The sequence below is a fragment of the Methylobacterium sp. 88A genome (assembly GCF_000376345.1).
Taxonomy (GTDB): Bacteria; Pseudomonadota; Alphaproteobacteria; order Rhizobiales; family Beijerinckiaceae; genus Methylobacterium; species Methylobacterium bullatum.
In genome coordinates this window covers 4,673,198-4,787,608 of record NZ_AQVT01000001.1, presented here as the reverse complement: position 1 = coordinate 4,787,608, position 114,411 = coordinate 4,673,198, and the positions used below count along the sequence as shown (strand labels likewise).

Annotated in this window: 99 protein-coding genes, 1 tRNA gene and 3 pseudogenes (2 of these 103 only partly in view); 49 read left to right on the top strand and 54 right to left on the bottom strand. The window is 68.0% G+C overall.

The annotated features are described in order from the left end of the window. The 3 genes from A3OM_RS0122790 to A3OM_RS0122780 all read left to right on the top strand — a co-directional run. On the top strand, nt 1-726 hold the 3' portion of the coding sequence (locus tag A3OM_RS0122790) for an SDR family oxidoreductase (RefSeq protein WP_081612717.1). The gene continues 366 nt to the left of window position 1, outside the view; the window shows 726 of its 1,092 coding nt (coding positions 367-1,092); its start codon lies beyond the left edge, outside the window; it ends in the stop codon at nt 724-726. Between the two features lie 111 nt (nt 727-837). Further along, on the top strand, nt 838-2,112 hold the full coding sequence (locus tag A3OM_RS0122785; protein ID WP_018046114.1) for a glycosyltransferase: 1,275 nt from the start codon (nt 838-840) through the stop codon (nt 2,110-2,112). Further along, the gene (locus A3OM_RS0122780) at nt 2,093-3,250 is read left to right on the top strand and encodes a DegT/DnrJ/EryC1/StrS aminotransferase family protein (RefSeq protein ID WP_018046113.1); all 1,158 of its coding nucleotides are present in this window, start codon (nt 2,093-2,095) and stop codon (nt 3,248-3,250) included. The genes A3OM_RS0122785 and A3OM_RS0122780 overlap by 20 nt, the downstream gene beginning before the upstream one ends. A gap of 290 nt (nt 3,251-3,540) precedes the next feature. Here A3OM_RS0122780 and A3OM_RS24560 read toward each other — a convergent pair whose 3' ends face one another. After that, nucleotides 3,541-4,932, bottom strand: a complete 1,392-nt coding sequence (locus A3OM_RS24560) for a UDP-glucose/GDP-mannose dehydrogenase family protein (RefSeq protein ID WP_018046112.1) — start codon at nt 4,930-4,932, stop codon at nt 3,541-3,543. 737 nt (nt 4,933-5,669) lie between these two features. Here A3OM_RS24560 and A3OM_RS0122770 point away from each other — a divergent pair. The 4 genes from A3OM_RS0122770 (at nt 5,670) to A3OM_RS24870 (ending at nt 10,919) form a co-directional block, all read left to right on the top strand. Next, complete coding sequence (locus A3OM_RS0122770; RefSeq protein ID WP_018046111.1) at nt 5,670-6,659, top strand: NAD-dependent epimerase/dehydratase family protein; 990 nt, start codon at nt 5,670-5,672, stop codon at nt 6,657-6,659. A gap of 116 nt (nt 6,660-6,775) precedes the next feature. Further along, complete coding sequence (locus tag A3OM_RS0122765) at nt 6,776-7,951, top strand: glycosyltransferase (RefSeq protein ID WP_018046110.1); 1,176 nt, start codon at nt 6,776-6,778, stop codon at nt 7,949-7,951. Nucleotides 7,952-8,205: 254 nt separating this feature from the next. After that, nucleotides 8,206-9,531, top strand: coding sequence for an O-antigen ligase family protein (locus tag A3OM_RS24555; protein WP_018046109.1), 1,326 nt, complete (start codon nt 8,206-8,208; stop codon nt 9,529-9,531). 683 nt (nt 9,532-10,214) lie between these two features. Further along, nucleotides 10,215-10,919: a response regulator transcription factor gene (locus tag A3OM_RS24870; RefSeq protein WP_085984291.1), complete on the top strand. Its 705-nt coding sequence runs from the start codon at nt 10,215-10,217 to the stop codon at nt 10,917-10,919. 36 nt (nt 10,920-10,955) lie between these two features. Here the strand turns inward: A3OM_RS24870 and A3OM_RS0122750 are convergent, their stop codons facing one another. From A3OM_RS0122750 to A3OM_RS0122740, 3 genes are read right to left on the bottom strand one after another with little or no spacing between them, the layout of a single operon-like run. Beyond that, entirely contained in the window at nt 10,956-11,432 is a 477-nt protein-coding gene (locus tag A3OM_RS0122750; protein WP_018046107.1) for a secondary thiamine-phosphate synthase enzyme YjbQ, read from the bottom strand. Then, nucleotides 11,429-13,273, bottom strand: coding sequence for a cisplatin damage response ATP-dependent DNA ligase (locus A3OM_RS0122745; RefSeq protein ID WP_018046106.1), 1,845 nt, complete (start codon nt 13,271-13,273; stop codon nt 11,429-11,431). Before A3OM_RS0122745 ends, A3OM_RS0122750 begins: the two co-directional genes overlap by 4 nt. After that, nucleotides 13,270-14,337, bottom strand: coding sequence for a ligase-associated DNA damage response exonuclease (locus tag A3OM_RS0122740; protein WP_018046105.1), 1,068 nt, complete (start codon nt 14,335-14,337; stop codon nt 13,270-13,272). The genes A3OM_RS0122745 and A3OM_RS0122740 overlap by 4 nt, the downstream gene beginning before the upstream one ends. Nucleotides 14,338-14,407: 70 nt before the next feature. Between A3OM_RS0122740 and A3OM_RS0122735 the strand changes: the two genes are divergently transcribed. Continuing rightward, complete coding sequence (locus A3OM_RS0122735) at nt 14,408-15,364, top strand: methyltransferase domain-containing protein (RefSeq protein ID WP_018046104.1); 957 nt, start codon at nt 14,408-14,410, stop codon at nt 15,362-15,364. A gap of 248 nt (nt 15,365-15,612) precedes the next feature. After that, nucleotides 15,613-16,347, top strand: a complete 735-nt coding sequence (locus A3OM_RS0122730; RefSeq protein ID WP_018046103.1) for a YoaK family protein — start codon at nt 15,613-15,615, stop codon at nt 16,345-16,347. A 1-nt stretch (nt 16,348) separates the two neighbouring features. Here the strand turns inward: A3OM_RS0122730 and arfB are convergent, their stop codons facing one another. Further along, nucleotides 16,349-16,771 (bottom strand): alternative ribosome rescue aminoacyl-tRNA hydrolase ArfB, encoded by a 423-nt coding sequence (arfB, locus tag A3OM_RS0122725; RefSeq protein ID WP_026176336.1) that lies wholly within the window; start codon nt 16,769-16,771, stop codon nt 16,349-16,351. 31 nt (nt 16,772-16,802) lie between these two features. Beyond that, complete coding sequence (locus tag A3OM_RS0122720) at nt 16,803-17,081, bottom strand: BolA family protein (protein ID WP_018046101.1); 279 nt, start codon at nt 17,079-17,081, stop codon at nt 16,803-16,805. Nucleotides 17,082-17,221: 140 nt separating this feature from the next. Here A3OM_RS0122720 and A3OM_RS0122715 point away from each other — a divergent pair, with 140 nt between their 5' ends. From A3OM_RS0122715 to A3OM_RS25530, 6 genes and pseudogenes are all read left to right on the top strand, one after another. Further along, nucleotides 17,222-17,854, top strand: a complete 633-nt coding sequence (locus A3OM_RS0122715) for a DnaJ domain-containing protein (RefSeq protein ID WP_018046100.1) — start codon at nt 17,222-17,224, stop codon at nt 17,852-17,854. 236 nt (nt 17,855-18,090) lie between these two features. Further along, entirely contained in the window at nt 18,091-19,074 is a 984-nt protein-coding gene (gene cobS / locus A3OM_RS0122710) for a cobaltochelatase subunit CobS (protein ID WP_018046099.1), read from the top strand. 20 nt (nt 19,075-19,094) lie between these two features. Further along, nucleotides 19,095-19,592, top strand: a complete 498-nt coding sequence (locus A3OM_RS0122705; protein WP_018046098.1) for a DUF29 domain-containing protein — start codon at nt 19,095-19,097, stop codon at nt 19,590-19,592. An 8-nt stretch (nt 19,593-19,600) separates the two neighbouring features. Then, nucleotides 19,601-20,086 carry a DUF29 domain-containing protein gene (locus A3OM_RS0122700; RefSeq protein ID WP_018046097.1) on the top strand — a complete coding sequence of 162 codons (486 nt, stop codon included), beginning with the start codon at nt 19,601-19,603 and terminating at the stop codon, nt 20,084-20,086. Between the two features lie 7 nt (nt 20,087-20,093). Next, complete coding sequence (cobT, locus tag A3OM_RS0122695; RefSeq protein WP_018046096.1) at nt 20,094-21,995, top strand: cobaltochelatase subunit CobT; 1,902 nt, start codon at nt 20,094-20,096, stop codon at nt 21,993-21,995. Between the two features lie 268 nt (nt 21,996-22,263). Next, a pseudogene (locus A3OM_RS25530) lies at nt 22,264-22,780 on the top strand (transposase); the annotation flags it as partial. 182 nt (nt 22,781-22,962) lie between these two features. Here the strand turns inward: A3OM_RS25530 and A3OM_RS0122685 are convergent. Then, the gene (locus A3OM_RS0122685) at nt 22,963-24,921 is read right to left on the bottom strand and encodes an autotransporter domain-containing protein (RefSeq protein WP_081612716.1); all 1,959 of its coding nucleotides are present in this window, start codon (nt 24,919-24,921) and stop codon (nt 22,963-22,965) included. Between the two features lie 348 nt (nt 24,922-25,269). On the opposite strand from A3OM_RS0122685, the pseudogene A3OM_RS25525 reads away from it, so the two are divergent. Further along, nucleotides 25,270-26,045, top strand: a pseudogene (locus A3OM_RS25525) (IS5 family transposase). A gap of 6 nt (nt 26,046-26,051) precedes the next feature. On the opposite strand, the gene A3OM_RS0122675 reads toward A3OM_RS25525, so the two are convergent. Beyond that, complete coding sequence (locus tag A3OM_RS0122675) at nt 26,052-26,456, bottom strand: limonene-1,2-epoxide hydrolase family protein (RefSeq protein ID WP_018046092.1); 405 nt, start codon at nt 26,454-26,456, stop codon at nt 26,052-26,054. Between the two features lie 589 nt (nt 26,457-27,045). After that, a complete protein-coding gene (locus A3OM_RS0122670; RefSeq protein WP_018046091.1) occupies nt 27,046-27,798 on the bottom strand; it encodes an NAD(P)-binding domain-containing protein in 753 nt (250 codons plus the stop codon). A gap of 106 nt (nt 27,799-27,904) precedes the next feature. Between A3OM_RS0122670 and A3OM_RS0122665 the strand changes: the two genes are divergently transcribed. Continuing rightward, entirely contained in the window at nt 27,905-28,291 is a 387-nt protein-coding gene (locus A3OM_RS0122665; protein WP_018046090.1) for a helix-turn-helix domain-containing protein, read from the top strand. Between the two features lie 122 nt (nt 28,292-28,413). On the opposite strand, the gene A3OM_RS0122660 is transcribed toward A3OM_RS0122665, so the two are convergent. From A3OM_RS0122660 to rpmB, 4 genes are all read right to left on the bottom strand, one after another. Continuing rightward, the gene (locus tag A3OM_RS0122660) at nt 28,414-28,974 is read right to left on the bottom strand and encodes a TetR/AcrR family transcriptional regulator (RefSeq protein WP_018046089.1); all 561 of its coding nucleotides are present in this window, start codon (nt 28,972-28,974) and stop codon (nt 28,414-28,416) included. Between the two features lie 7 nt (nt 28,975-28,981). Next, entirely contained in the window at nt 28,982-29,455 is a 474-nt protein-coding gene (locus tag A3OM_RS0122655; RefSeq protein WP_018046088.1) for a nuclear transport factor 2 family protein, read from the bottom strand. 73 nt (nt 29,456-29,528) lie between these two features. After that, complete coding sequence (locus A3OM_RS0122650; protein WP_018046087.1) at nt 29,529-30,458, bottom strand: AEC family transporter; 930 nt, start codon at nt 30,456-30,458, stop codon at nt 29,529-29,531. A gap of 141 nt (nt 30,459-30,599) precedes the next feature. Beyond that, the gene (gene rpmB / locus A3OM_RS0122645; protein ID WP_018046086.1) at nt 30,600-30,905 is read right to left on the bottom strand and encodes a 50S ribosomal protein L28; all 306 of its coding nucleotides are present in this window, start codon (nt 30,903-30,905) and stop codon (nt 30,600-30,602) included. 333 nt (nt 30,906-31,238) lie between these two features. Between rpmB and A3OM_RS0122640 the strand changes: the two genes are divergently transcribed. The 13 genes from A3OM_RS0122640 to A3OM_RS0122580 all read left to right on the top strand — a co-directional run bounded on the left by A3OM_RS0122640 (nt 31,239) and on the right by A3OM_RS0122580 (nt 44,609). Next, on the top strand, nt 31,239-32,132 hold the full coding sequence (locus tag A3OM_RS0122640) for a DUF3108 domain-containing protein (protein WP_018046085.1): 894 nt from the start codon (nt 31,239-31,241) through the stop codon (nt 32,130-32,132). A gap of 34 nt (nt 32,133-32,166) precedes the next feature. After that, complete coding sequence (locus A3OM_RS0122635; protein WP_018046084.1) at nt 32,167-32,724, top strand: hypothetical protein; 558 nt, start codon at nt 32,167-32,169, stop codon at nt 32,722-32,724. After that, nucleotides 32,721-33,086 (top strand): hypothetical protein, encoded by a 366-nt coding sequence (locus tag A3OM_RS0122630; RefSeq protein WP_018046083.1) that lies wholly within the window; start codon nt 32,721-32,723, stop codon nt 33,084-33,086. The genes A3OM_RS0122635 and A3OM_RS0122630 overlap by 4 nt, the downstream gene beginning before the upstream one ends. 78 nt (nt 33,087-33,164) lie before the next feature. Beyond that, nucleotides 33,165-36,617, top strand: coding sequence for a helicase-related protein (locus A3OM_RS0122625; RefSeq protein ID WP_018046082.1), 3,453 nt, complete (start codon nt 33,165-33,167; stop codon nt 36,615-36,617). A gap of 22 nt (nt 36,618-36,639) precedes the next feature. After that, nucleotides 36,640-36,939, top strand: coding sequence for a S4 domain-containing protein (locus A3OM_RS0122620; protein WP_018046081.1), 300 nt, complete (start codon nt 36,640-36,642; stop codon nt 36,937-36,939). A gap of 178 nt (nt 36,940-37,117) precedes the next feature. Beyond that, nucleotides 37,118-38,287 (top strand): aminotransferase, encoded by a 1,170-nt coding sequence (locus A3OM_RS0122615; RefSeq protein ID WP_018046080.1) that lies wholly within the window; start codon nt 37,118-37,120, stop codon nt 38,285-38,287. A gap of 96 nt (nt 38,288-38,383) precedes the next feature. After that, nucleotides 38,384-38,884 carry a DUF4112 domain-containing protein gene (locus A3OM_RS0122610; protein WP_018046079.1) on the top strand — a complete coding sequence of 167 codons (501 nt, stop codon included), beginning with the start codon at nt 38,384-38,386 and terminating at the stop codon, nt 38,882-38,884. A 25-nt stretch (nt 38,885-38,909) separates the two neighbouring features. Further along, entirely contained in the window at nt 38,910-40,085 is a 1,176-nt protein-coding gene (locus A3OM_RS0122605; protein ID WP_018046078.1) for an ABC transporter permease, read from the top strand. A 184-nt stretch (nt 40,086-40,269) separates the two neighbouring features. Beyond that, nucleotides 40,270-41,490, top strand: a complete 1,221-nt coding sequence (locus A3OM_RS0122600) for a Gfo/Idh/MocA family oxidoreductase (RefSeq protein ID WP_018046077.1) — start codon at nt 40,270-40,272, stop codon at nt 41,488-41,490. A 265-nt stretch (nt 41,491-41,755) separates the two neighbouring features. Then, nucleotides 41,756-43,039, top strand: coding sequence for a cation:proton antiporter (locus tag A3OM_RS0122595; RefSeq protein ID WP_018046076.1), 1,284 nt, complete (start codon nt 41,756-41,758; stop codon nt 43,037-43,039). Nucleotides 43,040-43,329: 290 nt separating this feature from the next. Further along, on the top strand, nt 43,330-43,539 hold the full coding sequence (locus A3OM_RS0122590) for a cold-shock protein (protein ID WP_026176335.1): 210 nt from the start codon (nt 43,330-43,332) through the stop codon (nt 43,537-43,539). Nucleotides 43,540-43,688: 149 nt separating this feature from the next. Then, nucleotides 43,689-44,051 carry a DUF6481 family protein gene (locus A3OM_RS0122585; protein ID WP_026176334.1) on the top strand — a complete coding sequence of 121 codons (363 nt, stop codon included), beginning with the start codon at nt 43,689-43,691 and terminating at the stop codon, nt 44,049-44,051. A 360-nt stretch (nt 44,052-44,411) separates the two neighbouring features. After that, nucleotides 44,412-44,609 (top strand): hypothetical protein, encoded by a 198-nt coding sequence (locus tag A3OM_RS0122580; RefSeq protein WP_018046073.1) that lies wholly within the window; start codon nt 44,412-44,414, stop codon nt 44,607-44,609. Between the two features lie 98 nt (nt 44,610-44,707). Here the strand turns inward: A3OM_RS0122580 and A3OM_RS0122575 are convergent, their stop codons facing one another. The 3 genes from A3OM_RS0122575 to A3OM_RS0122560 form a co-directional block, all read right to left on the bottom strand. Continuing rightward, nucleotides 44,708-45,244 (bottom strand): DNA starvation/stationary phase protection protein, encoded by a 537-nt coding sequence (locus tag A3OM_RS0122575; protein ID WP_018046072.1) that lies wholly within the window; start codon nt 45,242-45,244, stop codon nt 44,708-44,710. A 315-nt stretch (nt 45,245-45,559) separates the two neighbouring features. Further along, a complete protein-coding gene (locus tag A3OM_RS0122565; RefSeq protein WP_157196527.1) occupies nt 45,560-46,882 on the bottom strand; it encodes a calcium-binding protein in 1,323 nt (440 codons plus the stop codon). 331 nt (nt 46,883-47,213) lie between these two features. After that, complete coding sequence (locus A3OM_RS0122560; protein WP_018046070.1) at nt 47,214-48,203, bottom strand: zinc-dependent alcohol dehydrogenase family protein; 990 nt, start codon at nt 48,201-48,203, stop codon at nt 47,214-47,216. A 126-nt stretch (nt 48,204-48,329) separates the two neighbouring features. Here A3OM_RS0122560 and A3OM_RS0122555 point away from each other — a divergent pair, with 126 nt between their 5' ends. After that, nucleotides 48,330-49,214 carry a LysR family transcriptional regulator gene (locus A3OM_RS0122555; RefSeq protein WP_018046069.1) on the top strand — a complete coding sequence of 295 codons (885 nt, stop codon included), beginning with the start codon at nt 48,330-48,332 and terminating at the stop codon, nt 49,212-49,214. Between the two features lie 231 nt (nt 49,215-49,445). On the opposite strand, the gene A3OM_RS0122550 is transcribed toward A3OM_RS0122555, so the two are convergent. Then, nucleotides 49,446-50,414: a L,D-transpeptidase gene (locus A3OM_RS0122550; protein ID WP_018046068.1), complete on the bottom strand. Its 969-nt coding sequence runs from the start codon at nt 50,412-50,414 to the stop codon at nt 49,446-49,448. A gap of 298 nt (nt 50,415-50,712) precedes the next feature. Between A3OM_RS0122550 and A3OM_RS0122545 the strand changes: the two genes are divergently transcribed. The 3 genes from A3OM_RS0122545 (at nt 50,713) to A3OM_RS0122535 (ending at nt 53,538) form a co-directional block, all read left to right on the top strand. Continuing rightward, entirely contained in the window at nt 50,713-51,099 is a 387-nt protein-coding gene (locus A3OM_RS0122545) for a hypothetical protein (protein ID WP_018046067.1), read from the top strand. 109 nt (nt 51,100-51,208) lie between these two features. Continuing rightward, nucleotides 51,209-52,435, top strand: a complete 1,227-nt coding sequence (locus A3OM_RS0122540) for an exonuclease SbcCD subunit D (RefSeq protein ID WP_018046066.1) — start codon at nt 51,209-51,211, stop codon at nt 52,433-52,435. A 122-nt stretch (nt 52,436-52,557) separates the two neighbouring features. Next, on the top strand, nt 52,558-53,538 hold the full coding sequence (locus A3OM_RS0122535; protein WP_018046065.1) for a catalase family peroxidase: 981 nt from the start codon (nt 52,558-52,560) through the stop codon (nt 53,536-53,538). 72 nt (nt 53,539-53,610) lie between these two features. Here the strand turns inward: A3OM_RS0122535 and A3OM_RS24535 are convergent, their stop codons facing one another. From A3OM_RS24535 to A3OM_RS0122505, 8 genes and pseudogenes are all read right to left on the bottom strand, one after another. Further along, entirely contained in the window at nt 53,611-54,405 is a 795-nt protein-coding gene (locus A3OM_RS24535) for a calcium-binding protein (protein ID WP_018046064.1), read from the bottom strand. Beyond that, on the bottom strand, nt 54,402-54,983 hold the full coding sequence (locus tag A3OM_RS26480; protein WP_245257819.1) for a hypothetical protein: 582 nt from the start codon (nt 54,981-54,983) through the stop codon (nt 54,402-54,404). The genes A3OM_RS24535 and A3OM_RS26480 overlap by 4 nt, the downstream gene beginning before the upstream one ends. A 146-nt stretch (nt 54,984-55,129) precedes the next feature. Beyond that, a pseudogene (locus tag A3OM_RS25975) lies at nt 55,130-55,251 on the bottom strand (IS5/IS1182 family transposase); the annotation flags it as partial. 66 nt (nt 55,252-55,317) lie between these two features. After that, nucleotides 55,318-56,709, bottom strand: coding sequence for a calcium-binding protein (locus A3OM_RS0122525; protein ID WP_245257818.1), 1,392 nt, complete (start codon nt 56,707-56,709; stop codon nt 55,318-55,320). Between the two features lie 282 nt (nt 56,710-56,991). Beyond that, nucleotides 56,992-58,389 (bottom strand): calcium-binding protein, encoded by a 1,398-nt coding sequence (locus A3OM_RS0122520; RefSeq protein ID WP_245257817.1) that lies wholly within the window; start codon nt 58,387-58,389, stop codon nt 56,992-56,994. Between the two features lie 203 nt (nt 58,390-58,592). Beyond that, complete coding sequence (locus A3OM_RS0122515) at nt 58,593-62,129, bottom strand: PAS domain S-box protein (protein ID WP_018046060.1); 3,537 nt, start codon at nt 62,127-62,129, stop codon at nt 58,593-58,595. A gap of 338 nt (nt 62,130-62,467) precedes the next feature. After that, complete coding sequence (locus A3OM_RS0122510) at nt 62,468-62,845, bottom strand: hypothetical protein (RefSeq protein ID WP_018046059.1); 378 nt, start codon at nt 62,843-62,845, stop codon at nt 62,468-62,470. Between the two features lie 56 nt (nt 62,846-62,901). Continuing rightward, complete coding sequence (locus tag A3OM_RS0122505; RefSeq protein ID WP_018046058.1) at nt 62,902-63,138, bottom strand: hypothetical protein; 237 nt, start codon at nt 63,136-63,138, stop codon at nt 62,902-62,904. Nucleotides 63,139-63,809: 671 nt separating this feature from the next. On the opposite strand from A3OM_RS0122505, the gene A3OM_RS26640 reads away from it, so the two are divergent. After that, a complete protein-coding gene (locus A3OM_RS26640) occupies nt 63,810-67,559 on the top strand; it encodes an AAA family ATPase (protein ID WP_018046057.1) in 3,750 nt (1,249 codons plus the stop codon). A 192-nt stretch (nt 67,560-67,751) separates the two neighbouring features. On the opposite strand, the gene A3OM_RS0122495 is transcribed toward A3OM_RS26640, so the two are convergent. The 4 genes from A3OM_RS0122495 to A3OM_RS0122480 form a co-directional block, all read right to left on the bottom strand. Next, nucleotides 67,752-68,492 (bottom strand): SDR family oxidoreductase, encoded by a 741-nt coding sequence (locus A3OM_RS0122495; protein ID WP_018046056.1) that lies wholly within the window; start codon nt 68,490-68,492, stop codon nt 67,752-67,754. Between the two features lie 320 nt (nt 68,493-68,812). Next, a complete protein-coding gene (locus tag A3OM_RS26635) occupies nt 68,813-70,624 on the bottom strand; it encodes a M10 family metallopeptidase (RefSeq protein ID WP_018046055.1) in 1,812 nt (603 codons plus the stop codon). A 483-nt stretch (nt 70,625-71,107) separates the two neighbouring features. Beyond that, the gene (locus tag A3OM_RS0122485) at nt 71,108-71,560 is read right to left on the bottom strand and encodes an anaerobic typically selenocysteine-containing protein (RefSeq protein ID WP_081612715.1); all 453 of its coding nucleotides are present in this window, start codon (nt 71,558-71,560) and stop codon (nt 71,108-71,110) included. Nucleotides 71,561-71,702: 142 nt separating this feature from the next. Continuing rightward, nucleotides 71,703-72,368: an HAD family hydrolase gene (locus A3OM_RS0122480; protein ID WP_018046053.1), complete on the bottom strand. Its 666-nt coding sequence runs from the start codon at nt 72,366-72,368 to the stop codon at nt 71,703-71,705. A gap of 281 nt (nt 72,369-72,649) precedes the next feature. On the opposite strand from A3OM_RS0122480, the gene A3OM_RS0122475 reads away from it, so the two are divergent. Then, nucleotides 72,650-72,859, top strand: a complete 210-nt coding sequence (locus tag A3OM_RS0122475; protein ID WP_018046052.1) for a hypothetical protein — start codon at nt 72,650-72,652, stop codon at nt 72,857-72,859. Nucleotides 72,860-73,062: 203 nt separating this feature from the next. Here the strand turns inward: A3OM_RS0122475 and A3OM_RS0122470 are convergent, their stop codons facing one another. After that, entirely contained in the window at nt 73,063-73,419 is a 357-nt protein-coding gene (locus tag A3OM_RS0122470; protein ID WP_018046051.1) for a hypothetical protein, read from the bottom strand. A gap of 614 nt (nt 73,420-74,033) precedes the next feature. Beyond that, nucleotides 74,034-74,110: transfer RNA gene (locus A3OM_RS0122465), tRNA-Arg, on the bottom strand. Between the two features lie 188 nt (nt 74,111-74,298). On the opposite strand from A3OM_RS0122465, the gene A3OM_RS0122460 reads away from it, so the two are divergent. Together A3OM_RS0122460 and A3OM_RS25640 are read left to right on the top strand one after the other, a co-directional pair. Next, nucleotides 74,299-75,348, top strand: coding sequence for a cysteine synthase A (locus A3OM_RS0122460; protein ID WP_018046050.1), 1,050 nt, complete (start codon nt 74,299-74,301; stop codon nt 75,346-75,348). 133 nt (nt 75,349-75,481) lie between these two features. Continuing rightward, the gene (locus A3OM_RS25640; protein ID WP_018046049.1) at nt 75,482-75,637 is read left to right on the top strand and encodes a hypothetical protein; all 156 of its coding nucleotides are present in this window, start codon (nt 75,482-75,484) and stop codon (nt 75,635-75,637) included. A gap of 87 nt (nt 75,638-75,724) precedes the next feature. Here the strand turns inward: A3OM_RS25640 and A3OM_RS0122450 are convergent, their stop codons facing one another. Beyond that, nucleotides 75,725-77,170 (bottom strand): serine protease, encoded by a 1,446-nt coding sequence (locus A3OM_RS0122450; protein ID WP_018046048.1) that lies wholly within the window; start codon nt 77,168-77,170, stop codon nt 75,725-75,727. Nucleotides 77,171-77,456: 286 nt separating this feature from the next. Here A3OM_RS0122450 and A3OM_RS0122445 point away from each other — a divergent pair, with 286 nt between their 5' ends. Continuing rightward, the gene (locus tag A3OM_RS0122445) at nt 77,457-82,709 is read left to right on the top strand and encodes an alpha-2-macroglobulin (RefSeq protein WP_051074449.1); all 5,253 of its coding nucleotides are present in this window, start codon (nt 77,457-77,459) and stop codon (nt 82,707-82,709) included. Between the two features lie 163 nt (nt 82,710-82,872). Then, the gene (pbpC, locus tag A3OM_RS24525; protein ID WP_245257858.1) at nt 82,873-84,915 is read left to right on the top strand and encodes a penicillin-binding protein 1C; all 2,043 of its coding nucleotides are present in this window, start codon (nt 82,873-82,875) and stop codon (nt 84,913-84,915) included. Nucleotides 84,916-84,933: 18 nt separating this feature from the next. Here pbpC and A3OM_RS0122435 read toward each other — a convergent pair whose 3' ends face one another. Further along, nucleotides 84,934-85,644: a L,D-transpeptidase gene (locus A3OM_RS0122435; RefSeq protein ID WP_026176329.1), complete on the bottom strand. Its 711-nt coding sequence runs from the start codon at nt 85,642-85,644 to the stop codon at nt 84,934-84,936. Nucleotides 85,645-85,928: 284 nt separating this feature from the next. On the opposite strand from A3OM_RS0122435, the gene A3OM_RS0122430 reads away from it, so the two are divergent. Then, complete coding sequence (locus A3OM_RS0122430) at nt 85,929-86,645, top strand: hypothetical protein (RefSeq protein ID WP_018046044.1); 717 nt, start codon at nt 85,929-85,931, stop codon at nt 86,643-86,645. A gap of 7 nt (nt 86,646-86,652) precedes the next feature. Here A3OM_RS0122430 and A3OM_RS0122425 read toward each other — a convergent pair whose 3' ends face one another. From A3OM_RS0122425 to A3OM_RS0122400, 6 genes are all read right to left on the bottom strand, one after another. Next, a complete protein-coding gene (locus tag A3OM_RS0122425) occupies nt 86,653-87,627 on the bottom strand; it encodes a sulfonate ABC transporter substrate-binding protein (protein ID WP_018046043.1) in 975 nt (324 codons plus the stop codon). A 252-nt stretch (nt 87,628-87,879) separates the two neighbouring features. Next, on the bottom strand, nt 87,880-89,043 hold the full coding sequence (gene ssuD, locus A3OM_RS0122420; protein WP_018046042.1) for an FMNH2-dependent alkanesulfonate monooxygenase: 1,164 nt from the start codon (nt 89,041-89,043) through the stop codon (nt 87,880-87,882). 46 nt (nt 89,044-89,089) lie between these two features. Further along, on the bottom strand, nt 89,090-89,935 hold the full coding sequence (locus A3OM_RS0122415) for an ATP-binding cassette domain-containing protein (RefSeq protein WP_018046041.1): 846 nt from the start codon (nt 89,933-89,935) through the stop codon (nt 89,090-89,092). Nucleotides 89,936-89,986: 51 nt separating this feature from the next. After that, complete coding sequence (gene ssuC, locus A3OM_RS0122410) at nt 89,987-90,775, bottom strand: aliphatic sulfonate ABC transporter permease SsuC (RefSeq protein ID WP_018046040.1); 789 nt, start codon at nt 90,773-90,775, stop codon at nt 89,987-89,989. 71 nt (nt 90,776-90,846) lie between these two features. Continuing rightward, nucleotides 90,847-91,470, bottom strand: a complete 624-nt coding sequence (msuE, locus tag A3OM_RS24520) for an FMN reductase (protein WP_018046039.1) — start codon at nt 91,468-91,470, stop codon at nt 90,847-90,849. 319 nt (nt 91,471-91,789) lie between these two features. Beyond that, the gene (locus A3OM_RS0122400; protein ID WP_043764384.1) at nt 91,790-92,863 is read right to left on the bottom strand and encodes an HD domain-containing phosphohydrolase; all 1,074 of its coding nucleotides are present in this window, start codon (nt 92,861-92,863) and stop codon (nt 91,790-91,792) included. A 346-nt stretch (nt 92,864-93,209) separates the two neighbouring features. On the opposite strand from A3OM_RS0122400, the gene A3OM_RS0122395 reads away from it, so the two are divergent. The 6 genes from A3OM_RS0122395 to A3OM_RS0122370 all read left to right on the top strand — a co-directional run bounded on the left by A3OM_RS0122395 (nt 93,210) and on the right by A3OM_RS0122370 (nt 98,165). Next, a complete protein-coding gene (locus A3OM_RS0122395) occupies nt 93,210-93,761 on the top strand; it encodes a SiaB family protein kinase (RefSeq protein ID WP_018046037.1) in 552 nt (183 codons plus the stop codon). A 13-nt stretch (nt 93,762-93,774) separates the two neighbouring features. Further along, entirely contained in the window at nt 93,775-94,170 is a 396-nt protein-coding gene (locus tag A3OM_RS0122390; protein ID WP_018046036.1) for a DUF1987 domain-containing protein, read from the top strand. A 5-nt stretch (nt 94,171-94,175) separates the two neighbouring features. Continuing rightward, nucleotides 94,176-95,036 carry a GGDEF domain-containing protein gene (locus A3OM_RS0122385; RefSeq protein WP_018046035.1) on the top strand — a complete coding sequence of 287 codons (861 nt, stop codon included), beginning with the start codon at nt 94,176-94,178 and terminating at the stop codon, nt 95,034-95,036. Then, the gene (locus A3OM_RS0122380) at nt 95,033-96,724 is read left to right on the top strand and encodes a SpoIIE family protein phosphatase (protein ID WP_018046034.1); all 1,692 of its coding nucleotides are present in this window, start codon (nt 95,033-95,035) and stop codon (nt 96,722-96,724) included. The genes A3OM_RS0122385 and A3OM_RS0122380 overlap by 4 nt, the downstream gene beginning before the upstream one ends. A gap of 213 nt (nt 96,725-96,937) precedes the next feature. Beyond that, complete coding sequence (locus A3OM_RS24515; protein ID WP_043765043.1) at nt 96,938-97,201, top strand: hypothetical protein; 264 nt, start codon at nt 96,938-96,940, stop codon at nt 97,199-97,201. 25 nt (nt 97,202-97,226) lie between these two features. Then, the gene (locus A3OM_RS0122370; RefSeq protein ID WP_018046032.1) at nt 97,227-98,165 is read left to right on the top strand and encodes an ABC transporter ATP-binding protein; all 939 of its coding nucleotides are present in this window, start codon (nt 97,227-97,229) and stop codon (nt 98,163-98,165) included. Between the two features lie 45 nt (nt 98,166-98,210). Here the strand turns inward: A3OM_RS0122370 and A3OM_RS0122365 are convergent, their stop codons facing one another. From A3OM_RS0122365 to A3OM_RS0122305, 13 genes are all read right to left on the bottom strand, one after another. Then, nucleotides 98,211-101,666 carry an SbcC/MukB-like Walker B domain-containing protein gene (locus A3OM_RS0122365; protein WP_018046031.1) on the bottom strand — a complete coding sequence of 1,152 codons (3,456 nt, stop codon included), beginning with the start codon at nt 101,664-101,666 and terminating at the stop codon, nt 98,211-98,213. Nucleotides 101,667-101,875: 209 nt separating this feature from the next. After that, a complete protein-coding gene (locus tag A3OM_RS0122360; protein WP_018046030.1) occupies nt 101,876-102,511 on the bottom strand; it encodes a DUF4194 domain-containing protein in 636 nt (211 codons plus the stop codon). Between the two features lie 91 nt (nt 102,512-102,602). Further along, the gene (locus A3OM_RS0122355; RefSeq protein WP_018046029.1) at nt 102,603-102,869 is read right to left on the bottom strand and encodes a hypothetical protein; all 267 of its coding nucleotides are present in this window, start codon (nt 102,867-102,869) and stop codon (nt 102,603-102,605) included. 151 nt (nt 102,870-103,020) lie between these two features. Then, nucleotides 103,021-104,433 (bottom strand): Wadjet anti-phage system protein JetA family protein, encoded by a 1,413-nt coding sequence (locus A3OM_RS0122350; protein ID WP_018046028.1) that lies wholly within the window; start codon nt 104,431-104,433, stop codon nt 103,021-103,023. A 137-nt stretch (nt 104,434-104,570) separates the two neighbouring features. Continuing rightward, a complete protein-coding gene (locus tag A3OM_RS0122345) occupies nt 104,571-104,897 on the bottom strand; it encodes a hypothetical protein (protein WP_026176327.1) in 327 nt (108 codons plus the stop codon). A 5-nt stretch (nt 104,898-104,902) separates the two neighbouring features. Further along, complete coding sequence (gene ptsN / locus A3OM_RS0122340) at nt 104,903-105,370, bottom strand: PTS IIA-like nitrogen regulatory protein PtsN (protein ID WP_018046026.1); 468 nt, start codon at nt 105,368-105,370, stop codon at nt 104,903-104,905. A gap of 123 nt (nt 105,371-105,493) precedes the next feature. Further along, on the bottom strand, nt 105,494-106,105 hold the full coding sequence (gene raiA / locus A3OM_RS0122335; protein ID WP_026176326.1) for a ribosome-associated translation inhibitor RaiA: 612 nt from the start codon (nt 106,103-106,105) through the stop codon (nt 105,494-105,496). A gap of 156 nt (nt 106,106-106,261) precedes the next feature. Then, nucleotides 106,262-107,809 carry an RNA polymerase factor sigma-54 gene (rpoN, locus tag A3OM_RS0122330; protein WP_026176325.1) on the bottom strand — a complete coding sequence of 516 codons (1,548 nt, stop codon included), beginning with the start codon at nt 107,807-107,809 and terminating at the stop codon, nt 106,262-106,264. Nucleotides 107,810-108,314: 505 nt separating this feature from the next. Beyond that, the gene (gene lptB, locus A3OM_RS0122325; protein WP_018046023.1) at nt 108,315-109,208 is read right to left on the bottom strand and encodes an LPS export ABC transporter ATP-binding protein; all 894 of its coding nucleotides are present in this window, start codon (nt 109,206-109,208) and stop codon (nt 108,315-108,317) included. Beyond that, nucleotides 109,205-109,945 (bottom strand): LptA/OstA family protein, encoded by a 741-nt coding sequence (locus A3OM_RS0122320; protein WP_018046022.1) that lies wholly within the window; start codon nt 109,943-109,945, stop codon nt 109,205-109,207. The genes lptB and A3OM_RS0122320 overlap by 4 nt, the downstream gene beginning before the upstream one ends. After that, nucleotides 109,942-110,706, bottom strand: coding sequence for a hypothetical protein (locus A3OM_RS0122315; RefSeq protein WP_018046021.1), 765 nt, complete (start codon nt 110,704-110,706; stop codon nt 109,942-109,944). Before A3OM_RS0122315 ends, A3OM_RS0122320 begins: the two co-directional genes overlap by 4 nt. Before the next feature lie 282 nt (nt 110,707-110,988). Next, nucleotides 110,989-111,615, bottom strand: coding sequence for a ribonuclease D (locus tag A3OM_RS0122310; protein WP_018046020.1), 627 nt, complete (start codon nt 111,613-111,615; stop codon nt 110,989-110,991). A 107-nt stretch (nt 111,616-111,722) separates the two neighbouring features. Further along, the gene (locus A3OM_RS0122305) at nt 111,723-112,103 is read right to left on the bottom strand and encodes a helix-hairpin-helix domain-containing protein (RefSeq protein ID WP_018046019.1); all 381 of its coding nucleotides are present in this window, start codon (nt 112,101-112,103) and stop codon (nt 111,723-111,725) included. A gap of 326 nt (nt 112,104-112,429) precedes the next feature. Here A3OM_RS0122305 and rpmF point away from each other — a divergent pair, with 326 nt between their 5' ends. Continuing rightward, complete coding sequence (gene rpmF / locus A3OM_RS0122300) at nt 112,430-112,618, top strand: 50S ribosomal protein L32 (RefSeq protein ID WP_018046018.1); 189 nt, start codon at nt 112,430-112,432, stop codon at nt 112,616-112,618. A gap of 97 nt (nt 112,619-112,715) precedes the next feature. Here the strand turns inward: rpmF and A3OM_RS0122295 are convergent, their stop codons facing one another. Together A3OM_RS0122295 and phaR are read right to left on the bottom strand one after the other, a co-directional pair. Further along, entirely contained in the window at nt 112,716-112,991 is a 276-nt protein-coding gene (locus A3OM_RS0122295) for a hypothetical protein (protein WP_018046017.1), read from the bottom strand. 114 nt (nt 112,992-113,105) lie between these two features. Beyond that, nucleotides 113,106-113,720: a polyhydroxyalkanoate synthesis repressor PhaR gene (gene phaR / locus A3OM_RS0122290; protein ID WP_026176323.1), complete on the bottom strand. Its 615-nt coding sequence runs from the start codon at nt 113,718-113,720 to the stop codon at nt 113,106-113,108. 326 nt (nt 113,721-114,046) lie between these two features. Here phaR and A3OM_RS0122285 point away from each other — a divergent pair, with 326 nt between their 5' ends. Beyond that, nucleotides 114,047-114,411 carry the 5' portion of an acetyl-CoA C-acetyltransferase gene (locus A3OM_RS0122285; RefSeq protein ID WP_018046015.1) on the top strand. Its footprint extends 817 nt past the window's final position, so only the first 365 of its 1,182 coding nucleotides appear in the window; the start codon lies at nt 114,047-114,049; the stop codon falls past the right edge of the window.

Here is a 114,411-nt window from a genome sequence, read left to right as displayed (position 1 = left end):
TACGGTGCCGGCCAGGACCTGTTCCTCGCCGAGGACACGCCGCTGCGCCCGCTCACCATCTACGCGCAGACCTGCACCAGGGCCGAAGAGGCCGTGCTCGCCCTGAATACCGGCCATTTCGTCGCCACCGCGCTGAGGAACGCCACCGTCTTCGGCCTGTCGCCGCGCATGCGCTTCGACCTCGTGGTCAACCAGATGAGCTTCGACGCCCTGGATCGCGGCCGCATCACGGTGGGGGGGGATGGTTCGCAATGGCGCCCCCTGGTCCATGTGCGGGACGTGGCCGCCGCGTTCCTCGGCGCCCTGCGCGCTCCCGCCGGAGCCGTCGCCGGGGAGGCCTTCAACGTCGGCTGGGACAATCGCCAGATCGTCGACATCGCGCTCGCGGTGAAGAACACCGTCACGAGGCCGAGCGAGATCGAGTTCATGCCCGGCGGACCCGACCGGCGCGATTACCATGTGAGCTTCGCCAAGGCGCGCGAACACTTCGGCTTCGGGGCACGGTACCGGATCGAAGACGCCGTCATCGAGATCCAGAACGCCATCGAAGCCAAGCTCCTGCGCAACACGCCCGCCTGCAACACGGTCAAGTGGTACAAGATGCTGCTCGCCGATCCGCTCCAGGGGTTGAGCCTGCCCCTCGCGGCCGAAGAGACCGTCGCCGCGAGCCCGGGCGTCTTCCCCCGCCCGCAATTCGAGACCGCCGCGGACGGGGCGCGCGCCTGAGAGCCGATCCGGACCCGCGCCTCCCATCGACCGGCTCAAGAGCGCCGTGTCGCAGGTTTTCGATCGCAGAACCGGGGGCCACTCCTGCGAAACCTGCTTTGGAGGACAGCCATGCGAGCCTATGACGTGCCTTCCTCGTCCCCGGTCCGACGGCCGGATGGCGGCTCCCCGCTCTCCGTCCGTCATGTCATCATCGAGAACAAGGAGGGATATCCCTCCTTCGCCAACGGTATTCATCAAAATACGCGCTCCCTCGTCACCGAACAGACCCTGTCGGGCGAGGCGTCCCGCATCCTGTTCCTGTCGCGCGATCCGCAGGGGATGACGGTGCCGGCGGGCATCCGAATGGATCATGTCCCGCTGGACGGGCTCAGGATCCTCGGCCGCACGGTCAGCCTGTCGCGCCGCTCCCGCGAGGCCTTCCTCGACGGGGCCGACACGCGGACGGTCTTCCACTTCCACGGCGCGCGCCAACCGCTCCTGGTCTCGCTGACGCGGATGCTGCGCCGGCGCGGCATCCCCTACGTCATCAGCCTCCACGCCTGCTTCTCGCATTTCTACGACCGGGCCGGTCGGCTGGTGAAGCCGTCGACCGCCCTCTACGTCCGGCTGCTGGAGCGGCGGGTTCTGGAAGGCGCGCGCTTCGTCCACGTCATCACCGCCCTGGAACAGGCCGAGCTGCACCGCCTGGCGCCCAAGGCCCGGTCGGTCCTCGTGCCCCACGGGGTCTATTCGAGCGCGCTCGGCGGGCGTCCGGGATTGGTCGACAGGCCCGGCCCGGCCGGAGGCTCGCCGGTCTTCGGCTTCTGTGGCCGGCTCGCGGTGTTCCACAAGGGGCTCGACCTGCTGATCGAAGGGTTCGCCCTCTACCGGCGGCAGGGCGGCACCGGCCGCCTCGTCGTCATGGGTCCCGGCGACGAGCGCGAGGCGCTGGCGGCGACGGCCCTCCGCCTCGGAATCGGGTCCGCCGTGACCTTCGAGGGACCGCGCTACGGAGCCGACCGGGACGAGGTCGTCCGGTCTTGGGACTTCTTCGCCTTTCCCTCGCGCCTCGACCGCTGGCCGACGGCGGCGCTCGAAGCCCAGATCCTCGGCGTACCGCTCCTCATCACCGCCGAGGCGGGGATGACCGAGGCGATGACGCGGCACGGGGCCGGCCTCCTCATCGAGGATCTGACGGCCGAGGCCGTGGCCGCGTCCCTTGCCCGGGCCGCGTCCCTCGATTCCGCGGAATGGCAGGCGATGTCGCGCGGCGCCCACCGGATGGGATGCTCGGCCGACTGGACCGTGGTCGCGGCGCGCCTGCACGCCCTCTACCGAACCACACCGGCATCGCCGGCTCTCAGCGAACCCTTGGAGGCAACGGATGGCAGTCCCGTTCTATAGGCATGCGCTCTCGCCCGACTACGCCGTGCGGGTGGCCTCGGTCCTCGGCAGCGCGTTCCTGACGACCGGCCCCGAGGGGGCGCGCGTCGAGGACCTGCTGCGGGACTTCTTCGGGGTGCCGCATGCCAAGCTCACCTCGAGCTGGACACAAGGGGCGGTGGCGACCCTCCTCGCCATGGGGATCGGCCCCGGCGACGAGGTCATCGTGCCGGCCATGACCTTCGCGGCGACGGCCAACGTGGTGCGCCTCGTGGGCGCGACGCCGGTCTTCGTGGACAGCGACCCGAACACGCTCCTCATCGATCTCGCTCTCGCGGCGGCGGCCGTGACGGAGCGGACGCGGGCGATCATCCCCGTCCATCTCTACGGCCAGATGGTGGACATCCCGGCCCTGCGGGCGGCGATCCCGGCCTCGATCCGGATCATCGAGGACGCGGCCCATTGCTTCGAGGGCAGCCGCAAAGGGCGCCGGCCGGGGCAGGACGGCGACGCGGCGATCTTCTCCTTCTACGCCACGAAGAACGTGACCTGCGGCGAGGGCGGCGCCGTCGTCACCCGTGATCCCAACCTCGCCCGGATTTTGGTGCAAACGGTGCTGCACGGGATGTCCGCCGGCGCGGCCCAGCGCTTCCAGGGCGGCACCTACAACCATTGGGACATCGACCGCCTCGGCACCAAGGCCAACCTGCCGGACCTGCTCGCCGTCCTGCTCGCCCCCCAGATCGAGCAGGTGGAGGTCCAGTGCGCCCGGCGCGAGGCCTTGAGCCGGCGCTACGAGAGTGCGCTCGCCGGTACCCCGTTCACCTGGCCGGCCCTGGAGCCGGGCGTGGTCTCGGCCCGGCACCTGTTCCCGATCCACGTGCCCGACGGGCGCCGCGACGACATGCTCCGGGCGCTGGGCGAGGCCCGCATCGGCACGACGGTGAATTACCGCAGCGTGCCCACCCTGACCCTCTACCGCGACGTGCCGGAAGCCTCGTCCCTGCCCGTGGCGCAAGAATGGGGCGAGGGCACGCTCTCGCTGCCGCTCTTCCCGGATCTGCGCATCAACGAGCAGGACGAGGTGATCGAGACCGTGCTGGCCCAGGCCGCTGCGTTCTGGCCGAAACCCGCCCTGCGGACCGCGACCCGACGGTGAACACGGGCCTCCCGAAACCCGTTCCCCGTCTTTCCAACCCCTGACCTCATCCTGAGGCGCCGCGAAGCGGCCTCGAAGGAGGGCTCCAGTATTCGCCAAGCGAACTGGAGGGCTCCTTCGAGGCCCTTTGCGTGCGCAAAGGGCACCTCAGGATGAGGTGAGAGGGTGGGAAGATCGGTCGTCTTGCAACGATACCGACTTCCCCAAGTAAACTCCTCAAGTAGAACCGACACACGAAAGCCGCCCCGCAGTCGCGGGGCGGCTTTCGCTCGGTCGGTGCCTTCGCGGGACTACCCCGCCGCGATGGCGAGTTCCGGCAGCACCGCTCCCTGCGGCTGAGTCAGGTCGATCCGTGGCGCCGGGCGCTCGGCCGTGACGCTGCGCCGGCCGATGCCCACGTGGCGGAAGCCCGCCTCCGCGGCTTCCGCCGCCGGGATGATGTTGCGGTAATCGACGAGGACCGGCCCCGCCATGCGCGAGCGGAGACGGGCGAGGTCGAGGGTGCGGAACGCGCTCCATTCCGTCACGATCGCCACCGCGTGGGCGCCGGCCACGCAGCTATAGGGATCGGTGGCGTAGGCGATGTCGGGCATGAGCGCCCTCGCCTGGTCCATCCCCTGCGGGTCGTAGGCCCGCACCTCGGCGCCCTCGTCCTGCAGGGCGGTGATGATCGAGGTGGCCGGCGCCTCGCGGACATCGTCGGTATCCGCCTTGAAGGTCAGGCCGAGCACGGCGATGGTCAGCCCCCGCACGGAGCCGCCGCAGGCCTTGATGAGGCGGCGCGCCATCGATCGCTTGCGCTGCTCGTTGGCGGCCGCCACCGTCTCGATGATGCGGGAGGGGACGCCGTAATCCTGCGCCGACTTGATCAGCGCCTGGATGTCCTTCGGGAAGCACGACCCGCCGAAGCCGGGGCCGGGCTGGAGGAACTGCGCGCCGATCCGCCGGTCGAGGCCGATCCCGTAGGCGACTCCCGCCACATCCGCATCCGCCCGCTCGCAGAGATCGGCCATCTCGTTGACGAAGCCGATCTTCATGGCGAGGAAGGCGTTGGCGGCGTATTTCACCAGCTCGGCGGTGCGCCGGGTGGTGAAGAACAGCGGCACCGCGGCCTCCGCCAGGGGCCGGTAGAGGTTGGTCATGATCGCCCGCGCCCGCTCGTCCTGGGTGCCGATGACGATCCGGTCGGGATGCTGGAAATCCGCGATGGCCGCGCCTTCGCGCAGGAATTCCGGGTTCGAGACGACGGCGAAGGCCCCCTGGGGCTGGACGACGCGCATGATGTGCTCGACCCGGTCCCCCGTGCCCACCGGGACGGTCGATTTCGTCACCACCACGGTATAGCCCTGGATCGCTTGCGCGATGTCGCGGCAACAGGCGAAGACGTGGGCGAGGTCGGCGTGGCCGTCACCGCGCCGGGCGGGCGTGCCGACGGCGATGAACACCACCTCCGCGTCGCGGACCGCCGCCGCGAGATCGGTGCCGAAAGTCAGCCGCCCGGCCGCGACGTTGTCGGCCACGAGGGCATCGAGATGCGGCTCGTAGATCGGCATCCGGCCGGCGCACAGGGCGGCGATCCGCTGAGGGTCCTTGTCCACGCAATGCACATGGTGCCCGAATTGGGCGAAGCACGCCCCGGATACGAGCCCGACATATCCGACGCCGATGACCGCCACCCGCATTCCAGCCTCCATGGATCGTTCAGATCAGCAAAGGCGGCCGCTCGTATCGAACAGCAACCGCCGCAAGCGACAACCTTAAAATATCATCCTGTCTTGGAGAACATCTCTTCCGAGTGGGCGGAAACTAGTCCGAAAGCTACAGGATCGGCGCCGATTATTGATGGCGAATACGCGATTCGACGGTGCGTCATCCCGATTCGGTGGCCCGACAAGGTCCGGGCGGGACGGAATCCAAGACATCTTCGAGTTGTTTTTCCAAGGCACGACCTCATCCTGAGGTGCCGCGCAGCGGCCTCGAAGGAGAGCTCCAGGGATCGCGCGACCACTGGAGGGCTCCCTCAAAGCCTCCGCTACGCTCCGGCACCTCAGGATGGGGTGGTCGGCTAGAGCGCTCTCCGCCGAAGTGGATGCCGGTTCGGCGAAATAGAGCGCGGCAAAACAAAGGCCTAGAGATGTGCCCCGACCCAACGTGGTCGGGCGCAGCTCTAGGATGACCTGCTCTGACAGATGACCGACTTCGGCATGAGCATCCGGACGAGGCCGGATGCGTCTGCGCCCCTGTGCCCGCTCCTCGAGGCCGCCATGTCGGCATCGCCCCCGCAACGTCGCCCCGTCCGGCGCAAGGGTACTATGGCGGCTGGTCGAGCGCGTTCGATCTAACTCTCAAGGTTCCTACCAATACAGTCGACGATCATGCAGTCCTTCTGGCGGCACGCATTGAATAAGGACGGTCTGTCATGGAGAAAAAGATACTTGTGACCGGGGCCGGTGGGTTCATCGGGCACCATCTCGTGAAAAGCCTCGTCAGCCAGGGCCATTGGGTCCGCGGGGCCGACATCAAGCTTCCGCAATACGAAGCCTCGGCCGCGCACGACTTCATGCAGGTCGATCTGCGCATGCGGGACAATTGCGCCATCGCCGTCAAGGACATGGACGAGGTCTATCATCTGGCGGCCGACATGGGCGGCATCGGCTTCATCAGCGGCTCCCATGCCGAGATCACCCTCAACAATACTTTGATCAGCGCCCATATGGTCGAGGCCGTGCGCTACAGCGGCCTAGAGAAGTTCCTCTTCTCCTCCTCGGCCTGCGTCTATCCCCAGCACCTCCAGCTCTCGCCCGACGTCACCCCCCTCGCCGAGGACGTCGCCTGGCCGGCCCAGCCGGAGGAAGGCTACGGGCTCGAGAAGATCTACATGGAGAAACTGTGCCAATACATGACCGAGGACTGGAAGATCCCGACCCGGTCGGTGCGGTTCCACAACGTCTACGGTCCGCTCGGCACCTATGACGGCGGCCGGGAGAAGGCGCCCGCCGCGATCTCGCGCAAGGTGGTGCTCTGCCCCGACGGCGGCGAGATCGAGGTCTGGGGCGACGGTCTGCAGACCCGCTCCTTCATGTATATCGACGATTGCGTCGAGGGCCTGTGCCGGCTGATGGCGGAGGATTACTGCGCCCCGATCAATCTCGGCACGGACGAGATGATCACCATCAACGACCTCGTCGAGATCGCGGCCGAGATCGCGGGCAAGACGATCACCAAGCGCCACGACCTGACGAAGCCCCAGGGCGTGCGCGGACGCAACAGCGACAACAGCCTGATCCGCAAGGTCCTCAAGTGGGAACCCACGATCATGATCCGCGAGGGGCTCGTGCCGACCTATCGCTGGATCGAGGAAGAGATCGCCCAGGCCCATCCGGTCCGGCATTCCGTCGCGGCCGAATAACCCCGCGCCCGACGCCGCATCCGCTTCGACGGGCACGGATGCGGCACCGACGTATTCGGCGGACCGCCTCGCGACGAAGATGCAGCAGCCACAGTAACGACCGTGAGGCGATCCGGATGTCGAAGCGCGTATTGATCGTCCACAACGAGTACCAGTTCCACGGCGGCGAGGATTCCGTCGTGGCCCAGGAGATCGGCGCCCTCGAACGGGCCGGCTGCGACGTCCGGCTCTTCACCTTGAGCAACACATCCATCGTCACGCCGATCGACCGCCTGCGCGCGGCGTTCCAGTCGGTGAACTCTCCGAAGAACATCGGCCTCGTCCTGAAGGAAGTCGACGGTTTCCGGCCGGACGTGGTCCACGTGCACAATTACTTCCCGCTGATCTCGCCGATGGTGCATGTGGCCGTGCGCAAGACGGGAACACCGACGATCCAGACGCTGCACAATTACCGGATCATCTGCGCCAACGCGATGCTGACGCGTAACGGCGCGCCGTGCGAGGTCTGCGTCGGCGGCTCCGCCTACAATGCGGTGCTGCACCGGTGCTACCGGGATTCCCGGCTCGGATCGCTGGCGGTGGCGCGATCGATCCAGCATCACAAGCAGATCGGCACATGGGCGAACCATGTGGACCGCTTCGTCGCGCTCACCGAATTCGAACGCGGCCGGTTCATCGCGGCCGGCCTGCCCGGCGGACGCATCGCCGTGAAGGCGAACGGGCTCGCCGATCCCGGTCCGGTCCGGGAGGGCGAGCGGGAAGGATTGCTGTTCGTGGGGCGCCTCACCAGCGAGAAGGGCATCGAGACCCTGATCGCCGCCGCCAGGATCGCCGGCCGCAGGGTCACGGTCGTCGGCACCGGGCCGCTGGCGGACAAGGTCGCCGCCTCGCCCGATCTCGACTACCGGGGCCAGGTCACCCCCGCTCAGGTGCGCGCCGCGATGAGGGAGGCACGCGCCCTCCTCGTCCCCTCGCTCTGGTACGAGGGCTTGCCGATGGTGGTGGTCGAAGCCTTCGCCCTGGGCCTGCCGGTGATCGCCTCACGGATCGGCTCGCTCGCCGAGATCGTCTCGGACGACGTGACCGGCCTGCATGCCGCCCCGGGCGACGCCGCCGACCTCGCCCGCGCCATGACGCGGATCCTCACCGATCGCGCCGCATCCGAGCGCATGAGCCGGGCGGCGCGGTCGAAATACGAATCGTGCTGGAGCGAGACCGTCACCACGAACCAGCTCCTGGGGATCTACGCCGAGGCGATGGACTCGCACCGGACGATGCCGATCGCGGTCTAGGAGCCTCTTTGAACCGTTTTCCAAGGCTCGACCTCATCCTGAGGTGCCGCGTAGCGGCCTCGAAGAAGGGCTCCAGAACCCACTGAGCAGACTGGAGCGCTCCTCCGAGGCCCTTTGCTGAAGCAAAGGGCACCTCAGGATGAGGTGGTCTGGTGGGACGATCGACTTTGCCCAGTGAATCGGCCGAACCATCAAATCGAATACCCCTGAGAGTGCCGACATAACTCCCGCCCCCCTCTGAAGAAGTCGCCCGCGTGATCCAGTCCCGCCTCGACACCGCCCTCCCCCTCGGCCGGTCCGCCGACGACTTCAACGAGCGCTACTCCCGCGCCCTCGTCATCGTGCTCCTGGGCTATGCCATCCTGGGCAAGACCTTCGCCTATCTGGGCATCCCGCCGCTCTTCGTCGGCGAGATGGCCCTGGCCGGGGGGCTCATCGCGCTGCTGCGGTCCGGATGCTGGCTCGCCATCCTGGCGACGCCGGCGAGCCGGATGCTCATCGTCCTGATGGGCTGGATCCTCTACCGGACCGTGCCGTATGTGGGTCCCTACGGGATGGACGCCCCCCGCGACAGCGTGCTGGCCCTCTACGGCCTGTTCGCCCTGATCGTCGTCGCCCTGCTGCTGGAGGAGCCCGGCCGGTTCTGGCGGGCCATCGACACCTATGGCCGGTTCGCGCGGTTCTATGCCCTGGCCGGCGGCATCGTGTACGGCCTGAGTTCGGCGCTCCTGAAGATCCCGGGCACCGAGATCCAGATCCCCAGCGTCCGGGCCGGCGAGGCCGCCAGCCACCTCGCGGCCATCGCCGTCTTCGTCATGCTCGGGCTCGGCCGCTTCTCGCGGCTCTGGATCGCGGTGCTGATGGCGAGCATGATCATCGTCACGTCGAGCCGCGGCGCCATGCTGACCTGCCTCGTGCCGGTGGTGGTCGCGGCCATCGCCGGGCGCCGGCTGCGGCAGTTCCTGCCCATCGTCCTGGTGTTTTTCGTCGCCGCGATCATCGCGACGGTGTTCGATCTCAGCATCCAGCTCCCCGGCAACGAGCGGGCGACCGGCCCCAAGCAGCTCGTCGAGGGCCTTAAGAGCGTCGTCGGCGTCAGCGAAGCCTCGAATTTCGAGGCGACGAAGGAGTTTCGCCTGCGCTGGTGGGCGACGATCCAGGACTACACGCTGCGCGGGCCGTTTTTCTGGACGGGCAAGGGCTTCGGGGTGAACATCGCCCTCGAGGACGGCTACAAGCAATGGGTGACGGCGGACGCGGTGCTGCGCAGCCCCCACAACGTCAACATGACCTATCTGGCGCGCTCGGGCGTCCCCGGCCTCGTCCTCTGGCTCGGCGTGCTGGCGACCTGGTTCGCGATGCTGTTCCACAGCCTGCTCTGGGCCCGCCGGCGCGGGGAGGAGCACTGGGCCAAGCTGTTCATCTGGATCGGCTGCTACGCGCTGGGCATGTTCGTGGACGGGTGTTTCGACGTGGCGCTCGAAGGACCGATGCTGGGTATCTGGTTCTGGTGCGTTTTCGGTTTCGGCATCGGCGCCAGCATGATCTACCGCTCACCTCTCGGGCGCAACGTCCGGTAGAATATCGCCGACCGCACAATTCGAGATGTCCCCGCACCGTCGAGGGTCGTCACCGCGATTCGATCATCGACAGTCTTCGATAGAATTCGGTCTAAGTAGTTATACCACGGCATAGATTCCGACAAGATCTCGCCGATCCAGGCTGTCCGGGGCCGCGTTGCCGGCGCGTATCCACCGGGGCACGTCGAGGTTTCGATCCGCGAGTAAGAGCGCCGCAAGGGGCGAATCTATCCGAAACGGATGCTTTGCCGGACTCCGGCGACATCGGGCTACACCAATTTCGACGGCACGAATGCCAGGAATTAGAGTTCCCATTTTTGCTTGTGACGCTCGATATTGTCGTGTTAGCTGACCGCAGCGAAATTCAATATTTGAAGGGCGCCGGGACATCAGTAGATTTATTAACATAGAATAATAACTTCGAACATTCTAAGTCCCATCGCCCGATACGGACGATTATTTCGGACTTGCTGAAGTACGAGTGAGTTTTGCCTCTTCGGCGCAAGGACGATCCTGCCAATCGAGCGGCGGCCCGATCCGTCGCTATCGGCAGAATGTTGCCACTGTCAGCGATTTACCAAATGCAATTTGGAGCAAGTCAGATGTCACTCAGTGTCACAGCCGCCTCCGAACCTCTCAAATCCGATTTCATTCCCAGCCTCATCGGCAGACCGGACGGTCGAATGCCTTCCCTTGCAAGCATACCCGCCATCATTATCGGGCCGCGCGGCCTGGAGCGCGACGGGCTCGTCGGAATATTAAATCAAAACGGTTATTCGATCCTCGACTCCATCGACGACATCTCCAACTTGAGCCCCGGACACCTGCCGGCCCTGGTCATCCTCACGGATTTCGGCCCGGAGCAGATGGAGGCGGCGCTGGTCCCGGTGGTGCAATCCCACTTTCCCCAGGCCCGGATCGTCGCCTTGACGGCCGAGACCGATCCGGCGGTGCCACGCTACCTGCTCCAGATGGGCATCCAGGCCTGCCTCAACCGGAGCGCGCAGCCGATCGCGCTGATCCGCTCGCTGAACGTGGTGATGGGCGGCAACATCGTGATCTCCATCGATGCCGCGTCTCACCTGACCGGCGGGGCGTACGGCTTCCCGAAGCCGTCCCTCGCGACGTTCCCGAAGACCGCCGACGCGTCCCCGGCGACGGTCTCGGATCTCTCCAACCGCGAGATCGAGGTGCTGGCCTGCCTGGCCACCGGGCATTCGAACAAGTCCATCGCGCGGGAATTGCGGATCTCCGAGGCGACCGTGAAGATCCACGTGAAGAACGTGCTGAGAAAGATCAACGTCAGCAACCGGACGCAGGCCGCGGTCTGGGTCTCGAAGCACGGAACGCCCAAGGTCGGTGCCCGGCGCAACGGGCGGACCGCCTGATCCGAACCGGCGGCGTGCCCGATGACGACACGCCGCCTACGCTCCAGCCACGTGCAGGACGATGTCGCGCCGATGCGGCCGGTCGCGGTGTTCGATGAGATAGATGCCCTGCCAGGTGCCGAGGACGAGCCGCCCGTCGGTGACGGGGATCGTGAGCCCCGAATCGGTCAGGAGGGTGCGGATATGGGCCGGCATGTCGTCGGGGCCTTCCGCCGCATGGATGTACCCGCCACCGGGGAGGCGCGGGGCGAGGCCGTCCAGCGCCGTCATCAGGTCGCTCCGCACGTCCGGGTCGGCATTCTCCTGGATCGTCAGGGAGGCCGAGGTATGCCGGCAGAACAGGGTGAGCAGGCCCTGCCCGATGCCGCTGCGCCGCAGGAAATCGGCCACGGACGCGGTGATGTCCGTGAATCCCTGGCCCGGCGTCGAGACGGTGACGCGGGCGCTCGCCTGGCGCCGGATCTCGCCCTCCCGGAAGCCTTCGATCCCGCCGATCCTGCCCGAACCTCTCATGGTGTCCCTCCCTCGATGACGGCTCCCGGCGCGATCTCGCGCTCGCCGCGGGCCAGGATGGTCTCCAGGGCCTCGATCCGGTCGGCCTCGGCGGCCGGCTTGTCCCAGCGGATGCGATGGACGCGGGGGAAGCGCATGGCGACGCCGGATTTGTGCCGGGTGGAGCGCTGCACCCCTTCGAAGGCGATCTCCAGAACCAGCCCCTCGTCGATTCCGTAGGCCACCTCGCGCACCGGGCCGAAGCGCTTGGTCGTGTTGTTGCGGACGTAGCGGTCGAGCTTGGCCAGCTCCGCATCGGTGAAGCCGTGATAGGCCTTGCCCACCGGCACCAGTTCCCGGCCGCCCTCCGGCCGCTCGCGCCAGACCCCGAAGGTATAGTCCGAGTAGAAGGACGAGCGTTTGCCGTGGCCGCGCTGGGCATACATCATCACCGCGTCCACGAGATGCGGCTCGCGCTTCCACTTCCACCACGGCCCCTTGGGGCGGCCGGGGAGATAGGGGCTGTCGCGCAGCTTCAGCATCACCCCCTCGATGGCGTCGGCATCCTCGCCCGCCCCCACAGAGGCCGGGTCGGCACGGGCCTCGGCGAGATCGTCCCAGGTGGTGAAGGTCACGAGCGGCGAGAGGTCGATGCGGGCATGATCCAGCGCGGCGACGAACCCCTCCAGCCGGGCGCGGCGGGTCGCGAAGGGCAGCGGGCGCAAATCCTCGCCCTCCGCGGTGAGGAGGTCGTAGGCCCGCACATGGGCCGGGAATTCCTCCAGCAGCTTGGGCGTCACCGCCTTCCGGTTGAGGCGCTGCTGCAGCACGTTGAAGCTCTGAACGCGACTCTCCCGCAGGATCAGCAATTCCCCGTCGACGGTGCCGGAAAAAGTGATCGCCTCGGCGAGATCGGGGAAGGCATGCGTGATGTCCTCGCCGGTGCGCGAATAGACCCGCGCCACCTGCTCCCCGGCCTCGTCGCGCCCGCCCGAGAGCTGGACGCGGATGCCGTCCCATTTCCACTCGCCCGAGAAGGCGGCCGGGTCGAGTTTTTCGAAGTCCGTTTCCTCGTCGATGGGATGGGACAGCATCGGCGGGCGGAACGGCGCCGGGTTGAGGGTGGTGGGGCGCTCACCCCTCCCCTCGACCCAGGCGAACAGGCCGAGATAGGGCGGCTCCAGCCCGTGCCAGACCTCCTCCACCGCATCGGCCTCGTGGCCACCGAGCGCCCCCACCGCCGTCTTGGCGAGGCGGGCCGAGACGCCCACGCGCAGAGCCCCGGTGATGAGCTTCAACAGTGCCCAGCGCCCGGTCTCGTCGAGGGCATCGAGCCAGCCGGCGATATGGGCCGGCAGGTCGGATTTCTTCACGGTGGCGAGGGTCTGCACGACCTCGGCGAGGGTCGGGATGTGAGGCGGTGGGTTGTTGTGGCCCGGACCGGCCGCTGTTGCATCCCCTCCCCCCTCTGCGGGGGAGGGTGCCTGCGGAGCAGGCGGGAGAGGGGACGACCTTTCCGGAGATGGCGCTCCCCTCTCCCGACCCTCGCTCACGCGAGGGCCACCCTCCCCCGCAGAGGGGGGAGGGTTTTGAGACGGCCAGATCAGCGCGGTGGTCTCGGCGAGATCGCCCACATAATTGTGCGAGAGGGTGAACAGCACCGGGTCGACCCGCGCCTCCACCAGCCCGCGGATCATCGCCGGCTTGGCCTCGCGGAAGCTGAGGTTGCCGGTCATGGCGGCGAGCGCCCAGCCCCGCTCCGGGTCGGGGGCATGGGCGAAGTAATCCTGCAGCAGGCGCAGCTTGGCGTTGCGGCGGGGCTCGTAGGCGAGGCGGTCGAGGAGATGGGCGAAGTCGTTCATGCCACGGCCTCGTCCGAAACCGCCGCAGGCTCCTCCAATGACGCCACAGGCTCGCCCTCGCCGTCGTCGCCATAGCCCAGCATGTGCAGCGGCTTGGCCTTGATCCCTTGCGTCCCGCACCAATGCACCAGGGCGTCCTCCTGCCCGTGGGTGACCCAGACCTCCCCCGCCCCGGTCTCGCGGATCGTGCGGCACAGGTCCGGCCAGTCGGAATGGTCGGAGATGACGAGGGGGAGTTCGGCGCCCTTCTGCCGGGCACGTGCCCGCACCCGCATCCAGCCGGAAGCAAAGGAGGTGACGGGATCGGGGAATTTGCGCGACCACACGTCCTGGATCGCCGAGGGCGGGCAGAGCACGATGGCCCCGTGGAGTTTTCCGCGCTCCGCAGCGACGACCTTCGGCGTCTCCCCGAGCGGGATGCCCTCGCGCTTGTAGAGTTCGGTCAATTTCTCCATGGCGCCGTGGAGATGGATCGGTTCGTCGTATCCGGCCTCCCGCAGCAGGGCCATGACCCGCTGCGCCTTGCCGAGCGCGTAGGCGCCGACGATGTGGGCGCGCTCGGGGAACAGGGCGACCGAGTCGAGAAGCTTCTTCACCTCGTCCTTCGTGTCGGGCATCCGGAACACCGGCAGGCCGAAGGTCGCCTCGGTGATGAAGACATCGCAGGGGACGACCTCGAAGGGCAGGCAGGTCGGGTCGTAGGCGCGCTTGTAATCGCCCGACACCACCACCCGGACGCCCTGCGCCTGAATCGCGATCTGGGCCGAGCCGAGGACGTGGCCGGCGGGCGCGAAGCGCACGGTGACGTCGCCGATGCGGATCTCCTCGCCGAGCACCGCCTCCTGGCGCGTCTGACAGAAATCCTCGCCGTAGCGCACGGCCATGATCCGCAGGGTCTGGCCCGTGGCCAGCACCTGGCCGTGGCCGGACCGGGCATGGTCGGCATGGCCGTGGGTGATGAGCGCGCGCGGCACCGGCCAGGTCGGGTCCACGTGGAATCCACCCAGCGGGCAATACAGCCCCTCGCGGGTCAGGGTCAGGAGGTCGCTCGCACTCAGGCTCATGCGGGGGGCCGAACTGCGAAGGGCCGAACATGGGGATGGCGGATCATGCGACGTGATATAGGGCGCTTGCATGAACCCGCGAGCGCAGACGTCACTTCAGAACAGTTCGGGCGATCTCCTCGCCGACCGGCGCTACGCCTATGCGGAGGCCTGCCTCGTGGAGGGCGACGCGCAGGGGGCGGCCGAGATGGCCGAGCAGGCCCTCGAGATCGCGCCGCGTTACGCCGCCGCCTGGTTCCTCCTCGGGAGGGCACGGGAAGCGCGCCACCTCGCCACGGCGGATCCCGGCGACCACCACGCCGCGCTCAGGGCCTATGGCAACGCCCTCGATCTCGATCCGCACGACGAACTCGGCGCGCGGCTGCGCCTCGTCCAGATCGGCCAGGGCGACGCCCTCGGCTCGATCTCGCCGGCCTATATCCGCGCCCTGTTCGACGGCTACGCCCCGCGTTTCGAGCGCCACCTCGTGAACGACCTGCAGTATCGCGGGCCGGAACTCCTGGTTGAGGCCCTCGACGCCCTGGACGCGGCGCCGGAGAGCTTCGGCGACGTGCTCGACCTCGGCTGCGGCACCGGCCTGATGGGCGAGGCGCTGGCCGGCCGGACCCGGACCCTCACGGGGATCGACGTCTCCCCCGGCATGCTGGCGCAGGCCGCCCGGCGCAAGCGCTACGACCGTCTGGTGGAGGGGGATCTCACCCGCCTTCTCGCGGAGGAGCCCTCGGACAGTGCCGACCTCGTCGTGGCGGCAGACGTCTTCATCTATGTGGGCGGCCTCACGCGGGTGATGGCGGACGCAGCGCGCATCCTGCGGCCCTCGGGCCTCGTCGCCTTCACGGTGCAGTGGCATTCCGAGGGCGGCCTCGTCCTCGGCGCCGATGCCCGCTACGCCCATGGCGAGCGCTATCTCCGGCAGGTGGCGGACGAGGCGGGTTTCGACCTCGCGCGCCTCGAACCGGCGGCGATCCGCCGCGAACGCGGGATCGACGTCGAGGGACGGGTGGCGGTGCTGCGTCCCAGACCCTGAGGCACCCCGAAGGCCTGAGCGAAGGTCGCGCTGGCATGCCAATGCGAGCCGTTCCGAGGCTGGCGCGCCGTAATCCCGATTGTGCACGATTGGGTTGAACCGAACCCTCTCGTCATGTGTTGCACGGCACGGCACTCCCCAAGCCCTGCCCATCGGGCGGACGCCAGCGGTTCCTCCGTGGCGCCCGATCGGTAAGGTCGGGCCTCGCTCAGTCCGATCCGTTCTTCCGAAGGAGCCTGTGCAGACGCATGGCCGACAAGACCGACAAGTCGTTTCCCGCCAGCCCGACGACGCGCATCCCCTTCGCCCTCGCCCTGTCGGCGCTGGCCGGCTGCGCCGATTCCATCGGCTTCCTCGAATTCTCACAGCTCTTCATGTCGTTCATGAGCGGCAACACCACCCGCTTCGGCGTCTCGGTGAGCAAGTTCGATTGGGAGAGCACGGCGCGGGTCAGCTCGGTCATCGTCATGTTCTGCTTCGGCGCCTTCGCGGGCACGCTGATCGCGGCATGGGTCGGGCGCTGGCGGCTCTCGGTGATGCTGCTGCTCCAGGCCGTGCTCCTCGCCATCGGCCTCGTCATGCCCTACGGCACCTTCTCCTGGCCGCTGCACGTCTATCCCATCGTCATCGCGCTCGGCCTCCAGAACGCCACGCTGCAGGACGAGGCCGGGCGCAGCCTCGCCCTCACCTATGTCACGGGCGCGGTGGTGCGCTTCGGGACCGGGCTCGCCAACCTCCTGATGGGCAAGGTCGCGCCCTCGTTCTGGATCCAGGCCCCCCTCTGGGGTGCCCTGAGCACCGGCGCGGTGACCGGCGGCTTCCTCCAGACCCATTACGGCGAGGATGCCTTCCTGTTCCCGGCGGCCCTCGCGGCGCTCCTCGCTCTCGTGGCCATCGCGCTCACCGTCCTGAAGCCCGGCAGCGCCTATGTCACCGGCGCCGAGGAATACCATCCGCCGGACGCAAGGGGACCGGTGAAGTAACTCAATCGCCCCCGCCGTCGCTGCGCAGGCGCTTGGTGGCGCCGCGGCGGGATTTCTCGTCGAGGCGGCGCTTCTTCGAGGCGAGGGTCGGGCGCGTGGCCCGGCGCGGCGTCGGCGGCACCGCCGCCTCGGCGACGAGGGCGGCGAGGCGCTCGCGCGCATCGGCCCGGTTGCGGTCCTGCGTCCGGAACTGCTGGGCCATGATGACGATGACGCCGTCGAGCGTCAGCCGCCGCCCGGCGAGGCGCATCAGGCGCACCGCCACGGCGTCGGGCAGGGATTGCGAGCGCCGCGCATCGAAGCGGAGCTGCACCGCCGTGGAGAGCTTGTTGACGTTCTGCCCCCCCGGCCCCGAGGCGCGCACGAAGGTCTCTTCGAGTTCCGCCTCGTCGATGGCGAGATGCGGGGTGCATTGCAGGGCCATCGCCACCATCTTCCTCGTATGCCGGAGCCGTTCAGGCGGCCTCGGACGGCGCCTTCGCCTTGACCGCGAGGGCGTGGAGCCCGCGCTTGAACGCCTCGTCGAGGACGCCGTTCACGATGCGGTGGCGATCGACTCGGCTCTTCCCCTCGAAGGCGGCGGAGACGATCTCCACCCGGAAATGCGTCTCCCCCTCGGGCCGCGCGCCCGAATGGCCCGCATGGAGGTGAGATTCGTCCACCACCGCCAGGGCCTGCGGCGCCAGTTGCGCGTCGAGCGCTCCGGTGATCCAATCCTTGAGCGTGCCGGCCATCGTGTCCTCGTCTTTCCGTCGCTTCGTTCCCGTCCCGTAGGCGCCTGGAGGCTTCGGGGTCGTCAACCCCCGATCTCCGCATGCGTCATCAGGCCCGCCGCCCTTGTGTCTCGGACACGCCCTCTCATAATCGCCCCACCATGGATCTCAACTCGCGCCTGTTCGACAGCATCCGCATCAAGCGAAAGCCCACCTGCGACGAGGCCAAGGCCGCGTCCCAGACGGGCTGCGAGACCCCCGGCTGCACCAATGCCGGGCTCTACCGCGCTCCCAAGGGCCGCAAGGCGGAAGGCCAGTACTGGCGCTTCTGCATCGACCACGTGCGCGCCTACAACGCCACCTACAACTACTTCGACGGCATGAACGACGCCGCCGTCCAGGCCTACCAGAAGGACGCCGTGATCGGGCACCGCCCGACCTGGGCGATGGGCGTGAACCCGGCGACGCGGGCGGCCGGCGCGAAAACGGGCGAGCCGAAGCGCGACTGGGCCTATGTCGACCCGCTCGACATCCTGCGCAGCGAAGGCGTCGGCGAGACCTCGCGGCGGGCCAAGCCCGAGCCGAGCCGGCCGCGCCTCACGGTGGCCGCCCTGAAGGCCCTCGACGTGCTGGGCCTCGACGAGAACGCGGACACCGCCGCCATCAAGGCGCAGTACAAGGTATTGGTGAAGCGCTTCCACCCCGACGCCAATGGTGGTGACCGCTCGTTCGAGGAGCGCCTGCGCGACATCATCCGCGCCCACGACACCCTGCGCGCCGCCGGCCTGTGCTGAACAGGTTGCCGCGAACCGGCACGATCGATGCAGCGTTTTTCGAAATCTCGTGCGGCGTGAGGCGGCAATCCGCGCGGGAGGCCCTATATCGAGTCCTCGCACCCCTTGGCGTCCGCCGACGCAGCCCCTTACAAGGTGGCATTCCACGTCCTGCCCCGCGCGGGAACCGGCAATGCCCACCGTGATAGATCCCGCGAGCCCGGTCCATGCCGGAGCCCGCCCCGACGAGGTCCCGTATGCTCTCTGACGACACCCCCGCCTCGCTGCCCGACCGGACCGTCTCCGTCCGCGAGGCCTTCGGCATCGATCTCGACCTCCAGGTGCCGGCCTTCTCGCAGAGCGAGGAGCACGTTCCCGATCTCGACCCGGATTACATCTTCGACCGCGAGACCACCCTGGCGATCCTGGCGGGCTTCGCCCGCAACCGCCGCGTCATGGTCACCGGCTATCACGGCACCGGCAAGTCGACCCATATCGAGCAGGTCGCCGCCCGCCTGAACTGGCCCTGCATCCGGATCAACCTCGACAGCCACGTCTCCCGTATCGACCTCGTCGGCAAGGACGCGATCGTGCTGAAGGACGGCAAGCAGATCACCGCCTTCCAGGACGGCATCCTGCCCTGGGCGCTGCAGAACAACGTGGCGCTGGTCTTCGACGAATACGATGCCGGCCGCCCGGACGTGATGTTCGTGATCCAGCGCGTGCTCGAAGTCTCCGGCCGCCTGACGCTCCTCGACCAGAAGCGGGTGATCCGCCCCCATCCGGCCTTCCGCCTGTTCGCCACCGCCAACACGGTGGGGCTGGGCGACACGTCCGGCCTCTATCACGGCACCCAGCAGATCAACCAGGGCCAGATGGACCGCTGGTCCATCGTGACGACGCTGAACTACCTCGCCCATGACCGCGAGGTGGACATCGTCCTGTCGAAGGCGCTGCATTACCAGCGCGACGGCGGGCGCGACATCGTCAGCCGCATGGTCCGCGTGGCCGACCTGACCCGCAACGCCTTCATGAACGGCGACCTCTCCACCGTCATGAGCCCGCGCACGGTGATCACCTGGGCCGAGAACGCCGACATCTTCCAGGATATCGGCTTCGCCTTCCGGGTGACCTTCCTCAACAAGTGCGACGAGCTGGAGCGCACCCTGGTGGCGGAGTTCTACCAGCGCGCCTTCGGCAAGGAGCTGCCCGAGAGCGCGATGAACGTGGCGCTGAGCTGAGGATCGACGCGGAGGACGCGATGGCCGAACCGGCCTTGAAGGGCGAACCGACCGAAGGCGCGACCTCCCGCTCGGGCCGGACGCGCTACGAGGACGACCTCTACACCTGGGTTCAGGAGCAGGTCGCCCTGCTCCGGGCCGGGCGGGTCGATGCGCTCGACGTCGAACACATCGCCGAGGAGCTGGAAGGGTTGTCGAAGAGCGAGTTCGCCAAGCTCCAGAGCGCCCTGCGCGTCCTCGTCATGCACATGCTGAAATGGGATCAGCAGCCGGAGCACCGCACGCCGAGCTGGATCTTCTCGATCCGTGAGCAGCGGCGGCGCTACGCCCGGATCTTGTCGAGCAATCCGGGGCTGAAGCCTCGCATCGACGAGGCCCTGGGCGACGCCTACCCGGACGCGCGCGACTGGGCCGCCGACGAGACCCATCTGCCGCCGGATGAGTTTCCCGCGGAATGCCCCTACGGCTGGGACGACATCCTGGACCGGCCCTTCGATTTCGATTCCGTGAAGCGATAGGCCGATCGATGTCGATCCTGAGCCACAAAGCGGAGAGCCCAAGCCCCGCCGTCCCGCGGTCGTCCCGCCATGAGGACGATCTCTATGGTTGGGTGCAGGAGCAGGTCGCTCTGCTGCGGGCGGGCGCCGTCGCATCCCTCGATCTCGACAACATCGCCGAGGAACTGAGTGACGTGGGCGCCGAGCAGTACAATAAGCTGGAAAGCGCGCTCGAAGTCCTGCTGATGCATCTGCTGAAATGGGACCACCAGCCCGAACGGCGCAGCCGAAGCTGGGCGTTGACGGTCACCGAGCAGCGCAAACGCATCGAGAAGCTCCTTCGCAAGAATCCCGGATTGACGCCGCGCATTTCCGAAGCGGTGGAGGACGGCTTCGATCTCGGACGCGTCCGCGCAGCGCGAGAGATGAAGCGCGATCTCGATACGTTGCCGACCCCCTGCCCCTACGACTGGACCGCGATCATGACCCGCGTGGTCTCCTTGGACAGCGACTGAACCCAGCATGGCCATCTCGAACCGCAAAGCCGGCGAACGCCGGGAGCCCATCGCCGAACCGCTGAAGCGCTCGGTGGCCGGATGCCTGCGCGCCATCGCCAAGCGCTCCGAGATCGAGGTGGTCTATGCCAGCGACCGGCCGGCGCTCACCGGCGACAAGGCGCGCCTGCCCGAGCCGCCGCGCAAGCTGACGCCGGAGGATGTGGCGATCCTGCGCGGCAACGCCGATTCGATGGCGCTGCGCCTCGGCTGCCACGATGTGGCCGTCCATCGCCGCCTCGCCCCGGAGAATGCCGGTGCGCGCGCCGTGTTCGATGCCGTCGAGCAGGCCCGCGTGGAGGCCATCGGCTCACGCCGGATGGCCGGCGTCGCCTCGAACCTCACGGCCATGCTGGAGGACCGCTATCATCGCGGCGGCAAGTACGAGGACATCACCGACCGGGCCGATGCCCCGATGGAGGATGCCGTCGCCCTGATGGTGCGCGAGCGCCTGACCGGGGAAGCCCCGCCCAAGGCCGCGCGCAAGATCGTCGAGTTGTGGCGCTCGCATATCGAGGAGAAGGCCGGTCCCAGCCTTGATGGCCTCATCGGCAATCTCGAGAACCAGCGCTCCTTCGCCCGCTCCGTGCGCGAGTTGCTGTCCTCCCTCGACATGGCGGACGAGACGCCGCTGGACCCCGAGGACGACGACAACGAGGACGAGAACGAAGGGCAGGACGACGAGCAGACCCCGAGCGAGGGCGAGGCCGAGGAGCAGTCCCAGGGCGATAAGTCCGAGATGGAGACCTCCGAGGAAGCCTCGGACGAGTTGCAGGACGGCGCCACGGAAGCCGCCGACGCGCCCTCCGGCGAGCTGCCGGACGAGTCCGAGAACGCCGAATCCGAGGAGGCCTCCGAGGCCAAGCGTCCGCCCAACAACCGGCCCGTCGAGCCGCGCGGCCCCGAATACAAGGTGTTCAACCCGCGCTTCGACGAGATGATCGACGCCGAGGACCTGTGCGACGCCGAAGAGCTCGCGCGCCTGCGCACCTATCTCGACAAGCAGCTCGCCCATCTCCAGGGCGTGGTCGGGCGCCTCGCCAACCGGCTGCAGCGCCGGTTGCTGGCGCAGCAGAACCGGGCCTGGGAATTCGACCTCGAAGAGGGCCAGCTCGATCCCGCCCGCCTCGTGCGGGTAATGACCGACCCGTTCCAGCCGCTCTCGTTCAAGCGCGAGAAGGACACCAACTTTCGCGACACGGTGGTGACGCTGCTGCTGGACAATTCCGGCTCCATGCGCGGCCGGCCTATCACGGTGGCGGCCACCTGCGCCGACATCCTGGCGCGGACCTTGGAGCGCTGCGGCGTGAAGGTGGAGATCCTGGGCTTCACCACCCGCGCCTGGAAGGGTGGCCAGTCGCGCGAGGCGTGGCTGGCGGCGGGCAAGCCGAACGCGCCGGGCCGCCTCAACGACCTGCGCCACATCGTCTACAAGTCGGCGGATGCGCCGTGGCGCCGGGCGCGAAAAAACCTCGGGCTGATGATGCGCGAGGGTCTGCTCAAGGAGAATATCGACGGCGAGGCCCTGGACTGGGCGCATAAGCGCCTGCTCGCGCGGCCCGAACAGCGTAAGATCCTGATGGTGATCTCGGACGGCGCGCCCGTCGACGATTCGACCCTCTCGGTCAATCCGGGCAATTATCTCGAGCGCCACCTGCGCTGGATGATCGAGGACATCGAGACCCGCTCACCGGTCGAACTCCTCGCCATCGGCATCGGCCACGACGTGACGCGCTACTACCGCCGCGCCGTCACCATCATCGATGCCGAGGAGCTCGGCGGGGCGATGACGGAGAAGCTGGCGGAGCTGTTCGAGGAGGATGCCGGTGGCGGCGTCCCCATGCGCAGGGCAGCGGGCGGGCGGCGCTGACCATCCTCGTCCGACGGGTGAAGCCGCTGTCATGGGGTAGGCATCGCCCCTCGGAAGGCCTTGGAGTATCCGTTTCCACGCGACCGGATGGAGCAGAAGGTGCGAGCGGTCCGGGTGGCTTTGCGATCTTCAGCTTGCCAGCGGCGGATGCATCGATGCGGACGTCACCGAACGCTCGCTCACGAATTCCGGCGAGCGGTATCGATCACGCCGTTTGGAGCGCCTGACGGAACGGCACCGAGGCTGCCGAACGGCTGATCGAGCCGGAGGTGGGCGGCCTCTAACCGGGGCGGCCCACGGCGAGAAGAGCGCCGAGCGGTCGGTCCAGCGCAACGGCTATCGCGACCGGCATTGGCAGACGCGCCGGCACGGTCGAGCTGCGCCTTCCGAAGCTGCGCAAGGGCTCCTAGATCCCGGCCTTCCTGGAGCCGCGCCGGATGGCCGAGCCCTTCGACAGGCTCAGGATGAAGGCGGTCGGCGTGAACGGCGATGGTCGCAGGGAAGCGCTCGGCCTGGATGTCGGCCCGTCGAAGGCCGAGACGCATCGGACCGCGTTCCTGCGCAAGCCGGCCCGGCGCGGCCTGCGCGGGGTCAAGCTGGTGAACTCGGACGCGCACGAGGGCATCACAGCCTCAGTGGCCAAGGTGACGAACGCGACCTGGCAAGGCTGCCGCGTCGACTTCATGAGGACCGTCCTGGCCCATGCCGGCCGCTCGGGCCACCGGGTGGTGTCAGCCTTCATCGCCACGGCATTCGCCCAAGACAATGCGGAGGCGGCCCGTCAGTAAACGCGGCGGGTCGCCGATCAACTCCGGCCCAAGCCGGTGATCGTGGTGGCTCTCAGCGAGCTACACCACGCAAGGGGACACGACCGTTCCGTTAGGCGCTCTGAGTGGATGCGCCCGCAATCTCGCCGCGAAGCCCGTCTCCGCGACTCGGTGCAACCCGGAAACGCTCCGGAACACTCTCAGAACCGGTAACGCAGGCCGGCACTGAGCGTGGCATCGTCGCCGCCGGACCGGGCGAAGCTGGTCGAGCCGGTGAGCACCCCGCTCAGGCCGTTGCCGAGGTCGAGATTGAGACCGCCCGCGAGCCGGCCGTAGACGTCGTTCCCCTGCCGCCCGGTCTCGGTTCGGATCAGCAGGTTGGGCGCGTAGGTCTGGAACGAGGTCACGGTGCGCACGCCATTCAGCACGTCGTGCTGCGCCGTCACGGTCACGAACGGGCTGGCGAGGCCTCCCCAGAGCGGGAGCGTGGAGCGGATCTGGACGCCGCCGCCGGCCGACAGGCCTTCGAGATCCTGCCGTTGCGTGCCGATCGCCAGCAGCATATCGCCCCGCTCGCGGTAGGCATCCACGCTGACATGGGCATAGGCGACTTCGCCCACCGGTCCCACTTTGAAAGAGCCGAAGTCGAACAAGTAGCCCACGCGTCCGGCCGCCGTCACCGTTTCGCCGGAGGGCGCGGCGCTCAGCCGGTCCCCCATGGCGCCGGGGCGGTCGAGCGTGAAGATGTTGCGTCCGTAGGTAACCACCGCATCCGCGAAGACGTCGGGAAACGACAGCGAGGCGAAGCCGGCCCCCTGGACGCTGTCCATGTCGATCCGACCGTTGGTCGGGCCGCGCAGGTCGACGCTGGTGTTGAGGTAGTTGAAGGCGGCACCCAGCACCAGGTTCGGAGTGGCCTGATACAGGATGCCGGCCGTGACACCGCCGAAATCGGCGCTGAAGCTGTTGCCGAGGCTGCCGCCGGACCGGTTCTGTGCCGTGCGGTCGACGTTGAGGTAGGTGCCGAGGGCGAAGACCGACAGGGGACTGCCGACCTGAACCGGGATCATCACCGGCGGGGCGGGGCGGCCCGGCAGATCGGCGGCGTAGGTGGCCGGCACGGACATCGCCATGTTGCGGCGGCGCTCGGCGCTCAGGAAGTCGATGAGGGTCGAGGAAAAGGCAAGGCCGGCGCTCTGGCCGAGTTCGCCCTGGGGGCCGATCGTCAGCGGGGCATTGATCTGATTGGCCAGGAAGGCCGCGATGATCTGGTTGGTGCGACCGCTGCTATGGATCCCATCCGGCGAGATGTGCTGGTTCGCGAGGGCGCCGTTGTTGTCGATGCCCCGAGCCGCGCAGGCGGGAACCGACGAGCAGGGCGTGTTCGCGTCCGCACCGAATCCGAAAGCGGTCGGGTTGGCACGCAGGCGGTCGATCAGGGTCGCGACATCGAAATAATGGATGTTCAGGCCGGCGGCGGAGAGGGGTGCGAGAGCACCGGGCAGGACGCCGTTGACCGCGAGCGCCACGTCGTTGCCCGCGAGGGGAACCCGGAATCCGCCGAGATTGGCCTCGAAGCGATCCACCCTCTGGTTGAACACCACGAAGGTGCGTCCCCCCGCGCCGGCGAGCCGGTTGATGGCCGTGACCGTGTTGCCGACGATGGCCGTGACGGTCTCGGCCTTCTGCTGGTCCGAGCCGAACTGGACGGGGGTGATGTCGTTGTAGCCGATCCAGACGTTCAGGAGATCGCGCGGTCCGAATCGCCCGAAGCGCGCCAGCGCCTGATCGACCTGATCCGGCAAGCCCCATGCGAAGGTGGGCGAGTTGAGGGGTGTCGGAGCCTGACGGACCGATTCCGCGCCGCCCACGGCGAAATCCGCGTTGGCATCGTAGGGAGTTCCGATCAGGCGCGGCACGACCTCGAAGAAGACCGGCCCGTTCGACCAGAGGCCGCGTTCGTATACGCGCGTGCCGAACGCGCTCTGCAGATTTTCGGGTGGGCTGAACCCGTTGGACTCCCGTGGGATGCGGCCATTGTCGGTCAGGCTGTCGCCGAAGCCGAAATATCGGGTGTGATACCCTTGCTGGGCTTGTGCGCCCGAGGCGGCAACGAGGGCCGAGGTCACCAAAAGTGCATAGCCGAGTTGTCTTGTCATGACAGTTCGCTCCCCAGTTTTGTGTTTGGCAACGCCAAATATGGGCAGCACCCAACTTCGAAGGCCTCGCTATTGTGCATAGTTTTATCAGAATAGGAGACCGATAGACGAACTATTTATCAATGTTGCATTATTATTACATTATTTCATAAGCAGTTTCCCGCATGTGCATCTGATGCGGTCCTGACCTCCGGGAGCCGTGGCTGATCAGTCGGAGGGGATTTCGTCTCTGAGTGTTTCCGTCGTCTTGGGCTCTTTTGACAAAGCGGACGCCACTTCGTCGCAAGAACCCTCTAAGAGCGCCTGACGGAACGGCACCGAGGCGGATGTCGAGCGTTGGTGGGGAAGGTGAGACCGCTTCTCCCCGATGATCTCTGGGATGAGTTCGCTCCGTTCCTCCCACCGCCTCGGCCCCGTCCCAATGGGGGCGTCTTCCGATCGGGGATCGGGCCACACTGACGGGCACCCTGTTCGTGCTGCGGTCGGGGCTGCCGGCGGAGTGGGCTGCGGCTCCGGCATGAGATGCTGGCGGCGGCTGCGGGATTGGCAAGCGGCGGGCGTATGGAGTCGCCTGCATCACATCCTGCTGGAGCGCCTCCACGCAGCGGGTGAGATCGACTGGAGCCGGGCTTGCCTGGACAAGGCGTCTGTCCCGGCCAAAAAGGGAGGCCTGCCACCGGCCCGAACCGGTGGACCGGGGCGAGCCGGGCCGGAAGCCGCCACCTCGTCACCGACGCGTGAAGCACATCGCTCGGCTTCGGCCTGAGTGCGGCCAAGCGATCCGACAGCGTGATGATGGCGACGACCCTCAATGCCATCCCGTCTCTGCGGGGCGGCCGCGACGCCGCCCGGGGACATTGCGCGCCGACAAAGCCTCCAATGCCAAGCCCCGCCGCCAGGGGGGCCGGGCGGGGGACCGTGCCGCGCATCATGCGTAAGGGCATCGAGAGCAGCGAGACGCGCGGTCGTCACCGATGGGGCGTGGTGCGCACCCATGCCGGGTTCAACCGCTTCCGCCGCCTCCGCTAAGAGCGACGCGCGGAACCGAAGAATCGCGAAGCTATGGCTACGAGGCCTTTACCGGCCTCGCAGCCATTCTCAAACAGACCAAACGGCTCTGTTAGGCGCTCTTAGTTGGCCGGCTTGGCCAATCCCGCCTGAAATCCGGCGGTGTCGAAATAGTCCGACCAGCGCGTGATCTTGCCGTCCGTGTCCACTTCGAGAATTCCCATCAGGGGAATGGTGGCCAGCAGATTGCCCGACGCATCGTACATGTAATCGATCCGTTCAGTCAGAACCTTGTTGCCGACGGCGGCAATGGCAAGCACTTCGAACTTCATCGTTGCCATTCCGAAGTTGACAGCGATCTGGTCTATAAGCGCAATCGCTTGGTCCACCCCCTCGGTCTTCGCGAATCCAACATTGTCCCAGACGGTCGAGGGCGTGAACCAACGACGGTAAGCAGCGGCAATGCCGTTCGTATCCGCGTCCAGAGCGGCCATGAACTCACTGACGACAGTAAGAGCATCATGCATATCAGCCTCCTATACCAAAAGAGTTGGATTTGAACCGGTTGTTCAGAACACGTCGTTGAGTGATTAATTCGCCGCCTGATGATCGCCGCTCGAACGATCTCGCTGCGCGCGCCAATCGATTCAGATTGTCCAATCGTGCATCGCTGGCATCGTGGGGTCAGGCGAATCTAATCTTTGGAATTCAACGCATTTCAGCGTTAAATTGTCTTCTCTTTGTCTTCAGGAAACAAGAAAGCGTACGGGAGGTCAGCGACGACATTATAATCAGGTTCGTCTCGAGACCCTTCCGTTCGCGACAGACTTTCTCGCGACTCCGCGCGCGGATGGCCTCGTTCAGGAGGTTCGGGTCGGTTGTCCCCTCACCCGTGACCAGCGCAGCTTCGCGCTGGAGCGCTCACCGCCGAAGTGGATGCCGGTTCGGCGAAAAAGAGCGCGGCAAAACAAACGCCTGGAGCTGCCCCCGACCCAACGTGGTCGGGCACAGCTCTAGCGCCCGTGGACGTCGTCACGGCGCCCGCTCGCCACCTTTAGGTGGCTGCCGATGTCGAGGCTTCGCACGGTCACGGCGAAAGCCTCGACATCAGAGATATTACAGGAATACCGCGCGGGCTACGCGGACGAAATGCTCCGCATCCAGCATAACGGGTGACGTGCCGCCCATCATGCGCTCGATGACGACGGAGATCACGAGGTCACGCCGGGCGGGCAAGCGCGCGGCTTCGGCCGCCGCAAGAGCGGCCGGCATCTGGTCGCGACTGAGATCCGTGCAGTAACAGGGCGCGCCGCCCTGCTGACGCCACGATTCGGCAAGCGAGCCGGCATCCACCGCGTCGAGGCCGGTGTCTTCCACCAGCGTCATGGCGACGGCGCGCTCCCGCTCGCTATTGCCGGCGACCGGAATGGCGATGCGGTCGGGATCGCCCGCAGGCTTGCCCTTCGTCGCCAGGGATCCGGCCCCGATGGCGTTCCACGCTTTCGCAACCGGCCGGCCCAACTGTGCCGAGACCCATTCGCTCTCGACCTGCCCTTCGTTCAGGGCCGCGATCTGCCCGTCGCGCATCGGATAGTAATTCGAGGTGTCGATGATGACGGTGTCCGCATTGGCCTTGGCCATCAGGGGTGCCAGGGCCGGAATACCTTGGAGCGGGATAGAGAGGATCAGCGCGTCGACGTCGACGACGGCGTCCGCGGTGGTGACGGCGCGGGCGCCCGTCGACAGCACGTCGGCCCCGATGGTCTCCGGTCCGCGTGAGTTGGCGACCTTGACCTCGTGTCCGGCGGCGCTGAGCTTCGTGGCCAAGGTCTTGCCGATGTTTCCGATGCCGATGATGCCGATCTTCATGGTTCAGTTCCTAACTTTTGTCGGTTGCGACACAGCGGGAACTAAAGGTAGGTTGCTATATCCGCAAGAACCCACTAAAAAGTGTGTACCCCACCTGGAGGTAAGTATGAACGCGGAGCGCGAATGGCGTTGCGACGACCCGGAGCAGCAGCGCATATGGGCGGCTGCGACCAGCGAGACCCTGCGGGTGCTGGAGGGCAAGTGGAAGATCGTCATCATCGTCCAGCTCTTCGCCGCGAAGGTGCCGCTTCGGTTCTCGGAGCTGGAAAAACGGATCGAGGGCGTGAACCAGAAGATGCTGATCCAGCAGCTCAAAGAGCTGGAGAAGGACGGCATCGTCACCCGGACGGTCTACCCGCAGGTGCCGCCAAAGGTCGAATATGCGCTCAGCCCGATCGGGATCGCCCTCGAGCCGTCCCTCGAGGCACTGATCGAATGGGCCTTCACACGCCGGGAGGCGATGGGCCTCGCACCCGAGGATGTCGCCAGCTGATGGAGTCGGCGCATCGACGGGCGTCGGCTCGGCGATGAGATGGGTCCATTGATCGTTTTAGAACCGGGTCGCCCCCGCCGATGACCGCCGCTCCCTAGCTGGCATACCCGATCGGAAGTCGCCTATCGGGACATCAAGCGCGTCTCCAACCGTCCCAGCATCCGCCCGAACACGGCCGGATCGTCGAGGGCGCGGGCGAGGACAAGGCCGCCCTGGATCGTCAGGACGGCGTCTTCGGACAACGATTCCGCCTCGGCGGCCGGGCGACCGGCGCGGAGGAGCGCCTGCGCCAGGGCCTCGCGCCAATCCCGGAAGTAGCCGGCGATCCGGTCCGCGAACCCGTCGCGTCCCTCGGTGAGGGCGAAGGCGCCCACGAGGCAGACCCTCCGGCCGGAGCGGAAATAGGCATCCGTCTCCGACAGCATGAGCCGGATCGCCGCCCGTGGATCGGGATCGTCGCGCAGCGGCGCGTAGACCGTCTCCTCGAACCACGCGCCGATGGCGGCGAGGACGGCCTCGGCCATCTCGGCCTTGCCGCCGGGAAAGGCGTGATAGAGGCTGCCCTTGCCCAAGCCGGTCCGGGCACCGATGAGGGCGAGGCTCGCGCCCTCGTAGCCGTACTCGCGAAAGACCTCGGCGATGGCGGGCAGCGCATCCTCCCGCGCCCCCGGCTTCTTCGTCATGGTTAGGTCAGAGCCCGAGATCGGTGAGGCCGGGATGATCCTCCGGGCGCGGCGCGCTGCGGTCCCAGTGGAACTTGCGCTCCGATTCGGAGATCGCGAGGTCGTTGATGCTGGCATGCCGCAGCCGCATCAGGCCATGGGCATCGAACTCCCAGTTCTCGTTGCCGTAGGCCCGGAACCAGTCGCCGGCCGCATCGTGGAATTCGTAGGCGAAGCGCACGGCGATGCGGTCGTCGGTGAAGGCCCAGATCTCCTTGATGAGCCGGTATTCGTACTCCTTCGCCCATTTGCGGGTAAGGAACGCGACGATGGCCGGACGGCCCGAGAAGAATTCCGACCGGTTCCGCCAGCGGCTGTCCGCCGTGTAGGCCAGCGAGACTTTTTCGGGGTTGCAGCCGTTCCAGCCGTTCTCGGCGGCGCGGACCTTCTGGATCGCGGTGTCACGGGTGAAGGGGGGCAGCGGCGGGCGGGATTCGGACATGGGCTCGGGCTCCTGCGCTTGTCTGTACCGATCGGTACAAATACTGCCCGCGCCGGTCAAGGCGTCGAATGTCTCAGCGGTGTCCGAGGATCGCCAGCCAAGCCACGGTGGTGGCCACAGCGAGCAGGGTCGAGAGCATGACGGCGGCGGCGATCAACCCCGTCTCGGCCTTGTAGCGGACGGCCAGCAGGTAGGAGTTGATCCCCACGGGCATCGCCGCGAACAGGGTGGCGACCCCGGCATAGGCCGGCGGCATGGTGAAGACGTGGAAGGCCAGGACCCAGACCGCCAGCGGATGCAGGACGAGTTTCAGGCTCGTCACCACCATGGCGCCGGGCAGGTCGTGCAACACCCGGTAGCGCACGAGGCCGGCGCCGAGCGCGATCAGCGCGCAGGTGGAGGCGGTGCCGGCCAGCGCATCCACCAGCGACTTGACCATGCCGCCGGGCGCGAGCCCGAAGCTTCTCAGGACGAGACCGAGCATCAGCGACAGGAAGATCGGGTTGCGGAAGAGGACGAGGCCGAGCCCCTTCACCCGCTGGAGGACCGATCGCTGCCCATCCGATTCGATGAGGAAGGTGGCGCAGCCCATCATCAGCGGCAGGTGGACGGCGAGCAGCATGAAGAGCGGGAAGGCGCCCGCGTCGCCATAGGCCTGCAGGATCATCGGAACACCGATGAAGATGGTGTTCGACTGGCTCGCCGCGAATCCGTGCAGGATCGCCCCCGTCCGCCCGACGCCCTCGCGGCGCAGGCCGATCAGCGAGCCGACGAGCCAGGACAGGCCGGCGCCGCCGAAATAGCTGAACCAGTACGACCAAGTGACCTCGCCGGTGAGACCCGGCCGCGTCAGCGTCGCGATGATGAGCGCCGGCACCGCGATGGCGAAGACGTATTCGGAGAGGCCGTCGCTGACCTTCTCCGACAGGAACCCGGCGAGCGCCGCGACCCAGCCGATGAGGATCAGTCCGAAGATCGGGGCGATGAGCGAGAGCACGGTCATCGGAGGGAGCCGAGAGCAGAGAGGGTGGAATCAACGCGAACGGCCGCCGCATGCACAAAGCATGCGGCGGCCGTTCGAAATCAGAATGAGACGTCGAGCGTGATCGAAGCGGGCTCTCGCCGGCGCTTCGATATCGCAGCCTCAGGCGGCGGCCGGGGTCTCGACTTCGGCGAGCTTCTTGTGGAGCTCGCGCTTGATCAGACGGGCCGTCTGCGACAGCTCGATCTCACGGGCCTTGATGAGGAAGGCATCGAGGCCGCCGCGGTGCTCCACCGAGCGCAGGGCATGGGCCGTGACGCGCAGGCGAACCCGACGCTTCAGAGCGTCCGACTGCAGCGTGACCTGGCACAGGTTCGGCAGGAACCGGCACTTGGTCTTACGGTTCGAGTGGCTCACGAGGTGGCCGGTCTGCACGGCTTTGCCCGTGAGTTCGCAACGGCGCGACATTGTTCTAATTCCCGTCTCGTTCCGCGTCAGACCAGGCGATGGCGGAAGGCCGGTCGCAATGCGCCACGGGCCTCACGCACGCCAGAACCGATCGAGCGGCGTCTCATTGAAGGCGCGAGCCTATAGGGGAGCGGCAGGGTATCCGTCAAGGGCGGAGCCGAGTTTTGCCCATGAGAAAGGCCGTACTCCGAGGCCGACGCCGTGGCATTCACGAGGCTCGCGCCGCGCCGTCCATACGATGTGTTAACCACGAGCGGAGACGATGGCGGAACAATGCCGCCCGGTCTCTTCCGCCGCACGGCGCCAAGCCCTGGAACCTCAGAGCCTCAAGCCATGCGTGCCACGCGCCTCCTTCGCGCCAGCCTCCTCGCCACCCTCGGGGCGATTCCCGCCTCCGAGGGATTCGCGCGGCCGAAAGCCACCGCCGCCGCCCCGGCGACGGTCACCGTCGATTACGGCATCGCTCTGGCCGGCATTCCCATCGGCACCGCCCAGGTGTCGGGACAGTTCGAGAGCGCGCGCTACCGCATGGACGTCTCGGCAAGGCTCACCGGCCTCGTGGGCGCCGTGACCGGGGGCATGGGCTCGGCCCGCGCCAGCGGCCTCATCGCGGAGGGGCCGCAGCCGAGCGCCTTTGCCATCTCCACCAAGACCTCGAATTCCGGCATCGCCGTGCGGATGGCGCTGGCGCGCGGCAACGTCACCCAATCGGAGGTGACGCCGCCGCTGATCGACATGGGCGACCGCGTGCCGGTGACCCCGGCCAACAAGCGCGGCATCGTCGATCCGGCCAGCGCCCTGATGATGCCGGCGGTGAGCCGCGGCGAGCTCACCGACCAGGCCAATTGCAACCGCACCATCCCGGTCTTCGACGGCGCGACGCGCTTCAACGTGGTGCTCAGCTACGGCGAGACGCGCAATGTCGAGAAGCCCGGCTATTCCGGCCCCGTCCTCGTCTGCAACGCCCGCTATCAGGCCATCGCCGGGCACCGCCCCGACCGGCCGGGCGTGAAGTTCATGGAGGACAACCGCGACATGTCGGTGTGGCTCGCCCCCGTGGAGGGCACCCGCGTGCTTCTGCCGGTGCGCATCGCCGTGCGCACGACGCTGGGCACCAACATCATCGAGGCGACCCGGTGGAACCGGGGCGGAGCCCAGACCGTGACCGCCCAAGCCGCAGGGCAGGCGTCGGGCCAGGTGGCGCAGGCAACCCTGGTCGACCAATAGACGCGGCTCCGGCCGGGCGGGAATCGTCTGAACGATGGATGGGCAGGTCGTGGACGGGCAGGTCGACATCGCGGTCTCGCGCCTTCGCTCGGCGGGCCTGTTCCTCATCGCCGTCGGCTTCACCGCCACCGCCGCATGGACGCTCCATGTGCGTCCCGAGACGCGAGGGCATGCAATGGCGCCCGGCGGGTACACCGAATTCATGCTGTGGCTCGGGCTGATCTTCTTCGGCGCGGCCAGCCTCGTCGGCGCGCCCCGGATGTTCCGCTCGGGCACGCTGGTCTCCGTCGGGCGCCGGGGCATCTTCGACCGGCGCCTGTCGACGGACTGGATCCCCTGGGACGCGATCGAGGATCTGCGTCCGGTCATGCTCAGCCGCCAGCGCTTCTTCGTGCTGCGCGTCGATCCGGCGCGGTCGGCCGCTTTGCCGATCCTCCCCCGGCGCAGGGCGGGCGCGCGCTTCACCGGCCTCGGGGCGCACGGCTATGCCCTGTCCGGCAACGACCTGGAGGGCGGGTTCGCGGCCCTCGGCAAGGCCCTGTCCGCTGCGGCCGCCTGGCGCATCCCTCCCGGAACCGGAACCACCCGATGACGCGCCGCCCCTTCCCTCTGCGTGGCGTCGTCGCGCTCGCCGCGATCCTGATCGGCGCGCAGGCATGGCCCGGCCCCGCCCATGCCGGCGGGCTGAGCACGGACATCTCGCCCTGCGGGGGCGACGCCTATTCCTCCGCCGAGGTGATCGAGGGCCGCCCGCCACGGCGCGGCCCCCTCGTGGCGATGCCGGACACGCTCTGCGCCGATCTCGCGCCGCAGCGGCCGGCGGACCCGGTGGAGATCTACGTCGATCCTTATGGACAGAGGGGCGGTGGCTATCGGGGCGGTGGCGCCCCATATGGCGGGGAGACGCAGCGTGGGACCCGGCCGCCCGGACGGCACCTGCGCAGCGACGACTGATACCAGGCGGCCTTCCTCCACGGGCCGCCGCAAGAACCTGCCGCCGGCTTCTCGGCCGAAGGGACCAGCCCCTCGCACATGACGCGCCGCTCCCTCCCCCCGCAGGCCCGCTCGCGCGGCGTCACGGCGGTGCTCGGGCCGACCAATACCGGCAAGACCCATCTCGCCATCGAGCGGATGCTAGCGCATCCGACGGGGATGATCGGCCTGCCCCTGCGCCTGCTGGCGCGGGAGGTCTACCTGCGCGTCGTCGCGCGGGTGGGGGTGGATCAGGTCGCCCTCGTCACCGGCGAGGAGAAGATCAAGCCGGACCGGCCGCGCTACTGGATCTCCACCATCGAGGCGATGCCGCGCGACCTCGACGTCGCCTTCGTGGCCATCGATGAGATCCAGCTCGCCGCCGACATGGACCGCGGCTACGTCTTCACCGACCGCCTGCTGCACCAGCGCGGGCGCGAGGAGACGCTGCTCATCGGCTCCTCCACCATGCTGCCCCTGGTGCAGTCGCTGATTCCCGGCGTGCGCACCACCACCCGCCCCCGCCTGTCGAAACTGACCTATGCGGGCGAGAAGAAGCTCGGGCGCCTGCCCCGGCGCACGGCCATCGTCGCCTTCTCGGCCGAGGAGGTCTACGCCATCGCCGAGCTGATCCGGCGCCAGCGCGGCGGGGCCGCCGTGGTGCTCGGTGCGCTGTCTCCGCGCACCCGCAATGCCCAGGTGGAGCTCTACCAGTCCGGCGACGTCGATTATCTCATCGCCACCGACGCGGTGGGGATGGGCCTCAACCTCGACGTCGACCACGTCGCCTTCGCTGCCAACTGGAAATACGACGGCACGCGCTTCCGCCGGCTGACGCCCCCGGAGATGGGGCAGATCGCGGGACGGGCCGGCCGCCACCTCTCGGACGGCACCTTCGGCTCCACCGGGCGTTGCGCCCCCTTCGAGCCCGAGATGATCGAGGCCCTGGAGAACCACGATTTCGAGCCCCTCCGGGTGCTGCAATGGCGCAACCCCGATCTCGACTTCTCCTCGCTGAAAGCCCTTCAGGAGAGCCTGGACGCGCATCCCAACGAGAAGGGGCTGACCCGCGCGCCCATGGGCGAGGACCAGTCCGCCCTCGAAATCCTGATGCGCGAGGACGACATCCGCGACATCGCCACCAATCCGACGGTGGTGCGCCGCCTGTGGGACACCTGTGGCGTGCCCGATTACCGCAAGGTCCATCCCCAGACCCATGCGGATCTCGTGGCCCAGTTGTTCCGCTTCCTCATGCGGGGCATGGCCGGGCGCATCCCCAACGACTGGTTCGCCAAGCACGTGGCGATGATCGACCGCACCGACGGCGACATCGACGCCCTGTCCCAGCGCATCGCCCAGGGGCGGACCTGGACCTTCGTCGCGAACCGTCCGGACTGGCTGATTGATCCGGTGCATTGGCAGGGCGAGACGCGTCGGGTAGAGGACAGGCTGTCCGACGCCCTGCACGAGCGCCTTGCGAGCCGTTTCGTCGATCGGCGCACTAGCGTCCTGATGCGGCGCCTGAGAGAGAATACGATGTTGGAAGCTGAGATCACCGCCGGCGGGGACGTTACCGTCGAGGGCCAGCATGTCGGCCATCTGCACGGGTTTCAGTTCGTCGCCGACCCGGGCGCGGAAGGCCACGAGGCCAAGACCCTGCGCAGCGCCGCCGAAAAGGCGCTGGGCGGCGAGATCGAGGCGCGCGCCGAGCGCTTCTCGGCCGCGGCGGATTCGTCCCTGGTCCTGTCCCATGACGGCATCATCCGCTGGACCGGAGACCCGGTCGCCAAGCTGATGCCGGGCGACAAGCTGTTCGAGCCGCATGTGCGGCTGCTCGCCGACGAGCAGCTCACGGGCCCGGCTCGCGACAAGGTCGAGACCCGGCTGGTGGCCTGGCTCAAGGCCTATGTGGTCCGCCTCCTCGGCCCGCTGATCGAGATCGAGACGGCGGCCGACCTCGTCGGCCTCTCGAAGGGCATCGGCTACCAGGTCGTGGAAGCCCTCGGCGTCCTGGAACGCTCGAAGGTGATGCACGAGATGCGCACCCTCGATCAGGAGGGCCGTGGCGCGCTGCGCCGTCACGGGGTCCGCTTCGGTGCCTATCACATCTTCCTGCCGGCCCTGCTCAAGCCGGCGCCGCGCACCCTGGCCGCCCAGCTCTGGGCGCTGAAGAACGGCGGCCTCGACCAACGCGGCCTCGACGAGATCGCGCATCTGGCCGGTTCCGGCCGCACCTCGATCAAGGTCGATCCCGAGATCGCCAAGGGCCTCTACCGCGCCGCCGGCTTCCGCGTCTGCGGCGAGCGCGCCGTGCGCGTCGACATCCTGGAGCGTCTCGCCGACCTGATCCGCCCGGCGGTGACCTATGTGCCCGGCACCACTCCCGGCGAGGCCCCGGCCGGCACCGCCGACGGCGACGCCTTCGTCGCCACCGTGGGCATGACCTCCCTGGTCGGCTGTTCGGGCGAGGATTTCGGATCGATCCTGAAATCCCTCGGCTACGTCGCCGAGAGTCGCCCCGGCCCGGCCATCACCGTGCCGCTGCGCCCCGCCGCCGCGACCCAGCCCATCGCCCCGGCGACCGCATCGACCGACGGGTCGGCGACGGTGTCCGAGGAGGCCGCCCCCGCGACCGACGAGGAGGCCAAGCCGGAAGACGAGACCAAGCCCGAGAACGAAGCCAAGCCGGAAGGCGACACCGCTTCCGAAAACGAGACCACTTCCGAAGGCGAGACCACTTCCGAAGGCGAGACCACTTCCGAAGGCGAGGTCTCGACCGACACGGCCGAGCCCGTGGCGGAAGGCGTGCCGAATCCCGAGGCGGTGTCCGAGGAGGCCGCGTCCTCCGAGGCAGCCCTTGCCGAGACCGGCACCGTCGAGGCCGTCCCTGCCGAGGACGAGCCGGCACCGGCCGCCGCCGAGACGGCGGTGGAGGCCACTGAAGAGCCCGAGGCGGCCGCCGTCCCCGTGGCGGAATCCGCGACCCTCGCGGGTATCGAGGCGGAAACCGCCGAGACGGCCTCCGGCGACGCTGCCGAGGCCGAGGCCGCCACGGATTCCGTCCCGGCCGAGCCGGTGCTGGTGGAAATCTGGCGTCTCCAGCGGCATCAGCGCAGTTCCGCCCCGCGGCAGAACCGCCCACGCGGCGGCCGTGACGGCGCACCGGCGGGCAACCGCGCTCCGGGCGAAGGCCGTCAGGACCGGCGCCCCGCTCATGCCGGCGCTCCCCGCGCGGGCGGTCCCGAGGGGGCCGAGCGCAACCGCGGCGGCCAGGGCGACAGGCCCGAGGGAGGCCGCCGGGATGGCGGCCGGCCCGAGGGTGGACGTCCCCCCCGCCGCGAGCGGTTCGAGCCCGGCCGGGTCCGTCCCGAACGCCGCGACGAAGGCCGTCCCGCCGCGCAGCAGGAGCAGCGTCCGCAGCGCCGCGAGCGGGCTCCGGACCCGGATTCGCCCTTCGCCAAGCTGGCGGCACTCAAGGCACAGCTCGAAGCCGGCGACGGCGGCAAGCGCTGAACCGGGGATCTGAAGAGGGCGGATGAAGCCGGGGCGGCAGCGTCTCGACAAGTGGCTCTGGTTCACCCGCTTCGCGCGGAGCCGCTCCCTTGCCGCCGCCCTGGTGGAGGACGGCTTCGTCCGCGTGAACGGGACGCGCGCCGACAATCCCGCCAAGGGAATCGGCATCGGTGACGTGGTCACCGTCGCCGCCGCCCATGTGACGGCGGTGGTGCGGGTGCTGGAACTCGGCGAGCGGCGCGGCCCCGCCCCCGAGGCGCGGGGCCTCTACGCCATCCTGTCGGGCGGCCCGTCCCCGGAACCCGACGACGGCACGGCGTGATCCGCCTCTCCCGCACGGCTACGACAGTCACACGCTCTCGCAGGACGCTCCCGTCCCCTTCTCCTTCCAGGGGAGGTGGCGGTGACGCCTGCCGGATGTGCGCATATCCTAGGCTCTCGGACGGCGCACGATGGACGTCCCGCCGGTCAGCTCCCGCCAGCCACGAGCGTTTTTGCGGATGAACCCTGTCTTCGCCGATCTCCCCAATACGGTGTTCGACGTGATGTCGGTGCTGGCGCGCGACCTCGGCGCGATCAATCTCGGCCAGGGCTTCCCCGACGATCCCGGCCCGGCCGACGTGCGCGAGAAGGCCGCCGAGGCCCTGCGCGACGGCTACAACCAATACCCGCCGATGATGGGGCTGCCGACCCTGCGCCGCGCCATCGCCGACCATTACGAGCGCCATCAGGGCCTCGCCCTCGACCCCGAGACCGAGGTGATGGTGACGTCGGGCGCCACCGAGGCCCTGGCCGCGAGCCTGCTCGCCCTGGTCTCGCCCGGCGACGAGGTGGTGCTGTTCGAGCCCATGTACGACGCCTACCTGCCCATCGTCCGGCAGGCCGGCGGCATCCCGCGCTTCGTCACCCTGCGGCCTCCGCATTTCCGCCTCGACGAAGAGGCGCTGGCGGAAGCTTTTTCCGAGCGCACGCGGGTCGTCGTGCTCAACAACCCGCTGAACCCCACCACGACGATGTTCGGAGACCAGGACCTCGCCCTGCTGGCGCGGTTCTGCCAGCGGTTCGACGTGACGGCCGTCTGCGACGAGGTGTGGGAGCACGTGACCTTCGACGGACGCCCCCATCGCCCGCTGATCGGGTTCGAGGGCATGCGGGAGCGGACCGTGAAGATCGGGTCGGCCGGCAAGATCTTCAGCCTGACCGGATGGAAGGTCGGGTTCGTCATGGCGGCACCGCCCCTGCTCAAGGTGGTCTCGAAGGCGCACCAGTTCCTCACCTTCACGACGCCGCCCAACCTCCAGGAGGCGGTGGCCTACGGGCTGGCCAAGGACGAGGCCTATTTCCTCGACATGCGGGCGCGCTTCGCCCGCTCGCGCAACCGGTTGAGCGCCGGCCTCACCGGCCTCGGCTTCTCCGTGCTGCCCTCGCAGGCGACCTACTTCCTCACCATCGACATCGGCGAGTTGGGGCCGCGCCTCGGGCATGCGGACGACGTCGCCTTCTGCCAGGCCCTGGTGCGCGAGCACGGCGTTGCCGCGATCCCGATCAGCGCGTTCTATGCGCGGGGTGCGGTGCGCAACCTGGTGCGGCTGTGCTTCGCCAAGCGGGACGCGACCCTCGACGCCGCCCTGGAGCGGCTCTCCGGCCTGATGCGGGGTCGGGCCGCGTGAGGCCGGGAGGTCTCAGGGCCCCGCCGCTTGCGGACGGCACCGGGCAGGGCCACATCCTGCATCATGACCACGACGCGCATCCCCCGGAGCCCCGCCATGGCCTTCAACGACGCCGTCTTCCCCACTCGCGAATCGCCCTCGCGCGAATTGCCCAACGGCGCCTTCGGCCGGCGCGAGGGGACCGCCACGCGCTTCCGCGCCGAGCCCGACAGCCGGGAAGCGGCGTTGCTGCGGCTGGAGCAGTTCGCCCACCTCATGGACTCGGCGTTCGTGATCCCCGGCATCAACCGCCGGGTGGGGCTCGACGCCGTCGTCGGCCTCGTTCCGATCATCGGCGATGCGGCGGGCATGCTGCTCGCCTCCTACATCGTCTACGAGGCGCGCCGCCTCGGAGCACCGCGATGGCTGCTCGCCCGGATGGCCATGAACGTGGCCTTCGACGGGGTGATCGGCGCCGTGCCGCTCGCCGGCGACATCTTCGACGCGGCGTTCAAGGCCAATCGTCGCAACGTCCGTCTGCTGCGCCGCCACCTCGAGAAAACCGGCGGCCTGCGCCCCAACGAGATCGAGGGAACGGCCGTCCGTCTCGACGGCTGACGCACAATCCAATAGGGGCGGTCTCATGAACGAGATCGCCCGCCCCGCGGAAGCCGTCCCCGTCACCGCCCCGCCTCCCCTCGCGCCGGTGGTGCGGGGGCTGTCGCCGTTGAACCGGCGGCGGCTCTCGAATTTCCGGCGCAACCGGCTCGGCTTCTGGTCCTTCGTGATCTTCGTCGGCCTGTTCGGCCTGAGCCTGTTCGCCGAGTTCATCGCCAACGACCGGCCCCTTGTGGTGTCCTACAAGGGCGAGATCCTGTTTCCCGTCCTCATCGACTACCCGGACGAGAAGTTCGGCGGGTTCTACGCGCGGCCGAACTACCGCTCTGCGGAGACGCGGAAAGAGATCGCCGAGAACGGCTGGGCGGTCTGGCCGCCGATCCCGTATTCCTACGACACGATCATCGACGGGCTGCCGACCCCCTCGCCCTCGCCGCCCACCTGGATGCTGACCGACGAGCAGTGCCAGGCCGCGGCCAAGCAGGATGGCGCGGAGACCGCGGGCCGGGAGGGGTGCAAGGGCCTGGAGATGCACTGGCTCGGCACCGACAACACCACCCGCGACGTGCTGGCGCGGGTCATCTACGGATTTCGCATCTCGGTGCTGTTCGGGCTCATCCTGGCCCTGGTCTCCTCGGTGATCGGCGTCATCGCCGGCGCGGTGCAGGGCTATTTCGGCGGCTGGGTCGATCTCGCCCTGCAGCGCTTCATCGAGGTCTGGAGCGGCATCCCGACCCTCTACCTCATCATCATCATCTCGGCCTTCATCGCGCCGGGCTTCTTCGTGCTGCTCGGCATCCTGCTGCTGTTCTCCTGGGTGGCCCTGGTCGGCGTGGTGCGGGCCGAGTTCCTGCGGGCGCGCAACTTCGAATATGTCCGCGCCGCCCGTGCGCTGGGCCTGTCCAACATCCGCATCATGAGCCGGCACCTCCTGCCCAACGCCATGGTGGCGACCCTGACCTTCATGCCGTTCATCCTCAACGGCTCGATCGGCACGCTGACCTCCCTCGACTTCCTCGGCTTCGGCCTGCCCCCCGGCTCGGCCTCGCTGGGCGAGCTGCTGGCGCAGGGCAAGGACAACATCCAGGCCCCCTGGCTCGGGCTCACCGGCTTCTTCGTGGTGGCGGTGATGCTGAGCCTGCTGATCTTCGCGGGCGAGGCCGTGCGCGACGCCTTCGACCCCCGCAAGACGTTCAAGTAAAAACCACGTCCCAGTAAAAACCGCCTGGCGCCTGAGACCCGCCGAGGTGGGTCTCAGGTTTTAATCCGCCCCGCGCGCCTCCACCGCAGGTTCCGATGGAATCCGATCGGAGCGTCATGCGTTGTCAGGGGGCGGCATCCTCGATCCGGCCGCGAGATTCCATCCTCATGGATCCGGAGATACGATGTCCGACGCCTCGCATACGACGCCGTCCCGCCGCCTCTTCATGGCCGGCAGCCTCGCCGGAATCGGCGGTGTGCTGGCCTCCGAGCGCGCCGCCGCGCAGGCGATCCCCGCCACCCCCACCGGCCGGCCCGAGCCCAAGCTCGACCAGCCCCCGCCCCTGCCGCGCGAGGCGCACGTCGGCTGGGCCGTGGTCGGGCTCGGAGATTTCGCCCAGGCCCAGATCCTGCCCGCCTTCCAGCGCGCACGGCGCTCCAGGGCCGTCGCCCTCGTCTCCGGCAACCCGGAGAAGGCGAAGTCCGTTGCCGCCCGCTACGGGATCGGACCGGGCGGCCTCTACGATTACGCCGCGATGGGGAAGATGGCCGACAACGCGGACATCGCCGCCGTCTATGTCATCACGCCGAACTCCACCCATGCCGATTTGACCATCAAGGCCCTGGAGGCAGGCAAGCACGTCCTCTGCGAGAAGCCGATGGCGACGAATTCCGCCGAGTGCCGTCGGATGATCGACGCCGCCAAGGCCGCCGACCGCCGCCTGATGATCGCCTACCGGGTGCATTGGGAGCCGCACAACCTGCGCGCCAAGGCGATGATGGATGCGGGCGAGTTCGGCGAGGTGCGCTTCGCCTCCTCCGACCATCACCGCCCCCTCGAGCCGGGAAAGCCCCGCGACCAGTGGCGTATGCTGAAGGCCGTGGCCGGCGGCGGGTCGCTCGTGGATATCGGCATCTACGGCCTCAACGGCATCCAATGGTTCTTCGGCGAGAGCCCGTCCTCGGTCTCCGCCTCGATGCATGCGCCTGCCGGCGATCCGCGCTTCGCCGAGGTGGAGGACGTGTTCACGGCCCAGCTCGTCTTCCCCTCGGGCCGGCACGCCACGGTCTCGTCGGGCTACCGCGCCGACAAGAAGCGGATCGACCTGTGGGGCGACAAGGCGGTCGCCACCCTCGATCCCGGCACCGCCTACCAGGGCAACCGCCTCGTGGTCGGCAACGCCAAACGCGCGGACGAGATCCTGACGGCGGAGGGCGACGCGGTGCAGTTCACCGGCGAGATCGACCACCTCTCGCAGGTCATCGCGGAGGGTGGGGAGTTGCGCACGCCCGGCGAGATGGGCCTGCGCGACGTCCGCCTGATCGAGGCGCTCTACCAGGCGGCGGCGACGCGCCGATGGGTGGATCTCAACCCGGACATGACGATGCGGCCGGGCACGCCCTGACGGCGGCGATCGGGTTTAACGCATCTCGGCAGGCAGGCAGACGGCGTCCCTCTCCCCCTTGTGGGGAGAGGCTAGGAGTGGGGGTGGCGCCGCTGGCCTCCGCCGGCTGATGGTCGCCCAACCACCCCCACCTCCAACTCCTCCCCACAAGGGGGAGGAGGGCAGGGCGGCGCTCCCATCCGGAAACGGACAACTCGAAAAAATCGGTCTTGCGTGTGGATCGTGGCGATTCCGGCGGAGGGCGCACAGGAACGAATCGGGTACCATGGACACGTATGTCATCACGCTCGGCGGCTTTGGGGCTCTGGTGCTCCTCACCGCCTGGCTGCCGATGGTGCTTCGGCAATTGCCGCTGTCACTGCCGATCTGCTGCGTCGCGATCGGGGTCGGCCTGTCGCTGATCTCGGGGATCGGCGAGTTCTCCCCACGGCCGGAGCATCACCTGCGCCTCATCGAGAAGGTCAGCGAGTTCGTCGTCATCATCTCGCTGATGGGGGCCGGGCTGAAGCTCGACCGCCGGGTCGGCTGGAAAAGCTGGATGGTGACGTGGCGCCTCCTCGCCATCGCCATGCCCCTGACGATCCTCGCCCTCGGATTCCTGGCCTCGCATCTCCTCGGCCTCGGCATCGCCGCGTCCCTGCTCATCGCCGCCGCCTTGGCGCCCACCGACCCGGTCCTCGCCTCCGACGTCCAGGTCGGCCCGCCATCGGAGGGGGAGGAAGACGAGATGCGCTTCGGCCTCACCTCCGAGGCCGGGCTGAACGACGGGCTCGCCTTTCCCTTCGTCAACCTCGCCATCGCGTTCGCCGCCTCCTCCGGCCTGAATGCCGCCGGGTGGACCGAATGGGTCGGCCTCTCGCTGGTCTGGAAGATCCTGGCGGGGGTGGCCCTGGGCGCCGCCATCGGGCGGGGCTTCGGCTGGCTGACCTTCCACCTGCCGAACCGCGCCCGCCTGTCGCGCACCGGCGACGGATTCGTGGCTCTCGGCATCACCTGCCTCACCTATGCCGCCGTGGAGGCGGTGCACGGCTATGGCTTCATCGGCGTCTTCGTCGCGGCCCTGGCCATGCGCTGGTCCGACCAGGGTCACGATTACCATCACGCCCTCCACGGGTCTGCGGAGGCGTTCGAGCGGTTGGCGATGATGATCCTCCTCGTCGGCTTCGGCCTCGCCCTCGGCGGCGGGCTCCTGCGCGACCTCACCTGGGCGGGGGTCGCCTTCGCGTGTCTCGTCATCTTCGTGGTGCGTCCGCTCTGCGGCTGGGTCAGCCTCATTGGGCACGACCAGCCCTTCGCCGAGCGGGCGGTGATCAGCGTCTTCGGGATCAGGGGGCTCGGCACGATCTACTATCTCGCCTTCGCCCTCGGGCATGCGCGGTTCGAGGGGGCGGGCCTGTTGTGGAGCACGGCGGGGTTGACGATCCTCCTCTCCATCGTCCTGCACGGGGTCAGCGTCTCGCCGGTGCTGGGCTTTCTCGACCGCCGCAGCGGGCGCGATACCGAGAGCGCCCAGCTCGACCTGCCGCTGGCCTCACGCCGCGCCGAATGAAGCCGGGGAACGGGGCCTGTCGCCCGAGCGACATCGGTGCTCGTATTGGCCGGATACCCTGCAAATTTTCCTCCGCCCGACCAAAAACAAAGCCCAAGTTTTTCATGGCATTTGCTAAATCCCGCCATTGGGAGTACATGACGGTGATCGAAGCGTGATCAGATTTTCATTTGCTGAAGCCAAACGGCTTTTGCTGAACGAAAGTCGGGTGCGAATCGAGACAACGGAGAAGGCCTGACATCTTCGTCCGGACCTCCGAACTATGATGCCCGCAAGGGCGAAGGATTATGATGGCTGTCGGTACTGTTAAGTGGTTCAACGAGCAAAAGGGCTTCGGCTTCATCCAGCCGGATAACGGCGGCAACGACGTGTTCGTGCACATCTCCGCCGTCGAGCGCGCCGGTATGCGCGGTCTCGCCGAAGGCCAGAAGGTCTCCTACGAAATGGAAACCGACAAGCGTAGCGGCAAGCAGTCCGCCGGCAGCCTCCAGGCCGCCTGAGCCACGTGCCGCATGAGCCATGCCGGGTTCCCTGAGAATCCGACAATGGTTACGGAGCCGCTCTTCATTGGAGAGCGGCTTCCTGCGTTTTCGATGACGTCTTTTTCCTATGCGGCCTTGCCCCGCCGCATTCCAAACCAGGATTCTGTGTGAGCCAATTCAACGAAAACTCCATGACCGACCGCCTCAAGGCTTCGCAGGAAGCCCGTCAGGCCGCGCTGGCGCGTTTCCGCGACCGCCCGGCCGCCGACGATCCGACGGTGGTCGCCCGCAAGGCCGAGCGTGAGGCCATTGCCCGCGAGCGCGAAATCCGCGTCGCCGCCCGCGAGGCCGAGCGCGCCGCCGCCGCTGCGCAGGCCGTCGCCGAAGCCGAGGCCGAGCGTGAGCGTCAGGCCATCGAAGCGGCTCGCGTCGCCGAGGAGAAGATCGCCCTCGCCGCCGCCGCGCGCATCGAGCAGAAGCAGCAGCGCGATGCGCGCTACGCCGCCCGCAAGGCCAAGGCCCGCAAGTAGGGCGGACCGGTGCCGCATCGGTCTTGAGTGAGGGGCGGATTCCGCTTCCCCCAGATCGGTGCCGCGAAACGAAATCCCGGAGAGCCGTCCCGACCCATAGGTTCGGGACGGGCATCCACTGGGTTCGACGTCGGGGCCGCTCGTCAGCGATCGGCCCGTCACGTCGAATGGGTTGGCTCGGTCCTTTGTGAGGGTTCGGGCGCAGGGTGGCATCGCCGGACGGAGCTGCCGCCCATCTCGTCCTTTTTTCGCAAGGTCACGGGCTTTCGGCCACAGGCTTTCGGCAAGGCGACGCGCGACCACGAACACCCGTCCGGGGACGCGGAGCCCCTTTCGCGTCGACTACAGAAAGGCACTCCCATGGCCCATAAGTTCAAGCTCGGGCAGCGTGTGCGCCGCGCCCGCATCGGCTATGCCGACGTCAAGGCCGATCCCGCCGACGTGTTCGAGATCGTCCGCCTCGTTCCCGAGGACCAGACCGGCGAGCCGTTCTACCGGATCAAGTCCGGCGGCGGCGAGCGCGCCGTCCGCGAAGGCGAGATCACCCTCGCCTCGTGAGACTTGGCCTCCGGCCCGGCCGGAGGCAGAGACGAAAAAGGCCCCGCATCCGAGGATGCGGGGCCTTTTCCATGGGTGCTGCGTTCGGCCGGTCGAGGTCAGTGACCGCCCTCGGTGGCGTTGCGGGTCGCCTCGTAGAGGAACCAGGTGCGCTCCTCGGCCTGGTCGATCCACTCCTCCAGCAGGCTCGTGGTGGAGACGTCCTTGGCCTCGTCCGTCACCTCGTGCAGCTCGCGCATGTTGGCGGTGAGGGTCTTGTTGTCGTCGCGCAGCTCGGCCAGCATTTCGAGGGGGCCGACATACTCCGCGTCGTTGTCCTCGACGCGGGACAGCTTCGAGGCCTGACCCAGCGACCGCAGGGTGGTGCCGCCGATCTTGCGGGCACGCTCGCCGACATCGTCGATGATGCCGAAGATCTGCTGCGACTGCTCGTCGAGCATCAGGTGGTAATCGCGAAAGTTCGGGCCGCTTACGTGCCAGTGGAAGTTCTTCGTCTTCACATACAGCGCGAAGAGGTCCGACAGCAGGACGGTCAGGCCCTCGGCGATCTTCTTCGTCGCCTCGGGGGCGAGATCGGTCGGGGTGTTCAGGCGATCCCCGTCGACACGCGTGCGTCCGCTCAAGCTCTTTGCCATGACGTCATAACTCCGTTTGAATTCCGATCGCGGGCGGCGTCCAGCGCACGCCCCATGACGGGAAAAAGCCGGAGACAGGGGGGAAAGTTCCGCATCCCAGCCATGAGCGGAGCGAGGCCCGTCGATTGCCCTCGCTCCATGCCCCCGAAGAAGGGGGTCGGCACCCCTCTGCTCGGCATCGATGATTCGGAGTCGGATGGAACGCTCGCGCAGGGCTGACGGCCCATGGCGCGGCCCGGGGTGATCCGCGCCGCGCCTTTCCGGGTCGATCAGGCCGATGCCGTGGACGTCGGAGCCCGATCTCCGGCCGCCGGCTCACCCGAACAGGAAGTGCCCGGCATCGATCAACTCCGCCTTCGTCACGTCGTGCAGGATGATTTTATGCGTCGGGTCGGGGTCGCCCACGACGGTGATCTGCGTGTCCGCGCCTCTGTGGACCGAGGTCAAGGTCAGGTCTTCGATCTTCGACGCGAGCGCCGATACGTCGAGATAATCGTGGGCGACAGCGAATTTGAAGATCTCGTCCCGCCCAAAGTCGCCGGCGAAGGTGAAGGTGTCTCGCCCCCCTCCGCCGAAGAGTTTGTCCGAGCCGTCACCGCCACGGATTTCGGCATCGCCGGACCGCGCGACGATGCGGTCGTTGCCGGCCTCGCCGCTGAGATCGCTCGGGTAGCGGCTGCTCCCGATGATGACGTCGTTGCCGGCTCCCCCGGAAATGCTACCGTACCCCGTCCCCAGACTGAGCCAGTCGTCGCCCGCGTCTCCCTGAAGAAAGTTGCTTTGGGCACCACCGGTGATGTGATCGTTACCGATCCCCCCGCTCGCATAGCGTCCGCCGGAACCGAGGCGTATCGTGTCGTCGCCGCCATCGCCGAAGACGGACGCCATTCCGCCGGCCAGTTCGATGACGTCGTCGCCGTCCTGACCCCTTATGGTCGACAGGCCGTTGCCGCCGGTGATGTGGTCGGCGCCCTGGGTCGCGACGAGGGTGCGGGGTGCGCTCGCGGTCGTCGACAGGACGATGGCCACGCCCTGGGTGACCTCCGACAGATCCAGGGACGACCCCGACCCGACATAGACGGCCTCGATGCTCCTGAACGTGTCGTCGGTGAAGCTGAACGCGTTCGCTCCCTGCAGGAACAGCTTGTCGTTGCCCGCGCCGCCATCGACGGCCGCTCCGGCGCGGTGAAGGACGAGACGATCGTTGCCGTTCCCGCCCAGGAGCGTATCCGCCTCGCCGGTGCTGCGCAGGGTGTCGTTGCCGCCTCCACCGTCCAGGCGATTCTGGCCCCTCCCCCCTTCGAGAACGTCATTGCCGTCGAGTCCGAGAAGGGTGTCCGCACCGGACCCGCCGCGAAGGATGTCGTCGAACACGTGCCCCTGCAGGAAAACAGAGCCTTTGTTGTCGGAAAAGTCGATGAGATAGCTCAATTCCCAATAATAGAATTTGTGATCGTACCTCATACCGGTATGGTTGTTCGTAAAACTTCCGTTGAAAGCATCGTTTTTGACGGGCGTCCAATTCGCGATATACGTGTAAGACGACTTGTTCGAGTCGTATATTGGCTCATCAATATATACAAAGCTGCAATGATCCGGATTGAATACGGATCCGGGACTATAATGAACGACAGGCATGATATCCCCCAGACAATCAAACTCTGGAATAGCGCCGCACTCAACACGAGGCGAGATAGCGACTGATCGTCGAGGGGAATTAGAGAGCAGACTTTCTGCATATCGGCAATTGTAATGATGAATACCCTGTCGATGATGCGGACGACTGTTTTGGGAGAACTATTACGGATGAGGCCGGATGATCCGGCATGTCCCGCATGGTCGAAATCTGACGGATGGCCCCAGGGGCTGGGTGCGCTCGCGCCCCAAACTCGCCGAAAACGGGGGCATCCGGTTCCCGCAAGCGGACGCGTCCCCCCATAGGCGGCCCGATTGAGCCCTCGCGGCGCGGCTAGACCGTCACGACGATCTTTCCGATCTGCTCGTTGCTTTCCATGAACCGATGCGCCTCGGCGATGCCATCGAGCGTGAAGGTTTTTGCGATGACCGGCTTGAGCGCCCCTGAAGCGAGGCCCTCGACGATGTACGCCTTGGCCTTCCGGAGACGCTCCGGGTCCTGGGTGATCTCGAAGAGTTGGTAGCCGCGCACGGTGAGGTTCTTGCCGAGCAGCGACAGGACCGGGATCGTGATGGGCGTGGGGTCGAGTGCGCCGTACTGGAAGAAGATCCCGAGCGCGCTCAATGCCTCAAGGATCTTGCCGACCTCCGGTCCGCCGACCGGGTCGAAGGCGACACGAGCGCCCTTGCCGTCCGTGATCCGCCGCACCTCCGCGACGAGGTCCTGCTCCTCCGTGGCGATGACGTGGGCGGCGCCATGGGCCAGGAGTTCGTCGCGCTTGTTGCTGCGCCGGGTCAACGCAACGGGGATGGCGCCGAGGGCTTTGGTGATCTGGATGGCGGCGAGCCCGACGCTGCTGGACGCAGCGCGGATCAGCACCGTCTCGCCGGCCTTCACATCCGCGATGTCGATCAGCGCGCCATAGGCGGTCGTGAACATCATCCAGGCGGCGGCCGCCTCCTCCCAGGACAGCGTGTCCGGGTGCTTCACCACGCCGATGGCCGGTGCGTTCACGAGTTCGCCGTGTAGTCCGTACTCCCCCAGCATGAAGGAGGGGACCACGCTGACGGCGTCACCGATTGCAAAGCCCTCGACGTCCGGTCCGAGAGCTTCGACGGTGCCGGCGGCCTCGTACCCAAGGATGGCCGGGAAGGTCGGCTCGGTGACGTACTGGCCCGTCCGGAACATGACCTCGGCGCGGTTCAGACCCATCGCCTTGACCCGGATCTGGACCTCGCCGGCCTTCGGCGCCGGTACCGCCACGTCCTCGACCTTGAGGACCTCGGGGCCCCCGATTTCATGGAAGCGTACGATGCGCGTCATGGGGTGTTTCCTGTCGTGGGTGCCATCCCCGCGGATCGGGGATGGGCTGGTGTCTCGAACCTAAGGATGGGCGACTGCTGCGATAACCTGCTAGTTTCTGCGCGCGGTAATGAATGGACGTGAACAATGCGCGCGAGCGAGCTCGGTGAGATGTCGACCTTCCTGGCAGTCGCCAAGCATCGCAGCTTCCGGAAAGCCGCAACGGAGCGCGGCGTCGCTTCCTCCGCTGTCAGCCATGCCATCCGCAGCCTCGAGGAGCGCATCGGCGTTCGGTTGCTACAGCGCACGACCCGATCCGTTGCCTTGACCGACGCAGGCGAACGCTTTCTCGCCGAGCTCGCACCCGCCTTCGACCAGATCGCGAGGGCTCAGGAGAGCCTGAACACCTTCCGGGAGACGCCGTTCGGCATGGTCAGGATCAACCTGCCAACCTCGATCGCCCCCTTCCTGCTGCGCGATGTCCTGGTTCCGCTGACCGAGGAAAATCCGGGTCTGCACCTGGACGTCGTGTCCACAGACCGCTTGGTCGACATCGTCGAGGAAGGTTTCGATGCCGGCATCCGGTTCGGCGAAGTGCTATCCCGCGACATGGTTGCCATCCGGATTGGCCCGATGCAGCGTCTCGTCGTGGTGGGTTCGCCGGATTACTTGAGCAAGACCCCTCGTCCAGAGCATCCACGGGACCTCGCACGGCATACCGGCATCCGATACCGCTTCCCCAGCGGCAGGATGTTCAACTGGCGGTTCGAGCGCGACGGCGAGGCCATCGAGGTCGAGGTCGATGGCCCTATCACCCTCGACGACCAGCAACTGATGATCGAGGGGGCCGCCAAGGGAGGCGGCCTCGCCTACGTCTGGGAGGATCGCGCTAAGCCGTACCTCGAAGCCGGGACGCTAATCCTGTGCCTGGAGGAATGGTGCCCCGTGAAGGGAGACCTGTTCCTCTACTATCCGAGCCGGCGGTATGTCTCCGGAGGTCTCAGGGTCCTGATCGACCGCATGCGGATCTGATCGAACGATAGCGGACTGACGACAAACCACCCGGTGCAGACGTTCGGGGCGGGTCCCAAGCGTCGGAGTTCCGCCACCGGTTCCGGCGTCGCCGTGGCGTCACCGGGCGGGCCATTCGCCCGGAACCCGTTCGAGTGGGCGGCCCCGAGGGAGCCTCCCGGGGATCGCCCTATCTGCCCGAATTCACGAAAAGAGAACCCGGCGGGCCGTGCCCGCCGGGGACGGGCGGCCTCAGGTCAGAACGACGACGCGGGTGCCGATCTCGACGCGGCCGTAGAGGTCGATCACGTCCTGGTTGATCATGCGGATGCAGCCGGACGAGACGCTGAGCCCGATGGATTCCGGCTCGAGGGTGCCGTGGATGCGGTAGAGCGTGTCCTTGTTGTCCTGCCACAGGTAATGCGCCCGTGCGCCGAGCGGGTTGCGGGAGCCGCCGGGCACGCCGAGGCCGCTCTGGAGCTGGGTCACCGACCGGGCGAGCTTGGGCGTCCGCGCGATCATCTCCTTGGGCGGATACCAATCCGGCCACATCTGCTTGGAATTCACCGTCGAGACGCCCGACCAGGAAAAGCCCTGCTTGCCCACGCCGACGCCGTAGCGCCGCGCCCGGCCATTGGGCTGGACCAGGGTGAGGTGGTGCGCGCGCGGATCGACCACGATGGTGCCGGGGGGCTCGCGGCCGGTATAGGCGATCTCCTGGCGCAGGAAGACCGGGTTCGCCTTGCGCCAGTTGAAGGCATGGACCGGGAACGGCTCGTCGGTGATCGCCGCATAGGCCTTGGCGTAGTCGATCGGCCCGTCATCCACCGGACGCGCCACCGCGTTGCCCTGGTTCGCCGGCGGCGGCTGCTGCGCCCGGCGGCGGGCATTGGGATCGGCATAGGGATCCGCGTCGGGATCGTCCTCGAAGCGCGGGGCGGCCGTGCGCTCGCCATAGGGCTCGTAGCGCCCGCCCCGCCGACGGTAGAGCCGCCCGGCCTCGTCCCGGTAGAGACGGTCGTCGTCATAGGGGCCGTAACCGTCCTCCGACTCGATGGAGAGCCGGCCGCGGACCTGGGCGAGGGCGGCGAGGGGGGAACCCACCAGGGCCAGGGCCGCGCCCGCGCCGCTCAGCAGGGTCCGCCGGCTGACGGGGAGAACGGGCCGTTCGGAGATGACGCGTTCGGACTCGGTGTGTTCAGGCTCGGAGCGTTCGGACATGGGGTACTCGAGGATGGGCCCCTCGCCAGGGCGCGAGGACTAAAGCCAAGATCGTGCGGTGACTTAGCAAGCCCGGGGGCCGGCGTCACGCCGGCCCGTCGCTCATCAGCATTGCGGCCGGGTGGGGTCGCCGGGCAGGCACGAGGCCGGCCCGGCGACGGACCTTTCATCATGGCGCGAGAATGAGCGGGAGATGTCGGGATTTCATCGAGTCTTGCGATTGCAAAAACCTCTGTTCGCATCGACATAGGTCTCTGTATTTCAACACCATCGAATCCTTGGAAGACGGACGAATCCTGTGCCGATCTCTTCGTTCGCACGCTCTGGCGCGTCAGCCCTGGCGCTCGCCCTCGGGCTTCTCGTCGCCGGGCCCGGCCCGGCCATGGCCGGCCCGAAGCCGGTCCCCTCGTGGTCGACGGCCAAGGCGAAGGCCGTCGACTCTTCCCGGAAGACGGCCGCCAAGCGGTCGCGGACGGTCAAGGCCAACACGGGCAAGGCCAAGACGGCGCCCGCCGCCGGATCCCCCGCCAAGGAGGCCGCCGCCGACGAGACCCCGTCGACGGAGGCGCCCGCCGTCACCTGGACCTCGGCCGAGCCGGACGAGCTCCGGTGCGGGCGCAGCCGCCGCAAGCTGTGGCAGGCGGGCGAAGGCTGGGTGGTCAAGACCGTGACCGTCTGCCGTTAAGCCTCTCTGCGACAAGCCGAGGCGGGCCGCCGGGTAGGACCGGTGGCGGCGGCGCGCTACAAGGCCCCGGCCCGCACGGGCGATGTCCGGGCGAGGTGGGAGCGATGACGTGATCCGCGTGCTGCATACCGGCGACTGGCATATCGGGCAGTCCCTGCGCGGCTATTCCCGCGCCCACGAGCATGCGCGGGCGCTGGCCCATCTCGAAGCCATCGTCGTCGGCCACGAGGTCGACGCCCTCGTGGTGGCCGGCGACGTCTACGACAGCCAGAACCCGTCGGGGGAGGCGCAGGCGCTGCTCTACGACGTGCTGGTGCGCCTGCACCGGGCGCGCCCCGCCATGACCATCGTGCTCACCGCCGGCAACCACGACGCGGCCGGGCGCCTCGAAGCGCCGAGCCCGATCCTCGAGGCCATCGGGGTCCGGGTCATCGGCAATGTCCGCCGCCGCGACGGCTCCGTGTCCATCGAGCGTCATCTCGTGCCGGTCCTGAGGAACGGCGACGTGGCGGCCCAGATCCTGGCGGTGTCCTATCCCACCGCCGCCTGCCTGCCGCCCCTACGCCGGGAGGAGGGATCGCCCATCGTCCGGGCCGTGCGCGCCCTCTACGCCCAGGTGATGGAGGCGGCGACGCCGCATCTCTGCGGCCTGCCGCTCCTCCTCACCGGGCATCTGCACGTGGCCGGGGGGACCGAATCGGAGGGGGCCGAGCGCCGCATCCTGGTCGGCGGCGAACATGCCGTGCCGCCGGACGTGTTTCCGGCGGAGGCCGATTACGTGGCGCTGGGCCATCTCCACAAGGCCCAGACCATCGGCGGCGGGATGGTGCGCTATTCCGGCTCGCTGATCCCGCTCTCGGCCACCGAGCAGCCCTACATCCACGGGGTCAGCCTCGTGACCCTCGGCGACGGACCGGCGCGGGTGGAGCACATCCCGATCCCGCGCCCGGTCCCGTTCCTGCGCCTGCCGCCGCGCGGCGACATGCGGCTCTCCGACCTCGCCGACCATCTCAAGGCCCTCGACCTCGACCCGGCCCTGCCGATGGAGGAGCGGCCCTACATCCAGGTCCGCCTCGCCCGCGAGGGGCTGGGGCCGGGCCACCGGGCCGAGGTCGACCGGATCGCGGACGGCTTTCCCGTGCGCATCGTCGACACCCGCGTGGCGCCCGCCGCCGATCCGGTGGCGGAGGCCGTCGAGGCGGCGCCCCTCGTGCGCCTCTCCGAACGCGACCCGGAGGACCTCTTCCGCCTCGCCTTCGCCCGCGTGCGGGGCGCGCCGCCGGAGCCGGCGCATCTGGAGGTGTTCCACCGCGTCCGGGCCGAGGCCGAAGGCTGAAGCCCGCCGCACCGGTCTCTTGTCACGCGCCCGTTACCCTGTAGGTATTACAATTCGATTGTGCGCCATCGAGATTCGCCGGCCCATGCCGATGCGAGCCGGGCGCCGGGGGAAACAGCGCCATGAAAGTCTCGATCGTCGCCACCGGCTGCGCCATGGCGCTCGCCCTCGCCGCTCCGGTCCGAGCCGAGGAGGCCGATGCCGCCGCCATCGTCAACGGCCAGTTCGTGGCCGGCGGCAACAAGCCCGGCGTGCGGGCCAGCGGCGCCAAGGGCGTCTGCCTCACCGGGCAGTTCACCCCCTCGGCCGAGGCGGCGGGGCTGTCGAAGGCACCGCATTTCGCCAAACCCGTGCCGGTGACCGCGCGCTTCTCCATGGGCGGCAGCAACCCGGGCATCTCGGACAAGGCCAAGCCGGTGACGCGGGGCTTCTCCCTGCGCCTGCGCGACCCGGCGGGCGACCTCGTCCTCGTCATCATTTCCGCGCCGGTCTTCTCGGCGCGGACGCCGCAGCAGCTGTTCGATTTCGTCTCCGTCCGCGCGCCCGGCCCCGACGGCAAACCCGATGCCGAGAAGGTCAAGGCCTTCGCCGCCGCCAACCCGGAGACCACGAAACAGGCGGCCTGGCTCAATGCGCGCCCGGTCCCGGCGAGCTTTGCCGGCGTCGATTACTGGGGCGTCCACGCCTATACGCTCACCAACGCCAAGGGCGAGGCCAAGGTGGTCAAGCTGAAGACCGTGGCGGATGCGGGCCAGCTCGGCCTCACCGACGAGGAGCTGAAGGCCAAGCCCGACAGCTTCTATGCCGACGAGCTGAAGGAGCGCCTGGCCAAGGGGCCGGCCAGCTTCTCCCTGGTGGCGATCCACGGCGAGGCCGGCGACCCCACCGCCGACCCGACCGCTCTGTGGCCCGAGGAGAACCGCAAGAGCACGACGCTCGGCACCCTCGCCATCACGGCTCTCGAGCCCGACGCCACCTGCGACGCGGCCACCTTCGATCCGGTGGTGGACCTCCCCGCCGGCATCGCCGGCCCGGCCGACGACCCGATGTTCGCGATCCGCTCCCCGGCCTACGCCGTGTCGCTGTCGCGCCGCGCGCAATAAAGAGACGCTCGACCCGCCTGTCCGGTCGCGTGGAGATCGCGCGACCGGACAGGTGGGATCATCGTGCGGCCGTCAGAGGATGAAGCTACCCTCCGACAGGGCGCCGAACCCGACGTCGATCAAGATGATCTTGTCGGTCGGTCCGGATTCGTGGGTCAGGGTGATGAGCGTGCTGTCGCCGCCGTGGAACGACCGGACGTCCAGGCCACCCGTGTCGCCACCGAGGCTGCTGAGGTCGATCTTGTCGTTGAGCGCGTCGAACTTGCGGATGACGTCGCGGCCATCGCCCGCGGCGAAGATGAAGGTGTCGGCACCCGCGCCGCCGAAGAGGGAATCGCCGCCCTTGCCGCCGGCGATGACGTCGCTGCCCTTTCCGGCCTGGATGCGGTCGGCGCCGTCCGTGCCGGCAATCGTGGAGCCGCCACCGGTCAGGCTCTGCGAATAGATCTTCGCGCCGATATCGACGCCCGCCATGGTGAGGGACGCCCCGTCGCGGACATAGATTTTCTCTATGCTGGCGGTGCTGGTGAACGAGTCGTCAGTCAGGACGACGACACTGCCTTTATTTACGAAGAGCAGGTCCGTCCCCTCGCCACCATCCACTCTCACGGGCGAGCTGCTGATGACGAGGCGATCGTTGCCATCCCGCCCGTATAATTCGTCGGAACCACCCTTGCCGTTCAGCGTATTGGCGCCGCCGTCTCCGTAAAGGGTATCGCCGGACGTACTGCCGATTACATTCAGAAATCCAAAGTAAGCATCCTGCTGCGCATCGCCGTTGAGGCCGCTGTTTCCAGCGAGATCGACAGTCACGCCCGCGGTGGAATGCGCGTAGCTCAACGTATCGACGCCACCGCCACCGGTCATATAGTCGGCGCCCGCCCCCCCTCGATGACATTGTTCTCGACGCTGCCAGCTATGACGTCGTCATATTGCGATCCGCGAATGTTGGCAATATTGATAAAGATGTCTTGTTGATTTTCACTTGCAAAATCATAGCCTTTGCCGATCCTCAAGTCGACGTCGACCCCGCCCGAACCGTCTCCGGTAGGCGCATCGAAATGCTCGTAGCTTAGGGTGTTCGTGCCGGCGCCGCCATCGATGGTGTTGATGCCGCCACCGCCCTCCAGGATATCGTTGCCGCCGCCGCCGTTCAGGACGTCGTCGCCGAGGCCGCCCCGCAGAACGTCGCCTTGCGTTCCGCCATCGAAATTTACGTCAGCTTTGTTATCAGAGAAATCAAGGTACAGACTGAGCATTGATACCGTGGAAGGAACCATATAGCTGGCCAATGCACTATTATTGTAGAAACCTAGACCAAAAAAGCTATCGAGTACCGTTTTGTAAGAAGAATCAACTCCATTATACGCGAAGCGGCTCAGTTCGAGAGGGACACTCTTATCTTCGGCATACGAATCTGTATATGAACATCTGATCTCGGCCATTGGATCGCTCTTCGGCTTATAGATTGATTTATGGAGACGCGACTTAACGCGAATAGCGTCTAGGGAATTGAATATTCTATAGCTATAAATAAATAGTGAATTAATGCAGTATTGTCCCGACTATGGTTCGGCCTCGATCGGCTCCGGAAGGCGATGACGGCAGAGGCATAGTTGCGGGCCAGCCGTCGTATCGGGCGGCAAGACGACGGAAGTCTTTGAGGCGGCAGAAGATAGCCTCGACGCGCCAGCGCTCGCGAGAGCGGCGCTCGGCATAGGCGATAACCCGGTCGCGCTGGGATCGCGCGACCGGGCAGGCCGGAGGACTGGGCAGACTTCAGAAGAGGAAGCTGCCTTCCGTCACGGAATCGGCCGTGACGTCGAGTAGGATGATCTTGTTCGAGGCTCCGGTGTCACTCGTGAAGGTGATGATCGTATTGGCCTCGCCGTGGAACGATCCGATCTTCACGTCATCCATGCTCTGTGTGATGAGACCGATGTGGAGCGCATCTTCGGTCACGTCGAACTTGCGGATGACGTCGCGGCCATCGCCCGAGGCGAACTCGAAGATGTTTGCACCGGCGCCGCCGAAAAGGGAATCGCCGCCCTTCCCGCCGGTGATGACGTCGCCGCCCTTGCCGGCCACGATGCGGTCGGCGCCGTCCGTGCCGACGATCTTGGAGGAGCCATCGTTCAGGCTCTGCGAATAAATCTTCGTGCCGATATCGACGCCCGCCATGGTGAGGGACGCCCCGTCGCGGACATAAACCCTCTCGATGCTGGCAAACGACTCGTCGGTGAGTTCGATGTTGCCGAACCTCGCGATGAAGAGCAGGTCCGTCCCCTGGTCGCCCTGTACCTTCACGGGCGAGTTGCCGATGACGAGGCGATCGTCGCCGCCCCGGCCGTACAATTCGTCGTTGCCGCCATTGCCGTTCAGCGTATTGGCGTCGCCGGTTCCACTAAGGACATCATTCGACGTACTGCCAAGTACGCTTAGGAACCCCAGGTAATGATCCCCCTCCGCGTCGCCCTCGAGACCGTCTTGTCCAGAGAGATCGACAGTCACGCCCTCGGTGGAATGCGCGTAGCTCAACGTATCGACGCCACCGCCACCGGTCATATAGTCGGCACCCGCACCACCCTCGATGACATTGTTCTCGGTGTTACCATCTATCCCATCGTTATATTGCGATCCGCGAATGTTGACAATATTAACGAAGAAGTCCTGTTGTTTGTCGCTACCATAATCGTAGCCTTCGCCGGTCCTCATATCGACCCCGACCCCGCCCGAGCCGTCTTCGGTGGGCGCATCGAAATGCTCGTAGCTCAGCGTGTTGGTACCCGTGCCGCCGTCGATGGTGTTGATGCCGCGACCGCCCTCCAGAATATCGTTGCCGCCGGCACCGTTCAGGACGTCGTTGCCGTCGCCGGTGCGGAACACGTCCCCGAAATCGCCGCCGGTGACCCGCGTGATTTTGTCGAAGTCGCTGGAATCGCCGTAGAGGCCAGCCATCTGGGTCGACAGCTGGAAGACCTGGAACTCATATTCAATCCCCGGCCCATCCAAGAAGTATACGAGAGAATCTTCGAACTCTTCATAGCCATCGACCACGTTACCAGGGCCGAAATCGAGCGTCCTGGCCTCCGGGTTGATTGGTTCTTGATATCCTATAGTGAAATTTTCGGGATCGTAGTCGCCGTCCATCGTATAACGAAATTGAGCCATCTTGAGCCCCTACAGAACAGGTTCGTGCTAAAACCGCTCTGCTTCGATATGACTCCACCATTTAAAATACAGTTATGGCTTTGTCTGAAAATACCAGGACAAAGCCCTTGCGAGCCAAAAGCTGTGCCCCACTGTAGGCGGGTGACAAGCGTGTCCTCGATGCGGCCGGCCGGCATCTGCATACCGGAGGACCGTTGCCGAACACGGCGCTCGGCATGGCCGATCGCCCGGTCGCGCTGGGAGGGATCGCGCGACCGGGCAGTCCGGGAGACGGTGCGGCCGTCAGAGGATGAAGCTACCCTCCGACAGGGCGCCGAACCCGACGTCGATCAAGATGATCTTGTCGGTCGGTCCGGATTCGTGGGTCAGGGTGATGAGCGTGCTGTCGCCGCCGTGGAACGACCGGACGTCCAGGCCACCCGTGTCGCCACCGAGGCTGCTGAGGTCGATCTTGTCGTTGAGCGCGTCGAACTTGCGGATGACGTCGCGGCCATCGCCCGCGGCGAAGATGAAGGTGTCGGCACCCGCGCCGCCGAAGAGGGAATCGCCGCCCTTGCCGCCGGTGATGCCGTCGTCGCCCTTTCCGGCCTGGATGCGGTCGGCGCCGTCCGTGCCGATGATCGTCGCGTTGCCGCCGGTCTGGCTCTGGGAATAGAGCTTCGTACCGACCGCGACACCCGACATGCTGAGGTGCGCCCCGTCGCGGACATAGACCTTCTCGATACTGGCATCGACGGAGAACGATTCGACGTTGAGCTCGACGGTGCTGTCCTTGAGAATGAAGAGCAGGTCCGTCCCCTCGCCGCCCTCCACCTTCACGGGCGAGTCGCCGATGACGAGGCGATCGTTGCCATCCCGCCCGTACAATTCGTCACTGCCGCCATTGCCGTTCAACGTATTGGCGCCGCCGTCTCCGTAGAGGGTATCGCCGAACGTACTGCCGATGACGTTCTCGAACGATGTAAATCGATCGTCCTCCGCGTCGCCTCCAATACCGAATTCTCGAACGAGATCGATATTCACGCTCCCGCCCGAATGCGCATAGCTCAGCGTATCGACGCCACCACCGCCGACCAGTTCATCATCCCCCGCGCCGCCTTCTATGACGTTGCCGTTATCGTCACCAGTTATGCCATCTTTACGCACTGATCCTCGAACATTGGAGATATTCGAGAACGTATCGACAACGGCTGTGCCAGTCGACCAATCGGTGGCCTGGCCGGTCGACAAGTCGATGATCATTCCGAACGAACCAGCGGACGTATCGAAATGCTCGTAGCTCAGGGTGTTCGTGCCGGCTCCGCCGTCGAAGGTGTTGGTGCCGCGACCGCCCTCCAGGGTATCGTTGCCGCCGCCGCCCTTCAGGACGTCGTCGCCGTCGCCCGTGCGGAACACGTCACCGAAATCCCCGCCGGTGACCCGCGTGACGCCATCGAAGTCGCTGGAATCACCGTAGAGGCCGACTATCTGGGTCGTCAGGGGGAAAACCTGGAACTCGGGCGCGATATTCGAACCATTTACGGCATAGACTAATTGGATTCCACTGTCCTCAAATCCCTCGACCGACGTACCGGGGCCGAAATCGAGCGATGTGGCCCCCAAGTTGATGGATTCCTGATATCCTAATACATAACTGTTGGGGTCGTAGTTTTGGCCCAACGTATAACGAAACTCAGCCATCTTTATCTCCTCAGAACAGGTTCGGAATTAAACTGTGCTAATTCGATATAGTTGGAAGTTTTTAAAATACAGTTATGCCCTTTTCTCGTACTGCCGAGATAAAGCGCTCCGGAACGAAGAGCCGGTCTCCCACGGGCGGGCGAAGACCGCCGCCGCCTCGCGCCGGGCCGCCCCGAGGGGAGACGAGGGTTCGGGAGCCGAGGTCAGCCCTGGCCGGAGGCGATCATGTCCTTGATCCGGCCAGCCAGCGCTTCCATGACGAAGGGCTTGGTCAGCACCTGCATGCCCGGCTCGAGATGCCCGTTGCCCACCACGGCGTTCTCGGCATAGCCGGTGATGAACAGGATCTTGAGGTCGGGCCGGGCCACGCGCGCCGCGTCGGCCATCTGGCGGCCGTTCATGCCGCCGGGCAGGCCGACATCGGTGACGAGGAGGTCGATGCGCACGTCCGATTGCAGCACCTTGAGCCCGGAGGCCCCGTCGGCCGCCTCGATGGCGGTGTAGCCGAGCTCCTCCAGCACCTCGGTGACGAGCATGCGCACGGTGGGCTCGTCGTCGACGATGAGCACGGTCTCGCCCCGTTGCGCGCGCGGCGCGGCGGCGAAAGCGCCGGCCTCGTCCACCTCGGAGGCTTCACCGTAATGGCGCGGCAGGTAGAGGCACATGGTCGTGCCCTCGCCGAGCTCGGAATAGATCCGCACCTCGCCGCCCGATTGCCGCACGAAGCCGTAGATCATCGACAGGCCGAGGCCCGTGCCCTCGCCGAGGGGCTTCGTCGTGAAGAACGGATCGAAGGCGCGGGCGATCACCTCCGGGGTCATGCCGGTGCCGTTGTCGCTGACGCAGAGGGAGAGGTACTGGCCGGGTTCGAGGTTGCGTTCGCGGGCGGCATGCCCGTCGAGCCACTTGTTGGCGGTCTCGATGGTGAGGCGTCCGCCATCCGGCATGGCGTCGCGGGCGTTGATGCAGAGGTTCAGCAACGCGTTCTCGAGCTGGTTGGGGTCCACCAAAGCCGGCCACAGACCGGCGGAGCCCACCACCTCGATCGTCACCGCCGGGCCGACCGTGCGGCGGATCAGTTCCTCCATCCCCGCCACCAGGGCGTTCACGTTGGTGGGTTTCGGGTCCAGGGTCTGGCGCCGCGAGAAGGCGAGGAGCCGATGGGTGAGGGCCGCCGCCCGGCGCGAGGCGCCCTGCGCCGCGTTGATGTAGCGGTCGAGTTCGATCAGCCGCCCCTGCGCCATGCGGGTCTGCAGCAATTCGAGGCTGCCGGAAATGCCGGTGAGCAGGTTGTTGAAATCGTGGGCGATGCCGCCGGTGAGCTGGCCCACCGCCTCCATCTTCTGCGATTGGCGCAGGGCCTCCTGGGTCTGGGCGAGGGCCGCCTCGCGGGCCTTCTCGTCGGTGATGTCGCGGGCCACCGCGTAGAACACCTCGCCCACGGGCGCGCTGACCCAATCGAACCAGCGATACTCGCCGTTCGCCGTGCGGACCCGGTTCTGGTGCCGTACGGTGCGGCCCTGCCGCATCGCCTCCACCGCCTCCGCGCTGTGGGGGAGAAAATCGGGGTGGATGACCTCCCAGAACGGCGTCGCCAGCAGGGTGGCCTCGTCGTAGCCGAGCACCTCGGTCCAGGCCGGGTTCACGTTGAGGAGGCGGCCGTCGAGGGTGCCCGACATCAGGAGGTCGGGGATCAGCGTCCAGATGCGGTCGCGCTCCTTGATGCGCTCGGCGATCTCGCACTCGAGCTCGGCCCGCGAGCGGGCCAGGACCTCGCGGGCCTCCACGATCTCCTGGATCTCGGTGCAGGTGCCGAACCAGCGCACGATCCGCCCGTCCGCGTCGCGCACGGGCTGCGCCCGCCCCAGCACCCAGCGGTACTGCCCGGAGCGGTGCCGCAGGCGATACTCGATATGGTAGGGCTCGCCCGTCTCCAGGCTATGGCGCCAGACCGTCCAGGCCTTGTCCCGGTCGTCGGGGTGGAAGATGCCGTTCCAGCCCGCGCCGTCGGTGGAGCCCGCTGGGACGCCGGTGTAATCGTACCAGCGCTGGTTGAAGTAATCGTGGTGCCCGTCCGGCAGGGTCGACCACACCATCTGGTCGATGGAATCGGCGATGGCCTGGAAACGCCCCTCGCTCTGGCGCAGGCGCTCCTCCGCCTCCCGGCGCTCGTCGATGTCGATGACCGAGCCGACATAGCCGAGGAACTCGCCCTCGGTGCCGAAGCGCGGGGTCGCGGCGTCGATGGCCCAGCGATAGGTGCCGTCGGCCCGGCGCAGGCGGTACTCCACCCGGAAGGGCTCGTGCGCGGCATTGGCGGCGAGGAACGTGTCCGCCGCCAGCCCCTCGTCGTCGGGATGCGTCGCCTTGGTCCAGCCGAGGCCGAGGGCCTCCGCCTCGGTCTGCCCGGTGAACTCGTACCAGCGCCGGTTGAGGTAGATGCAGGACCCGTCGGGAATCGTCACCCACATCATCACGGGGGCGTGGTCGGCCATGTTGCGGAACCGCGCCTCGCTCTCCGTCAGCGCCTCGGCCTGCGCCCTGCGCTGGGTCTCGTCCCGCGCGATCCGGAGGAAGCCGGGCGAGCGGCCCTGCAGGTCCGGCGGCAGGCGGTGGAGGGAGCCGGCGAGGAACACCGGCATCCCGTCCGCGCGCCGGTGCCAGCGCTCCGAATCGGCGCGGCCCTGGTTCACCGCCTCGGCGAGTTCCGCCGCATCGATGCCGGCGGCCCGGTCCTCGGCTGTGAAGATCATCGCTCCGTCACGGCCCAGCGCGTCGGCGGCTGTCCAGCCCAGCACCTCGACGGCGCCCGCCGACCAGCTCGTGATGATCCCCTGCGGGTTCATGGTGAGGACCACGTGATCGCGCGCGCCCTCCATGACGAGGTGCAGGCGCTCCTCGCGCTCGCGCAGGGCCTCCTCCGCCGCCCGGCGCCCGCTGACGTCCCGGTAGAATACCGAGAGGCCGCTGCCGGAGGGATAGACCCTGACCTCGATCCAGATGTCCCGCTGCGTCGAGCTGTGGCGGTAGGTGAGTTCGGCCGAGGCCCGTTCCGCCATGGCGCGGCGGTAGAGCGGCCAGGTCGGCATCCGCTCGGCATCCGGCCACACGTCGAGGAGGTGACGGCCGAGGATCGCCTCCGAGGGGCGCCCGTCGAGGCGCAGGCCCTCCGCGTTGATGCGGCGGACCCGGAAATCGTGGTCGAGCAGGAGGAAGCCCTCGCCCATCCCGTCGAGGACGCCCCGCACCTCGGCCTCGCTCTGCCGCAGCCGGCTCTCGGCACCGATCCGGCCGGTGGTCTCGGTGCAGGCGCAGAAGAAGCCGGCGACGGTGCCGTCCTCCTCCCGCACAGGCGTGTAGGAGAAGGCGAAATGCGTCTCCTCGGGAAAGCCGTTGCGCTCCATGACGAAGGCGACGTCGTCCATCTGGATGGAGTGTCCCGCATAGGCATCGGCCACGATGGGGGCGAGGTCACTCCAGATGTCGGACCAGACCTCCGCGATGGGCCGCCCCATGGCGGCCGGATGCTTGGCGCCCATGAGCCGGGCATAGGCATCGTTGTAGAGGACGACCTGCCCCGGCCCCCATGTGACGAACATGGGCTGGCGCGCGGCGACCATCATCCCCGTCAGCGTGCGGAGGGACGCGGGCCAGGAGGCGAAGGGTCCGAGGGGAGTCGCGGACCAATCGATGGCCTCGATCAGCGCACCACACTCGCCCCCGTTCACGAGGACACTCACTGCCACTCTTTCTCCGTCGCGAGGGTCGATGCGGGATGGCGCGACGCGGGATCGGATCGCGCGCCCGCACAGGACCGACGTCCCTGCCAACGGCCAAGGTCGACCCGCCGTTCCCCGCAAGAGCCCGCCTCACCGGTGGGACGGGCCGGCATCGTCATCGCGGCCCGATGACACGAGCCGGTGCCCGATGTCAAAGTCGAGGCGTCCGCCGGTCAGTCTCTCCGTTCGACATGTCGTCTTGAAGGATCGCCCCCACGCTCCCGTTCCGATTCCGAGCGGTGGACATTCGACGCTTGGTACTCATCCCTGAACGTCCGAGAAGAGTGGGAAAGCGGTCGTCAGTCACTCGCGAGATAGGCCGACGCTTCTAGGTCAAAACCGAAGCGACCAATCGCTGCCACCACGTCGTTCGGCACGAGCAACGAAGCAGTCACGCGATCCTCCTGGACGAAGAAGGCAACGTCTAGGGACGGCCGCCCAACCTCTCCGCGCTCGACGTGCCCCAGCAATGCTGGACCGACCCGTTCAATGAGAGCGAGCACGTCTGACCATGCGCAGTCTTCGGACGTGCCGATCTGAGCGTAGTTGAAGCCGCTCACCTTGGATGCCTCGAACCGATCAAGGGGGCCTACTGTCGCCTCCATCGACGTTCGGGAGATAGTGACGGCTGGAACGCGCACCACGGCATTGACGGGAGGTTTCGACTGCTCGGCCATGCGAGCAGTTTCAGGCGAAGTGCCTACGTCCGCAATGGGTCGGTAGCGGCTGTTCATTACCCCTTGCCGCCCTCGCACAGCAGCGCTTCGAGTAGGGGGACGTCGCCCTCCACATCCTCGTTCCCGTGGAAGCGAGAGTATTCGATGTGCCCGTCCTCGAACACGTCGATTTCGATCCGCTCGCCCACCAGGGTCGCCGTGACCATGATGCTGTCGTCGCGATGACGGTCGAGACGATAGTGGACCTGATCCCGTTCGAGCAGGCGGATTACGCGGAAGAGTTCGTGAGTCATCACCATCAAGGGCGCTGAGAGTGGTGTGGGGTCAAGGTCTGAATTGCGTCGGGACCCGCCTGTCCGTTCTACGGCTGGGTTGGGTGAATTGCGGACGGGTCGTCAGCGATAAGGTCGTGAGATGTGGCCTCATGACAGGCGCCGACAAGCTTTCAAGCGCGCCACGAGGCAGACGCCGCACTCTTCGATCTCTTTGATCTCCTCCGAGGAGACCGGTCGTTTCCGCCCGGCGTTCTCAGAGGGAGCGCAGTCAAGATGAGCGACTATGGGCGCCCGCCATCCCAAGGGCTCCGAATGCGGGTCGATGCCATCCGATCTGCGGTACCGTTCACGCCGATTGTGACATCCGCGCCGTCATTCCGGGGCACCAAAGGCGAGCCCGGCCCCGGAGGGCCGCGCCAGAGGCGTGCAATCCAGATCCGCCGGGCGTGCCATCTCAAGCCGGCGTAGCGGCTCTGGATTCCGGGCTCCGCGATGCGGACCCGGAATGACGACGCGGCCGGTTCGGTGTCGTGCCAGATCCCATTCACCGGAGTTCGCAGCCCTGCCGCCATCCCGCCACGTGTGGACATCGTTGCGCGGCGGCTGCATCGCCCTCGTCCGCCCGTCATCCTGGGCTATGACACTCGTCCCCGCATCCCCCTGACTTCTTCGAGACGAGGCCACGACCCTTGCGCATCCTGGCGATCCGCGGCGAGAACCTCGCGAGCCTCGCGGCCCCCTTCTCCGTCGACCTGTCCGGCGGCCCCATCGGCGCCACCGGCATCTTCGCCATCACCGGCGAGACGGGGGCGGGCAAGTCCACCATCCTCGACGCCCTCTGCCTCGCCCTCTACGGGCGCTATCCGCGCGTGGCGACCGGCGGGCGCGAGCGGGCGCCCGATCCCGGCGGCGATCCCATCACCATCGGCGACGAGCGGGCGATCCTGAGGCGGGGGGCGACGGAGGGCTTCGCCGAGGTCGATTTCATCGGCCGGGACGGGCAGGGCTACTGCGCGCGGTGGTCGGTCTACCGGGCGCGGGGCAAGGCCAACGGCCGCCTCCAGAACAAGACCCGCTCCCTCACCCGGCTGGCGGACGGGGGCTCCGTCGGCGACAGCAAGGCCGGCCTCGTCGACGCGGCGATCTGCGAGCTCACCGACCTCACCTTCGACCAGTTCCGCCGCACCGTCCTGCTGGCGCAGGGGGAGTTCGACGCCTTCCTCCTCGCCGCCGAGGGCGAGCGCGCGGAACTCTTGGAGAAGATCACCGGCACGGCGATCTATTCCGAGATCTCGAAGCGGATCCATGCCGGGGCCGAGGCGCAGCGCGCCGCGGTGAAGGAACTGGAGACGCATCGCGACGCCGTCGGCCTCCTCGACGAGGTGGCGCGGGCGGAGAAACACGCCGAGCGGGCGCGGCTCCAGGCCGAGGTGACGGAGCTCTCCGGCCAACTGGCGGAGCTGAACGCGGCGCTGGCCCATGCGCGGCGCATCGCCGACACACGGGGCCTGGTCTCGGCGGCCGAGAGCCGCCTCACTGTCGCGCGGCAGGCCCTGGAGACCCATCGGCCCGACAGCCTGCGGCTGGCCGAACTCGACGCGGTGGAGCCCCTGCGCGAACCGGCGCGGAATGCGGCGCGGGCGGAGCGGGATCTGACCGCCGCCGAGGCGGCCCTGGTCCTGGCCCTCGCGGCGCGCGGAGAGGCCGAGGCGCGGGCCGGGGCCGCGCGGGAGGCCCATGACGCCGCAGCCACGGCGGACGAGGCGTCGGAGACCGGGTTCAAGGCGTTCGGGCCGGTCTGGACGCGGGCGGCCGAGCTCGACACCCGGATCGCCGAGGCGGCCACCGAATCCGCCCACGCCACCGAGGCGGCGACCGTCGCCGGGGCGAAGGCGCTGGACGCGCGGACAGCCCTGGAGGCGCTCGATGCCGGCCTCGCGGCGGCGGAGGCCGCGCGCGCCGAGGTCGCCGCCCGGTTCGCGGCCGATACGGGCGGCGCCTTCCTCGCCGGCCGGGCGGAGGAGGCCGAACAGCTCTTCGCCAAGCGCGCGACCCTGAGCGCGGAACTGGCCGAGGCCAAGGCCACTCTCCGCACGGCCACGGACGAGGCCGCCCGCCGCTCGGCCGCGATCGCCACGGGGGACCGGGCGATCGCGCAGGCGAAGGCCGAGCGGATGCAGGCGGCCGAGCACCGGGCCGGCCTCGCCGCCGCCCTGGACCGGATCGGCGAGGGCGCGGCGCGGGCGCGCCTGGGCACCATCGACCGCCTCGCCGAGCACCTGCGCGAGGCCTTGCCCCTGGCGCGCGGCCACGCGGAGGCGTCCCTCGCCGTTGAGCGCGCCTCCACAGAGGCGGAGGCCGCCCGCCGCGCCGAGGAGGCCGCGCGGCTCTCCGGGGAAGAGGCCGCCGCCCGGCAGGCCCGCGCCATCGAGATGCGTAAGGCCGTCGCCCCCCTGGCGGAGCTCGCCGAGGAGGCGGTCTCGCAGCAGGCGGCGCATCTGCGCAGCCTGCTGGTGGAGGACCAGCCCTGCCCGGTCTGCGGCGCCACCGATCATCCGCATGCCCGAGACCAGGATGGGCTGGGGCGCGTGGCCGAAGCGCTGAAAGCCCAGCGGGCGGAGCAGGACGCGGCCATCGCCGCCGCGCGGGACGCCCTGGCGGAGGCCGCCTCGGCCGGCGCCACCGCCGACGCGCGGGCGCGCAACGCCGAACAGGTGACGGCGGCCGCGCAGGCTACGCAGGGTCGGGCGGCCTCCGCCTATGCCGATCTCCACCCGCACCTCCTCGCTACGCGTGGCGAAGCGGGGGTGGACGGGACCATCCCGGAACGGCTCGATGCCGAGGCGGCTCCCGCCCTCGCCGGCCTCGTCGAGGCCCTGAAGCGCGACCGCGCCCCGCTGCTCTCCGCCCTGGAGCGGGCCGGAACCCTGCGCACCGAGATCGACGCCCTCGCCGCCCGGATCGAGGCGGGAGCCGGTGAGATCGAGGCGGCGGAACACGCCCGCGCCGCCGAGCGCGAGGCCCTGCGTCTGGCCGAACTCACCGCCAATGGCGAGACGGTCCGCGTCTCGGGCCATACGGAGCGGGTCGTCTCCCTCGGCCGCGAGATCGCGCCCTATCTGGCGGGTGCCGGCCTGTCGCTGGCCGATCTCGAGCGGGACGGGGCCGGTGCGGCCAAGCGCGTGGCCGAGGTCGCCGCCGCGCACCGTGCCCTCGACCGGAATCGCGAAAAGCTCGAGCGCGAGGCCCAGTCCCTCGCCTCCCGGCGCGCCGGCGCGGCCGAGGCCCTGGGCTTCACCCGCGCCGCCGCCGACGCGGCCGGACGCCAGGCGCTGGCCCGCTCCGACAAGCTCGCCGGCCTGCGGGCGGAGCGGGCGCCCCTCCTCGGCGGCGAGGAGACCCGCCTGCACCGGACACGGATCAACGACGCGCGCAAGCGCGCCCGCGACGCCCTGAAACAGGCGGAAGAGGCCCGCGCCGCCGCCCAGGCCGCCCTCGCCTCGGCGGTGACGGCGGCCGAGCACGGGGCCGCCGCCCGCGACGCGGCCCGGCGCCAGCGCGAGGAGGCCGATGCCGCATACCTCGCCGCCTGCGCCCCGCGCGGCGGCGAGGCGGTGCGGGAGGCCCTGGCCCTGCCCCCGGAGATCCGCGCCTCCCTGCGCCAGGCCGTCGATGCGCGGACGGCGGAAGCGCGCGAGGCGGAGACCGCCCTCGCCACGCGGCGCGCCGACCTCGCCCTCCTGCTCGATGCGCCGGAGATCGACGCTCCCGCCACGCAAGCGGCGGCCTCCGGCCTCGCCGAGACGATCACCGCCCATCAGCAGGGCCTCGGCGCCATCACGGCCGATCTCCAGCGGGACGACGCGGCGCGGGTGCGGGCGGCCGGATTGGAGGCGACCATCGCCGGGGCGCGGGCCGATTACGCCGTCTGGGAGGCGGTGAACGAGGCCGTGGGCTCGGCCAGCGGCGTCAAGTTCCGCCTCTTCGCCCAAGGGGTGACGCTGGAACATCTGGTCCGGCTCGCCAACGAGCACCTGCTGGCGCTCAGCCCGCGCTACCGGCTGGTGCGCGGCGACCCGGCCAACCTCTCCCTCCACGTGGTCGACCGCGACATGGGCGAGGAGGTGCGCGCCACCCGCAGCCTCTCGGGCGGCGAGCGCTTCCTCGTTTCCCTGGCGCTGGCCCTCGCTTTGTCGGGCCTGGAGGGCCGCGATTCCTTCGTCGACACGCTCTTCATCGACGAGGGCTTCGGCTCCCTCGACGCCGAAACCCTCGACCTCGCCGTGGACGCCCTGGAGACGCTCCAGGGCCGCGGCCGCAAGGTCGGCGTCATCACCCATGTGGCGGCGATGATCGAGCGCATCGCCGTGCAGGTCCGCGTGGAGAAGCGCGGCAACGGCCGCAGCGTGGTGAGTGTCGTGGAGGCGGGGGCGGGGTGAGGCGGTCTCGGAACCGGTCCGATCATACCCGGCCGGTACGAGCGCCGCCGTGATCGAGATGAGCCTGGTACCCATCCTCAACGTCGGAGAGCGAGACGACCGGTCGGCTTTCAGGCGGGGCGATGGTGAATGCGACCATCGGCAAGCATTCCTCGCTTTTCCCCGCAACCGATGCAGAATGGGAAAGCGCCGCTATTGCATCACCAATCCACCATCGACTGCGTACTGGCTACCAGTCACATAGGACGCATCGTCGGACAAAAGGAACAGGGCGACGGCTGCGGCCTCGTCGGGTGTGCCGGCACGTCCGAGGGGGACTTGCCCGATCACGAACTGCTCGAAACCTTGTTTCGCCTCATCCGGTAGGAAGTGGCGGAAATTGGTGTCGATAGGCCCTGGCACGACGACGTTGACGCGGATACCGCGCGGCGCAAGCGCGGTGGCCCATGATCGTGCCATCGCGACGAGAGCGCCTTTGGTCGCCGCGTAGAGGCCGGTCGCGGCGGCTCCCTCGTAGGTGGACGACGACGACGTGACGACGACCGACGCCCCCGCGTTCAAATGCGGAGAGAGAGCCGCGAGTTGGAGTACCGGCCCCCGGACATTCGCCGCCATCATGCGATCGAACGCATGGGCATCGACCTCCTCCGGAGCCCCGAGGGCAGCATGGCCGGCGTTCAGCCACAGACCATCCAGCCCGCCTGCGACCTGCGCGATCTCCGCCAACGCAACGGCCGCAGTGGCGATGGCAGCATCATTCGCGATCGCTTGCCCCTTGGCGCCAAGAAGACGGCGCGCCTCGCAGATCCGAGCCTCGTTCAACCCGGTGACGATGACCTCGCCACCCTCTGAGACGATGCGCCTGGCACCTGCCAGCCCCATGCCGCTCGTTCCGCCCGTTATCAGGACGCGCTTGTCGTTGAATCTCGCCATTGATAAAATAGAGCCTGCCTGAGTTGCTTGTCCAAGTCTTTGCCTCATCCTGAGGTGCCGCGTAGCGGCCTCGAAGGAGCCCTCCAGAGATCGCTTTGGTTTCTGGAGGGCTCCTTCGAGGCCCTTTGCTCAAGCAAAGGTCACCTCAGGATGAGGAGGTCTTATTTGGACGATCTGATTTGATAGGATCATACGTTGAGAAAATCAGATCAAGCAGGCTCAGAGCAGGCTAAATCACCGCTGACAGTCGCCGTGCGGTGACGCCCCTCTTCCGTGCCGGCCGCCCTGATCCTCGTCCCGAGGCAGGGCGGGCAGGAGCCTCAGACGAAGAAACCTGAATCGACCTGCGAGACTCGGATATGGTCGAGCTCGACCGTACCGCCGCCCGACAGGGTGAGCAGGGCATAACCATCCGAGGACTGGCCGAGGGAGTAGGTCTGGCCGGAGAGGTCGATCCGGTCTCCGCTCGAGGCGCTGAAATCGAACAGCCTGTCGTCGCCCGAATGGAGGCCGAACACGGCTCGGTCGGTGCCCGCGCCGAGGAACAACACATCGTCGCCGCGTCCCCCGGTCAGGACGTTGCTGCCCCGGCCGCCGATGAGAACGTCGTCGCCCCATCCGCCGCTGAGCGTGTCGTTGCCCGCACCGCCTTCGAGCCGGTCGTTGCCCTGGCCGCCGAGGAGCGTGTCCGCGCCGCCATTGCCGTAGAGCCGGTCGTTTGCGGCACCGCCGTTCAGCACGTTGCCGCCCGCATTGCCCCGCAGGGCATTCGTCAGATCGTTGCCGGTGGCCCTGGCGGCGTCGCCCATGAGGATCAGGTACTCGACATTCTCGCCGAGGGCGTAGGAGACGGTGCTGCGGACATAGTCGGTGCCCTGACCGGCCCTCTCCACCACCATGTCGCGCCCGTTATCGACGAGGTAGGTGTCGTTTCCGGCAAGGCCGAACATCTTGTCCGGGGAGAGACCGCCGTCGAGGCGGTTATCGGCCGTGTTGCCGACGATCCGGTCATGCCCCCGGCCGCCGATGGCGTTCTCGATCAGTGAGCGGAGATCGCCCTGGTGCAGGAGCGCGTTGGCGACGTTGCCGAGCGCGATCGCGTCGCCGCCGCTATAGGCCTGGTGGTTGACGAGTTGCGCCGTGGAGAAGGTCGAGAAGGCTCCCGGGCGCAGGTCAACGTCCAGGGCTGTCGCATAGTTGGAGAGATCGTAGGTGTCCCGGCCGTTGCCGTCCCAGACCGTCATCGAGATCGTGTTGGAGGTGGGAGCGCCCTGGCCGATGCCGTCGATGGACAGCTCGCCGGTCTTGGTGTCCCAGCGATAGGTCGTGTCGCCACTCTGGGTCTGGAAATTGGCGCCGTAGAGAAACTGCAGGGCCGCGATGTCGTCCTGCATGTAGGTCTGAGGCTGGTTGAACCCCTCGCCTTCGAACGAAACGCCGAGATTGGTCGGGTCGGACCGGTAGGTCATCAGCGACCAATCCTGCCCGTCCTTCTCCAGGGGAAGCGCCGCCGTGCCGTAGCGGGGCGGGCTGCCGGCGAGGCCGAGCTCGGCATTCAGAGGGGCGTCCGTATAATCCTGATGGCCATGCTTCAGGCCGAGCGCATGCCCGATCTCGTGCATGGTCGTCGCCTGCCCCCAGTTTCCGATCGCCGGAACGCTGTAGAACGGCTGGTCGGTATAGGTGCCGAACCAGACATCCCCGGCCTGGAGATTGCTCGACGGAAAATTGGCATGGGCCGATCCTTCGTCAATCCAGGAGGTCTGGCTGAAACGCAGCTCGGCATGAACCGTGGCGGTCTCGGTGATCTCCTGGAAGGTCAGGTTGGTATAGGAGGAGACGAGATCGAGGGTGTAGCGCGTCGCCTCCTGCTGCTGCGGATTGAAGGGCTGGTGATAGACGGGGTCGCCACTCTGGTGCGGATCACTCTCGTAGCCGGACCCTTCGTAGAAGCTCCCGCTCGCCGGAAAGCTGTAGGTCAGCGTGCCGATCGTCCATTTCGAGCCGATCAGAACACCATCGATATGATCGTCGCCGGCGAAATGATACGTCCCGTCGCGGTCCTTAGACTGAAGCAGCAGGGCCGTCTTTCCGTCGGTGCGGCTGGCTTGTGCTGAACTCGGTACGGCCATCGTCTCGCGCCTTCACAATCGAGCGTGATTGTCCGCGCCGTGATGGCCGGTCAGGGTGATGGCTCGCATCGACAGCGCTCAGGACGCAGGTCTTGAGGCTTCCCGGTTAAAACATGGCTTAGAAACCTGGCAGATCGCGAGCGCCCCAAGGTGCCGATCCCCGGCGTGAGGCCGAGTATCGGAGCTTCTACCAAGTTTGGGTGAATCCGACCCATATGTCGGGTTCACTGAAGTCCGGCGGACAGCTGCCGCTACGCGGTCACGCGGGAAGGCTGCTCAAGCCCGAGCGGATCATCCAGCCAGACCACCTCATCCTGAGGCGCCCTTTGCTGGAGCAAAGGGCCTCGAAGGAGCCCTCCAGTTCGCTCGGTTAGTTCTGGAGGCCTCCTTCGAGGCCGCTCCGCGGCACCTCAGGATGAGGTAAGGCGTTGGACAATCAACTCAAACAGGCTTTGAGCAAGCATGGAACGGCCCGTCCCCCGGTCAGCCGGCGGGCGGAGTGAGGATCAGCTTGCCGACGAAGGGGGCGTCGGCATTGCGGGTGCTGGTGCAGCCATAGGCCGTCTCGCCCGCCTTCATCGTCCGCAGCCGCAGGACGCCCTTGCCGTTCTGCTTCACGGTGTAGCCCTTCTCGCTCATGACATGGACGAGGTCGCCATCCGCGTGCAGCACCTTGGCGTTCTCGAACTGGCCCTCGGCGGTGATCGTCACCGGGGCGTTCGCCGTGCTCACGATATGGAGCTCCACATTCGTATCGGCGGGCAATCTCAGCTCGGCCGGTGCGCAGACGGGCTTTCCGTTTTCGAGTGTCACGGTCAGCTCGACCGGCGGCATCGCATCGCTCGCCGGCGGCGCCAGAGGCTTGCTTTGAGAATAAGCAGGGCCTGCGATGAGTGCAGCCACCATGACGGCAAGGCTTCGACGAATCGTCATCATCGTTGTCGGCTCCGATTGCTTCGCATCCCGGCGGTGCGCGGTGTCGCTCTGACAAGAACGACCACCCGTCCCTGTTCCGGGCTGCGACGAAGCGAGCCCCCTCCCCGGCGCTCCCACCAGGCCTCGGCCCGATGAGCGCATGTCAGCCGGCGGCGAGGGGCGAGCGATCGAAACCGTCGAGGAGATCCTGCGGGTCGCGGTAGAGGGCGATGCAGCCGGCCCTCGAAAGGTCCGCCGCCGGGACGCCGCCGCACAGGACGCCGATGGTCGACAGGCCTGCCTTGGTTGCGGCCTCCGCATCGTAGGGGGTATCGCCGACCACGAGGATGGAGCTTGCCTTCAGGGGCGCGAGTTTCTTCAAAGCCGCCTCGAAGATGTCGGGATGGGGTTTGGAGCGTTCCGCGTCGTCCGAGGTGGTCACCACGTCGACGAGATCGGCGATGCCCAGGATCTCCTGGTAATGCTCGACTTCGTCCTTCTTGCCCGACGACCCCAGGGCGATCCGCATGTCCGCCGCCCCGATCCGCTCGAACAGGGCGCGCACCCCGGGGAACGGCCGCACCCGGTCGAGGTAGTCGCGCTTGAACAGGTCGGAGCGGTAGGCCTCGATGGTCTTGCCCTCGCGCTCCACGCGCTCCGGCGGCAGGAACACCGGCATGAGTTCATCGCCGCCCTTGCCGATCTGGCGCCGGACTGCGACGAAATCGGCCTCCACCCCGAAATGGGCGAAGGCCTCGACCCAGGCCTTGGCATGGAGATCCACGCTGTCGAGCAGCGTGCCGTCGATGTCGAAGATCACTGCGCGCATGTGAGGCCCTCCCGCGCCGACAACCATCTTGGTGAATGCGCCGTTCCGCGGTGCGGATGCCACGGACCGAGGGATGGCGGTCGAAGAGGGGGTCGCGTGGCGGTCGAAACGGGGGGTGCGTGGCGGTACCGGGCGGATCGCCGTTGCTGTCCGGACCCCGCTCAGGGTGTGGCGGCGTGCCGCCTCGAGACGCCAATAAGCATTATCGTGCTATATTTTTTCTCTCTCAGGCCAGGTGTATGGCATTTTTTTGCTTTATCTCACGGAGCGCCGTTTGCCCGATGATGAGCCACCGCTGTCTCGACCCCCATGATTCCTACGCACAGGCGGAGGTGTTGGTCACCTTCGAGGGGGTATTCCCAGACGTCCATCTCCTCTCGGCCATCGACGGCGAAGGTGACGACATCCTTCCGGACCTGATCGACGAGCAGAGGCGCGACCTGATCCAGGAAATCGCCGAGTTCCACTACGGAGCGCGGTCGGCAGCGTGACCAACGATCGCCGCAAGACCTTCGACGACGCTGCCTTGCCCTTGGCGCCGTCCACACGTTCTTTCGCGCATCGCCTCCAGAGCGCCACCACCTCCTGCGGCGCTCTGGGGGCGGGCTTCACCCAGCCGGCGCCGGGCGCAAAAACCTGTTATATTTCAAAGCCTTGAGCGAGTTCGAGCGTCGGCTCGCCGATGCGGACCGGCTCAGCTCTTCGTCCCCTGGAAGGGACGAAACAACCAGGCGAGGCGCTTGGCATCGGCCTCTTCGCCCTCGACAGGCTCGGTCGGCGCCTCTTCGGCCCCGGCGCCGGCCGGCTTCCCGGCATCCTCGTCTTCCAGCGTCTCGACCATCTGTTCGAGCAGCGGCGGCAGCCTGACCTCGTATTTTTCGAGAATGATGGCCGCGTCCAGCAAGGCGTGAATGTGAGCTTTTGGAATGGGTTGGCTGGCGATCTGCGCGCTGAGGACGCGGTCCGCCAGAAGGCTCGCGAGGCGTGACACCTCGGACAGCCGCCCGGCGGGGTCCGCGGCGGCGGAGGACGGCTCCGGGCTCTCGGTCATGACAAATGTTCCTCCCCCACCAAGTGCTTACCCCATTAACCGCCATCCCCCTACATGCGCCAGACGCATCGTTGTCCCGGCGGACGAACCACCGTGCCGGCGGCCTCGAAGCTCCATTATTTTGGGCATCGGCCTGCGCGGCCGGGGCCGCGGCCCGAACCGCGCCACCCTCGATTCTCAGGCCGCGCGCTGCGCCGTGGCAGGCCGTATCTCGTGGGTTATCGTCCCAGCCGTCTTTGCAACGGCGGCACCGGCCGAAGGCCGAAAACCGACGCTGTTCCAGCGACTTGAGTGGGAGGAAGCGGTGACGTGCCAATGCGCGCCTCCGTAAGCGAGACGCCCGGAGCGGTCACCGCTCCGCTCACTCGGGGCCGATGTGGGACCGATGCTTCAGCAGCCCCTCGAATGGTTTAGCGGGGCCCAAGGTCGTCGAGAACCGCGAGGAACGGCTCAAAGCCAACCCATCAAGCTGCCGGCCTTGGCACAGGCCACAGAGCAGCCGTCGCCGATCTGGCTGAAACTGACAAGCTCTCTGGAGTTTTCAGGGGACTCACGACGCTCATCGTCGGTTCAACCCTGGTGAATTTAACCGGACTGGAAATCCAGCTGAGTGATGGCGCGCCCGAAAGGATTCGAACCTCTGACCCCCAGATTCGTAGTCTGGTGCTCTATCCAGCTGAGCTACGGGCGCCGACCTGACCGGGGAGAGTTGTGCGCTCCGCCGTCGGTGGGGGTGTCTAGAATCTCCTTTTCAGCTTGGCAACCCCTTCTCGACCGATCGGCGTGCCTTTCTGCGATCCGCGTGATCGTGGGTGGTCGCGGGACGCCGTGTCGGTCATGCTCGTCGCGCCTCACATCGCAGGATACGCCCGACCCGTCATGACCACGCGCACCCCTACCCTCTCCGGTGACGTCCTCGCCGCCATCGGCGGAACGCCGCTGATCCACTTGCGCCGTGCCTCGGACATCACCGGCTGCACCATTCTCGGCAAAGCCGAGTTTCTCAATCCCGGCTTGTCGGTGAAGGACCGGGCGGCCCTGTCCATCGTCACGGATGCGGAGCGACGCCGGTCGATCCGGCCGGGCGGCACCATCGTCGAGGGGACGGCGGGCAATACCGGCATCGGGCTCGCCCTCGTCGCGTCGGTCCGCGGCTACCGCACGGTCATCGTCATCCCGGAGACGCAGTCCGCCGAGAAGAAGGAGACGCTGCGCCTTGCCGGCGCCCGCCTCGTCGAGGTGCCGGCCGTGCCGTTCTCCAACCCGGACAATTACGTCCACGTGGCGCGGCGGCTCGCCGAGCGCCTCGCTGCCACCGAACCGGCCGGCGCCTTCTTCGCCAACCAGTTCGACAACGTCGCCAACCGCCAGGCGCATGTGAACACGACCGGCCCCGAGCTCTTCGCCGCGACGGAGGGGCGGATCGACGGCTTCGTCTGCGCGGCCGGGACGGGGGGCACCCTCGCCGGCACCGCCCAGGCCTTGCGGGCGCTCAAGCCCGGAATCACCGTCGCGCTCGCCGACCCCGAGGGATCCGCGCTGCATGCCTATTACACCACCGGCACGCTGAAGGCCGAAGGCTCCTCGATCACCGAAGGGATCGGCCAGGGCCGGGTGACCGCCAATCTCGAAGGGTTCCGGCCGGACCATTCCTTCCGCATCCCCGACACGGAGGCCCTGGACATCGTGTTCGGGCTGATGCGCGAGGAGGGGCTCAGCCTGGGTGGCTCATCGGGAATCAACGTCGCCGGCGCGATCCGGCTGGCGCGGGTTCTCGGCCCCGGCCACACCATCGCGACCATTCTTTGCGACGGGGCGGCGCGCTACGCGTCGAAGCTGTTCAACCCGGCCTTCCTCACGGAGCGCGGGTTGCCCGTGCCGGCCTGGCTCACGGAAACGGCGGGCGAACTGCCGGACTGGCGAGCCTGACATCGACTTTCCTGCAACACCGTCATCAATCTGCATCATTGAAGCGCCCAAGCGTTGAACGGAATCGGCGGACGGGCGTTTCACCGGTCAAGCTCAAGCAATGTTGGTTGGGCGTGACCGGAGTTTCTTCCCCATGACCCTGACCACCATCCTGCTCATCATCCTGATCCTCGCCGTCCTCGGCGGCGGCAACTTCCTCGGTGGCGGTGCTTATCGCGGACAGAGCTTCGGTCTGGGCGGTATCCTCATCATCATCCTGATCGTGCTTCTGGTCACGGGACGCCTCTGATCGCACGTCCGAACCGGCGGGGTGTTCCGGCGCCCCGCCGTTCATGCATCTGGGACGTCGCGGTCCCGGGAGGACCAAGTGTATTCCCTACGGACAGGTGAGGCCGACCACCGAACCGGCCGCCCCGGAGGCGACCGCGCCTAACGTCGCGCCCGACTTGTCCATGGCCGCCTCCGGAGAGATGCCGTTCTCGGTCAGGAACGCCAGTGCCACACGGCCGTCGACCAGAGGGTAGCTCATCGGCGGCGCCACACCGGCCACGAGCCGGGGCGACGACGGATAGCGGGCCACGAGGCCGGCCAGGGCGCCGTTTCGGTCCAGCACGACGGCTCCCGACGATCCGGGCTGGAGCGGCGCCGATAGCCTATCCCCGCCGGATTGGCCCGACGAGACGGCGATGCCCCCTCCCCCATCGCCCCCCAGAACCACGAGCGCCTCACCTGGCGCCAATGCACTTCCTCGTAAAGCCAGGGCGGCGACACGGCCCTTCGCGCCGGCCGCTTCCAGAAGCGCCAGACCACGCCCTGCATCCACCTTGACGATCCGCGCGGCCAAACCGGCGATCCGCGGCGCCGTGCAGGCCTCCAGGGCCGAGGAGCTCGTCAGGACGCGTCCCGGGGCGACGATGAGGCCGATTCCCACATTCGTCGCGGCTCGGGTCAGTGGCGGCAGGGCTCTCACGGCCGGGCCCGGCAAGGGCCTGCCGGGCGTCGCACCGGGTCTGGCCGCCACCTCGGCAGGGGCGGCATCGGCCGTCTCCGGGAACGGCACGAAGCTGTTGGCGATGGCGATGACCAGGCGGTCCACATCCGGCCCGAGGGCCTTGTCGTAGCCGATGGTGAAGCCGCGAACTCCCCCCGGGGCGGCGGCATAGCGGATGTAGGATTTGCCCGTCGCCGTCTCGCCGGTGACCACGAGGAAATCCGGCCGCTTGATCTTGTAGGTGACCTTGCGGTCGGCGCCCGGCGCGGTGATGCGGGCGAACAGGGCATCGAGAGTAGTCTCTTCCGGGGCGAAGGACTTGGTGTCGAGGGTGACGCGGCCATCCCCGCTCTGCCAGCGGGTTCCGCCGGCCTGAGGGCTGCGCTTGGCGAGCGGCCGCTCGGGCACGCCGATGACGATGCCGCTCGCAGGATCGGGCTTTACGCTGAACCGCGCCGCCTTCCGGGCCGTGTCGCCGGCCGCGAGGATCGCCGCCCGCATCCTCGCGTCGGGGAAGCCGGGTGCGGAGTTTCCGGCACGCTTCTGGTAGGAGAGCAGGGCGTCGTAGGTGCGGCGCCCGAACGTGCCGGTGATGACGCTGTTGTAGTCGCCGGTCCAGACCAGGGCGTCCTGCAGGCCCTTCCTCTCCGCCTCCGGCAGGGGCTCGAAGGCCGCCTTCGCCGCCTCGAAGGCGGGATCGGCCGCCGGTGCCGCACGGGCAGGCGCTTGAGCGGGGCGGCCAGGCGCCTGGGTGGGCTCTTGCGCCTGAACCGGCAGGACGAGGAGGGCCAGAGCCGCCGCAGCCCCTGCGAATCGCGCACGCTGCATCATGGTTCACGCTCCCCGATGGCCTTTTGGCGATGCCGTTCGCGAAGGTGTGGCAGAGGGATCGCCGGATTTCCAGCGGATCGTCAGGGCGAACGCGTCGTTGCGGCGGCCGCCCGAGGTGCTAGGGTCCGGCGCGGCACCGAGGGAGGATCGGATGCCGCCAAGGACGAGGTGGGCAATGTCGGGATCAACCGGGCTCGGGCGCGCGACCGCCCGTCTTGCCAAAAGTTTTCTTGCCAGAAATTTTCTTGCCCGAGGCGTTCTTGCCGGCTCCTTGGCCCTCGGCGGCATGGGCGACGCACCGGCTTTCGCCCAGGCGCCCGATCGTCCGGTGGCGCGGATCGCTACCCCGAAACCAGCGCCATCCCCCAAGGCTTTCGTGCGTGACGCGCTGGCCAGTGACGCGGTCCGTCTCGAAGCGACGGTGAGGGCGGATTCCGCCACGTCGGGCCTGACCAGACCGGCAGCCAAGCTGCGCGCCGAGGGCGAGGCCCTGGTGCAGGCGGAGAAGCCGGCCGATGCCCTCAAGCCCCTCGCCGGGGCCATTGCCGCCGATGCGGGCGACCCGCTGAACTGGCTCGCCTATGCCCGCGCCGCGAGCACGGTGGGCAATGATAACGAAACCGGGGACTACTCCTTCCGCCAGCGCCTGCGCGGCCAGGCACGGGCCGCCGCCTATCAGGCTTACCTGAAGGCGCGCGGCGCCGCCGCCGAGGCCGAGGCCCTGGCGGTGCTGGGCGAGGTCTATGCCGATCAATCCGAATGGCGGCCCTCGCTCGAGGCCTACCGCGCCAGCCTCGCGCTCGCCGACGACGCCACGGTGCGCGAGACCTATGAGGGCCTGCGCGCCGAGCACGGCTTCCGCATCCTCGACTATAAAGTCGATTCCGACGCCGCCGCCCCGCGCGTCTGCTTCCAGTTCTCCGAGAGCCTGGCCCCGAAGACCGATTTCACGCCCTACGTCGCCGTCTCGGGTGCCGCCAATGCCGCCGTCACCGGCAGCGGCCAGCAGATCTGCGTCGACGGGCTGAAGCACGGCGAGCGCTACGCCTTCGTGCTGCGCTCGGGCATCCCGTCCTCCGTGGGCGAGGCCCTGCTGAAATCGGCCGATTACGAAGTCTATGTGCGGGACCGCTCGCCCCAGGTGCGTTTCACCGGGCGCAACTACGTCCTGCCGCGCACCGGACAGGCCGGCGTGCCGCTGGTCTCGGTCAACGCGCCGAAGATCGACGTGGAGGTGCTGCGCGTCGGCGACCGTGGCCTGCTGCCGTCCCTGCGCTCTGAGGAGTTCCTCGGCCAGCTCAGCGGCATGACCGCGAAGACCATCGCCGACCAGAAGGGCACCCGCGTCTGGAAGGGCACCCTCGACACGGCCAAGGCCGAGCTGAACCACGAGGCGGTCACGGCCTTCCCGGTGCTGCAGGCGGTCGGCAAGCTGGAGCCCGGCATCTACATCATGCTGGCCCAGGCCAGCGGCGTCGCCACGAATGTCGATGAGGACGGCGGCTACGAGGCCCAGGCGACGCAATGGTTCGTCGTCTCCGATCTCGGCCTCACCGCCTTCAAGGGCCGCGACGGCATCCACGTCTTCGCCCGCTCGCTCGCCAGCGCGAAGACGGTGCCCGGCGCCGAGATCCGCCTCGTGGCCCGCAACAACGAGGTGCTGGCCACGAAGAAGACCGACGGCCAGGGCCACGCCGCCTTCGATCCGGGCCTCGCACGGGGCGAAGGCGGAATCGCGCCCGGCCTCGTCGTCGCCCAGCTCGGCGACGATTACGGCTTCCTCGACTTCTCCCAGAGCGCTTTCGACCTCACCGACCGGGGCGTGAAGGGCCGGCCGCAGCCGGGCGCGGTGGAGGCCTATGTCTTCCCCGAGCGCGGGGTCTACCGCTCCGGCGAGACCGTTCAGGTCACGGCCCTGTTGCGCGACGCCGCCGGCATCGCCGTGCCGAACCTTCCCCTCACCCTGGTGGTGAAGCGTCCGGACGGGGTCGAGTATCGCCGCGTCCAGGTCGCCGATGCCGGCCTCGGCGGCCGCGCCCTGCCCCTCGCCCTGATGCCGGGCGCGATGCACGGTACATGGCGGATCGCCGCCTATACCGATGCGAAGGCACCGCCCGTAGGCGAGGCCACGTTCCTCGTCGAGGATTACGTGCCCGAGCGCCTGGAGGTCACTCTCACCCCGAAGAGCCCGACCCTGACGAAGGGCGAGCCCGCGACCATCGACGTCGCCGCGCGCTATCTCTACGGCGCGCCGGGCTCGGGCCTCGACGTGTCGGGCACGGTCCTGGTCCAGGCCGCCGCGACGAGCGGGATCAAGGGGCTCGACGGCTTCTCCATCGGCCTCGACGACGAGAAGGTGGAGGCGACCTCGGCCGAGATCGAGGCCAAGGCCACCACGGACGCCAAGGGATCGGCGACCGTGACGGTGCCGGTCCAGGCGCTCAGCGCCCCGCGCCCCACCGAGGCGAAGATCACGCTGCAGGTCGGCGAGCCGGGTGGGCGGGCGCTGAGCCGAAGCGTCACCCTGCCGATCCTGCCCTCCGGCCCCGTCCTCGCCATCCGCAAGAATTTTTCGGGCGACCTCACGGAAGCCAGTGTCGCCACGTTCGACGTGGTCATGGCGAGCCCCGACGGACGGAAAATCCCGCAGAACGGCGTCATCTGGACCCTGTCCAAGGTCGACCGGAACTACCAATGGTACCGCGAAGGCGGGCGCTGGTCGTTCGAGCCGGTGACCTCGACGCGGCGCATCGCCGACGGACGGCTCGATCTCGCCGCCGACGCGCCGGGCCGGGTCAGTTCCACCGTCGGCTTCGGCACCTACCGCCTCGAAGCCCTGGTCGCCGGCCGGCCCGAGGCCACCGTCAGCGTCACCTTCACCGTGGGCTGGGGCGGCTCCGAGACCGCGGACGTGCCCGATCTCCTCGATCTCAAGCTCGACAAGCCGAGCTATGCCGCCGGCGAGACCCTGCGGGCGCGCCTCCAGCCACGCTTCAAGGGCACGGCCACCCTCGCCGTGGTGAGCGACAAGGTCCACGACATCCTCGACGTCACGGTGTCGGAGGCCGGCACCAACGTGGACATTCCCGTGAAGGCGGAATGGGGGTCGGGCGCCTATCTCGTGGCCACCGCCTACCGGCCCCTCGACCAGGCGGCCAAGCGCCTGCCGGGCCGGGCGCTCGGCCTTGCCTGGTTCTCGGTGGATACCGACAGGCGCAGCCTCGCCGTGACCGTCGGAGCGCCCGCGACCACGCGGCCCCGCGAGACCCTGACCCTGCCTATCCAGCTCGCCGGCCTGTCCTCCGGCGAGGAGGCGCGGGTGAGCGTGGCCCTGGTCGATGTCGGCATCCTCAACCTCACCCGCTACGAATCGCCCAATCCCTTCGGCTATTTCTTCGGCCAGAAGGCCTTGGGACCGGAGATCCGCGACATCTACGGATACCTGATCGACGGCATGCAGGGCACGCTCGGCGCGATCCGCTCGGGCGGTGACGGCGGTGCGGCGGAACTCTCCGATTCGCCCCCGACCCAGGCGCCGCTGGCGCTCTATTCCGGCGTGGTCCGCGTCGGCCCCGATGGGCGCGCCAGCGTCGATTTCCCCCTGCCCGCCTTCAACGGCACCGGCCGGGTGATGGTGACCGCCTGGAGCAAGGCGAAGGTCGGCTCGGCCCAGGCCGACGTGATCATCCGCGATCCCGTCGTGCTCACCGGCACCCTGCCGCGCTTCCTCAATGTCGGCGACCGCTCGCGCTTCTTCATCGCCATCGACAATGTCGAGGGGCAGGCCGGCGACTACACCGTGGATCTCGACCTCTCCGGCCCGGTCCTGGTCTCGGCCGGCGCGGTTCACAGCACCATGAAACTGGAACGCGGGGCGAAGACCTCGCTCGTCATCCCGATCACCGCCGCCGGCCCCGGCCTGTCGCGGCTCGACGTGAACCTGTCCGGCCCCGGCATCGCCGGCACCGTGGGCCAGAGCTTCTCGCTCAACATCGGCCCCGGCACCGGCGCCCTGGTCCGTCGCTCGGTGAGTTCCCTCGAACCCGGCGCCAGCCTGCAGGTAACGGGCGACCTCCTGGCCGACATCCTCCCCGGCACCGGGTCGGTCTCGGTGACGGCCTCCTCGCTCGCCGCCCTCGACGTGCCCGCCCTGCTCCAGGCGCTGGACCGCTATCCCTATGGCTGCTCGGAACAGACCGTGAGCCGGGCGATGCCGCTCCTCTACGTCAACAAGCTCGCCTCCCTCGACAGGCTCGGCATCGACGACAAAGTGGACGAACGGGTGCGCGAGGCCATCGACCGCGTGCTCTCGCGCCAGGACGCCTCGGGCGATTTCGGCCTGTGGAGCGTCGGCGGGTTGAGCGACGTCTGGCTCAACGCCTACGTCACCGACTTCCTGACCCGCGCCCGCGAACGCGGATTCGCCGTGCCGCAGACCGCCTTCTCCAATGCCCTGGACCGCCTGCGCAACACGGTCGCCAACACCACGGAGGTGCGCGACGGCGGCATGGACATCGCCTACGCGGCCTACGTGCTGGCCCGGAACGGGCGGCCGGTGATGGGCGACCTGCGCTACCTCGCCGACACCAAGCTCGGTGAGTTCGCGACCCCCCTCGGACGCGGCCAGATCGCGGCGGCTCTCGCCCTCCTCGGGGACCGGGGCCGCGCGGCCAAGGCGTTCGAGTCGGCGGTGACCGCGCTCGGATCCGCGCGCGACACCTCGACCTACCGCGCCGATTACGGCTCGCGCCTGCGCGACGGGGCCGGCCTTCTCGCCCTCGCCGCCGAGACGGGCCTCGCCCGCGACACGATCCGGCCGTTGGGTCAGGTCATCACCCAGGAGCGGGCCAGCGGACGCCTCACCAGCACCCAGGAGAATGCCTGGATGGTGCTAGCCGCCGAGGGGCTCGCCAAGGAGGCGGAAGCGTTGAGCTTCAGCGTCGACGGCACCCGGCAATCGGGCCCGGTCTCGCGGCTCTACCGCGCCCCCGCCCTCGACGCGAGGCCCGTCACCATCACCAATGACGGGACGGGCGCCGCCCAGACCGTGGTGAGCGTGTCTGGCAATCCCATCGCCCCGGAGCCGGCGGAATCACGGGGTTACTCCATCGAGCGGACCTATCACCGCCTCGACGGCACGGTGGTGGATCTCGCTCAGGGGGTTCGCCAGAACGACCGCCTCGTGGTGGTGCTCAAGGTGACCGAGGCGAAGGCCAGCGCCGGGCGCCTCCTGCTGGTGGACCGCCTGCCCGCCGGCCTCGAGATCGACAATCCGAAGCTCCTCGATTCCGATGCCCTGGCGGGGCTCGCCTTCGCCAAGTCGGACGTGCAGCCGGTGAGCACCGAGTTCCGCGACGACCGTTTCGTGGCGGCCTACGAGCGCACCCCTGGTCAATCCGCCTTCTTCACGGTGGCCTATACCGTGCGGGCGGTCTCGCCCGGCACCTACGTCCATCCCGGGGCCACCATCGAGGACATGTACCGCCCCGAACGCTTCGGCCGCACCGCCTTCGGTTCGGTCGAGGTGAGCGCGAAGTAGGGCCATGGCTCGTGCGCGGAGGCGCTTCCCCTCCCCCTTGTGGGGAGGGGTCAGGGGTGGGGGTGGTGCCGGATGCGGCGCGGCCTCTACGCACCCCCCCCCACCTCCAACTCCTCCCCACAAGGGGGAGGAGAGCCTCGCGCTCCGTCCGATCTACGTGGTCATCGCCCTCCTCCTCCTCCCCGCCCTCGCCCTCTGGCGCTTCGTCGCGACCCTCCCGCCCCTCGACCTGACCCAGGCGAGCCTCCGCTCCACCGTCATCCTCGATCGGGACCGCCATCTCCTGCGCCCCTTCGCCACCGCCGATGGGCGCTGGCGGCTGCCGGTGACGGGGGCGGATGTCGATCCGCGCATGCTCGCCATGCTGAAGGCCTACGAGGACCGGCGCTTTGCCGACCATCCCGGCATCGACCCCGCCGCGACCCTGCGTGCCGCGTGGCAATGGCTCCGGCACGGCAGAATCGTCTCCGGGGGCTCCACCCTGTCGATGCAGGTGGCTCGCCTCGTGGAGCCGCGGCCCGAACGCTCGCTCAGCGCCAAGCTCCGGCAGATGGTGCGGGCGGTCCAGCTGGAACGCCGGTTGGGGAAGGACGGCGTTCTCGACCTCTACCTCGCGCTCGCGCCCTATGGCGGCCCGGTGGAGGGCTTGCGGGCGGCGAGCTTCGCCTATTTCGGGCGCGAGCCCGCCCGGCTCTCCTTCGCCGAATCCGCCCTCCTCGTCGGCCTGCCCCAGGCGCCCGAGGTGCGCCGGCCGGATCGTTACCCCGCCCGCGCGCGTCAGGCGCGCGACAGGGTCCTCGACATCGCCGCCGCGCGCGGAGTCATCACGTCCGCCGAGGCGAAAGCCGCCAAGGCCGAACCGGTGCCGGACCAGCGAAAGCCCTTCCCGATGCTGGCGGCCCATGCGGCGGAAGCGGCTCTGGCGGCCGATCCCGACGCGCGGGTCCAGCGCCTCTCTCTCGACGGGCGATTGCAGGCGAGCCTCGAACGGCTGGCCGCCGAGCGCGCCGCCGCCATGGGGCCGGGCATCTCGGCGGCGATCCTCGCCATCGACAACCGCACCGGCGCGGTGATCGCGCAGGTGGGGAGCGCCGGCTATCTCGATGCCAGCCGCTCCGGCGCCATCGACATGACGGGGGCGATCCGTTCGCCCGGCTCGGCCCTGAAGCCGTTCATCTACGCGCTGGCCTTCGAGAACGGCATCGCCCATCCCGAGACCCTCCTCGACGACCGCCCGGTGCGCTTCGCGGGCTCCTACGCGCCGGAGAATTTCGATCTCAGCTACCAGGGCACCGTCACGGCGCGGCGCGCGCTCCAGCTTTCTCTGAACGTGCCGGCGGTGGACCTGCTGGAGGCGGTGGGCGCCGCCCGCTTCATCGCCCGCCTGCGCGGCGCGGGCGCGCGGATCGACCTGCCGCGCGACACGGCACCCGGCCTGCCGGTGGCTCTGGGCGGCCTCGGCATCACCCTCACCGATCTCGCGCGGCTGTTCTCCGGCCTCGCCCGGGGTGGTTCGGTGCCCGACCTGATCCGCCGCCTCGACGGGCCGGCCGCATCGCCCCCGCCGGAGCTGCGCGTCACCGAGCCGGTGTCGGCCTGGTACGTCGCCGATACCCTGCGCGGGGCGCCCCCGCCGGAGAATGCGCTGCCGAACCGGATCGCGTTCAAGACCGGCACGTCCTACGGTTATCGCGATGCCCTGGCGGTAGGGTTCGACCGGCGCGTCACCATCGCGGTCTGGGTCGGGCGGCCGGACGGCAACGCCGTGCCGGGTCTCGTCGGCCGCGTGGTCGCGGCGCCGATCCTGTTCGACGCGTTCTCGCGCTTCGGCGGCGAGCCCGATTCCGTGCCGATGCCCCGCGACGCCCTGGTGACCACCACCGCCGGCCTGCCGCCGCCCCTGCGCCACATCCGCAAGGACGTGCCCAAGACCCTCTCGGCGGCTCTGGGCTCGGCCCTCAAGATCGCCTACCCGCCGGACGGCGCCCGGATCGATCTCGGCCTCGCCGAGCCCGGCCCCGCGCCGAGCCTCGCCCTCAAGGCGCTGGGCGGGGTGCCGCCCCTCACCTGGATGGTCAACAGCCTGCCGGTGGCCGAGAGCGCCCGGCGCCAGTCGGAATGGGCACCGGACGGCGCGGGCTTCGCCAGGATCTCGGTGATGGACGCGTCGGGGGCCAGCGACAGCGTGGTGGTCAGGCTGGAGTGAGGGGCCGGCCCCTTTTCCCTACGCGGGTAGGACGACCACCTTCGTCTTCACTGGCGTCCGCGAATACAGGTGGATCATGTCCTGGCTGAGCAGGCCGACACAGCCGCTCGTAATGCCCGAGCCGATCGAGTCGGGCTCGCTCGAGGCGTAGATCGTGTAGAGCGTGTAGGCGCCGTTCTGGTAGAGGTGGAGCGTGCGGGCGCCGAGAGGGTTGTCGAGGCCGCCCGGCATGCCGCGGGCGTATTTGGCCACCTCGGGCTGGCGCTGGATCATCTCCTTGGGTGGCGTCCAAGTCGCCCATTCGGACTTGCGGCCGACATAGGCGTCACCGCTCCACAGGAACCCGGCACGGCCGACATTGGCGCCGTAGCGGGTGGCGGCCCCATCCTCCTCGATGCGGTAGACATAGAAGTTGCCGGGATCGACGATGATCGTGCCGGGCGCTTCCCTGGTCTCGTAGCGCACCGTGCGGCGATAGTATTTCGGGTCGACCTTCCTGATGTCGGTGGCCGGGATCGGGAATTTCTCGTCCGGCATCGGACCGTAGATCTTCGCCGCCTCGGCGAGGATCAGTCCGTCGGTCGTCGCGCAACCGGCGAGCCCCAGCGCGCCGAACCCGGCGGCCGAGCCGGCCAGGAACGAACGGCGGCTGAGACGCCCCGTCCTGCCACCGAGCCGGGCACTCTCGTCCATCCCGCAGGCAGCGGCCTTCCCAGCGTCCATCGTCATGATTCCGGACTTTCCTGTCCTGTGGCCCGACGGCACAACGCTCCGGCGAACGAGCTGCCTGCCAAGCTGAGTTAACCGACCCCCGACTTGACTGGCAAGCTCGGCACTTCCTCTCTATCCATCCTCTCGAAGCAAGGGGTGGCTCCTGCAACGGCGGCGATCCTCGCGTGCGGCGCGTCACGCCGAAGGCGCGCGAATTCGTATGTCCTCCGGCTCGGCCAAGCTTCCAAGCGGCCGAGTGATTCGACGGGCGAAGGGGCGGCGGACATGAATGAGGATCGGACATGAGCGGCAGCATGGTCCCGGCGACCGATCCCCTCGCCGTCGCGGAAGCGGCCCTGGCCGACGTCGCTTCATCCCTCGAACCGGCGAGCGCACGACGCCTGCCGCTGGCCCTCAAGCTCGCCTATACGGCCTTCATGGCGGTGCTCGTGCCCGTCTACTGGAGTTGGTACGGGCCGACCAACTTCCTCTATTTCTGCGACGTCGCCCTGCTGCTCACCCTGGTGGGCATCTGGCGGGAGAGCCCGCTCCTCGTCTCCATGCCGACGGTGGGCATCCTGGCGCCGCAGATCCTGTGGGTGGCGGATTTCGTCGCCGAACTCGTGGGCGTGCCGCTCACCGGCATGACCGCCTACATGTTCAAGGCCGAGAACCCGCTGTTCCTGCGCGGGCTCTCGCTGTTCCACGGCTGGCTGCCGTTCCTGCTCGTCTACCTGATCTGGCGCCTCGGCTACGACCGGCGCGCCTGGGCGGCGTGGTCCGGCCTCGCCATCGCCGTGTTGCTGGTGTGCTTCTTCCTGATGCCCGGGCCGCGCCCCGATGCCGGGCTCACGCCCGTGAACATCAACTACGTCTGGGGCATGAGCGACGCCGTCGCCCAGACGATGATGCCGGCCTGGGCCTGGTTCACGAGCCTTCTCGTCGTCATCCCCCTCGTCCTGTGCGGGACGACCCATCTCGTCCTGCGCTGGCTCATGCCGGCGCCGGCCGGGCGGTAGAGCCCCATCAGCTCCCGGATTTCCGCACGGCATCGGAGACGGTGATGGGCTTGGGCAGCAGGCCGAGGCGGTGGAACGTATCGGCCACCTTCTGCTGATCGGCGATCACGGCCGCGTCCAGCGGAGTCACGCCGTAGGTCAGGCGCTTGAGGGCCACGGTGAGGACCGGCGCCGGGATGCCGATGGCGGGGGCCAGTTCGGCGGCCACCGCGTCGGTGTTGTCCTTGGCCCAGGCGTCGATCTCGCCGATCGCGGCGAGGGTGGTATCGAGCGCCTCCTTGTGCGCGTCGGAGAACCGGCGCGTCGACAGGTAGAACTGCCGGTTCGGCACGATGTCGGTGCCGTTGACGAGGGTCCGCGCGCCGGTGGCCCGCTCGCCCGAGGCGAGGAAGGGGTCCCAGATCACCCAGGCATCGACGGCGCCGCGCGAGAAGGCCGCGACCGCGTCGCCGGGCGCGAGGAAGACCGGCGTCACCGCCTCGTAGGGCACGCCGGCCTTGGCCAGGGCCTCGACCAGGAAGTAATGGACGTTCGAGCCCTTGTTCAGGGCGATCTTCTTGCCGCGCAGAGCGGCGACGGTCTTGATCGGGCTGTCCTTGGCGACGAGGATCGCCTCGCCCAACGGAGCCGCCGGCTCGTGGGCGACGTAGAGGAAATCCGGGTTGTTGGCCTGCCCGAAGATCGGCGGCGCCTCCCCGGCGGAGCCGAGATCGATGGCCCCGGCATTCAACGCCTCCAGCAGCGGTGGCCCCGAGGGAAACTCGGCCCAACTCACCCGGTAGCCGAGCGGCGCCAGCTTCTTCTCCAGCAGGCCCTTGCCCTTGAGCAGGACCAGCGTGCCGTATTTCTGGTAGCCGATGCGGATGACCTTGTCCTCGGCGCGCGCCAGCAGCGTGCCGAGGATCAGGAACGCGAGGGCGGTGAGGAAGGCGAGGGTCGTCTGCCGAGGCGGGGAGAGGGTGCGCGCGGTGGAACGGGGCATGGAATGTCCTCGTACAGCGTCTGGAACAGGTGTCCGGTGAGAGCGCCGCCTCTCCCCGCGGGCGGTGAGAGCACCGGATGCACCTTGTCGTGCATCCGGTGAGTGCAGGCGAAGCCGGAACGAGGGTGAGGGGGATTCGCCGGAAAAACCTCCTTCGGCGTCAGCCCCGCACCGTCGGCTGCCGCCTCGCCGCGAAGACGACGGAGTCGTCGCGGCCCTGTCCCCGCGAGCGGGGAGAGGCGATGCTCTCCCTCAATGCGCCGCGATGCGCCGGCTGGGGACGATGTCGTTGGCGATGACTTCGCCGAACGGGCCGTTGTTGCGGGCGTTGCTCGGGAGAACGCCGGTGGTGGCGCGAAGCGGCAGCTTCGGGAAGACGAGTTCGGCGAAGCGGTAGGCTTCTTCCAGATGCGGGTAGCCGGAGAGGATGAAGCGATCGATCCCGAGATCGATGTATTCCTTCATCCGGTCCGCCACCTGATCGGCCGAGCCGACGAGCGCCGTGCCGGCGCCGCCGCGCACGAGGCCGACGCCGGCCCAGAGGTTGGGCGAGACTTCGAGCTTCGAGCGGTCGCCGCCATGCAGCGCCATCATCCGGCTCTGGCCCACGGAATCCTGGCGCTTGAGAGTGGCCTGCGCCCGCGCGATGGTCTCGTCGTCGAGGCGCGAGATCAGGCTCTCGGCCGCCGCCCAGGCCTCGCCCTCGGTCTCGCGGACGATGACATGGAGGCGGATGCCGTAGGAGAAGGTCTTGCCCTTGCGGTCGGCGGCTTCCTTCGCCTTGGCGATCTTCTCGGCGACGCCCGCCGGAGGCTCGCCCCAGGTCAGGTAGACTTCGCAATGCTCGGCCGCGACTTCGATGCCGGCCGGCGAGGAGCCGCCGAAATACAGAGGCGGATAGGGCTTCTGGACCGGCGGGAAGATGAGCCGGCCATCCTCCACCTTGAGATGCTTGCCTTCGTAATTCACCGTCTCGCCGGACATCAGCCCGCGCCAGACATGCAGGAACTCGTCGGTGACGACATAGCGCTCGTCATGATCGAGGAAGACGCCGTCGCCGCGCAATTCCACCGGATCGCCGCCGGTGACGACGTTGATGAGGAGGCGCCCGTCCGAGATCCGGTCCAGGGTCGCGGCCATGCGCGCGGCCATGGACGGCTCCTGCAGGCCGGGACGCACCGCCACGAGGAAGCGCAGGCGCTTCGTCAGGGCGGCGAGAGCCGAGGCGATGACCCAGGAATCCTCGCAGGAACGGCCGGTGGGCAGCAGCACGCCGTAATAGCCGAGCTCGTCGGCGGCCTGCGCGATCTGGCGGAGATAGGCCAGCGACACGTCGCGGGCGCCTTCCTGCGCGCCGAGGTAGCGGCCGTCGCCGTGGGTGGGAAGGAACCAGAGGACGTCGGTCTCTGCGGTCATGGGATGCTCCTGGTGTTGTGCCGGTTGGATCGCGCTCGTCCGGGGATCAGGCCGGGGCACGGTCCTTCAGCAGATGGTCGAGGATACGGCCTTCCAGCCGCGCGAGTTCGGGGTCGCCGCGCCGGCGCGGGCGGGGCACGTCCACGGTCAGGTCGAGGGCGACGCGGCCCTCCTCCACCACGAGGATGCGGTCGGCCATGGCCGCTGCCTCGGCGACGTCGTGGGTGACGAGGATGGCGGTGAAGCCCTGGTTGCGCCAGATCCGCTCGATCATGTCCTGCATGTCGATGCGCGTCAGGGCGTCCAGCGCGCCGAGGGGCTCGTCCAGGGCGAGCAGGCCCGGCCGGCTGACGAGGGCGCGCGCCAGGGCGACGCGCTGGCGCTGGCCGCCGGAGAGGGTCGCCGGCCAGTTGCCGGCCTTGTCGGTGAGGCCGACCTCGGCCAGCACCGCCGCCGCCCGCTCGCGCCGTTCCTGGCGCCGCCCGGCCCCGCCGAGCCCTACGGCGACGTTGTCGACGACCCTGGCCCAGGGCAGCAGGCGCGGCTCCTGGAACATGATGCGCTTCGTGGCCGAGCGCGCACCGGGGTTCTCCAGGTCGATACGCCCGGCGCTCGGCTGTTCGAGCCCGAGGATCAGGCGCAGCAAGGTGCTCTTGCCGCAGCCCGAGCGGCCGACGATGGCAACGAACTGGCCCGCCGGGATGTGCAGGTCGAGCCCCTCGATCACCTGATGGCCGTCGAAGGATTTCGACAGGCCGCGCAGGGTGACGGCGACCCCCGTGCCCGTGACGGGCGCGGGGCGCGTGGCCTGGCGGGCCTGGGGCGCGACGGGAACCTCGCGGGGCGGCGCGAGGGCGGCGTCGGGCGCGCGCAGCAGGGTGGAGGCGGTCATGGACGTCGTCCGTGGGGTTGATCGAAGAACAGGGGCATGTCGCGATGCCCCTCAGATGTTCCGGTAGGCCGGGTTCCAGGCCAGGAACGAACGCTCCAGCAGCCGGGTCAGGGTGTCGGCGATCTTGCCGAGGAGGGCGTAAATGACGATGGCCAGCACCACCACGTCCACCAGCATGAACTCGCGCGCCTGCATCGCCATGTAGCCGAGGCCGGACGAGGCCGAGATCGTCTCGGCGACGATGAGCGTCAGCCACATGATGCCGAGCGCGTAGCGCAGGCCGACGAAGATCGATGGCAGCGCCCCGGGCAGCACCACCCGCAGGAACAGGGTGGTGGGCGACATGCCGTAGACCCGGCCCATCTCCACCAGTTGCGGATCCACCGAGCGGATGCCGTGCAGGGTATTGGCGTAGATCGGGAAGAACACGCCGATGGCCACGAGGAAGAGCTTGGCCTCCTCGTCGATGCCGAACCACAGGATCACCAGGGGGATCAGCGACAGGTGCGGGATGTTGCGCACCATCTGCAGGGTCGTGTCGGTGAGCTTCTCGGAGAGCTGCGACAGGCCGTTGGCGAGGCCGAGGGCGAAGCCGATGCTGCCGCCGATGAGGAAGCCGACGGCCGCGCGCAGGAAGCTGATCCAGAGGTTGGTCCAGAGTTCACCGGTCTTGCTCGCCTGCCAGCCCGCGGCGATCACGTCCGAGGGGGCGGGCATGAAACGGGTGGAGACCAGGCCGGTGGAGGCCGCGGCCTGCCAGCCGGCGATGATCGCCACCGGCACGAGCCAGGGCGTCAGGCGGCCGAGGATGTCGGAACCGAGGGTTGTCTGCCGTGACATGTGTCCAGCCCTTGCTGACTGAGGCTCTGTAGGAGGCGCCGATCCCGGCGCCTCCCGGTCGTCCGAGCGGGCTATCGGTTCGGAGCGGCGAAGGCGGTGGCCGGCGCGGCCTCGAACGAAGCCGAGGGCTTCTCCCGTGCGCCGAGCAGCGCGGCGAGCTGGGCCGCAGCATCGGAAACGCGGCCCCGCACGCCCTCGTCGACGAGGACGCCGTCGGAGAAGTCCGCGTCGCTGCCATAGACCGAGGTCGGGACGGTCTGCGCGCTGAAGAAGCCGAAGAGGGGCCGCAGGGAATGCTCGACGACGAGGGCGTGCCGCGCGCCCCCGCCCGTGGCCGAGAGCACGACGGGCTTGCCCGCCAGGGCCGCCGGATCGACGAAGTCGAACAGGTGCTTGAACAGGCCGGTATAGGCGCCCTTGTAGACCGGCGTTCCGACGATGAGCGCGTCCGCGTTCTCGATCGCCTCCAGGATGCGCCGAGCGGGCAGCGAGAGCTGGTCGCGCGACCAGGCCGCGCCGAGGCCTGTCCCGGCATCGACCACGTCGAACAGGCGGATGTCGGCGCGCAGCCGCGCGCCGGTTGCCTCGGCCACGGCTTCGACCAGCGCACGCGTCTTCGAGGGACGCTGCAGGTTGGCGCTGAAGCCGACGATGCGCGGAAGCGGGCCTGAGAAAGAGCTGCCTTGAAGGGACATCGAGCGCCTACCGATCGGGTACGGGAATGCGCCGGGGACTTTGATCCGAACGCGCCGTCCAGTCATGGCGGGCCGTCCGGTCATGGAATGCCCCTCGGCATCGTTACCGAAATGTGATGGCAGCGGCGATCCGGGTCAACGAAACGTGCTTTTAAAAGAACGACGCATGGGAGATCGGTCTTCGGCAAGACGTCGCCGTAGGAGATGAAACTTTCAACTTGGCAATTTCATGCAGAATCACGGCCCATGGACGGGGTCGGCCTGGAAGAACGCTCCCCCTGAACCGGACAGGGTTCGGTAAACCGAACGCCGCGAGGCGCTAGACCAATGCATCGCCATGGCTCGATTGCAGGACGATGGGCTGGAAGGCCCGCAGGAGCGGCATGTCGAGCTTGCCCGTCATGCCGAGCATGATCGCATGGGCCTCGGCATGCGGGAGCGGATTGCGATAGGCCCGCCGCTCGGTGAGGGCCGAGTGGATGTCGCAGATCGTCACGAGGCGGACGAGATCCGGAATCGCATCGCCGATGAGGCCGGCCGGGTAGCCGCTGCCGTCGAGCATCTCGTGATGATGCCGGACCACGTCGAGCATGGCGGCATCGAACCCCTCCTGCCTGGCGAGCATGTCGGCACCGGCGGCGGCATGCGTGCGCATGGTCGCCATCTCGGCCGAGGTCAGCGCACCGGGCTTGTTGAGGATGGCCAGAGGAATCTTCGATTTGCCGATATCGTGCAGCAACGCGGCTTTCGCGAGGCGCTTCCGGTCGGCCCGGGGAATCTTGAGGTGGAAGCCGAAGGCCGCGGCAAAGCCGGCGACGCTGAGGGAGTGCTGGTAGAGGAGTTCGTCGTAGCGTCCGATCACCTCGAGCCACGCGCGGATGCCACCCTCGGAAACGGCCTCCAGAATCACGTCGGTTCCCGCATCGGCCTCCTCCGAGGAGATCGGCCGATCGGCTTGCGCCGCATGGAACAGGTCCGCCACCACGGAGCAGGCGCGGTGCGCCCTGCCTTCCAATGCGGCGGTCTCGCCGGCGTGACGCGTGCGCAGCTTCTCGCCGGCATCGATGAGGCTGAACAGGAGGGAGAGAATGGTCGGGCGTGGGGTATCGGCCGCCGTGACGCGCAGGGCCGGATTCGCCCTGTCCGGGATGTGGGCGGGCGCATTCGTGAGAACGAGGCAGGGCACGCGCATCGCCAGGAGACGGACCACCCAGGCCGTCGCTACGCCGTCACGGGGATCCAGATCGATGACGGCGACGACGGGCAGGATGGCGGGAGCCGACTGGTCCCCGAGAACGCTGCGGCAGGGCATGATGGTGGTGATGGCGCGCGCCAGCAGTCTCACCCGGTCCGGTCGATCCGATACGATGAGGACGGACTTGTCTTGTGTCACGATCCGATCCGCTTCAGACCGGCAAGGTCTGGGTTCGTGCCCAAACACAGGCGCGCTCGCGAGTTTTACAGAAACAAATCCCTATAAATTGTTTCTTTTCGCAGAACGAACCCGATGCCGTCCGATCTATCATCGACACCTTGAACCGAGATAGTTCTCCTGTCGGAACCATGGCGCGGGGTCGTCCAATCCTGTCGTCCTGGTTAACCGGATGGAATGGAATTTGCTCGCACTCCGCCAGATTGCGAGGCGGTAACTGTCTGTAGAGGCCTTTGGGTTAGTGCTGTCGGGCAGTGAAGGTGGGCGCTCACCGTGCGGCACCTTCCGCCATCGGGAGGAGGATGCTGTGCTCGCGCGGGACTTCAAATCCTTCTTCGAGACATCGAAGCGTAACGGTATCATCCTGTCGTTCGGCGGCGACATCTCGGAGAACGTGCTGTTTTCCCTCGGCGAAGTCCTGAAGCTTCGGATGATCCAGGGTGAGACGGACGCGACCATCGCCAAGCGGGTGTTCTCGATCTTCGTCGAGCAGGCCCAGAACATCATTCGTTACTCGGCCGACAAGCTCCCCGGGGACAAGGCGTCCTGCGGCATGATCAGTGCGGGGATGATCGTGGTCGGCGTCGAGAACGCGCGCTTCTTCGTCGTGTGCGGCAACGAGGTCCCCAAGGCCGATGCCGCCGTTCTGCATGAGCGATTGGACCACATTGCCGGCATGTCCAGCGAAGAACTCAAACGTTTCTACCGCGAGAAGCTGCGCCAGCCCCCCGACGAGGGCAGCCTCGGAGGGAGCATCGGCCTGATCGAGATCGCTCGCCGGTCGAGTGCTCCCGTCGAGTTCGATTTTCACGATCTCGGCGACGAGCGCAGTCTGTTCTGCCTCAAAGCCTATATCTGACGGCGCCCCGGCGATGGACCGCATTCAAATTCCGGCGACCGCCCGATCCCCCGAGGTGGATTTCGACTTCGCAGCCGGCCGTTTCAGGCTGAGCGGCGAATCGTATCCGGAGGATGCCGCAGCCTTCTTCGGCCCCCTGCTCCAGTCCCTGCGGTCCTACCTCGCCCTGTCGGGTCCGGAACCGATCGTGTTCGAGGTCGCCCTCGTCTATTTCAACAGTTCCAGCGCCAAGGGACTGATGAACCTGTTCATGCCCCTCGAGGCCGCCGCCGGCGAAGGCCGTGGCGTCACCATCCGCTGGCTCTACGCCGAGGGCGACGAGACCATCGCCGAGGCCGGGGAGGATTTCGCCTCCGACTTTTCCCATGCACGTTTCGATCTCGTCGAGACCTCGCAGGCGGGGAACTGACACGGATGAAGGTCAAGCCCGGGGTCGTTCCGCCAACCGACCATCCCCCCGTCGTCGGCGACGCGTTCAGTCTGTACGATACCGAGGAAGCGGTCCTGGGGAAGACCGATGGGATGCTGGCGGGGCTCGCGCAGGTCGCGGGCGGCGTCCAGCAACTCGCCGAAGCCTACCGGCGCAGTTATCGCGAGCAGCGCCGCCTCGTGAGGATGAGCGACCGGATGCAACTCGACCTGCAGAAGGCGAATCACCGCCTCGCCGAGCAGCAACGCGACCTGCAGGCCCTCAACGAGGCGCTGTCCGGCGAGATCGAGCATCGGACCCGGCTCGAAGCGAAGCTGAGGCATCTGGCCGATACCGACGACCTCACCGGCGCGGTGAGCCGTCGCCGTTTCATGGAGATCAGCCAGCGTGAATGGCTGCGATACGAGCGCGACCGGGTTCCCGCCTGCCTCCTCATGGCGGATCTCGACCGGTTCAAGCGCCTCAACGACGAGTTCGGCCACGCCGCCGGAGACGCGGCTCTCGCCAGCTTCGTCGAGACCTGCCGGAGGCGCCTGCGCAAGGTGGACGTGATCGGCCGCATGGGCGGCGAGGAATTTGCGATCCTGCTCACCGAGATCGGGGCCGATGCCGGGCTCACGGTGGCCGAAGACATCTGCCGCCTCGTCTTGGAAACCGGCGTGGCGTGGCCCGGAGGACCGCTGGCGCTCTCCGTCAGCATCGGCATTGCCGCCATCGAGGGAACCGAGACCTTCGAGCAGACTCTGGGCCGGGCCGATGCCGCGCTCTATGCGGCCAAACATGCCGGACGGGGCTGTGTCCGCCCGTCCCGCGGCCCTTCTGCAGACGGACCGCCGCCGCCATGACGTTCGATCCTGCGGCCGAGACGGCATCGCCCGCCGTCGCCTCCCCCACCCGCAAGCGCTCCTTGAGGGGAGGCGGTCCCCTGCGCGGCGACGACTTCCTGGAACTGGCCGGTTTCACCGACGTGTCGACATCCGCGCCCGGTACGATGCGGCCGGGCGCCCTGCGCGGTTCGGCCCGCGGGCGCGACCTCGACAGTCTGGCGCACACCCTGTTCCTGCGGATCTACCCGGTGATCGCCATCGTGGTGCTGGCGACGCAGGTCGGCATCGCCTGGGTGAACTACAACGACAGTCTCAGGCTCTATACCGAGCGGGCGAACCTTCTCGTCGCCCTCACCGCCCAGGCCATCGCCCGACCCGATTGGAGCGAGCGGCCGGACGTCTACACGACCCAGGTCCAGGCCCTGACCCTCGATCCGGCGTTCCGCTTCGTCCGTGCCTGGAACGCGGAGGGCGGCCTGGTGATGTCCATCGGCGAGATGCCGGGGGGACGCAGCATCGAGCTCATCCGCGCCTCCACCGCCATCACCCTGGCGGGCCAGGCGAAGCCCGTGGGAAGCCTGACGCTGGGACTTTCCACCGAAGCCCTGCGCGCCAATGCCGAGAAGCAGGCGCTCCTGGCGGTCGGGGCGAGCCTGGTGCTGATGCTCGCCTTCGTGCTGACCCTGCATGCCAACGTGCGCAAGCACGTCCTCGCCCCCCTGAAGCGCCTGCTGCTCGCCATGCGCGAGGTCGAGCACAAGCGCTGGTCGACGGTGGCGTTCGACGGCGCCATACGGGCCAGCAACGAGATCGACGTGATCTCCTCGGCCTTCAACCGCATGGTGGAGGGCCTGCGCGCCGGCGACGAGGCGAAGCAGCTCCTCGCCGACCTCGAACTCGCTCATGCCAAGCTCGCCGACGCCAACCACCAGGTCATGGAGAGCATCGGCTACGCCCGTCGCATCCAGACCTCCGTCCTGCCCGACCGGATGGCGCTGGCCGGTGCGGGACTCGATGTCGCCGTGCTGTGGGAGCCGCTGCATCAGGTCGGCGGCGACTATTTCTGGCTGGAACGCCTCGGTGACGTCAGCATCATCGTCGTGGCCGATTGCACCGGCCACGGCGTACCGGGCGCGTTCATCACGCTCATCGTCGCCACCGCCCTCGACCGCGTGCTGCACGAGCGCGGCCTGCGCTCGCCGGCCGAGATCCTGACGGTCCTCGACGAGATGGTCCGCGCCCAGCTGCGCCAGGACGGGCGCGGTTCGGATTCCGATGACGGGCTCGATTGCGGCCTGTGCATCTGGGACCCGGAGGCACGGCGCCTGACCTTCGCCGGCGCCGGCCTGTCGCTCACCACCGTCACGGATGCGGGGGTGACCCGGATCAGGGGGGCCAAGCGGGGACTCGGTTATCCGCGCCAGGGGAGCGAGAGCTTCAGCACCGGGAACGTCACCCTGGATGTGGCGCCGGGCGACACCTTCTACCTGATGACCGACGGCATCACCGACCAGATGGGTATTCACGGTACGCAGCGTCGATTGCTCGGGTATCGCGGTGTCGCGGATATCCTCCTACGCACCCGCGGGGAGGAACTCGGCCGGCAGATCGGGACACTGGAAACCGAGCTCGCCGCCTATCGCGGCTCCGAGACACCCCGGGACGACATGACCCTCGTCGCGTTCCGCCCGAAACGACAGACGTGACCCACCGCTCCGTGACCGAAACGATCGTCGCCCGGTGCGCTGGCACACGCTAAGCCCCATGACAATTCGGCACTATCTACGCCTGCCATTCGAGAGATCGCATCGCAACGCCTCAACCTTGCCGTCATGATGGACGAAGAGAGGTGGTATTCGGGGCGCGATCTTCGTTTGCCTCTGCTGCGTTTCTACACATTCGAAAAGTCGAGATCGATCATGACACGCTTCCTTGCCGCGTCCGTCTGTCTGGGCCTGCTTGTCGCCATGCCCGTCCAGGCGCAGCCCTCCACCACGGCGCAGCAGCCCGCCCCCAAGCGCATGACCACCGCCATGGGTGTGACGAAGCCGCCGACCTCCACCTTCAACCGGGCCTCGACCGAAGGCGACATGCTCAAGGCGCAGAAGGTCTCCGCCGCACGCGACAAGGCCTGGGACCGGAAGATGCGGACAACGATGGGTTCGATCTGCCTCGGCTGCTGAGATCCGAGCCCGCGAGGCTCGGTCGATGATCCGGTTCGAAGGCGTCTCCCGCCGCTTTGCCGGCGCGGATCGACCGGCCGTCGATGGGATCGACCTCGACATCGCGGAAGGCACGACCTGCGTCCTCATCGGCCCTTCCGGTTGTGGCAAATCCACCACCCTGCGCATGGTCAACCGGCTCGTGGAACCGGATGCCGGGCGCATTCTCCTCGACGGACGCGACGTGGCGGGGGTCGATCCGGTGCGGCTGCGCCGCGGCATCGGCTACGTCCTGCAGGGTATCGGCCTGTTCCCCCACCGGACCGTCGCCGAGAACGTCGCCACCGTGCCAAAGCTGTCGGGCTGGTCCCGCGCCCGGATCGCGGATCGTGTGGACGAGATGCTCGCCCTCGTCGGCCTCGATCCGCGGGACTACCGCGACCGGAGGCCGGACGAACTCTCCGGCGGTCAGCGCCAGCGAGTCGGCGTCGCGCGCGCGCTCGCGGCTGACCCGGCCGTCCTCCTCATGGACGAGCCCTTCGGAGCCGTGGATCCGGTAGCGCGTGGCCGGCTACAAAGCGAGATCGGCGAGATACTTCGCCGGCTCAATAAGACCGTCATCATCGTCACCCACGATATCGACGAGGCGATGCGGATGGGGGATCGCGTCGTGCTGATGCGCGAGGGCCGGATCGTCCAGGCCGACACGCCGGACCGCCTCCTGGTCGCCCCCGCCGACGCCTTCGTGGAGAGCTTCGTCGGCGAGGACCGTGCTCTGCGTCGTCTCGCGCTGACGCAAGCGGGTGTCGTCGCGGTTCCCGGTGAGGCCGCGGATGCGCCGTCCGTCACGGCCGAGACATCGCTGAAGGACGCCCTGGCGCTGCTTCTCTCCACTGGCGCCGATCACCTCGCGGTGACGGGGAACGGTGCCCCCGCCATTCTGACTCTCACCGCGATCCGGGAAACCGCATCGCGGCGGACCTGATCGCGCGTTCGTCAAGGCCGAGCGCATCGAGGGAGGATACCCCCCTCACTCCGCCGCGTCGGAGACCCGGAACGTCTCGATTCCCTGCCGCTCCGGGTTGATGGCCGCCAGCGCGCGCTTGGCCGTCTCCAGCGGATGCTCTGCCTCGATCCGCACCGAGGTCAGGTCCGGGCTCTTATAGACGGTGACGATGGTGTCCATCACCTCGGTGAGCGTGGTGCGCTTGTCTTCCGGGGCGGCGATGAGGAGTTGCAGCCCCCAAGCCTGATAAAGGTCCACCAGGGCCTGCGAGTTGCGCACGTCGAGTTTGGAGAAGGCCTCGTCGAGGAGACAGAGGCCGAGGCCGGGATTTTCGTCGCCGGGCCGATCGCCGGGGTAATAGGCCGAGGCGAGCGAGGCGGCGATGGCCACGTAGAACGGCGCCTGCGCCTCGCCGCCCGAGCCGCGCAGTGCCCGGTTCGACATGGTGGTGCGGTTGCCCGCCTTGTCGCGCATGCCGATCTCGTAGACGAAATAGTTGCGGTAATCGGCGAGCCGCGCCGCGCTCTCGTCGCCGGCGATCAGGGCGGTGATCTCCTCGATGGCGGCGGCGAGCGGACCCGAAGGCGCTTCCTCGCCTTCCCCCGGCAGAATCGCCTGCGCCGCGTCGGCCGAGCGAGCCACCTCGGTGGCGAGGGCATGCACGGCGGCGTAGCGGCGGTCGACGGTCGCCTCGAACGCGTAGGTCTGGCCGGTGAAGGTCTGGGTGGAGAGGCGTTCGTTCAGGGCGTCGAGGCGGGTGCGGACCCGCTCGAACTTGTCGGCGAGGCGCGTCAGCAGGTCCTCGGTCATGAGGCGGCGCATCTCGCCCTCTGCCCGCACCGCCTGGTCGCGATAGCGCCGCAACTCGTGGCCCGCGACCTCGTCATGGGCGCGGGCGACCCAAGAGAAACCGAAGGAGGCCGGGGCGTCGCCGTTGCCGAGCGGGTTCTCGATCCGCCATTGCACGCAATATTCGGCGAGATCGCGCTCGGCGGCACGGCCTTGCGTGCGCGCCGTCTCCATCGCCTCGCGGGCGGCGCCGCGCGCCGCATTGGCCAAAGCCGCCAGTTCCTTGGATTCGAGGCCTGCGGCGTCGGCCCGGGCCTTCGCCACCGCCAGCGGATCGAACCCGTCCGGCCGGACGAGTCGGATGCGGACGGAATCACCGGCGATCCAGCGCGCATGGGCGCTGCGCCTTGCCTGGAGCGCGCCGCGTATCGCCTCCCGCGCGGTGGCGACTTTCGCCTTCAGCCCCGCTTCCTCGCCGAGCAGCGCGTCGCGCTTGGGCTCCAGAACTTGGACCAGCTCCGTGAGATAGGCCGAGCGCTCCTTGGCAAGCTCCTTGATCTCGGCCTCCAGCGCGCCGGTATCGGCCTTCTCCACCGCCTCACGCTCGGTGGTGAGGCTGCGCCGGCGCCCTTCCATGGCGTCGGCCTCCTGGCGCAGAGAGACGATGTCGAGATTCGCTTCCGCGAGGCGGACCCGCAGCATGGCGGCGATGCGGGCGGCCTCGCGCAGCACGCCCGCCTCACCGCGCAGGCGCCGCGCCTCGGCCACCGCGCGCTCCAGGTTCTGCCGTCCCTCCGCCGTGGGGCCGCGGCTGCCCCGCGTCATCATCAACTGGACCGGCCGCACCACGGAATAGGCCATGCCCGAGGTGGAGCGGCCGCTCGGCGCCACGGCGCGGCTCATATGGGCGAGGGCCGCGTCGTTGGGGGCGAGATCGTAGCCCCCGAGACGCGCGGCGAGGAAGGCCTGGGCGTGAGGATCGCGGGTCTCGATCAGCGAGATCGGCCCCTCGTCGTCGCGCCCGCCCCGGCGCCGCGCGGTGTCGGTGGTCTTGACCAGCAGGCAGCGGTAGAACTGGCTCTTGCGGGCCTCGAGATGGGCGAAGGCTTCGTTGAGCCTGTCCGGCTCCACCACCAGGGCCTCACGGGCGCCGCCGAGCAGACCCTCCAGGGCCGGCCCCCATTTCGGATCGGTGATCTCGGCGAGCTCGCAGATCGGCGTGGCCTCGATCCCGAGCCGGGCCAGCTCGTCGCGAAAGCCTGCCGTGTCGGAAGAGAGGCGGGCGCCGCCCGTCCGCCCGGTGCCGATCTCGGCCGAGAGGGCCTGCGCCTCTTTCTCCTGGGCCCGGGCGCGCAGGGCCATATCCTCGGCGGCGGTGTCGAGGGGGGTGGCGATGTCGGGCAGGGCCGCGAGCATCTCGATCAACCCGCCGAGGGGGCCGTCGATGCGCAGGGATTCCTCGGGGGGCGCCTCGCGGCGCAGGCCGGAGCGCGAGCACGCGGCCACGATCCGGGCGGCGTCGGGATCGATCCGCTGAATCTCGGAGAACAGGGTGTTGAGCTTGCCCGCCTCCTGCACCATCCCCACGAGGTCGGCGACGCGGGCGGAGAGGTCGCGCTTGTCGCGCGCCAGCATGGCGAGGCCGGCATTGGAGGCGGCGAGCCGCCCCTCGCCCTGGCTCCCGGCGAGCATCGCCTTCTTGCCGGCGATTTCCCCGTCGATCTCGCGCACGAACCCCTGGCTGGTGGCCACACTCTCGCGGGCGATGCGCAGGCGCTCGGCTACCTCGCCGAGCCTGGAGCGGGCGGTCGCGTAATCGAGGATGCGCCGGCGCAGATCGGCGCCAGCGGCGCGCAGATCGTCGAGGGTGGCCGAGAGGCTGGCCTCGGCCCAGGTCTCGTAGCGCTTCAGGATGCGCCCGAGATGCGTGAGTCGGCGCTCCAACTCCTCGATCGTCTCCAGCAGGCGGCGCCAGTTCTCCACCGACTGGCGGATGCGGGCGACGTCCAGGGGCTCCGGTTCGAGCACGAAGGAGCGCACGAAGGCGGAGGAATCGAAGATCGGCTTGAACGCCACGGCGTTGGAGAAGGTGCGCAGGAAATGCCGTGGCTCCGGACTCGACGCCCCCTCGCGCATCAGCGCCAGCAATTCGGCGGTGAAGCGCTCGCCCGACGAGCGGAATTCCTCGAACCGGTCGGCCTGGATGCGCAGGTCCTTGGCGATCTCCGGCCAGGGCGCGACGAAGCTGCCCTCCGCGGTCTCGCGGACGTAATCGGCGATCTCGAAGCGATGGCCGACCGCGATGAAGCGCGACAGCGTGGTCTCGCGGCTGTCCTCGGCACGGGCCGCCAAAGCGAGGCCCACCGAGACGACGCGGCCGGTGGTCTCGTTCTCGAAGACCAGAACGATCAGGGTCTCGCAGGCCTCGCGGGTCGGGCGTCCGCCCTCGGCCGGGTCGCTGATCCAGCCGAGGCAATAATCGCGGACCGTGCGGGCGCTGCGCCCCGAGGCGGAGGCGTTGAGGGCGAGGCGGCTGGCATTGTTTCCGGCCAGCACCGTTCCAACGGCATCGAAGATCGTCGATTTGCCGGCGCCCGTCGGCCCCACCAGGGCAGCCGCCCCCCGGATGCGGATCTGCTCGCGCCGGATCAGGTACCAGTTGGAGAGGACGATGTCGGTGAGGCGGTACACCGGTCGGGCGGCTCCCTGCGGGGCGTGTCGGTCGCCCGGCATGGACGCCGTCGGCTCGCGATGCAAGTCGGGTGGCAGCGTCACCTCCTATAGGGGCGGGAGGGTCCGTCCCCGCACCGCAATGTTTTCATGTGAAATCTTTTATTAAGCAGTCCCGATCCCGACCGAAGGCCGACATCGGCGCGTTCGCCGGCCCCGGTGACCCGCTGTCAGCCGTCGTCGTCGAGGCGCGCCGCGGCCCAGGCGCGGACCTGTTCCATCCAGGCATCGGGCGAGAGCACGGCGATGCCCGGTAGCAGCATCAGCGGCGTGATCTTCTCGGCTTTGTCGCGCTCCCCCAGGCGCAGGGCACCCTTGCGGGCGAAGAGGCGGAGGATTTCGGTGAGGCGCGCCTCCTCCGGCGCCTCGCTCCGGGCGGCGGTGCGGATCGATTCGGCGATGTCGTCGGTGGTGCATTCGACCACGCCGTCGGTGGTGACGCGGTGCGCGCGCAGCCCCTCCTCGTAGGCGAGACGCAGGGCGAGAAGGACGAGGGTCTCGTCCTTGCGCAGGCGTTCGGCCTGGCCGTCGTGGCGCACCCCGTCCGGGGGCACGCGCAGGAACACCATCTGGTCGCGGGGCGAAACCTCGAACCCGTATCCGAGGCAGGCGAAGTACCTCTTGAAGAAGGGAGCGTAGTGCCGGGCAAGCTCGTAGGAGCGCCCGATGCCGGGGGTGTCGGAATAGATGCACTGGCTCTTGAGCAGCACCTGGAGCGCCCGCGTCAGATCCTCCCCGGAGGGCGCGCGCGTCCCCGGAGGCGGAGGCTCGTCGCCGTCGACGATGGCGCGGAAGGCCTCGATCATCCCGACAATCCATGAAGCGTTGAGGCGGAACACCCGTCCCTCCGTGGCGCCTCGTTACCCGGATCGCGGTCCTTTCACAAAGGCCCGGCGTTCATGCCGCCTGCTGAGTCGCCTTGAACAGCGAGAGGCATTGGGTGTCGCGGTGCATGCTCAGGATCGAGGCGCGGTCGATGGACGGATTCTCGGCGAGCACGCGCTGGACCTCCGCCACGACCCGGTCGTAGCGGGAGGGGTCGAAGTTCCGTTCAAGCGGACTGACGGCGATGTAGGTCTCGACCACGAGCACGCGCTCGGATCTCTCCTTGCCCACCTCGACCGCGATCCAGGCGGACTTGATCAAGCATTTCCCGGATGTCATCGGCGTATCTCCCGGTATTCCCGCATCTTCGACGGGCCTTCGGCAAGTATGATCCCCCTTCCAACGTCTGCCAAGTCCGGAAACATCAATGTGATCAGGCGGCGGTCCAAGATCGTCACCGATTGTGACCCGATGCGGAGTTCGTCCCCGCTCAGGCGCCGCGCGGGCGAACCGATGCCGGGCGGACCGCCGGGTTTCGGCGCTCCACCAGGAAGTCCGGGCAGTCGAGCCAGCCGTTGGAGACGCGGCCCGCGACCCGCGAGAGGCGGTAGCGCGTGGTCAGGATGCCGTCGAACAGCACGTCGATCTCGCGCAGGCGCTGGAACACCACGAACTCGTCCACATCCGCCACCACGATCTCGGAACCCCGGACGGCGGGGCTCGCCCCGAGCTTGCGCTCGACGAAGGCGATGACGCGCTCCGGCGTCACCATCACCCGCTGGCGGAAGGCGTCCTTGGCCAGGATGAAGGCCTCGATGGCAGGGTCGAGATGGATCTCCGGCAGCGGCTCGGACAGGATCGCCGCGCGCCGCATGCGGGGGGTGTAGAGATGCGGCTCGCCGATGGGCGGACGCAGGAGCGAGACCTCGGCGGAGGGGCCGGTCTCCGACCATTCGGCGGCGCCCACCGCCCGCAACGCCGCGGCGGTACGCTCGATCCGGTCGGAATCGCGATGGTCGGTGTAGCGCAGGGCCGCCGCGATCCGGCGCTCCAGGCGTGCCACGATGTCGGCCACGGCGTCGAGATGCCGGTCGAGCCCCTCGAAGATCGAGAGGATTTCGGCGAGATCCGCCCGTACTGCCCGCTCGGCCAGGGACAGGTCCTGTGCCCTCCCTTCGCGCAGCCCCGCTTCGGCGAGAGCCCGCAGGGTGAGGTCGTCGCGCAGGGCGCGGCCCGCCTCGCGGACGATGCCGGAGCGGAAGCGGAACGGGTTCAGGCGCGTGTGCAGGGTGCGGTAGTCGCTGACGAGATGGCGCGCGACGAACTCCTCGAAATAGAGGCGGAACGCGACGCCCTGGTCTTCCTCGCGCAGGATCCGCTCCTCGATCTTGCGCATCGAGCCGGCGAGGCTGCGCAGATGTCCGAGGAAGGCGCGCGAGGCCTTGGCCGCATTGACCAGGGCCTCCGAACGTTCGGCCGGGTTGGCCACCGCGCTCTCCAGGCTACCCAGTACCTCCAGTACCGCGCCGCCATAGGAGCGGGTCTCGCCCCGGTCGAGACGGGCGAGTTCCTCGATGACGAGGCGGGCATCCGGATCGAAATCGACCACCGGCACGTAGCGCTCGCGCCGTTCCACCAGCCAGCCGGCGTCGAGAAGCCGCCGGTAGACCGCCGAGCGTCGCTCCACCGGATCGACCGGCGTGGCCTCGTCGTCGGCGATCTCGCCCTGGGACCAGTCGGCGGAGAAATCACCGATGGAGGCGAGCAGCTCGCTCTTGCGCAGGGGTTCGGTGGTCTCGGCGAACACCCTGGCATGCAGATGCAGCAGCAGCGCCGCGTTGAAGGCCCGGCTCGGCGAGGCGAGCGGCTTGAACAGATCGTCGGGGAGGCGGGTGAACAGCATGGCGGCGCTGGTGAGGACAGCCAGTGCAACGGGCCGGAGTCAATCGACCGGCCGTAACGGCCTGTGTGCCGAGCGCACCCTACCCTTGCAGCATCGGCCCGTCTGAAAACCAGGTACCGGCCATTCGGGCCGACGTACTACAGCCCGCGGCAGCGCGTCCGGATGATGCCGGAGAAATCCTTCTCCGAGGTCTGCACCTCGGCGAGCTTGGCGGCGCGCTCGGCCCCCGACAGGCAGCGACCGTAGACGCTGGCGACCCGGCGCATGGTCTCCACGTGGCGGCGCCAGACCCGGCAGCGGTTGGCATCGTCGCCATCCGCCTGCTCGAGCTGGTCGATGGCCTGACGCTGCATCGAGTTGGCCACGAGCACGTCGCGGGCGCAGGTCACGTCGGCCTGCGCCGGCGTGAGCGACAGGACGAGCCCCGCCATCGCGGCCGCCGCCCACTTCGCCTTCACGTCCATCGGGATCATGCCGCCTCGGATTTCGTAGGCTGGGTCAGGAGCGCATAGAGGGCGCTGGAGTCCCTCGCGGCCCGGATCCGGTCGAGAACGCCCGGTTCGCGCAGGAGCCGCGCCACCTGGGCCAGCGCCTTGAGATGCTCCGCGCCCGCGCCCTCCGGGGCGAGGAGGAGAAAGGCGATGTCGATCGGCTGACCGTCGAGGGATTCGAAATCCACCGGCTTCTCCAGCCGTGCCACGAGGCCGAACAGCCGGTCGAGGCCCGGAAGCTTGCCGTGGGGAATGGCGACGCCGTCGCCGATGCCCGTGGAGCCGAGGCGCTCGCGCTGCAGGAGAGTCTCGAACACCTCACGCTCGTCCAGAGCGGGAAGCTGGCGCACCGCATGGGTGCTCAATTCCTGGAGGATCTGCTTCTTCGCGCGAGCGCGCAGAGAAGTCACCACGGAATCCGGACTCAGGAATTCCAGAATCGGCATAAAGGACCATCGCCCCATCGGCGGCGACCCACCGGCCCCCGCTCGTCTACATTAGCGCTGCGGATGCGTGGTCCCCACGCATCCCGAGGCGGCCGATGGTCGGCACGCGGCCGGCAGAGCGCGTTAAGCTGCCGCCTCCGGCGGATCCACCCAACCGATCGCTCCGTCACTGCGGCGGTATACGACGTTGATGCGGCCGGTACCAGCGTGAACGAACACGATGACCGGTGCCCCCGTGAGATCGAGGGCGGTGACCGCCTCGCTCACCGAGTGGCGCTTGAGCGCCCTGGTGCTCTCGGCGACCACGGGCGGATGCGCCTCCTCGTCCTCGGCGAGATCGTCGTCGATCACATCCTCTTCCGCGTCGCTCGGCGCGGCGAAGACGGCGTAAGCCGCCTGGACGGTGGCGCCCTCATGCAGGGCGGCGCCATGATCCTTGAGCCGGTGCTTGTAGCGCCTCAGGCGCTTCTCGAGCTTGTCCGCGGTCTGCTCGAAGCTCGAATGCGCGTCGTGCGAAGCGGCGGACGCTTCGAGCGTCAGGCCCGAGACGAGGTGAAGCACACAATCGGTACGGTAGGCCGTCCCATCTCGTCGAAGCGTCACATGGCCGGAACAGGTGCCGTTCATGTGGCTGTCGAGATATTTCGACAAGGTGGCGGCCATTCGCTCTTCGACACGCCCGCGAAGGGCTTCGCCGAGGTCCAGGCCGTGGCCTGTGACGCGCAATGACCCCATGTATCCTCCGGTTTTGTTGCGTTCGGGAGGCAAGTAAAGGAGCCCCGGGAGGAGAAGTCAACGGAATGGCGAGCCGGCATTGCACGGGAGGTGACAGGCGGGAAAGCCTGAAGCTTTCCCCGGCGGGCAGACGTCATCCGCAGAACGCGGCAGCCCTCAGCGGGCGTAGGCGAAATGCTCGCGGCGGCGCTCGATGGACGAGGGGATGCGCAGGGATTCCCGATATTTCGCCACGGTGCGGCGGGCGATGTCGATGCCCTCGTCGCGGAGCTTCTGCACCAGGGCGTCGTCCGAGAGCACGTCGCCGGTCGCCTCGCCGTCCACGAGCTGCTTGATGCGGTGGCGCACCGCCTCGGAGGAATGCGAAGCCGTGCCCGCCGCCCCCGGAATGGCGGCGGTGAAGAAGTATTTCATCTCCAGGGTGCCCCGGCTGGTGCCGATGGATTTGTTGGAGGTGACCCGCGACACGGTGGATTCGTGCATGCCGATGGCCTCGGCGACCGTCTTGAGGTTGAGGGGGCGCAGATGCGCCACGCCGTTCACGAAGAAGGCGTCCTGCTGGCGGACGATCTCCGAGGCGACCTTGAGGATGGTGCGCGCCCGCTGCTCCAGGCTGCGGGTGAGCCAGTTGGCGGTCTGCAGGCATTCGGACAGGAACGCCTTGTCGCCCTCGGCCGCCGCCCCGCGCGAGACGCGGGCATAGTAGCTCTGGTTCACCAGAACGCGCGGCAGCGCCTCGGCATTGAGCTCCACCAGCCAGGAGCCGTCGGAGGCCGCCCGGACGAACACGTCGGGGATCAGCACCTCCACGGCGCGCGAGCCGAAGGCCCGCCCGGGCTTCGGGTCGAGGCGGCGCAGTTCGGCCAGCATGTCGACGAGATCCTCGTCATCGACGCCGCAGAGCCGGCGCAGGCTCGGGAAGTCGCGCTTGGCCACGAGGTCGAGGCGGGAGACCAGGGCCTGCATCGCCGGATCGAACCGGTCACGCTCGCGCAGCTGCAGGCTCAGACATTCGGCGAGATCGCGGGCGGCGATACCCGGCGGGTCGAAGGTCTGGATCAGCTTGAGCACCCGCGCCACGGAATCGAGGCTGGCGCCGAGGCGCTCGGCCACCTCGTCGATGGACTCGCGCATGTAGCCGGCATCGTCCACCGCATCGATGAGGAAGCCGGCGATCAGCCTGTCGCCGGCATCGCGGGTGGCGAGGTCGAGTTGCGCGCTGAGATGCTCGCGCAGGGAGACTTCCGAGGTCAGGGTCGCCTCGAAATCCGGCGCCTCGCCGTCGAAGCTGCCGCCGGTATTGCCGTAGGGCGCCGGAGTCAGGGTGAGCATGTCGCCCGAGGCAGCCTCGCGGGCATGGCTCGGATTCTCATCGGAGAAGACGTTGTCGAGACGGGTGTCGAGGACGCTTTCCATCTCGGCGCTGCTGGCCGTGAGTTCGGTCGACATCCAGTTGTCGGGCTCGGCCGAGTCGAACTCGCCATCCCCGTCGCCCGCGGCCTCCGGGGCCACCTCGCCGTTCGCGCGTTCACCGTCCGGCTCGCCCTCGACGCGCTCCAGGAGCGGATTGCGCTCCAGTTCGGCATCCACATAGGTGGCGAGATCGATCTGGGAGAGCTGAAGGAGCTTGATCGCTTGGAGAAGCTGTGGCGTCATCACCAGGGCTTGGCCCTGACGCATTTCCAGTCGCTGCAGCAAGCTCATGGTGTTGCCCCGACGCCTTCAGGTGAGCCCAGCCGAAGGCGCGCACAAAACCCTACGCCGCTCGGCATGAATGTTGCTTATTTTTATCTTCGCCTAGGTCTATCGCCATCTTGCGCCGCCGTCAAAGCGCGATGCGCGCGATTTCCACCGCGATGCTGCGCCGCACCATCTGGCGCGGCGCAGCCGGGGTTGGACGGACGCAGCTCATGCTCGCGCAACTGTCTCGTACCAAAGAGAAATTAAATTCCCCCTCCGCTGGCATGCGCGGACGACCAGCCTAAAGACATGCACAAAACGCATGCATCTTTTGGTCGCCATGTAATGTGGCGAGAAATTGGGCAGCAGAGGATGTGGGCAGCACGGGCGGGCGCGTGATTCGCGGATTCGGATCGGGCCGGTGGCCTAAACAGGTTTCGCAGAAGTGGCCTCCGGTTCTGCGATAAAAACCTGCGAGACATCAAAGAGCTAAGCAGCGTGAAGCGTTGGCGCGCCAACGCGAACCTGCTTAGAGCCGGAACCCCTCGCCGAGATAGAGGCGCCGTGCATCCTCGTTGGCGACGATCTCCTCCGGCGTGCCCTCGGTGAGGATGCGGCCGGAATGGGCGATATAGGCGCGGTCGATGAGGCCGAGGGTCTCCCGGACGTTGTGATCGGTGATGAGCACGCCGATGCCGCGCTGCTTCAGGTGCTTCACCAGATCCTGGATGTCGCCCACCGCGATGGGGTCGATGCCGGCGAAGGGTTCGTCGAGGAGCATGAAGCTCGGCGATGTCGCCAGGGCACGGGCGATCTCGCAGCGACGCCGCTCGCCGCCCGACAGCGCGATCGAAGGCGCCTTGCGCAGACGCGCGATGTCGAATTCCTCAAGCAGCGAATCGAGCTTGCGCTCGCGCTCCTTGCGGCTGGGCTCCACCACTTCGAGCACGGCGCGGATGTTGTCCTCCACGGACAGGCCGCGGAAGATCGAGGCTTCCTGCGGCAGGTAGCCGATGCCGAGGCGCGCACGCTGATACATCGGCAGGTGGGTGATCGGCAGTCCGTCGAGACTGATCGAGCCGCGATCCGCCGAGACGAGGCCGGTGATCATGTAGAAGATCGTGGTCTTGCCCGCGCCGTTGGGGCCGAGCAGGCCCACGGCCTCGCCGTTGCGCACGGTCAATCCGGCCTCGTGCACCACCGTGCGCGCGCCGTAGCTCTTGCGCAGCCCTTCCACGTGGAGAATGCCCGGACCGCCGCCACTCTCGGACAGGCCAGCCTCACCACCCGCCGCCCGCCCCTTGCCGCGGCGAAAGAGGCGCGACAGGAGGGAGGGCGCGCGCACGGCTCCTGCAGGAGCCGCATCGGCGATCCGGGAGCTGATCGGGTCTGGCGCAGGGGCCACCGGCAGGGCGGAGGTCAATTGGCCTGCGCTCTCGGCTTTGCGGCCGGCTTCTCCGCGCCGGCCTCGGAAGGTTTCGGCGCGGGCTTGCCCGCGGCACTCGCCGGCTGGGCGCACCCCTTGGCCCCACCCTTGGCGGCCTCTTCCTTCTGCGGCACGAACATCGCCGAGACGCGACCGCCGGCCACCGGGTCCATGTTCGCCCGGCCGGTATTCATGTCGTAGACGAGGCGACTGCCCCGGGTGACGTTCTGGCACTGGCTCAGCACGACGTTGCCAGTGAGCACGATGCGCTTGGCCTCCTGGTCGAACACGGCGTTGTCGCCGGTGGCGACCTGGTCGTTCTGCACCACGGTGACGGGGCCGGCGCATTCCACCTTCTGGATGCCGTTCTCCGCCATGCCGGCCGGCGATTTGGCACCATCGGCGGCTGGCACGGGCGCCCCCGGCTTGGCATCCTTGCCGCGCTTGTAATGCACCGTCATCGTCGAGCAGCGGATGGTGCTGTCGCCCTGCACAGCCACGACGTTGCCGGCGAAGATCGCCTTATTCTCGCGGTCGAACACGTCGAGCCGGTCCGCGTCGATCTTGACCGGTTCCTTGCCCCCGCTGGCGCCGAAGGTGCTCCCCGGCGCGGTCGGCTTGGTCGCCTTCGCGGCGGGCGCCGGAGACGTGCCGGACGGAATCTGCGCCATCGCGCTCCCTGCCGCGAGGAGGCTGCAGAGGGCGAGGGTGGAGATCAGCGCGGAACGGCTCATCGGCGTGCCTCCCCATCCTGCGGCTCGGCGGCGGAGGTGAGGATGCGCGGCGATTTCACATCGGGCTTGATCTCGGATCCGGCGTTCTCGGCTTTGTCCGATCCGTGGAACACCGCATGGACATTGCCGACGAAGGAGATGACGCGACCGTTATCGACCATGTCGAGACCGTCGGAGGCCACCGTCCCTGTGGGAAGCGTCACGGCGACGGCCTGGTCGGACTTCACCGTACCGGCCTTGAAGTCGATGGCGGCGGTCAGGAGGCGGATGTCCTCGCCCTTGTCGGTCCACAACTTGATGTCGCGTTCGAGGGACAGGGTCTCACGTGCCGAATCGAACAGACCCGAGGCGGCCTCCATATGGGCGAGCCCGCCCGAATCGTCGGTGACGAGATGGCCCTTCATGGCCTGGAGTTCGATCAGCGTGGGCTTGCGCACGTCCTGGAAGGCGGCCGTGGCGATGACCTCGTAGCCCCGGTTGTCCTTCCGGAAACCGGAGAGGCGCGGGTTCTCCATCTTCACCTTGGTCCCCGACAGGGTGACCGGCCCCATGGTGACGGCCGGTAGGGCGCTGCCGAACGGGTTGAACAGCGTCACCACGGCGAGGGCGACGACCGCGGCTCCGGCCGAGAGGGGAATGAGACGACGCAGGTAGCGCACCTGCGTGCTGTGGTTGCGAGCCCGCGCATGGGCACGGTGACGGCGCGCATCCGCGCCCGATCCCGTCGTCCCTGTCGCGTCGATGGCGTCGACCCCGTGCATGGTGATGATCCGAGCCGCTCCGCCTGACCGATCCGATGGGACACCGGCAGGTTGCGCCCCGCAACATGCCACGTCTCGCCCATGATGTACTGAACCGTGGGAACCCGCTTACCCCATGGTCCAGCGCCGGATGCGCGCGGCCGATGGCGAAGTTGTGGCCGTACCGGAACCTTATGACCGGAGCATTGAGGAATCATCAACCGGACGGGATCGCAGCGACACGATCGATGTGCGCCGCCGCACCGTCCCCCGCGTGCCCGCCTGCGGCATGCGCGTCCCCGATCAGGTGTGGGCGAAGATGTCGGTCTCGGCCCAGCCTTCGAGATCGAGGAGGGAGCGGGTGGGCAGGAACTCGAAACAGCGCCGCGCGAGATCCGTGCGTCCCTCACGGTCGAGCATCGCGTCGAGGCGGGCGCGCGCCGCATGCAGATGCAGCACGTCGGAGGCGGCATAGTCCACCTGCGCCTGGCTCAGCGATTCGGCGCCCCAATCGGAGGATTGCTGCTGCTTCGACAGGTCGACGCCCACGAGTTCGCGGACCACGTCCTTGAGGCCGTGCCGGTCGGTATAGGTGCGGGCGAGCTTGGAGGCGACCTTGGTGCAATAGACCGGCCCCGGCATCACGCCGAAGGCCTTGTAGAGCACGGCGAGGTCGAACCGGGCGAAATGGAAGATCTTGGTCACCGACGGATCGGCCAGCACACCTTTGAGCATGTCGGGCGGACTCGATCCGGGAACGATCTGCACCACGTCGGCACTGCCGTCGCCGCGCGAGATCTGGACGACGCAGAGACGGTCCCGATGCGGATTGAGACCCAGCGTCTCGGTGTCGATGGCGATGGCGGTGCCCGGCACGTAATCGGCCGGGAGATCACCGCGATGGACGCGGATGATGGGCTGGGGAGGCATCTGGCTTGTGTCTTCCGGCGGGAACCGAGGTCTCCGGCCGCGTAACACCGTGCCCCCCGGCGAACAACCCGGCACCGGACCGGCGCCGGGTTGCCCGAGCGGAAGGGTTACTTCTGCTTGGCGATGACTTTGTCCTTGATCCCGTCATAGACGCCCTGAGTGAGGATCTTCTTCGACACGAGCTGATCCTTGCCGTGATAGGGGCGGCCCTTGACGATCGCGGCCGAGCGCGCCGCACCGATGCCGGGCAGAGCCTCGAGTTCGGCGGACGAGGCGCTGTTCAGATCGATGAGATCGGTCTTGGCCGCCGGCGCGACGGGAGCGGCGGGCTTGTCCGCCGTCGGCTTGGCCGGGGCGGCCGGAGCCGTGGGCGCCTTCGGTGCGACGGTGGGAGGAGTGGAGGTCGAGGGGCTCGGCGCCTGGGCGAGGGCGGGAGCCGCCGCGAGGCAGCCCAGCACGGCCAGGGTGCGGAGTAGAGATGTAGTCATGCGAGATGAAGTCACGGCAATCTCCCGAGATGCGGCGGCGCAGTCTTCGTTGAGGCGTCTCCGTATTCGCAGGTAGGACACGACGGTTGAACCGGCGCTTAACGAGACTTCACGGCCTCGCGAGCCCCGCCGCGAACCGGGGCCGGCTGCCCCTTCGTGGATCGATCCGCCATTTTCGGAAGTCCGGCCTCGGGCGGCTCTAGCCAGACGGCCGATCTGCCGCTATACAGCCACCATCGAATCTCCGTTTGAACACGGTGCCGAGGTTGCCTCTTCCCTCGCGGGGCGGCGCCCGTGCACCCTTTTTGTCGTAGCAGGACTACCCCATGGCCGTTCCGAAGCGAAAGACCTCCCCCTCGCGGCGCGGCATGCGCCGGTCCGCCGACGCCCTCAAGGCCCCGACCTATGTCGCCGACAAGGATTCGGGCGAGCTGCGTCGTCCCCACCACATCGATCTGAAGACCGGCATGTATCGCGGTCGCCAGGTCCTCAAGGTGAAGTCGGCCGAGGCCTGATCCTACGCGTCGTCGACGGTCCCGCCAGGGACCGGAACGAGACGATGTCTGCGAGAACCGCCTTCGGGCGGTTTTTTGCGTTATCCGCCTCAACGGATCAGGCGCGGCGCCTGTTCGTCCCGAACCGCGTGGTCTCGGCGTAACGCGCCGTGGCCGAGCGCATGCGCTCTGTCCGAGAGGCGCGCATGGTCGGCTCGCAGCTGACGAGAAGTTGGGTCAGGAACTCTGCGCTCGGCCTGCCATAGGCGTCACTCGCCTTGCGGGCCACCGTTTCACCGCCATCGACGACCACGAGCGTCCGCGCCGTGTCGCGGTCCCCCTCGGGGACGGCGCGTCCCGTTATGGTACGCTTTCCCGTGCCGGTTTGTGCCACCCGCTGCCCTCCCGCCTGTTACCGGCGGAAAAGCGCAATGGGTGGGCCGATGTTAACGGTTCGTCAGCACTCTCTCAGGACGCGGTCGGAGGACCCGTCGCAGATGTCGCCGGCCTACTTCTTGGCGAGGTCTTCCAGGCGATTGCGCATTTCCGCCATCTGCCGCTTCAACTCGTCGAGGTCGCTATCGGGCGCGGCCACCGGGGTCGCAGGCTGGGACGGCGTCGGCGCGGACGCGGAGGACTTCATGCCGGAGAGCGGCCCGGTGCCGAAGGTCGTGAACATCTTCATGGCATCGCCGAAGAAGCTCATGTTGGCCCGCACCTGCTCCTCCATGGCGCTCTGGAACACCTTGGGGGCGAAGCTCTGGTTCATCTTCTCGCGCAGGCCGTCCTGGTCGCGGGCGAAATTGGCCATGGAGAATTCGAGAAAGCTCGGCACCATCGTCCGCATGCTGTCGCCGTAGAAGCGGATGAGCTGGCGCAGGAAGGCCACCGGCAGCAGATTGTCCTCGCCGGCCTTGTTCTCCTGCTCGAAGATGATCTGCGTGAGCACGGAGCGGGTGATGTCGTCGCCCGAGCGGGCGTCGTAGACGAGGAAATCCTCGCCGTTCTGGACCATCGTCGAGAGATCCTCGAGCGTGACGTAGGTCGAGGTTCCGGTATGATACAGTCGCCGGTTCGCGTATTTCTTGATGACGGTCTGCTGAGACTTACCGTTGTCCGCCATCCTCGTGGCCTTTCCCGACACGTTCATTCCAGCGCCCAATCCCTTCGAGGCCCGATGCGCCGTCCGGGTATCATTCGTATTTGCGCGTGAGCAGACCTTAAGGCTTTCGCCCGCTGACGAAAACAGCAATTTGACCCCGATCCCCGCAGAATAGTGCCACACGCCGCGCGGCGCCTCCGGTGACAAACGCCGGCCGGTCACTCGCCGACCTTCCGCACGCGCTTGACTTCACCCTGCCCAGCGCTTTCATCGCCTGAGTTGGCCTCAAGCGCGCATGCCCATCAGAGGGCTTCAACGTCGCGCCGGCCCTCAAGAGGAGAACGTCAATGGCAGCGGAAGACATCGTCATCGTCGGAGCGGCGCGGACCGCGGTGGGTTCGTTCGGAGGTGCCTTCAACACCGTCCCGGCCCATGAACTCGGCGCCGTCGCCATCAAGGCCGCCCTGGAGCGTGCCGGCGTCTCTCCCGACGACGTGGACGAAGTGATCTTCGGTCAGGTCCTCACCGCCGGCGCCGGCCAGAACCCGGCCCGCCAGGCCGCCATCAAGGCCGGTATCCCGGAGAAGGCCACCGCCTGGGGCGTCAATCAGGTCTGCGGCTCGGGCCTGCGCACGGTCGCTCTCGGCATGCAGCAGATCGCCAATGGCGACGCCACGGTCATCGTGGCCGGCGGCCAGGAGTCGATGTCGCT

Bases quoted from the DNA above. Each gene is read 5' to 3' on its own strand.
- A3OM_RS0122785 (WP_018046114.1), top strand. From the start codon at position 838: ATGCGAGCCTATGACGTGCCTTCCTCGTCCCCGGTCCGACGGCCGGAT.
- A3OM_RS0122780 (WP_018046113.1), top strand. From the start codon at position 2,093: ATGGCAGTCCCGTTCTATAGGCATGCGCTCTCGCCCGACTACGCCGTG.
- A3OM_RS24560 (WP_018046112.1), bottom strand. From the start codon at position 4,932: ATGCGGGTGGCGGTCATCGGCGTCGGATATGTCGGGCTCGTATCCGGG.
- A3OM_RS0122770 (WP_018046111.1), top strand. From the start codon at position 5,670: ATGGAGAAAAAGATACTTGTGACCGGGGCCGGTGGGTTCATCGGGCAC.
- A3OM_RS0122765 (WP_018046110.1), top strand. From the start codon at position 6,776: ATGTCGAAGCGCGTATTGATCGTCCACAACGAGTACCAGTTCCACGGC.
- A3OM_RS24870 (WP_085984291.1), top strand. From the start codon at position 10,215: ATGCCTTCCCTTGCAAGCATACCCGCCATCATTATCGGGCCGCGCGGC.
- A3OM_RS0122750 (WP_018046107.1), bottom strand. From the start codon at position 11,432: ATGAGAGGTTCGGGCAGGATCGGCGGGATCGAAGGCTTCCGGGAGGGC.
- A3OM_RS0122745 (WP_018046106.1), bottom strand. From the start codon at position 13,273: ATGAACGACTTCGCCCATCTCCTCGACCGCCTCGCCTACGAGCCCCGC.
- A3OM_RS0122740 (WP_018046105.1), bottom strand. From the start codon at position 14,337: ATGAGCCTGAGTGCGAGCGACCTCCTGACCCTGACCCGCGAGGGGCTG.
- A3OM_RS0122735 (WP_018046104.1), top strand. From the start codon at position 14,408: ATGAACCCGCGAGCGCAGACGTCACTTCAGAACAGTTCGGGCGATCTC.
- A3OM_RS0122730 (WP_018046103.1), top strand. From the start codon at position 15,613: ATGGCCGACAAGACCGACAAGTCGTTTCCCGCCAGCCCGACGACGCGC.
- arfB (WP_026176336.1), bottom strand. From the start codon at position 16,771: ATGGCCCTGCAATGCACCCCGCATCTCGCCATCGACGAGGCGGAACTC.
- A3OM_RS0122720 (WP_018046101.1), bottom strand. From the start codon at position 17,081: ATGGCCGGCACGCTCAAGGATTGGATCACCGGAGCGCTCGACGCGCAA.
- A3OM_RS0122715 (WP_018046100.1), top strand. From the start codon at position 17,222: ATGGATCTCAACTCGCGCCTGTTCGACAGCATCCGCATCAAGCGAAAG.
- cobS (WP_018046099.1), top strand. From the start codon at position 18,091: ATGCTCTCTGACGACACCCCCGCCTCGCTGCCCGACCGGACCGTCTCC.
- A3OM_RS0122705 (WP_018046098.1), top strand. From the start codon at position 19,095: ATGGCCGAACCGGCCTTGAAGGGCGAACCGACCGAAGGCGCGACCTCC.
- A3OM_RS0122700 (WP_018046097.1), top strand. From the start codon at position 19,601: ATGTCGATCCTGAGCCACAAAGCGGAGAGCCCAAGCCCCGCCGTCCCG.
- cobT (WP_018046096.1), top strand. From the start codon at position 20,094: ATGGCCATCTCGAACCGCAAAGCCGGCGAACGCCGGGAGCCCATCGCC.
- A3OM_RS0122685 (WP_081612716.1), bottom strand. From the start codon at position 24,921: ATGACAAGACAACTCGGCTATGCACTTTTGGTGACCTCGGCCCTCGTT.
- A3OM_RS0122675 (WP_018046092.1), bottom strand. From the start codon at position 26,456: ATGCATGATGCTCTTACTGTCGTCAGTGAGTTCATGGCCGCTCTGGAC.
- A3OM_RS0122670 (WP_018046091.1), bottom strand. From the start codon at position 27,798: ATGAAGATCGGCATCATCGGCATCGGAAACATCGGCAAGACCTTGGCC.
- A3OM_RS0122665 (WP_018046090.1), top strand. From the start codon at position 27,905: ATGAACGCGGAGCGCGAATGGCGTTGCGACGACCCGGAGCAGCAGCGC.
- A3OM_RS0122660 (WP_018046089.1), bottom strand. From the start codon at position 28,974: ATGACGAAGAAGCCGGGGGCGCGGGAGGATGCGCTGCCCGCCATCGCC.
- A3OM_RS0122655 (WP_018046088.1), bottom strand. From the start codon at position 29,455: ATGTCCGAATCCCGCCCGCCGCTGCCCCCCTTCACCCGTGACACCGCG.
- A3OM_RS0122650 (WP_018046087.1), bottom strand. From the start codon at position 30,458: ATGACCGTGCTCTCGCTCATCGCCCCGATCTTCGGACTGATCCTCATC.
- rpmB (WP_018046086.1), bottom strand. From the start codon at position 30,905: ATGTCGCGCCGTTGCGAACTCACGGGCAAAGCCGTGCAGACCGGCCAC.
- A3OM_RS0122640 (WP_018046085.1), top strand. From the start codon at position 31,239: ATGCGTGCCACGCGCCTCCTTCGCGCCAGCCTCCTCGCCACCCTCGGG.
- A3OM_RS0122635 (WP_018046084.1), top strand. From the start codon at position 32,167: ATGGATGGGCAGGTCGTGGACGGGCAGGTCGACATCGCGGTCTCGCGC.
- A3OM_RS0122630 (WP_018046083.1), top strand. From the start codon at position 32,721: ATGACGCGCCGCCCCTTCCCTCTGCGTGGCGTCGTCGCGCTCGCCGCG.
- A3OM_RS0122625 (WP_018046082.1), top strand. From the start codon at position 33,165: ATGACGCGCCGCTCCCTCCCCCCGCAGGCCCGCTCGCGCGGCGTCACG.
- A3OM_RS0122620 (WP_018046081.1), top strand. From the start codon at position 36,640: ATGAAGCCGGGGCGGCAGCGTCTCGACAAGTGGCTCTGGTTCACCCGC.
- A3OM_RS0122615 (WP_018046080.1), top strand. From the start codon at position 37,118: ATGAACCCTGTCTTCGCCGATCTCCCCAATACGGTGTTCGACGTGATG.
- A3OM_RS0122610 (WP_018046079.1), top strand. From the start codon at position 38,384: ATGGCCTTCAACGACGCCGTCTTCCCCACTCGCGAATCGCCCTCGCGC.
- A3OM_RS0122605 (WP_018046078.1), top strand. From the start codon at position 38,910: ATGAACGAGATCGCCCGCCCCGCGGAAGCCGTCCCCGTCACCGCCCCG.
- A3OM_RS0122600 (WP_018046077.1), top strand. From the start codon at position 40,270: ATGTCCGACGCCTCGCATACGACGCCGTCCCGCCGCCTCTTCATGGCC.
- A3OM_RS0122595 (WP_018046076.1), top strand. From the start codon at position 41,756: ATGGACACGTATGTCATCACGCTCGGCGGCTTTGGGGCTCTGGTGCTC.
- A3OM_RS0122590 (WP_026176335.1), top strand. From the start codon at position 43,330: ATGGCTGTCGGTACTGTTAAGTGGTTCAACGAGCAAAAGGGCTTCGGC.
- A3OM_RS0122580 (WP_018046073.1), top strand. From the start codon at position 44,412: ATGGCCCATAAGTTCAAGCTCGGGCAGCGTGTGCGCCGCGCCCGCATC.
- A3OM_RS0122575 (WP_018046072.1), bottom strand. From the start codon at position 45,244: ATGGCAAAGAGCTTGAGCGGACGCACGCGTGTCGACGGGGATCGCCTG.
- A3OM_RS0122565 (WP_157196527.1), bottom strand. From the start codon at position 46,882: ATGCCTGTCGTTCATTATAGTCCCGGATCCGTATTCAATCCGGATCAT.
- A3OM_RS0122560 (WP_018046070.1), bottom strand. From the start codon at position 48,203: ATGACGCGCATCGTACGCTTCCATGAAATCGGGGGCCCCGAGGTCCTC.
- A3OM_RS0122555 (WP_018046069.1), top strand. From the start codon at position 48,330: ATGCGCGCGAGCGAGCTCGGTGAGATGTCGACCTTCCTGGCAGTCGCC.
- A3OM_RS0122550 (WP_018046068.1), bottom strand. From the start codon at position 50,414: ATGTCCGAACGCTCCGAGCCTGAACACACCGAGTCCGAACGCGTCATC.
- A3OM_RS0122535 (WP_018046065.1), top strand. From the start codon at position 52,558: ATGAAAGTCTCGATCGTCGCCACCGGCTGCGCCATGGCGCTCGCCCTC.
- A3OM_RS24535 (WP_018046064.1), bottom strand. From the start codon at position 54,405: ATGACCGGTGGCGGTGGCGTCGATACGTTGAGCTACGCGCATTCCACC.
- A3OM_RS26480 (WP_245257819.1), bottom strand. From the start codon at position 54,983: ATGGCCGAGATCAGATGTTCATATACAGATTCGTATGCCGAAGATAAG.
- A3OM_RS0122525 (WP_245257818.1), bottom strand. From the start codon at position 56,709: ATGGCTCAATTTCGTTATACGATGGACGGCGACTACGATCCCGAAAAT.
- A3OM_RS0122520 (WP_245257817.1), bottom strand. From the start codon at position 58,389: ATGGCTGAGTTTCGTTATACGTTGGGCCAAAACTACGACCCCAACAGT.
- A3OM_RS0122510 (WP_018046059.1), bottom strand. From the start codon at position 62,845: ATGGCCGAGCAGTCGAAACCTCCCGTCAATGCCGTGGTGCGCGTTCCA.
- A3OM_RS0122505 (WP_018046058.1), bottom strand. From the start codon at position 63,138: ATGACTCACGAACTCTTCCGCGTAATCCGCCTGCTCGAACGGGATCAG.
- A3OM_RS0122495 (WP_018046056.1), bottom strand. From the start codon at position 68,492: ATGGCGAGATTCAACGACAAGCGCGTCCTGATAACGGGCGGAACGAGC.
- A3OM_RS26635 (WP_018046055.1), bottom strand. From the start codon at position 70,624: ATGGCCGTACCGAGTTCAGCACAAGCCAGCCGCACCGACGGAAAGACG.
- A3OM_RS0122485 (WP_081612715.1), bottom strand. From the start codon at position 71,560: ATGATGACGATTCGTCGAAGCCTTGCCGTCATGGTGGCTGCACTCATC.
- A3OM_RS0122480 (WP_018046053.1), bottom strand. From the start codon at position 72,368: ATGCGCGCAGTGATCTTCGACATCGACGGCACGCTGCTCGACAGCGTG.
- A3OM_RS0122475 (WP_018046052.1), top strand. From the start codon at position 72,650: ATGATGAGCCACCGCTGTCTCGACCCCCATGATTCCTACGCACAGGCG.
- A3OM_RS0122470 (WP_018046051.1), bottom strand. From the start codon at position 73,419: ATGACCGAGAGCCCGGAGCCGTCCTCCGCCGCCGCGGACCCCGCCGGG.
- A3OM_RS0122460 (WP_018046050.1), top strand. From the start codon at position 74,299: ATGACCACGCGCACCCCTACCCTCTCCGGTGACGTCCTCGCCGCCATC.
- A3OM_RS25640 (WP_018046049.1), top strand. From the start codon at position 75,482: ATGACCCTGACCACCATCCTGCTCATCATCCTGATCCTCGCCGTCCTC.
- A3OM_RS0122450 (WP_018046048.1), bottom strand. From the start codon at position 77,170: ATGATGCAGCGTGCGCGATTCGCAGGGGCTGCGGCGGCTCTGGCCCTC.
- A3OM_RS0122445 (WP_051074449.1), top strand. From the start codon at position 77,457: ATGGGCGACGCACCGGCTTTCGCCCAGGCGCCCGATCGTCCGGTGGCG.
- A3OM_RS0122435 (WP_026176329.1), bottom strand. From the start codon at position 85,644: ATGACGATGGACGCTGGGAAGGCCGCTGCCTGCGGGATGGACGAGAGT.
- A3OM_RS0122430 (WP_018046044.1), top strand. From the start codon at position 85,929: ATGAGCGGCAGCATGGTCCCGGCGACCGATCCCCTCGCCGTCGCGGAA.
- A3OM_RS0122425 (WP_018046043.1), bottom strand. From the start codon at position 87,627: ATGCCCCGTTCCACCGCGCGCACCCTCTCCCCGCCTCGGCAGACGACC.
- ssuD (WP_018046042.1), bottom strand. From the start codon at position 89,043: ATGACCGCAGAGACCGACGTCCTCTGGTTCCTTCCCACCCACGGCGAC.
- A3OM_RS0122415 (WP_018046041.1), bottom strand. From the start codon at position 89,935: ATGACCGCCTCCACCCTGCTGCGCGCGCCCGACGCCGCCCTCGCGCCG.
- ssuC (WP_018046040.1), bottom strand. From the start codon at position 90,775: ATGTCACGGCAGACAACCCTCGGTTCCGACATCCTCGGCCGCCTGACG.
- msuE (WP_018046039.1), bottom strand. From the start codon at position 91,470: ATGTCCCTTCAAGGCAGCTCTTTCTCAGGCCCGCTTCCGCGCATCGTC.
- A3OM_RS0122390 (WP_018046036.1), top strand. From the start codon at position 93,775: ATGGACCGCATTCAAATTCCGGCGACCGCCCGATCCCCCGAGGTGGAT.
- A3OM_RS0122385 (WP_018046035.1), top strand. From the start codon at position 94,176: ATGAAGGTCAAGCCCGGGGTCGTTCCGCCAACCGACCATCCCCCCGTC.
- A3OM_RS0122380 (WP_018046034.1), top strand. From the start codon at position 95,033: ATGACGTTCGATCCTGCGGCCGAGACGGCATCGCCCGCCGTCGCCTCC.
- A3OM_RS24515 (WP_043765043.1), top strand. From the start codon at position 96,938: ATGACACGCTTCCTTGCCGCGTCCGTCTGTCTGGGCCTGCTTGTCGCC.
- A3OM_RS0122370 (WP_018046032.1), top strand. From the start codon at position 97,227: ATGATCCGGTTCGAAGGCGTCTCCCGCCGCTTTGCCGGCGCGGATCGA.
- A3OM_RS0122360 (WP_018046030.1), bottom strand. From the start codon at position 102,511: ATGATCGAGGCCTTCCGCGCCATCGTCGACGGCGACGAGCCTCCGCCT.
- A3OM_RS0122355 (WP_018046029.1), bottom strand. From the start codon at position 102,869: ATGACATCCGGGAAATGCTTGATCAAGTCCGCCTGGATCGCGGTCGAG.
- A3OM_RS0122350 (WP_018046028.1), bottom strand. From the start codon at position 104,433: ATGCTGTTCACCCGCCTCCCCGACGATCTGTTCAAGCCGCTCGCCTCG.
- A3OM_RS0122345 (WP_026176327.1), bottom strand. From the start codon at position 104,897: ATGGACGTGAAGGCGAAGTGGGCGGCGGCCGCGATGGCGGGGCTCGTC.
- ptsN (WP_018046026.1), bottom strand. From the start codon at position 105,370: ATGCCGATTCTGGAATTCCTGAGTCCGGATTCCGTGGTGACTTCTCTG.
- raiA (WP_026176326.1), bottom strand. From the start codon at position 106,105: ATGGGGTCATTGCGCGTCACAGGCCACGGCCTGGACCTCGGCGAAGCC.
- rpoN (WP_026176325.1), bottom strand. From the start codon at position 107,809: ATGAGCTTGCTGCAGCGACTGGAAATGCGTCAGGGCCAAGCCCTGGTG.
- A3OM_RS0122320 (WP_018046022.1), bottom strand. From the start codon at position 109,945: ATGAGCCGTTCCGCGCTGATCTCCACCCTCGCCCTCTGCAGCCTCCTC.
- A3OM_RS0122315 (WP_018046021.1), bottom strand. From the start codon at position 110,706: ATGCACGGGGTCGACGCCATCGACGCGACAGGGACGACGGGATCGGGC.
- A3OM_RS0122310 (WP_018046020.1), bottom strand. From the start codon at position 111,615: ATGCCTCCCCAGCCCATCATCCGCGTCCATCGCGGTGATCTCCCGGCC.
- A3OM_RS0122305 (WP_018046019.1), bottom strand. From the start codon at position 112,103: ATGACTACATCTCTACTCCGCACCCTGGCCGTGCTGGGCTGCCTCGCG.
- rpmF (WP_018046018.1), top strand. From the start codon at position 112,430: ATGGCCGTTCCGAAGCGAAAGACCTCCCCCTCGCGGCGCGGCATGCGC.
- phaR (WP_026176323.1), bottom strand. From the start codon at position 113,720: ATGGCGGACAACGGTAAGTCTCAGCAGACCGTCATCAAGAAATACGCG.